This window comes from Haloarchaeobius baliensis (genome assembly GCF_052060055.1).
Classification (GTDB): Archaea; Halobacteriota; Halobacteria; order Halobacteriales; family Natrialbaceae; genus Haloarchaeobius; species Haloarchaeobius baliensis.
On sequence record NZ_JBPPFR010000004.1, the window covers coordinates 108180 to 221357 of the forward strand.

108 protein-coding genes (2 of these 108 running past the window's edge) are annotated in these 113178 nt (G+C 63.5%); 42 read left to right on the forward strand and 66 right to left on the reverse strand.

Annotated features, from left to right (window positions below; all coding sequences use genetic code 11):
* On the forward strand, window positions 1-106 hold the 3' portion of the coding sequence (locus ACSG06_RS20870; protein ID WP_440992219.1) for a universal stress protein. It extends 323 nt beyond the left edge of the window; the window shows 106 of its 429 coding nt (coding positions 324-429); the start codon falls outside the window, past its left edge; it ends in the stop codon at window positions 104-106.
* Window positions 107-110: 4 nt separating this feature from the next.
* On the opposite strand, the gene ACSG06_RS20875 is transcribed toward ACSG06_RS20870, so the two are convergent.
* The gene (locus ACSG06_RS20875) at window positions 111-908 is read right to left on the reverse strand and encodes an alpha/beta fold hydrolase (protein ID WP_440992220.1); all 798 of its coding nucleotides are present in this window, start codon (window positions 906-908) and stop codon (window positions 111-113) included.
* 116 nt (window positions 909-1024) lie between these two features.
* Between ACSG06_RS20875 and ACSG06_RS20880 the strand changes: the two genes are divergently transcribed.
* From ACSG06_RS20880 to ACSG06_RS20890, 3 genes are read left to right on the forward strand one after another with little or no spacing between them, the layout of a single operon-like run.
* Entirely contained in the window at window positions 1025-2122 is a 1098-nt protein-coding gene (locus ACSG06_RS20880) for a DHH family phosphoesterase (protein WP_440992221.1), read from the forward strand.
* Window positions 2123-2179: 57 nt separating this feature from the next.
* A complete protein-coding gene (locus tag ACSG06_RS20885; protein ID WP_440992222.1) occupies window positions 2180-2860 on the forward strand; it encodes a hypothetical protein in 681 nt (226 codons plus the stop codon).
* 58 nt (window positions 2861-2918) lie between these two features.
* Complete coding sequence (locus ACSG06_RS20890; RefSeq protein WP_440992223.1) at window positions 2919-3188, forward strand: type II toxin-antitoxin system HicB family antitoxin; 270 nt, start codon at window positions 2919-2921, stop codon at window positions 3186-3188.
* Window positions 3189-3200: 12 nt separating this feature from the next.
* On the opposite strand, the gene ACSG06_RS20895 is transcribed toward ACSG06_RS20890, so the two are convergent.
* From ACSG06_RS20895 to ACSG06_RS20935, 9 genes are all read right to left on the reverse strand, one after another.
* Complete coding sequence (locus ACSG06_RS20895; protein ID WP_440992224.1) at window positions 3201-3374, reverse strand: hypothetical protein; 174 nt, start codon at window positions 3372-3374, stop codon at window positions 3201-3203.
* A 107-nt stretch (window positions 3375-3481) separates the two neighbouring features.
* On the reverse strand, window positions 3482-3655 hold the full coding sequence (locus ACSG06_RS20900) for a hypothetical protein (RefSeq protein WP_440992225.1): 174 nt from the start codon (window positions 3653-3655) through the stop codon (window positions 3482-3484).
* 22 nt (window positions 3656-3677) lie between these two features.
* The gene (locus tag ACSG06_RS20905; RefSeq protein ID WP_440992226.1) at window positions 3678-4493 is read right to left on the reverse strand and encodes a hypothetical protein; all 816 of its coding nucleotides are present in this window, start codon (window positions 4491-4493) and stop codon (window positions 3678-3680) included.
* A gap of 156 nt (window positions 4494-4649) precedes the next feature.
* Window positions 4650-5570: a carbohydrate kinase family protein gene (locus tag ACSG06_RS20910; protein WP_440992227.1), complete on the reverse strand. Its 921-nt coding sequence runs from the start codon at window positions 5568-5570 to the stop codon at window positions 4650-4652.
* Complete coding sequence (locus tag ACSG06_RS20915; RefSeq protein WP_440992228.1) at window positions 5571-5996, reverse strand: DUF5807 family protein; 426 nt, start codon at window positions 5994-5996, stop codon at window positions 5571-5573.
* A 388-nt stretch (window positions 5997-6384) separates the two neighbouring features.
* On the reverse strand, window positions 6385-6987 hold the full coding sequence (locus tag ACSG06_RS20920; protein ID WP_440992229.1) for a flagellin: 603 nt from the start codon (window positions 6985-6987) through the stop codon (window positions 6385-6387).
* 3 nt (window positions 6988-6990) lie between these two features.
* Complete coding sequence (locus ACSG06_RS20925; protein ID WP_440992230.1) at window positions 6991-7569, reverse strand: flagellin; 579 nt, start codon at window positions 7567-7569, stop codon at window positions 6991-6993.
* Window positions 7570-7788: 219 nt separating this feature from the next.
* On the reverse strand, window positions 7789-8235 hold the full coding sequence (locus ACSG06_RS20930; protein WP_440992231.1) for a DUF7500 family protein: 447 nt from the start codon (window positions 8233-8235) through the stop codon (window positions 7789-7791).
* A gap of 40 nt (window positions 8236-8275) precedes the next feature.
* Window positions 8276-8851 (reverse strand): flagellin, encoded by a 576-nt coding sequence (locus ACSG06_RS20935; protein ID WP_440992232.1) that lies wholly within the window; start codon window positions 8849-8851, stop codon window positions 8276-8278.
* 436 nt (window positions 8852-9287) lie between these two features.
* On the opposite strand from ACSG06_RS20935, the gene ACSG06_RS20940 reads away from it, so the two are divergent.
* From ACSG06_RS20940 to ACSG06_RS20990, 11 genes are all read left to right on the forward strand, one after another.
* Window positions 9288-10379 (forward strand): FlaD/FlaE family flagellar protein, encoded by a 1092-nt coding sequence (locus ACSG06_RS20940; protein WP_440992233.1) that lies wholly within the window; start codon window positions 9288-9290, stop codon window positions 10377-10379.
* A gap of 2 nt (window positions 10380-10381) precedes the next feature.
* The gene (arlF, locus tag ACSG06_RS20945) at window positions 10382-10813 is read left to right on the forward strand and encodes an archaellum stator protein ArlF (protein ID WP_440992234.1); all 432 of its coding nucleotides are present in this window, start codon (window positions 10382-10384) and stop codon (window positions 10811-10813) included.
* 1 nt (window position 10814) lies between these two features.
* Entirely contained in the window at window positions 10815-11270 is a 456-nt protein-coding gene (gene arlG, locus ACSG06_RS20950; RefSeq protein WP_440992235.1) for an archaellum stator protein ArlG, read from the forward strand.
* Window positions 11267-11995 carry an archaellum protein ArlH gene (gene arlH, locus ACSG06_RS20955; RefSeq protein WP_440992236.1) on the forward strand — a complete coding sequence of 243 codons (729 nt, stop codon included), beginning with the start codon at window positions 11267-11269 and terminating at the stop codon, window positions 11993-11995. Before arlG ends, arlH begins: the two co-directional genes overlap by 4 nt.
* Before the next feature lies 1 nt (window position 11996).
* Window positions 11997-13661 carry an archaellum flagellar ATPase motor FlaI gene (flaI, locus tag ACSG06_RS20960; RefSeq protein WP_440992237.1) on the forward strand — a complete coding sequence of 555 codons (1665 nt, stop codon included), beginning with the start codon at window positions 11997-11999 and terminating at the stop codon, window positions 13659-13661.
* A gap of 1 nt (window position 13662) precedes the next feature.
* A complete protein-coding gene (gene arlJ / locus ACSG06_RS20965; protein WP_440992238.1) occupies window positions 13663-15381 on the forward strand; it encodes an archaellar assembly protein ArlJ/FlaJ in 1719 nt (572 codons plus the stop codon).
* Window positions 15382-15475: 94 nt separating this feature from the next.
* Window positions 15476-15916: a DUF5518 domain-containing protein gene (locus ACSG06_RS20970; protein WP_440992239.1), complete on the forward strand. Its 441-nt coding sequence runs from the start codon at window positions 15476-15478 to the stop codon at window positions 15914-15916.
* A 166-nt stretch (window positions 15917-16082) separates the two neighbouring features.
* A complete protein-coding gene (locus ACSG06_RS20975; protein WP_440992240.1) occupies window positions 16083-16517 on the forward strand; it encodes a DUF5518 domain-containing protein in 435 nt (144 codons plus the stop codon).
* Between the two features lie 83 nt (window positions 16518-16600).
* Entirely contained in the window at window positions 16601-17065 is a 465-nt protein-coding gene (locus ACSG06_RS20980) for a DUF5518 domain-containing protein (RefSeq protein ID WP_440992241.1), read from the forward strand.
* Window positions 17066-17171: 106 nt separating this feature from the next.
* The gene (locus ACSG06_RS20985) at window positions 17172-17615 is read left to right on the forward strand and encodes a FlaD/FlaE family flagellar protein (RefSeq protein WP_440992242.1); all 444 of its coding nucleotides are present in this window, start codon (window positions 17172-17174) and stop codon (window positions 17613-17615) included.
* A gap of 293 nt (window positions 17616-17908) precedes the next feature.
* A complete protein-coding gene (locus ACSG06_RS20990; RefSeq protein WP_440992243.1) occupies window positions 17909-18412 on the forward strand; it encodes a PadR family transcriptional regulator in 504 nt (167 codons plus the stop codon).
* Here the strand turns inward: ACSG06_RS20990 and ACSG06_RS20995 are convergent.
* The 3 genes from ACSG06_RS20995 to ACSG06_RS21005 all read right to left on the reverse strand — a co-directional run bounded on the left by ACSG06_RS20995 (window position 18409) and on the right by ACSG06_RS21005 (window position 19688).
* Window positions 18409-18843, reverse strand: coding sequence for a DUF7112 family protein (locus tag ACSG06_RS20995; protein ID WP_440992244.1), 435 nt, complete (start codon window positions 18841-18843; stop codon window positions 18409-18411). The two genes, ACSG06_RS20990 and ACSG06_RS20995, sit on opposite strands and share 4 nt — an antisense overlap.
* Window positions 18844-18983: 140 nt before the next feature.
* Window positions 18984-19397: a 30S ribosomal protein S6e gene (locus tag ACSG06_RS21000; RefSeq protein WP_440992245.1), complete on the reverse strand. Its 414-nt coding sequence runs from the start codon at window positions 19395-19397 to the stop codon at window positions 18984-18986.
* Between the two features lie 72 nt (window positions 19398-19469).
* Complete coding sequence (locus tag ACSG06_RS21005; RefSeq protein ID WP_440992246.1) at window positions 19470-19688, reverse strand: hypothetical protein; 219 nt, start codon at window positions 19686-19688, stop codon at window positions 19470-19472.
* Window positions 19689-19742: 54 nt separating this feature from the next.
* Here ACSG06_RS21005 and ACSG06_RS21010 point away from each other — a divergent pair, with 54 nt between their 5' ends.
* Window positions 19743-20117: a WNWW family protein gene (locus tag ACSG06_RS21010; RefSeq protein WP_502306431.1), complete on the forward strand. Its 375-nt coding sequence runs from the start codon at window positions 19743-19745 to the stop codon at window positions 20115-20117.
* On the opposite strand, the gene ACSG06_RS21015 is transcribed toward ACSG06_RS21010, so the two are convergent.
* Window positions 20114-21070: a sodium:calcium antiporter gene (locus ACSG06_RS21015; RefSeq protein WP_440992248.1), complete on the reverse strand. Its 957-nt coding sequence runs from the start codon at window positions 21068-21070 to the stop codon at window positions 20114-20116. The genes ACSG06_RS21010 and ACSG06_RS21015 overlap by 4 nt on opposite strands.
* 208 nt (window positions 21071-21278) lie before the next feature.
* Here ACSG06_RS21015 and ACSG06_RS21020 point away from each other — a divergent pair, with 208 nt between their 5' ends.
* A complete protein-coding gene (locus ACSG06_RS21020; protein WP_440992249.1) occupies window positions 21279-22511 on the forward strand; it encodes an MBL fold metallo-hydrolase in 1233 nt (410 codons plus the stop codon).
* A 30-nt stretch (window positions 22512-22541) separates the two neighbouring features.
* On the opposite strand, the gene ACSG06_RS21025 is transcribed toward ACSG06_RS21020, so the two are convergent.
* Genes ACSG06_RS21025 through ACSG06_RS21035 form a run of 3 tightly spaced genes read right to left on the reverse strand, consistent with a single transcriptional unit; the run spans window position 22542 to window position 25662 of the window.
* On the reverse strand, window positions 22542-23555 hold the full coding sequence (locus ACSG06_RS21025) for a hypothetical protein (protein ID WP_440992250.1): 1014 nt from the start codon (window positions 23553-23555) through the stop codon (window positions 22542-22544).
* Window positions 23556-23599: 44 nt separating this feature from the next.
* Window positions 23600-24772: an outer membrane protein assembly factor BamB family protein gene (locus ACSG06_RS21030; protein WP_440992251.1), complete on the reverse strand. Its 1173-nt coding sequence runs from the start codon at window positions 24770-24772 to the stop codon at window positions 23600-23602.
* A 44-nt stretch (window positions 24773-24816) separates the two neighbouring features.
* Window positions 24817-25662 carry an alpha/beta fold hydrolase gene (locus ACSG06_RS21035; RefSeq protein WP_440992252.1) on the reverse strand — a complete coding sequence of 282 codons (846 nt, stop codon included), beginning with the start codon at window positions 25660-25662 and terminating at the stop codon, window positions 24817-24819.
* Between the two features lie 148 nt (window positions 25663-25810).
* Here ACSG06_RS21035 and ACSG06_RS21040 point away from each other — a divergent pair, with 148 nt between their 5' ends.
* Complete coding sequence (locus ACSG06_RS21040; protein ID WP_440992253.1) at window positions 25811-26596, forward strand: class I SAM-dependent methyltransferase; 786 nt, start codon at window positions 25811-25813, stop codon at window positions 26594-26596.
* 213 nt (window positions 26597-26809) lie between these two features.
* A complete protein-coding gene (locus tag ACSG06_RS21045) occupies window positions 26810-27451 on the forward strand; it encodes an FkbM family methyltransferase (protein ID WP_440992254.1) in 642 nt (213 codons plus the stop codon).
* A gap of 24 nt (window positions 27452-27475) precedes the next feature.
* On the opposite strand, the gene ACSG06_RS21050 is transcribed toward ACSG06_RS21045, so the two are convergent.
* The 8 genes from ACSG06_RS21050 to ACSG06_RS21085 form a co-directional block, all read right to left on the reverse strand.
* A complete protein-coding gene (locus tag ACSG06_RS21050) occupies window positions 27476-28501 on the reverse strand; it encodes a phosphotransferase family protein (RefSeq protein ID WP_440992255.1) in 1026 nt (341 codons plus the stop codon).
* 358 nt (window positions 28502-28859) lie between these two features.
* Window positions 28860-29936 (reverse strand): LeuA family protein, encoded by a 1077-nt coding sequence (locus tag ACSG06_RS21055; protein WP_440992256.1) that lies wholly within the window; start codon window positions 29934-29936, stop codon window positions 28860-28862.
* Window positions 29933-31306: a CaiB/BaiF CoA transferase family protein gene (locus ACSG06_RS21060; protein WP_440992257.1), complete on the reverse strand. Its 1374-nt coding sequence runs from the start codon at window positions 31304-31306 to the stop codon at window positions 29933-29935. The genes ACSG06_RS21055 and ACSG06_RS21060 overlap by 4 nt, the downstream gene beginning before the upstream one ends.
* 40 nt (window positions 31307-31346) lie before the next feature.
* Window positions 31347-32477, reverse strand: a complete 1131-nt coding sequence (locus ACSG06_RS21065; RefSeq protein WP_440992258.1) for an ABC transporter ATP-binding protein — start codon at window positions 32475-32477, stop codon at window positions 31347-31349.
* Window positions 32477-33352, reverse strand: a complete 876-nt coding sequence (locus tag ACSG06_RS21070) for a carbohydrate ABC transporter permease (RefSeq protein WP_440992259.1) — start codon at window positions 33350-33352, stop codon at window positions 32477-32479. Before ACSG06_RS21070 ends, ACSG06_RS21065 begins: the two co-directional genes overlap by 1 nt.
* Entirely contained in the window at window positions 33352-34260 is a 909-nt protein-coding gene (locus ACSG06_RS21075) for a carbohydrate ABC transporter permease (RefSeq protein WP_440992260.1), read from the reverse strand. Before ACSG06_RS21075 ends, ACSG06_RS21070 begins: the two co-directional genes overlap by 1 nt.
* Window positions 34261-34279: 19 nt before the next feature.
* Window positions 34280-35587, reverse strand: a complete 1308-nt coding sequence (locus ACSG06_RS21080; RefSeq protein WP_440992261.1) for an ABC transporter substrate-binding protein — start codon at window positions 35585-35587, stop codon at window positions 34280-34282.
* Window positions 35588-35657: 70 nt separating this feature from the next.
* Complete coding sequence (locus ACSG06_RS21085) at window positions 35658-36332, reverse strand: helix-turn-helix domain-containing protein (protein ID WP_440992262.1); 675 nt, start codon at window positions 36330-36332, stop codon at window positions 35658-35660.
* 165 nt (window positions 36333-36497) lie between these two features.
* Here ACSG06_RS21085 and ACSG06_RS21090 point away from each other — a divergent pair, with 165 nt between their 5' ends.
* Entirely contained in the window at window positions 36498-36734 is a 237-nt protein-coding gene (locus ACSG06_RS21090) for a DUF1328 family protein (protein ID WP_440992263.1), read from the forward strand.
* Between the two features lie 6 nt (window positions 36735-36740).
* Here the strand turns inward: ACSG06_RS21090 and ACSG06_RS21095 are convergent, their stop codons facing one another.
* The 3 genes from ACSG06_RS21095 to ACSG06_RS21105 all read right to left on the reverse strand — a co-directional run bounded on the left by ACSG06_RS21095 (window position 36741) and on the right by ACSG06_RS21105 (window position 39314).
* Window positions 36741-37697: an oxidoreductase gene (locus tag ACSG06_RS21095; RefSeq protein WP_440992264.1), complete on the reverse strand. Its 957-nt coding sequence runs from the start codon at window positions 37695-37697 to the stop codon at window positions 36741-36743.
* Between the two features lie 134 nt (window positions 37698-37831).
* Window positions 37832-38614 carry a methionyl-tRNA formyltransferase gene (locus tag ACSG06_RS21100; protein ID WP_440992265.1) on the reverse strand — a complete coding sequence of 261 codons (783 nt, stop codon included), beginning with the start codon at window positions 38612-38614 and terminating at the stop codon, window positions 37832-37834.
* A 334-nt stretch (window positions 38615-38948) separates the two neighbouring features.
* Window positions 38949-39314, reverse strand: coding sequence for a DUF4870 domain-containing protein (locus tag ACSG06_RS21105; protein ID WP_440992266.1), 366 nt, complete (start codon window positions 39312-39314; stop codon window positions 38949-38951).
* Window positions 39315-39648: 334 nt separating this feature from the next.
* Here ACSG06_RS21105 and ACSG06_RS21110 point away from each other — a divergent pair, with 334 nt between their 5' ends.
* From ACSG06_RS21110 to glmS, 4 genes are all read left to right on the forward strand, one after another.
* Entirely contained in the window at window positions 39649-40512 is an 864-nt protein-coding gene (locus tag ACSG06_RS21110) for an undecaprenyl-diphosphate phosphatase (RefSeq protein ID WP_440992267.1), read from the forward strand.
* A gap of 160 nt (window positions 40513-40672) precedes the next feature.
* Complete coding sequence (locus ACSG06_RS21115; RefSeq protein ID WP_440992268.1) at window positions 40673-41155, forward strand: hypothetical protein; 483 nt, start codon at window positions 40673-40675, stop codon at window positions 41153-41155.
* 282 nt (window positions 41156-41437) lie between these two features.
* Window positions 41438-42631: a sugar phosphate nucleotidyltransferase gene (locus ACSG06_RS21120; RefSeq protein ID WP_440992269.1), complete on the forward strand. Its 1194-nt coding sequence runs from the start codon at window positions 41438-41440 to the stop codon at window positions 42629-42631.
* The gene (glmS, locus tag ACSG06_RS21125) at window positions 42631-44421 is read left to right on the forward strand and encodes a glutamine--fructose-6-phosphate transaminase (isomerizing) (protein ID WP_440992270.1); all 1791 of its coding nucleotides are present in this window, start codon (window positions 42631-42633) and stop codon (window positions 44419-44421) included. Before ACSG06_RS21120 ends, glmS begins: the two co-directional genes overlap by 1 nt.
* Here the strand turns inward: glmS and ACSG06_RS21130 are convergent, their stop codons facing one another.
* Genes ACSG06_RS21130 through ACSG06_RS21140 form a run of 3 tightly spaced genes read right to left on the reverse strand, consistent with a single transcriptional unit; the run spans window position 44422 to window position 46717 of the window.
* On the reverse strand, window positions 44422-44847 hold the full coding sequence (locus ACSG06_RS21130) for a VanZ family protein (RefSeq protein WP_440992271.1): 426 nt from the start codon (window positions 44845-44847) through the stop codon (window positions 44422-44424).
* Between the two features lie 10 nt (window positions 44848-44857).
* A complete protein-coding gene (locus tag ACSG06_RS21135; RefSeq protein WP_440992272.1) occupies window positions 44858-45313 on the reverse strand; it encodes a hypothetical protein in 456 nt (151 codons plus the stop codon).
* A 3-nt stretch (window positions 45314-45316) separates the two neighbouring features.
* The gene (locus ACSG06_RS21140) at window positions 45317-46717 is read right to left on the reverse strand and encodes a DUF4330 domain-containing protein (protein WP_440992273.1); all 1401 of its coding nucleotides are present in this window, start codon (window positions 46715-46717) and stop codon (window positions 45317-45319) included.
* A gap of 119 nt (window positions 46718-46836) precedes the next feature.
* On the opposite strand from ACSG06_RS21140, the gene ACSG06_RS21145 reads away from it, so the two are divergent.
* Complete coding sequence (locus ACSG06_RS21145; RefSeq protein ID WP_440992274.1) at window positions 46837-47823, forward strand: SDR family oxidoreductase; 987 nt, start codon at window positions 46837-46839, stop codon at window positions 47821-47823.
* Window positions 47824-47826: 3 nt separating this feature from the next.
* Complete coding sequence (locus ACSG06_RS21150) at window positions 47827-48906, forward strand: glycosyltransferase family 4 protein (protein WP_440992275.1); 1080 nt, start codon at window positions 47827-47829, stop codon at window positions 48904-48906.
* Between the two features lie 141 nt (window positions 48907-49047).
* Here ACSG06_RS21150 and ACSG06_RS21155 read toward each other — a convergent pair whose 3' ends face one another.
* The 3 genes from ACSG06_RS21155 to ACSG06_RS21165 form a co-directional block, all read right to left on the reverse strand.
* Window positions 49048-50505: a sulfatase family protein gene (locus tag ACSG06_RS21155; protein ID WP_440992276.1), complete on the reverse strand. Its 1458-nt coding sequence runs from the start codon at window positions 50503-50505 to the stop codon at window positions 49048-49050.
* Window positions 50502-51830 (reverse strand): sulfatase family protein, encoded by a 1329-nt coding sequence (locus tag ACSG06_RS21160; RefSeq protein ID WP_440992277.1) that lies wholly within the window; start codon window positions 51828-51830, stop codon window positions 50502-50504. The genes ACSG06_RS21155 and ACSG06_RS21160 overlap by 4 nt, the downstream gene beginning before the upstream one ends.
* Window positions 51831-52121: 291 nt before the next feature.
* Window positions 52122-53411 (reverse strand): hypothetical protein, encoded by a 1290-nt coding sequence (locus tag ACSG06_RS21165; protein WP_440992278.1) that lies wholly within the window; start codon window positions 53409-53411, stop codon window positions 52122-52124.
* Between the two features lie 300 nt (window positions 53412-53711).
* Here ACSG06_RS21165 and ACSG06_RS21170 point away from each other — a divergent pair, with 300 nt between their 5' ends.
* Complete coding sequence (locus ACSG06_RS21170) at window positions 53712-55133, forward strand: oligosaccharide flippase family protein (protein ID WP_440992279.1); 1422 nt, start codon at window positions 53712-53714, stop codon at window positions 55131-55133.
* A gap of 19 nt (window positions 55134-55152) precedes the next feature.
* Here ACSG06_RS21170 and ACSG06_RS21175 read toward each other — a convergent pair whose 3' ends face one another.
* Complete coding sequence (locus tag ACSG06_RS21175; RefSeq protein ID WP_440992280.1) at window positions 55153-56307, reverse strand: DegT/DnrJ/EryC1/StrS family aminotransferase; 1155 nt, start codon at window positions 56305-56307, stop codon at window positions 55153-55155.
* Window positions 56308-56364: 57 nt separating this feature from the next.
* Between ACSG06_RS21175 and ACSG06_RS21180 the strand changes: the two genes are divergently transcribed.
* The gene (locus ACSG06_RS21180) at window positions 56365-57723 is read left to right on the forward strand and encodes a nucleotide sugar dehydrogenase (protein ID WP_440992281.1); all 1359 of its coding nucleotides are present in this window, start codon (window positions 56365-56367) and stop codon (window positions 57721-57723) included.
* 89 nt (window positions 57724-57812) lie between these two features.
* On the opposite strand, the gene asnB is transcribed toward ACSG06_RS21180, so the two are convergent.
* Window positions 57813-59852: an asparagine synthase (glutamine-hydrolyzing) gene (gene asnB, locus ACSG06_RS21185; protein WP_440992282.1), complete on the reverse strand. Its 2040-nt coding sequence runs from the start codon at window positions 59850-59852 to the stop codon at window positions 57813-57815.
* A complete protein-coding gene (locus ACSG06_RS21190; RefSeq protein ID WP_440992283.1) occupies window positions 59759-60667 on the reverse strand; it encodes an NAD-dependent epimerase/dehydratase family protein in 909 nt (302 codons plus the stop codon). Before ACSG06_RS21190 ends, asnB begins: the two co-directional genes overlap by 94 nt.
* Window positions 60668-60814: 147 nt before the next feature.
* Between ACSG06_RS21190 and ACSG06_RS21195 the strand changes: the two genes are divergently transcribed.
* Genes ACSG06_RS21195 through ACSG06_RS21225 form a run of 7 tightly spaced genes read left to right on the forward strand, consistent with a single transcriptional unit; the run spans window position 60815 to window position 67868 of the window.
* On the forward strand, window positions 60815-61399 hold the full coding sequence (locus ACSG06_RS21195; protein ID WP_440992284.1) for an acyltransferase: 585 nt from the start codon (window positions 60815-60817) through the stop codon (window positions 61397-61399).
* The gene (locus ACSG06_RS21200) at window positions 61396-62472 is read left to right on the forward strand and encodes a DegT/DnrJ/EryC1/StrS family aminotransferase (protein ID WP_440992285.1); all 1077 of its coding nucleotides are present in this window, start codon (window positions 61396-61398) and stop codon (window positions 62470-62472) included. The genes ACSG06_RS21195 and ACSG06_RS21200 overlap by 4 nt, the downstream gene beginning before the upstream one ends.
* Window positions 62472-63446 (forward strand): Gfo/Idh/MocA family oxidoreductase, encoded by a 975-nt coding sequence (locus ACSG06_RS21205; RefSeq protein ID WP_440992286.1) that lies wholly within the window; start codon window positions 62472-62474, stop codon window positions 63444-63446. The genes ACSG06_RS21200 and ACSG06_RS21205 overlap by 1 nt, the downstream gene beginning before the upstream one ends.
* Before the next feature lie 24 nt (window positions 63447-63470).
* On the forward strand, window positions 63471-64595 hold the full coding sequence (locus tag ACSG06_RS21210; protein WP_440992287.1) for a DegT/DnrJ/EryC1/StrS family aminotransferase: 1125 nt from the start codon (window positions 63471-63473) through the stop codon (window positions 64593-64595).
* A complete protein-coding gene (locus ACSG06_RS21215) occupies window positions 64582-65781 on the forward strand; it encodes an ATP-grasp domain-containing protein (protein WP_440992288.1) in 1200 nt (399 codons plus the stop codon). Before ACSG06_RS21210 ends, ACSG06_RS21215 begins: the two co-directional genes overlap by 14 nt.
* Complete coding sequence (locus ACSG06_RS21220) at window positions 65774-66280, forward strand: cyclase family protein (RefSeq protein WP_440992289.1); 507 nt, start codon at window positions 65774-65776, stop codon at window positions 66278-66280. The genes ACSG06_RS21215 and ACSG06_RS21220 overlap by 8 nt, the downstream gene beginning before the upstream one ends.
* A gap of 43 nt (window positions 66281-66323) precedes the next feature.
* The gene (locus ACSG06_RS21225; RefSeq protein ID WP_440992290.1) at window positions 66324-67868 is read left to right on the forward strand and encodes a hypothetical protein; all 1545 of its coding nucleotides are present in this window, start codon (window positions 66324-66326) and stop codon (window positions 67866-67868) included.
* Between the two features lie 4 nt (window positions 67869-67872).
* Here ACSG06_RS21225 and ACSG06_RS21230 read toward each other — a convergent pair whose 3' ends face one another.
* The 3 genes from ACSG06_RS21230 to ACSG06_RS21240 form a co-directional block, all read right to left on the reverse strand.
* Complete coding sequence (locus ACSG06_RS21230) at window positions 67873-69840, reverse strand: hydroxymethylglutaryl-CoA lyase-like TIM-barrel protein (RefSeq protein WP_440992291.1); 1968 nt, start codon at window positions 69838-69840, stop codon at window positions 67873-67875.
* Between the two features lie 72 nt (window positions 69841-69912).
* Window positions 69913-71334, reverse strand: a complete 1422-nt coding sequence (locus ACSG06_RS21235; RefSeq protein ID WP_440992292.1) for a sugar transferase — start codon at window positions 71332-71334, stop codon at window positions 69913-69915.
* Between the two features lie 164 nt (window positions 71335-71498).
* Window positions 71499-73928 (reverse strand): STT3 domain-containing protein, encoded by a 2430-nt coding sequence (locus ACSG06_RS21240; protein WP_440992293.1) that lies wholly within the window; start codon window positions 73926-73928, stop codon window positions 71499-71501.
* 97 nt (window positions 73929-74025) lie between these two features.
* On the opposite strand from ACSG06_RS21240, the gene ACSG06_RS21245 reads away from it, so the two are divergent.
* Both ACSG06_RS21245 and ACSG06_RS21250 read left to right on the forward strand, forming a co-directional pair.
* Window positions 74026-74958 (forward strand): NAD-dependent epimerase/dehydratase family protein, encoded by a 933-nt coding sequence (locus ACSG06_RS21245; RefSeq protein ID WP_440992294.1) that lies wholly within the window; start codon window positions 74026-74028, stop codon window positions 74956-74958.
* Window positions 74959-75278: 320 nt separating this feature from the next.
* Window positions 75279-76820, forward strand: coding sequence for a hypothetical protein (locus ACSG06_RS21250; RefSeq protein ID WP_440992295.1), 1542 nt, complete (start codon window positions 75279-75281; stop codon window positions 76818-76820).
* A 1134-nt stretch (window positions 76821-77954) separates the two neighbouring features.
* On the opposite strand, the gene ACSG06_RS21255 is transcribed toward ACSG06_RS21250, so the two are convergent.
* The 14 genes from ACSG06_RS21255 to ACSG06_RS21320 all read right to left on the reverse strand — a co-directional run bounded on the left by ACSG06_RS21255 (window position 77955) and on the right by ACSG06_RS21320 (window position 90284).
* A complete protein-coding gene (locus ACSG06_RS21255; protein ID WP_440992296.1) occupies window positions 77955-79112 on the reverse strand; it encodes a phage NrS-1 polymerase family protein in 1158 nt (385 codons plus the stop codon).
* Window positions 79109-81115, reverse strand: a complete 2007-nt coding sequence (locus tag ACSG06_RS21260) for a VirB4 family type IV secretion system protein (RefSeq protein WP_440992297.1) — start codon at window positions 81113-81115, stop codon at window positions 79109-79111. The genes ACSG06_RS21255 and ACSG06_RS21260 overlap by 4 nt, the downstream gene beginning before the upstream one ends.
* Entirely contained in the window at window positions 81112-82122 is a 1011-nt protein-coding gene (locus ACSG06_RS21265; protein ID WP_440992298.1) for a TraC-like domain-containing protein, read from the reverse strand. The genes ACSG06_RS21260 and ACSG06_RS21265 overlap by 4 nt, the downstream gene beginning before the upstream one ends.
* Window positions 82119-83345 (reverse strand): TrbL/VirB6 family protein, encoded by a 1227-nt coding sequence (locus ACSG06_RS21270; RefSeq protein WP_440992299.1) that lies wholly within the window; start codon window positions 83343-83345, stop codon window positions 82119-82121. Before ACSG06_RS21270 ends, ACSG06_RS21265 begins: the two co-directional genes overlap by 4 nt.
* On the reverse strand, window positions 83336-84205 hold the full coding sequence (locus tag ACSG06_RS21275) for a hypothetical protein (protein ID WP_440992300.1): 870 nt from the start codon (window positions 84203-84205) through the stop codon (window positions 83336-83338). The genes ACSG06_RS21270 and ACSG06_RS21275 overlap by 10 nt, the downstream gene beginning before the upstream one ends.
* Window positions 84202-85875, reverse strand: coding sequence for a DUF8186 domain-containing protein (locus ACSG06_RS21280; protein ID WP_440992301.1), 1674 nt, complete (start codon window positions 85873-85875; stop codon window positions 84202-84204). Before ACSG06_RS21280 ends, ACSG06_RS21275 begins: the two co-directional genes overlap by 4 nt.
* A 20-nt stretch (window positions 85876-85895) precedes the next feature.
* Complete coding sequence (locus ACSG06_RS21285) at window positions 85896-86288, reverse strand: hypothetical protein (protein ID WP_440992302.1); 393 nt, start codon at window positions 86286-86288, stop codon at window positions 85896-85898.
* Between the two features lie 226 nt (window positions 86289-86514).
* Window positions 86515-87075 (reverse strand): hypothetical protein, encoded by a 561-nt coding sequence (locus ACSG06_RS21290; protein WP_440992303.1) that lies wholly within the window; start codon window positions 87073-87075, stop codon window positions 86515-86517.
* 2 nt (window positions 87076-87077) lie between these two features.
* Window positions 87078-87449, reverse strand: coding sequence for a hypothetical protein (locus ACSG06_RS21295; protein WP_440992304.1), 372 nt, complete (start codon window positions 87447-87449; stop codon window positions 87078-87080).
* Window positions 87450-87492: 43 nt separating this feature from the next.
* On the reverse strand, window positions 87493-87981 hold the full coding sequence (locus ACSG06_RS21300; RefSeq protein WP_440992305.1) for a DUF7995 family protein: 489 nt from the start codon (window positions 87979-87981) through the stop codon (window positions 87493-87495).
* An 89-nt stretch (window positions 87982-88070) separates the two neighbouring features.
* The gene (locus ACSG06_RS21305; RefSeq protein ID WP_440992306.1) at window positions 88071-88463 is read right to left on the reverse strand and encodes an SWIM zinc finger family protein; all 393 of its coding nucleotides are present in this window, start codon (window positions 88461-88463) and stop codon (window positions 88071-88073) included.
* A 202-nt stretch (window positions 88464-88665) separates the two neighbouring features.
* Window positions 88666-88953: a type II toxin-antitoxin system RelE family toxin gene (locus ACSG06_RS21310; protein WP_440992331.1), complete on the reverse strand. Its 288-nt coding sequence runs from the start codon at window positions 88951-88953 to the stop codon at window positions 88666-88668.
* Window positions 88943-89239, reverse strand: a complete 297-nt coding sequence (locus ACSG06_RS21315) for a ribbon-helix-helix domain-containing protein (RefSeq protein ID WP_440992307.1) — start codon at window positions 89237-89239, stop codon at window positions 88943-88945. Before ACSG06_RS21315 ends, ACSG06_RS21310 begins: the two co-directional genes overlap by 11 nt.
* A 121-nt stretch (window positions 89240-89360) precedes the next feature.
* A complete protein-coding gene (locus tag ACSG06_RS21320; protein WP_440992308.1) occupies window positions 89361-90284 on the reverse strand; it encodes a transcription initiation factor IIB in 924 nt (307 codons plus the stop codon).
* Window positions 90285-90424: 140 nt separating this feature from the next.
* On the opposite strand from ACSG06_RS21320, the gene ACSG06_RS21325 reads away from it, so the two are divergent.
* A complete protein-coding gene (locus ACSG06_RS21325; protein WP_440992332.1) occupies window positions 90425-91819 on the forward strand; it encodes an ATP-binding protein in 1395 nt (464 codons plus the stop codon).
* A 49-nt stretch (window positions 91820-91868) separates the two neighbouring features.
* On the opposite strand, the gene ACSG06_RS21330 is transcribed toward ACSG06_RS21325, so the two are convergent.
* From ACSG06_RS21330 to ACSG06_RS21365, 8 genes are all read right to left on the reverse strand, one after another.
* Window positions 91869-92381, reverse strand: coding sequence for a PIN domain-containing protein (locus ACSG06_RS21330; protein WP_440992309.1), 513 nt, complete (start codon window positions 92379-92381; stop codon window positions 91869-91871).
* A complete protein-coding gene (locus ACSG06_RS21335; RefSeq protein ID WP_440992333.1) occupies window positions 92382-92684 on the reverse strand; it encodes a hypothetical protein in 303 nt (100 codons plus the stop codon).
* Between the two features lie 79 nt (window positions 92685-92763).
* On the reverse strand, window positions 92764-93735 hold the full coding sequence (locus ACSG06_RS21340; RefSeq protein WP_440992310.1) for an ArdC-like ssDNA-binding domain-containing protein: 972 nt from the start codon (window positions 93733-93735) through the stop codon (window positions 92764-92766).
* A 254-nt stretch (window positions 93736-93989) separates the two neighbouring features.
* Window positions 93990-94451, reverse strand: coding sequence for a hypothetical protein (locus tag ACSG06_RS21345; protein WP_440992311.1), 462 nt, complete (start codon window positions 94449-94451; stop codon window positions 93990-93992).
* A gap of 106 nt (window positions 94452-94557) precedes the next feature.
* On the reverse strand, window positions 94558-95802 hold the full coding sequence (locus tag ACSG06_RS21350; protein WP_440992312.1) for a C39 family peptidase: 1245 nt from the start codon (window positions 95800-95802) through the stop codon (window positions 94558-94560).
* Between the two features lie 611 nt (window positions 95803-96413).
* Window positions 96414-97412 (reverse strand): single stranded DNA-binding domain-containing protein, encoded by a 999-nt coding sequence (locus ACSG06_RS21355; RefSeq protein WP_440992313.1) that lies wholly within the window; start codon window positions 97410-97412, stop codon window positions 96414-96416.
* A gap of 1288 nt (window positions 97413-98700) precedes the next feature.
* Window positions 98701-99198: a DUF8154 family protein gene (locus ACSG06_RS21360; RefSeq protein WP_440992314.1), complete on the reverse strand. Its 498-nt coding sequence runs from the start codon at window positions 99196-99198 to the stop codon at window positions 98701-98703.
* A complete protein-coding gene (locus ACSG06_RS21365) occupies window positions 99191-99865 on the reverse strand; it encodes a nucleotidyltransferase domain-containing protein (protein WP_440992334.1) in 675 nt (224 codons plus the stop codon). Before ACSG06_RS21365 ends, ACSG06_RS21360 begins: the two co-directional genes overlap by 8 nt.
* Before the next feature lie 394 nt (window positions 99866-100259).
* On the opposite strand from ACSG06_RS21365, the gene ACSG06_RS21370 reads away from it, so the two are divergent.
* Window positions 100260-103754: an ATP-binding protein gene (locus tag ACSG06_RS21370; RefSeq protein ID WP_440992315.1), complete on the forward strand. Its 3495-nt coding sequence runs from the start codon at window positions 100260-100262 to the stop codon at window positions 103752-103754.
* A gap of 758 nt (window positions 103755-104512) precedes the next feature.
* Here the strand turns inward: ACSG06_RS21370 and ACSG06_RS21375 are convergent.
* Entirely contained in the window at window positions 104513-105217 is a 705-nt protein-coding gene (locus tag ACSG06_RS21375) for a sugar phosphate nucleotidyltransferase (protein WP_440992316.1), read from the reverse strand.
* A 132-nt stretch (window positions 105218-105349) separates the two neighbouring features.
* Here ACSG06_RS21375 and ACSG06_RS21380 point away from each other — a divergent pair, with 132 nt between their 5' ends.
* Window positions 105350-106897: an SLC13 family permease gene (locus ACSG06_RS21380; RefSeq protein WP_440992317.1), complete on the forward strand. Its 1548-nt coding sequence runs from the start codon at window positions 105350-105352 to the stop codon at window positions 106895-106897.
* A gap of 115 nt (window positions 106898-107012) precedes the next feature.
* Here the strand turns inward: ACSG06_RS21380 and ACSG06_RS21385 are convergent, their stop codons facing one another.
* Together ACSG06_RS21385 and ACSG06_RS21390 are read right to left on the reverse strand one after the other, a co-directional pair.
* Window positions 107013-108956, reverse strand: coding sequence for a PAS domain S-box protein (locus ACSG06_RS21385; protein ID WP_440992318.1), 1944 nt, complete (start codon window positions 108954-108956; stop codon window positions 107013-107015).
* Between the two features lie 76 nt (window positions 108957-109032).
* Window positions 109033-109320: a DUF6360 family protein gene (locus ACSG06_RS21390; RefSeq protein WP_440992319.1), complete on the reverse strand. Its 288-nt coding sequence runs from the start codon at window positions 109318-109320 to the stop codon at window positions 109033-109035.
* Window positions 109321-109442: 122 nt separating this feature from the next.
* Here ACSG06_RS21390 and ACSG06_RS21395 point away from each other — a divergent pair, with 122 nt between their 5' ends.
* Window positions 109443-110429: a sodium:calcium antiporter gene (locus tag ACSG06_RS21395; RefSeq protein ID WP_440992320.1), complete on the forward strand. Its 987-nt coding sequence runs from the start codon at window positions 109443-109445 to the stop codon at window positions 110427-110429.
* 196 nt (window positions 110430-110625) lie between these two features.
* Entirely contained in the window at window positions 110626-112866 is a 2241-nt protein-coding gene (locus ACSG06_RS21400; RefSeq protein WP_440992321.1) for a CDC48 family AAA ATPase, read from the forward strand.
* Between the two features lie 35 nt (window positions 112867-112901).
* Here the strand turns inward: ACSG06_RS21400 and ACSG06_RS21405 are convergent, their stop codons facing one another.
* A protein-coding gene (locus tag ACSG06_RS21405) for a nitrite/sulfite reductase (RefSeq protein ID WP_440992322.1) crosses the window boundary here: on the reverse strand, window positions 112902-113178 show its 3' end. 1502 nt of this gene lie beyond the right edge of the window; only the last 277 of its 1779 coding nucleotides appear in the window; its start codon lies beyond the right edge, outside the window — the gene reads right to left on this strand; the stop codon is at window positions 112902-112904.

Here is a 113178-nt window from a genome sequence, read left to right on the forward strand (position 1 = left end):
GGGGAGACACGGCGAGAACCGGTTCCTCATCGGGAGCGTCGCCGAGCGCGTCGTCCGCACCTGCGAGAGCCCCGTGCTGACGGTGCGGCAGCTGCAGGAGGCGTAGGCGGTCAGTCCTCGACCCGGTACAGGAACGCCCGGAGCTCCGCCCAGGCCGCGTCGTGTGCGTCCCAGAAGACGTGATGGCCGGCACCGGGCACGTGGACGAGTCGGCCATCGGGCAACGCATCCGCAATCTCCAGGTCCGCCGCTCGCTCCTCCGGGTCGGTGTCCCGCTTCAGCACCAGCGTCGGCGCTTCGATGTCCGGGAACGCCTCGGGGGTCTGCTCGAACCCGGCGGCCGCGAAGCCCGCGATGTTCGGGTCGCACTCCGAGTTCGCCACGGCCACCCGGCGCGCCCGCTCGTCGCTCAGCTCGTCGTGCTCGGCGGCGATCTCCTCGACCGACTGCTCCGCCAACCCCGCCACGCGCTCGCGGACGAACTCCGCCATCTCCTCGGGACTCATGTCGGGCTCGCCACGCCAGGCGTCCGGGTCCTCCAGCACGACGGCGCTGGGGAGCTGGGGGTGCCGGGCTGCCGTCCAGGCGACCGTCGAGCCGCCGGCGGAGTGGCCGACCAGGACGGGGTCATCGAGTTCCAGCGCCTCGACCAGCCCGACGAGGTCCGCCACGCGGTCGTCGATGCCGTAGCCCCAGTCCGGACCGTCGGAGCCGCCGTGCCCCCGGGCGTCGTAGGCGACCACGTCGAACGACGCCGCGAGGTCCTCGATGAGGGGGATTCGACAGCGCGCGTTCTCGTAGAAGCCGTGGGCGACGACGAGCGACGGGCCGTCGCCCGTGCGGTGGTACTGGAGGTCGATGTCGTTCGCGTGGACGGTGTCGGTGGTCCAGCCGTCGGGGACGTCCATGCCAGCACGGCCGGGAGCGTGGACCGAAAAGGTACCGCCGGCGTGCGACTCCACCACAGGGTCGCGACGCGCCGGGGAACCGGCGGCTTCTTCCCGCTCCCGCCACTTCTCCCGCTATGGACGAGGAACTCATCGCTGACGAGGACATGCCGCTGGCCCGGAAATCCGTCCTGCCGGGCACCGGCTTCTTCGTACCCGACGAGGTCGACGACGAGCGACGCGAGCGCGAGGCGATGTCGGCGCTGGAGGGGAAGTCGGTGGCCGTCGTGGCCGACCCCGACGCCGACGGGCTGGCCTGCGTCGCGCTGCTGCGGGAGGCCTTCGGCGAGGCCGGACTCGTGCCGGCGGGGCCACACAACCTGGAGGAGGGCATGGAGCTGGTCGCGGAGTTCGGCGAGCCCGGACTGGACGTATTCGTCTGCGACCTCTGCCCGGACAGGTTCGAGTACGTCGAGGAGGAACTGGACATGCTGCTCGAGACCGCCGACAGCGTGCGCTGGTTCGACCACCACCAGTGGGACCCCGAGGTCGAGGAAGCGGTCCGCGACGCTGGCGTCGACCTCGTCGTCGGCGACGGCGAAACGGAGTGCACCGCCGACGTGGCCGTGCGCTCGCTCGACTACGAGTTCGACGAGCAGTGGGTCGACCTCGCCGCGGTCACCCGCGACCACGACCTCTGGCTGCGCGAGGACGAGCGCTCCGACGACCTCGCCGACCTCGCGTACTGGCTCGAACCCGACGAGTACGTCGACATCATCTCACAGGGCGGCGCGGACCTCCCGCCCGAGGCCCAGGAGCTGCTCGCCGACCGCCGCGTCGAGAAGGAGGCACTCATCGAGAAGGCCGTCGACCGCGGCGAGATCCGGGAGGTCAACGGCTGGAGCGTCGGCGTCACCTACGGCCGCTGCTCCCAGAACGAGGTCGCCGAGGCGTTCCGCGAACAGGGTGCCGACGCCAGCGTCGTCGTCAAGCCCGCCGGCTCCGCCAGCATCCGCGGCACCGACGCGTTCGAGCGCTGCCACGAGGTCGCCGCGCAGGTCAACGGCGGCGGCCACCCCAAGGCGGCCGGCTGCAAGCCCGACATCTACGGCGACATGCTCGACTACGCCCACCACTGGACCACCCGCGGCGCGACCGCGAAGCAGGTCATCCTCGACGGCTTCCGGAACCTGGAGCCCGAGGACGACGACGAGGGCGTGGAGACGGAGCGGTAACGGTCGCGACTTCGTTCTCGGAACAAGACACTTACCCCGTTAGTGAGAACGGCAACCATGGACCGCCGTCGGCTCCTCGCCACCTTCGGACTGGTCGCGCTCCCGGGATGTTCCGCACTGGATGGTTCGGAGACAGAAGCCGAGACGACGAGCGCCACGACCACAACGCCCACCGAGACGACGGCAACGCCGACCGCGACACCGACCGCGGAACCGACGACGACCGCCGAGCCGCCGGATTCCATCGCCGACGCGAACGTCTCCTTCCACGTCGAGACGCTGCGCGAGGCGACTTCGGAGCACCCGGCGGAGATAGAGATCAGCGTCACGAACGAGGGCCGACCCCGGGACCTGAACTTCATCGGCTCCGCACCGCTGTCGTCGGAGTTCGTCGGTGACGGACCCGAACCGGAGGGATTGCTCCTGGCACCACACGACCGTCACGATACGGCCATCATCGACGAGAACGGGGACCACGAGGCCACCGTCGTCCCGGACTCTCGGCGAGGGGAGTGCTGGAACCGAATCGACATCCCCTACAGTCCACCGAACAGCGGCTTCAAGGTTATTTTGGACCGGGACGAGACGTTCACGAACACGTACTCGGTGCTCGTCAACAGTCCCCGTGGCTGTGTCGCTTCGGGCGAGTACACCTTCGAGAGCGAGTTCCAGATACCGGACGATGGCCTCGTCGAGTTCACCTGGGAGTTCTCGCTGACGTATCCGGTGACGGTGTAGGCCGTCGACTCCGAACTCGGCCGAACGTTTATCCCGCAAAATGGCCAAACTCTCGGTGATGGCCAGTTCGACGCGGGACGGCGACGCGCACGACGACGAGATCCGTCTGTGGCGCGAGGACGGCTGGTGGATCGCCAAAGACGTCGAGACTGGCGTGACTACGCAGGGCGATTCCCGAACCGAGGCACTGGAGAACCTCGACGATGCGGTCGCGCTTCATCGTGGAGAAGCGGGGAACGAACCAAGCGAGGAGGAGCTTCGGGAGACGGGAATCGAGCCCGATGATAATACGACGGGCGACCGCGAGCCGCCCCGGATAGTCGAGTAGTACAGTCCAGAGTCACACCGACACCGCGTCGTTCAGCTCCAACGCGACGCCGAACAGTCCGAGGAGGAAGCCGGCCATCATTGCTCCCCCGGCGATTCCGCTGAGAGACAGGTTCGCCGCCGTGACCGCGACGAGTCCCAGTACGATCGCGAACTTGAGGAGGGTGTCACCGAACGCGGAGTCCATACGCACAGCAATCCTTTTTCTGATAAGTTGGTTCCGGTTGGGCCCGGTACCCGAGGACGGGGTGATGGCCGCCCGCCGAGGGGTTTCGACGGGTGGACGCCCGACGTTCAGAGAAGTTCGAGCGACCGCGCGGCGAAGACGGCGCCCGTGAATCCGAACAAGACGACCATAGCCGCGTTCATCAGGCTCGGATCGACGTAACGATACTCGTAGAATGTAATCCCCATCATGAAAAACGCGACTATTTCCCCGATCGTGTATCCAACTCTATCAGAGTCCATGGTGGAGTATTATTGATGTACCTTATTGCGTCTCGATGTCGACATCGTAATCTAGCTGTGCGATCGGGATAGTTGGTGCTGCAGGGATATGCTTAATTTTGGTTATAACTCCACACCCTTCGTTGTGGTGTTCATATTCAGTGACTAACAAACGGCCAGAGGCCGCCATGATTATGGCGGCGATGGCAAGCGAACCCCCAGTAGTAACACCCAAGATCGAGGCGAGAGCGCCTTGGCCTATGTTTCCTTGTGTGAGACGATATTTCAGCTCCTCAGTATCCTCATCGTTGGTGTACATGTGGTGTTTGAGATACGGGTCAAAGATTCCACTGGGGCCGTGGAACTCGTATTTCGTTTCCCCGCAGCCGGAAGTACCGGCGTCACCGTTGCTGTTCTGACCAGGCTCGACTTCTCGTTCGAATTGCTCTGTCGTTTCTAATTCGGCAGGACCAGATTCATTCGTGATTTCGAGGTAACCTTCATCGATGAAATCATTGATTCTCTCCACAGCCCTCGCTAGGAGATAGGCTGCGTCTTCTCCAGTGATTGACCCCTCGTCTCGAATGGAAGCTCTAATAGACTCTCTGAGCTGTTCCTCAGGGTTTTCACCACCACGGCTGTGAGTTTCGACCTGATTAATAACGTCCTGAGTGTTCAGTTCCTCTCCCCTCCTTGTGACCAAGAGATCGACCCTTCCGTCTCGGACAACAATAGGTAGCGATGGTTCCTCCGGCTCATCGCTACTATCGCCAGGCTTTGCACCGGAAACTGATGCAATACTGCCAAGAGCACTGGAACCGACGATTCCTTTAATCAGACTTCTTCTATTTCGTACCACACACCATCTTCCAAATACAATATGTATATAACATTCGTATTAAAGTTTATTTATTAATTTTAATTTGGTGTGTAAATAATGACTACTCTGTTCGATGTCCCTGATCGTGATTCCAGAGATATTTAATCTGGGCACCGACATGGAACACAGAACCGGCTACAGTCGCTCCACGACTACGTCCCGCCCCGGCAACCCACCACGCGCACCTTCACCAAGACAGTTCTCCGCCGCAACAGCAGCGGCGAACCGCCCCGCCTCCGCCGCCGATTTCCCGTCGAGAATCCACGCATCCACGAGCCCCGCCGAGAAGGCGTCGCCGGCACCGGTCGTATCCACGGCGTCGACCCGAAACGCGGGCACCGCCACCACGTCGTCGCCGTCGAGCAGCAGCGCACCGTCCTCGCCGCGCGTCAGCGCGGCCCGCGTGACCCCGCGCTCGCGCAGTTCCGCGGCCGCCTCGCGCCCGTCGCAGCCGAGATAGGAGCGCAGGGGCACCTCGCTCGACACGAAGCAGTCCACCACGGGGAGCAGGTCGTCGATGGTCGCGGGCTCGGTTCCGCGGTCCTCCAGCTCCGCCAGCGGCCCGGCCAGATCGAAGACGATGGGCGGGAAGGTGTCGTCCGCCCGCGCCGCCGCGACGAGTCGGGAGACGACCTGGTCCGGCGCGTAGGCGCTGGTGAACACTACGTCGGCGTCGCGGCAGTACTCCAGCGCGGCATCGTCAAGCCGCAACTTGGGAATGCTCTCGCCACCCGCGATTATCATCCGTCGGCCGTCGTCGTCGCGGAGTATCATCGCGTAGCTGGAGCGCTCGTCGCCGCGGGCGACGTGGCTGGCGTCGATATCTTCGGCAGCCAGGGAGTCGAGAATCCGGTCGCCGTCGTCGTCCCTGCCGACGCGGCTGACGACGCCGGCGTCACGCCCGAGCCGGCTGCAGGCGGTGGCGACGTTGGCTGCGACGCCGCCGGCCGCGAGTCGTTCGTCGCGGGCGAACGCGCCGCCGTCGGGCTCCGGCAGGTTGGTGACGGGGTAGATGCGGTCGAGCAGCGCGCTGCCGACGGCGACGACGGTGGGCATCTACCGGGAGCCGGCGACCCACTTCTGGCTGTACGCCGCGCCGCAGGAGCAGCGGGCGTAGGCGTGGATGACGTCGCCCTCCTCGTAGAGGCCGCCGACCTCCTCGTTCTGCTCCTCGGCGAAGGCGAACACGTACTCGACGTGGCCGTCGTCGCACTCCGGACAGTCGCCGGCGGTGAGGTTCGGTGCGATGACGCCCTCGGTGCCCATCGCCTCCTTCGCGAAGTTCATCGCGTCGGCGCCGGTCGCGGCGGTGAACGCGTTCCGGCCGCTGTCGCCGTCGACCACGACGACGATGCCGTCGGCGACGCGCTCGCCGTACTTCTCGAGCCGGCCGAGGTCGTCGACGAAGCTGTCGGCCAGGTAGAGTGCGATGTCCTCGGGCAGTTCGCCCGCCAGAAAGGTCTCGCGGCGTGAGTCGCTCATGGTCGGGATACCGTCTCGACCGATAAAAAGCACGCGAGTCGCCCCGAGTGGGAAGGTCGGGGCGGGCTCGCAGCCGAATCCGCGTTGCCTCGCGGTGTGGGATACACCACGTGGGGTGACCCCGGCGGCCGGTTGCCGCCGACGTCGGATCGTGTTGCCTGGATCGATGCGTCGGGAGACGCCTCGTATCCTTCGTTGGGATGTTCGTCGAGCTGTACCGTTCCGGGCGAGTCTACGAGCGCATCCCGTGAGGGACGCGTCGAGCGGTCCTCGTCTCCGGTCGATGTCACCGGCGCATCCCCGGTCCGGATGGTGGACCGGAGGGGATACGCCCGCAGACGTTACTCGGAGTCGACGAGGCTGAGGTGGGAAGTCTCAGCGTCGTCGCTTAGACCGCCACGTAGTCCTGGTCGGAGATCGTGTCCGGCACGTTGACGCCGTACACGGTCGTCGCACCGGACTGGTCGACGAAGCGGACCGTCGCTTCCTCGCCCTCTTCGAGCGGGTCGCCGAGTGCGCCGAGGTTGAGGCCGACGATGACCCGGTCGGACGTGTTCGCGAGGACGGTCTGGTTGCTCCCGGCGGCGAGTGCCGTCCCGGGCGCGGTCGTGTCGGCGACGATGAAGTTACCGCTGCCGTACGAGGCCGCGAACGTCAGCGTCTCGGAGATGTCCTCACTGGTGTACTCGATGGTCGCGTCCTCCAGGTCGAGGTCGCCGGAGCCGGCGGACTTCATGACCGTGAAGTTGAGGTAGTCCACGCTATCGTTCGCGTCGACGCTACCGGATGCGCTGACCACGGTAATCTGGTTGGACACCTGGGACTGGGAATCCTGGCCCGTGTCGGAGGCGGTGGACTCCAGCAGGCCGGCCGTGTTGATGAGCACGCCCGCGGCGACTGCCGCGACGAGCACCATCGCGATGAAGATGATCAGCGTGCCGATACCGACCTGACCGCGGTCGCCGTCGTTCTCGGTGATGTCTGCGAACATGGATTAGACCTCCACGAACGTCTCACCGGCGATGCTGTCGGGCACGTTGACGCCGTAGATGGTCGTCGCGCCGGACTGGTCGACGAAGCGAACGGTCGCCTCCGCTCCCTCGTCCAGCTGGCTGTCGACAGCGGTCACGTCGATGGTGACCTGCACACGCTCGCTCGTGTTGGACAGAACGAGGTTACCATCACCCTTGATCGAGGTGACGGAGAACTCGGTCCCCGACGTGGAAGCGTTCTGCGTGAGCGTCTGCGTCGCCGTGTCCGATTGATACTCGATGGTCGCGTCGGCGAGGTCGATATTACTCGCACCCGCGGACTTCTTGACCGTGAAGTTAAGCGACTCGACCGCGCTGTCGCTGTCGGTGTTGTGACCGACTGCCGTCACGACATCGATCTGGTTGGAAACCTGTGCCTGCGAGTCCGCGCCCGTGTCGGACGCCGTGGACTCGAGCAGCCCGGCCGTGTTGATCAACACGCCGGCCGCCACTGCGGCGACGAGCACCATGGCAATGAAGATTATCAGGGTGCCGATGCCCACCTGACCGCGTTCGTCGTTCTCTGTTACGTCCACTATCATTGGTTTACGTGGGGATGCGCCCCGAATGGTCCAATGGTACCTACTACTATCAAGGCCTGTATGGTTTCGAGTGCCGTTACGGCCCTCGACTCACGACTCGATACGGCGCGGGAAATGAACCGGTTATCGTATCGCAGTCGCTCGGTTCTTTAACGTTCAATTCACCAACAGCACTGCTACGCCGTGTCGTAGAGTCCCGCAGAACTACCATTTCCGTGACTAGACTTCCAGCGGCGACGCGTCCAGCAGTATCCGGAGCGTCTCCTCGGTGTCCAGCTCGTCGTCGAGCTCGTCGGCGTACCACGTCAGCAGCGACGTGAACACCTCGCGCACGTCGTTCGAGCGGATCTCCTCGTGGGCGACGCCGTCGTCGGTCTTCACCGCGATGTCGACGCCGTATCGCTCGTCCGTGTTCGCTAGCGCGTCGGCGGACACGGCGGCCCGCGGTGGGCCACCGGACCCGTCGGTCGCCAGCCCGGCGCGTGCCGGGTCGACGTCCGGAAGTCGGGTCTGACCGCCGTGCGATCCCGCAGACGGACCATCGCTCGCCGAGACGACGAACCGACCGTCACCGAGGTCCTTGCAGTGGTCCTCGTCAGGGGTCAGCTCCTCTGGCGAGAGGATGCCGTCGGCGCGTTCGTCCGTGTGCTTCGTGCGTTCGTTCATTGTTTGATGTGTGCCCCGGGAGGGGCACCGGTTCCTCCCATCAGACGACGACGTACTGCTCGTCGGAGATCGATTGCGGGACGTTGATGCCATACAGCGTCTTCGCCCCGGACTGATCGACGATCTGGAGCATCGCCTGTTCGCCCTCGGGAAGGTACGTTCCTTCGACTTGCGGATCGGTGACGTTGATGGAGACGCGGATGCGGTCGGATCGGTCGTTCAGCGTCGTGTTCGAGTCGCCGCTCATGTTGATGAGCGAGACTGCGGAGTCGTCGGACGACAACGTGACCGCTGCCGAGTCCGAGACCCATTCGAACGACGCCTTGCTCAGGTCAATATCGCCGGCACCGGCTGCCTGCATCAAGGTGAGGTTTACCTTGTTGACGCCGGTGCCATTGGCGTTCACCTCGCCGGTCGCGCTGACAGCGACGATGTGATTAGAGACCTGTGACTGTGCGTCGGTACTCGTGTCCGACGCCTTCGCTTCCAGCATGCCTGCCGTGTTGATGAGCACGCCAGCTGCGACAGCCGCGACCAGGACCATCGCGATAAAGATGATCAAGGTCCCGATGCCGACCTGCCCGCGGTCTTCATCTTGTGGTTCCGTTACGTTCATCGGTAATTCACCCCGTGCGAGCAGCTCACTCGCGCCCTCGCGGACACGACCAGCTACGCGTGGCCCAGCCGGGCCAGCCGGGGGTCGGCGCGACGCGATCCAGAGAGAGGCGTCTGCTGCCGACCGCCGCCAACGTCGTTCCCCGTCGTGGGGTGAGCCGATTCCTCGCATCACAGCGTGGGGAGTGGTCCCCGGAGCAGACAACGAGAGTCACGACTATCAAGACCTGTATGCGCTCAGGGTCTGTTTCGACCGTCGACTCAGGGCTCGATACGCGGGCCGACTCGGCCAGCGAAGGCGTCCGTACCAATATACCGACATCCGTCCTACGAAGTAGCAGTGACTGCTGGGAGTACAGCGACCGTCGGCCTGTCCGCCCCCGACAGCGGGAGCGACCGCGCCGTACGTGCACGAGTCTACACCGAGAGGGACACCAATGGGGCTTCGAGACGTACTCGCTGACTTCCTCAGCTCGGAGGGACCCCAGAGCGGGGGCAGCTCCGAGGCCGAGGAGGAGACCGAGGAGGAGGAGACGTCGCCCGACCCCAGCTTCGACGTCCCGCTCGAGGACCTGGACCAGGAGGAACAGGTCGAGAACCTCGAACACCGGATCGACTCGATGCAGGAGGACCTGGAACGCAGCAACTCGCAGATCGAGTCGATACAGAGCTCCCAGGAGGAGGTCGCCGAGCGCGTCGAGGACGTCAACGGGACGGTCCGACAGCTGCTCGGCATCTACGACCAGCTGACCGCCAGCGCGAACCCGTTCGTCGAGGGCGGGAGCCGCACCCAGATGGACGACGACGTCGACGGGTTCGGCCTCGGCGGCGAACCGGACCTCGACGGCGCGACGGGCGAGATGCCACCCGCCGAGGAGGTCGAGGCCGAGACGGCCGACGAGGACGAGCCGGCCGAGGACGACCTCGCGGACAACGAGGTCGTCGTCGAGGCGACCGAGCCGGGCGACGAGGAGGCCGTCTCGTTCGACGACCTGAAGGCGGAGAACGAGTCCGACGACGAGCGCGAGATGCGGGCGGTCGGCGACGACGGCCAGCAGGCCGTCCAGGAACAGGAGGATGACAATGCAGACGACACCAGACTGGAGGTCGAACCACTATCGGACGAGGCAGCACAGATGAGCGAAGCAGCGGAGGAGTCGCGCTCGCCCGAGCGGGCGGCGAGGGAATCCCGGGGTGGCAGGCGCGAGCCACGCTCGGACGCCACCCTCCCGAGGCTCGCCGACACGTACGCGACCGACATCCTCGTGTTCGAGTGGCTGACCGACCTCGTGACGAGTGCCGGGCCGGCCGCGACGCTGCGGGCCATCGCGTACTACGAGGAGATCGGGTGGATCTCGTCCGATGTGAAGGCACAGCTCGAGGACGCACTCTCCGGGCCCGACCTCGACATGACCGTCGACCCGAGCCGCGACCCGAACGAGCTGAACGCGGAGGACCACGCAGAGAGCTACGAGTACATCATGAAACTCGAGGCCATCCAGCAGACGATGGACGACACCGGACTGTAACCATGGGATTCAGCACGAGTGGCTCGGTCGCCATCCTGTTCGTCGGACTGCTCGTCTGCCTGAGCACCGTCTACCCCGTGATGGAGACCGCGAACGAACGGGTGACGGAGGCGACCGAGGCCCGCGAGGACCGCTCGCTCGACCAGGCGAACACCGCGACGAACGTGACCGCCGTCAGCTACAACGCGTCGACCGACACGCTCGTCGTGAACGTCACCAACGCGGGATCGACGACGCTCTCGGTCGAGGGCACGGACCTGCTGGTGGACGGGACCTACGTGACCGGCGCGACGACCCGCGTCGCGGGCGATGCTGGACGAACCATCTGGGTGCCGGGCGAGCAGCTCCAGTTCGAGGTGACCGGCGTCACCAGCGAACCGACCCGGGTCAAGATCGTGACCGAGAACGGCATCGCCGAGACGGAGGTGCTCTGAGATGGCGAGCAGCTCCGTCTCGAGCATGATACTGTTCATCGCCGCGATGCTCGTCGCGGCGAGCGTCGCCGGGACCCTCGTCACGAGCGTCGGCGACGTGAGCGGCTCCATCGACGCCAGGAGTGCGGACGCCGCGGAGACGATCGACACGGAGGTCGACGTCATCTCCGATCCCGGGAGCGACGCGGTGTACGACGAGAGTTCGACCACGGTGACGCTGCTCGTCAAGAACACCGGCAACGGGCGGCTCCCCACGGACGCCGCGAAGCCAGACGTACTGGTCGACGGGCAGTACGTCGGCGCGAGCGACCGGACGCTGACGGTCCTCGGCGGCGGCTCGGAGTGGCTGTCCGGTGACGTGGTCCGCCTCGAGCTGAACGTCGACCTGGACCCCGGCGAGCACCGCATCGTCGTCATCATCAACGGCGACCGGGAGGTGTTCGAGTTCTACGTATGAACGACTACTACTCGCTCGGCCTGACCGACTCTGACCGCGTCAACCACGCCTTCGGGGGCGGCCTCCCGGAGGGGAGCGTCGTGCTCGTCGAGGGCGTCGACGGCGCGGGCAAGTCGGTCATGAGCCAGCGCATGGCCTACGGTATCGCCAGCGAGGACGCCTACGTCTCGTACATCTCGACCGAGCTGAACGCCGGCGAGTTCATCACGCAGATGCACTCGCTGTCGTACGACGTGGTCGACCACCTGCTGGGGGGGCAGCTGCTGTTCCTCAGCGCGGACGTCGACACGCACCGGAACGGCAGCCAGCGCGAGCTGCTCGCGCGGCTCACCGAGCCGAGCTTGCTCTGGCAGGGCGACGTCGTCGTCGTCGACGCGTTCAGCGCGTTCCTCCGGAACGACCCGCGGTACGACGCCATCACCGGCGTCGGCGACGAGGACCACGCCATGGAGTCCGTGCTGACGTTCCTCGAGGGGATGACGAGGAAGGGCAAGTCGGTCATCCTGACCGTCGACCCCGACGCGGTCACCGAGCGCGGACTGATGCCCATCCGGAGCGTCGCCGACGTGTTCCTCCAGATCCAGACGGAGACCGTCGGGCAGGACATCCGACGGACGGCCCGCGTGCGTCGGTTCACGAACATGCAACGGCCCGTCGACGACAGCATCGGCTTCAACGTCCAGCAGGGTCGTGGCATCACCATCGTGAACCGGACGGTGGCCTGAGATGGCGGAGTACGGCACCTCGCGGATGACGACGGAGCTCCGGGAGGCGAGCGAGGAACACGGCCACCTGGCGGACCACCTCGCCGAGTTCAGCGCGGAGTTCAGCGAGTACCCGACGCTGGTGCCCGACCCGGGCGACTACGAGTCGGACCGACCGAACGTCTGCTACCAGGTGTCAGAGGAGGTCTTCGTCCACGTGTTCGGCGACCTCGGCATCGACACGACGTACTACTGCATCGAGCCACAGCTCGACGAGCAGCAGAGCGAGGTGTACGCGCAGGTCCGCCAGCGCATCCTCGACCGGTCGGTCACCCGGCCCGCACCCTCGGACGACGACGAGTTCGAGGAGCACATCGACACGCTGCTGGGCGAGGTCGTCAGCGTCGGCGGGGCCATCAGCTCCTCCGTCGGCGGCCTGTTCGGCGGCTCCATAACCGTCGACTCCGGCACCTACGAGTCGCTGCGCTACCACCTCCAGCGCGACATCGTCGGGCTCGGCCCGCTCGACCCGGTGATGCAGGACCCGGAGAACGAGGACATCCACGTCATCGGCCCGCACCAGTGCTACACGGACCACGGCACGTACGGGATGGTCGAGACGAACGTCGACTTCGGCACGCTCGGGTCGTTCCAGAACTGGATCCGGAACATGGGCGAGCGGATGGACACGCCGGTGTCCGACTCCCACCCCATCATCGACTCGACGCTGCCCGACGGGTCGCGTATCAACATCATCTACTCCGACGACGTCTCCGTGCAGGGGCCGTCGCTCACCATCCGTCAGGGCGAGGAGATCCCCCTCTCCATCTTCCAGATCACGAAGTGGGGGACGCTGTCGCCCGAACTGGGCGCGTACCTCTGGCTCTGCCTGGAGAACGAGCAGACGGTGTTCGTCGTCGGCGAGACGGCGTCCGGGAAGACGACGACGCTCAACGCCTCCCTGTCGTTCATCCCGAACGACTCGAAGATATACACCGCCGAGGACACCGCCGAGGTGAAGCCGCCACAGGAGACGTGGCAGCAGCTCCTCACGAGGGAGGGCTCGGGCGACGGCGACTCCGACGTCGACATGTTCGACCTCGTCGCGGCCGCGCTGCGTTCGCGTCCCGACTACATCATCGTCGGTGAGGTGCGTGGCGCGGAGGGCCAGATGGCGTTCCAGGCCGCACAGACCGGCCACCCTGTGATGCTCACCTTCCACGCGAGCGACATCGTCTCGATGATCCAGCGGTTCACCGGCGCGCCCATCAACGTCCCCGAGACGTTCATGGACAACTGCGACGTGGCGCTGTTCCAGAACCGCGTCAAGCAGGGCGACAAGGTCCTGCGTCGGGTGACCTCGGTCCAGGAGATCGAAGGCTACTCCGACTACGAGGACGGCGTCATCACGCGGCAGGCGTTCAACTGGGACCCCCGCGAGGACGAGGTCGAGTTCACCGGGCGGAACAACTCCTACGTGCTGGAGGAGCAGATCGCGACGCTGCTCGGCTACACCGACACCCGGCTCATCTACGACGAGCTGGACAAGCGCGCCGAGCTCATCCGCCGGGCCATCGACGCCGACATCCTCGGCTACCACGAGGTCAACGACTTCATCGCCGACTACCAGCGCGACGGCATGGAGGGTATCCCCATCGACACCGGGGGCCTCGGCCAGACCATCTGAGATGTCCACCGCCAACCCCTCGGGCGACATCAACGCCCGCACGATGCTCTCCTCGGTGCGAGAGGCGTACCGCCGCATGGAGATGTCGGCGCGACGGTACGTGCTGCTCATCGTGCTGCCCTCGATCCTGTTCATGGTCGGGAGCGTCGCCGTCGTCTTCGTTATCGGCCTCCCGCTGACCATCGGCGGGCCGGTCGTGCTGCTCGGGGTGTTCGCGGTGTTCGCCGCGCTGGTCTACCCGAAGGCGGTCCAGGACAGACAGCGCAAGCAGATCCGCCAGCGCTTCCACCTGTTCCTGACCCACATCACCGTCCTCTCGATGACGAACATCAACCGCATCGAGATCTTCCGCACCCTCGCCGAGGAGGACGAGTACCAGGCGCTCGCCGAGGAGATGGGCTTCCTCGTCGCGCTCGTGGACACATGGAACCAGAGCCTCGACGACTCCGCCCGGATGCGGGCGCGGCAGGTGAACTCGCCGCTGCTGTCGGACTTCCTCGAGCGGCTCGCCTACACCGTCGGCGGCGGCCAGCAGATCAGCGAGTTCCTCATCGACGAGCAGGACTCCATCATCCAGCAGTACGTCATCCGGTACGAGGCGGACCTGAACAAGCTCGACGTGATGAAGGAGCTCTACCTGTCGATGATGCTCTCGACGGCGTTCGTGCTCGTGTTCGCCATCGTCCTGCCCGTGCTCGTCGGCATCAATCCGACGCTGGCGGTCGGCGGCGTCATCTTCATGTTCGTCGTCGTGCAGGCCGGGTTCGTCTACGCCATCCACGCCGTCTCGCCGTACGACCCGGTCTGGTACATCCAGGAGACGGCCGGAGACTACCCGCTCCAGCGTGCCCAGCCGGCGCTCGTCGCAGGTGGCGTGCTCTCGCTCGTCGCGTTCGTCGTCGTCGGCGGTATCCTGCTGGGCTACCTGCCCGTGAAGAGCGACGTGCTGCCGCTGCCGATCATGGCGGCCATCCCGGTGACGCCGCTGCTCATCCCCGGCTGGCTCGTGCGCCACGAGGAGAAGAAGGTCAAAGAGCGCGACAGCGAGTTCCCCAGCTTCATCCGCGCACTGGGTGCCGTCGAGTCCGTCAAACAGACCTCGACGGGGAACGTGCTGGAGTCGCTCCGGCGCAAGGACTTCGGCGCGCTCACCCACAACATCGACAACCTGTACAAGCGCCTCGCCATGCGGGTCGACTCCTCGCGCTCGTGGTCGCTCTTCGCGGCCGAGACCGGCTCCTACCTCATCCAGAAGTTCGGCGACATGTACGTCGAGGGCCGTCGGATGGGTGGCGACCCGAAGATGCTGGGCCAGGTCATCTCACGCAACCAGAGCGAGGTCCTCAAGCTGCGCGAGCAGCGCCAGCAGGCGACGACGACGCTCATCGGCGTGCTGTACGGGCTCACCGCCGCGTCGGTGTTCTCCTTCTTCGTCGGGCTGGAGGTCGTCGAGATGCTGATGACCATCGTCAGCGACATGGACCTGCAGGCGAGCCAGATGAGCTTCCTGCTGTCCACCGAGCAGTACGACGTCCAGACCATCGAGTACCTGCTCATCCTCACCATCGTCTTCAACGCGATGCTCTCCTCGATCATGGTCCGCGTCGCCGACCGCGGCCACATCCTCTCGGGCTACGTCCACTTCGTCATGCTGACGTGGACCGGCTCGCTCACCGCCGTCATCACGAAGATCGCTGTCGACGCGCTCATCTCGGTGTGAGACGGGGAAACCGCCCCCGGCGTGCCCCCGACACAGTTTCCGACTCGGAAACTCTCCGTCGTCTTATACGTCGGCGTAGCCCCTCGATCCATCCATGGACGAATCCCTCCACCGCCACCGACAGGACACCTGGACCTACGCCCTCGTCGGTGGCCTCGTCGCCGCAGCGCTCGTCATCGCCAACAACCTGTACACCGGGCTCGAAGCCGAGTTCTCGCTGAACGGCGTCCTGGTCGGTGGCTTCGTCACCGGCTTCCTGATCGCACGGGCGTCGGCCGGCACCGACGTCGGCCGTGCCGCCATTGGTGCGGGCCTGCTCGGTGGCTCCCCGGCACTCGCCTGGTTCCTCCCGCCACTCGTCGACTTCGTGGTCTCGGGCGACGGGACGTGGTCGTACTCCCTCCTCGAGGCCGTCTTCGTGCTGCTGTTCGTCGGTATACACCTCGTCTTCACGGCCCTCATCGGACTGCTCGGTGGTGTGGTGGGTCGCTGGGTGTTCGAGCACCAGTCGCTGATCGGTGCGACCCACGGCTGACCGTCAGACGGCGGGTCCAGGGAGAGAACCGGGGTCGTGGTCGACGCGCTCGTCGCCATCTGGAACGGGTCGACGACCCCCCGGGCGGCGGTAATCGGCCAATCGCGGTTTCCGGCTCGGAAACTCTCCCCTCCCTTATACGTCTCCGCGGAACAACCGCCCGTCCATGAGCCAGCCCCTCCACCGCCGCCGACAGGACGCCTGGACGTACGCGCTCGTCGGCGGCCTCGCCGCCGCCCCGCTCGTCGTCGCCCACAACCTGTACACCGGGCTCGGAACCGAGTTCTCGCTGAACGCGCTGCTCGTCGGCGGCCTCGTCGCCGGCTTCCTCGCGCGACGCGCCTCCGCCGACGCCGACCGCGCCGCCGCCGGTGCCGGCGTGCTCGGTGGCCTGCCCGCACTCGCCTGGTTTCTCCCCGCGATGCTCGCCTCCGCGTCCAGCTTCGCCACCGCGTGGTCGTTCCCGCCCGCCGGCCCCCTCCTCGTCGCCGTCTTCGGGCTGGTCGTTCTCACGATATTCGTGGTCACCGGACTGCTCGGCGGGCTGGTCGGCAAGTGGCTCGCCTCGTTCGTCGACCGCCGGACGGCCACCCACGGCTGACCGTCGTGGTCACCGCCGACCACGGTTTCAGACGCCGAAACTGCCCCACATCTTATACCTCGACGGGATTCCTTCCTCCGTCCGTGACACAGTCCCTCCACCGCCGCCGACAGGACGCCTGGACGTACGCGCTCGTCGGTGGCCTCGTCGCCGCACCACTCGTCGTCGCCCACAACCTGTACGTCGGGCTCGGCGGCGAGCTCTCGGTGATGGACGGCCTCGGAACCGGGCTCTCGTTGAACGCGGTGTTCGTCGGCGGCCTCGTCGCCGGCTTCCTCGCCAGACGCGCGTCGGCCGACGCCGACCGCGCCGCCGCCGGGGCCGGCGTACTCGGCAGCATCCCGGCGCTGGTCTGGAGCCTCGCCTATCCGGTCGAACTCGCGCTCGAAACCGGCGGCGCGTGGTGGTTCGGCATCGCCGAAGCCGTCCTGCTGTTCGTGTTCGCCGGTCTCGTCCTCACCCTCGGGACCGTAGCCGGTCTGGTCGGCGGGCTCGTCGGCAAGTGGCTCGCCTCGCTGGTCGGTCGAAGCCCGACCGATCAGCGGTGACCGTCGCCCCTCGCACTCCCCGACGGAGCCGACCTCGGTCCCCGACTCACGGCTCGAAACGGCGAGCACCTTTATACGGATACCGTCCGTCGCTATGGACAAGCGGATGTCACTGCACGCCGAGAAACCGTACCTGCGCTCGCTCTCGCAGGGCACCGAGGGCATGGAGGCCACCATGGAGTGGGCTCGCTACCTCGGCGAGACGTTCGGCACCAGCGGCGCGCTGAACTGTCTGCGCTACTACGAGCGCCTCGGCTGGATCTCCGAGGACGTCTGTCGGTCGATGACGACGTACATCCGGGGGCTCTCGCTCCAGGAGATCCACAACAAGAAGTACGACGAGCCGGCGACGCTGGAGTACCCCCTGGAGACGCTCTCGGGGACACCCTTCGGCACCCACGCACGGTCGCTGAAGTACATCGCGTCCATCGCGGGCGACGACTTAGAGGAGCACCTGATGCTCGCCCGGCTCGCCGAGCGTCGCGTCGAGAAGCAGATCGGTGACCACTCGGTCCGGGACGAGGTCGTCGAGGCGATCGGCGACGACTGAGGGTATGCGGGTATTCTGATAGGAACCCGCGAGAGACATCAGTGTTCCGGCCAGCCGGCCATCGAGGATTCTCGCTGAAGACGCCTACGTAAAACGTTTTCCGGCCATTTCTTCATCGTCGAAAACATCGCGCCCCACCGGCCTAATATTTTGTCATAAAACACGGGTTGGCCGTTTGACTTATTAGTGATGCATCCATCGAACGCAGTAGTACCCGAACGGACCCGACGACCGTTGGTGGCGGTCGGTGTGGTGGGTCGACTCGGAGAAAGCCAGAAGGTGACGACTGACCGATGCGAAACAACAAGGAACAAAACACGGTGTTCAGCGACCTCACGGCCGCTGCCACCGACGACGATAGTGGCACCGAGCAGTACGAGCTGACCATCGGGTCGGCAGAGAAGGTGGACGACAAGTCCGTCGAGCGCGAGCTCGACGAGATGCTCGAATCCGTCGAGGACGCACTCCCGACGGACGAGGCGGAGTTCGACGAGCAGATCATCAAGGAGAACCTCGACGAGGTGCTCCTCATGCTCATCTCGCTGCGCGGCGAGACCCACGGCAAGGAGCTCATCTCCGACCTCACCCGCCTCTTCGACGCACAGCTCAGCCCGGGCACCGTCTACCCCGGCCTGCACAGCCTCGAGGAGGAGGACGTGCTCCACATGCACAAGAAGGTCCGCACGAAGGAGTACTCCATCAACGACGAGCGCGAGGTCCGCATGAGCGTCGAGCGGACGATGCTGCAGCACCTCGCGTTCGGCTACCTGCTCTACTCCTTCCTCCCCCGACTCTAATCCTCGAGATCCGAGGCGATAGACGCGAGACTCCCGTCGGGTTGCTCCAGTGCGTCGTACACTGTACGGCCTCCCGGGGCCCGCAACCCGTACTGGAACCCGTCTTCGATGACGTCCACCAGCACCGACCCACCAGCGCTGCGGCCGTTGTCCTCGCACCAGCTCGTGAGGTGGTTCTCGCCCTCGCCCGGATTCCGCGCCGCCGACGGCGTCTCGAACACGCCCGAGATGAGCAGCTCGTCGCCCGTCAACGGTCGCTCCACCCGCGCGAAGTACTGCTCGCCGTCGAGCACCACCCGGACGACCTCGTCGAGCGGGAACCGCTCCGCCTCGTCGGCCGGAAGCTCGAGCTTCAGTCGTCCCGTCGCACCGTGTTTCGCGAGCGTCGCCCGTACCGTGGGCACTGCGTCGGAAGAAACCCGATCTGCCATGTGCGGTACTCGTTCACCCCGCCGGATGTACCTGTCGCTCGCGGCGTGATGGGCGCAAGAATGTGTCGCTGTCACCGCCGCGCGCCGAGGGTGTGCCCCTCAGGAGACCTACGACGCGGCCGTGACGGGACCCGTCCGGCTTACTCTTCGCTGTCTTCGTCCTCCTCCTCGACCAGGCCGAGGAGGGACTCGACGGACTCGTCACCGCGACCGACGATCTTCGCGTTGATCTGGCTGGTCTCGTCGGAGACCCGGCGACCACGGATGGTCAGCCGCTTCCGCTCGCCCGGACGCGACGGGTTGTAGCCGACGCCCTGCTCGCGCATCAGGACCTCCTCGACGTTCGGCCCCTCGATGTCCTCCCGCATCGGCCGCCCGGCCTCGTCCGAGCCGCCGGTCAGCAGGAGCGTGTACCCGTCGAGGCCGACGGCGTCACCGTCGACCTCCTCGCCGAGCTCCTTGCCCATGAATCGGTTCGCGTCCTGTTCCTCTGCCTCGAGCTGGTACGATGCGCCCGAGTCCGGGTCCGCAACGACGACGTTGAAACTCGCCATAGTAGGTTGGAATCGTCGGTGGGCGTTCAAAACTCCGTCGAAACGGGGCCAAACCCGCTGGGCCGCCGGGCGTTATCCCATCCGGGCGACGTCGACGACGAGCGACTCGTCGACCAGTATCCACTCGGTCGCGGCGGGTCGGCCGTCGTCCCCGCGGGCCATGAACGTGACTGTCCCGGCGGCGGGGTCGGTGGCGACCCCGATGCGGGAGCCGATCGCGCCGTCGACGGTCTCGCTCGGTCCGTCGTCGGTCGTGGAGGTGATGCGGTCACGTTCGCTGGTGTCCGTCATGTACCCATCACTACGCCCTCCGGGTACATAGGGTAGTGACAGCTGTTTCACGTTTTGAAACCACCCGGGTCCGACGCCCGGCTGACGGCTGGCGTCCGTCCCACCCGAAGACCGAAAGCATCCGGGCGCGAACGCCCCTGCATGGAACCCGGTCGGCTGGAGCTCAGGCTCGAGCGGGAGTTCGGCGGCGAGGGCCACGTCGTCGTCCGAGAGGCGCTGGACCTGCGCGACTCCGGTCGGTACCACGACGACGCGGGGCACGACCTCAGCGCCGACGTCATCGTGGACAACCTGCGCGACGCACCACGAGGGGACGTTGTCGACCGCTGGAACTGGTGGCTCGGGTCGCTCGCGCTCGCCTACGGCCCCGAGTACGGCCAGTTCACGGTGCGACGGAGCCCGCGGGACCGGGAGAACGGCACGTTCTAGCCGAGCAGGCCAAGCGCCCACCTGACGAGTTCGGACGCCGCGAACAGCGCACCCTCCAGCCGGGAGAGCACGCGGCCGGTCCACAGCGCGGCGACCATGACCGCCGAGACGACGAGCAGCCAGCCGAACGTCTCCAGCGCGGCCGACCCGACGGCGAGCGGTCGCACGAGTGCGCCGATACCCATGACCACGACGAGGTTGAACACGTTGCTCCCGACGACGTTCCCCACGGAGACGCCGAGGCTCCCGCGCCTGATGGCGACGAGCGAGACGGCGAACTCGGGGGTCGACGTGCCCGCCGCGACGATGGTCCCGCCGATGACCCACTCGGAGACGCCCGCATCGCGCGCCAGCGTCGACGCCGCCCCGATGAGGGCGTCGCCGCTCACGAGGACGAGGACGAGTCCGACGGCGAGCAGGAGTGGGTCGCGGCCGGGGATATCAAACCGACCGGTGATGTCGCGGACGACGGCCGCCTCGGGCTCGGAGTCCGTCTCTTCGGTCCGGCCCCGGAGCAGGTAGCCGGTGTAGGCGACGAACAGGGCGACGAGCACCGCGCCCTCGATGCGTGTGACGACCCCATCGACGACCACGAGACCGCCCAGCAGCGTACTCGCGAGCAGCACGACGCCGTCCCGGTGGACGAGGCCACCTTCGACGGGAACCGCCCGGATCAGCCCGACGACGCCGAGGACGAACGCGAGGTTGTAGATGTTCGACCCGAAGACGTTCGCGACGGCGAGGTCGCCCAGGCCCCTGTACGCGGCGTCGGCCGTCACCGCGAGTTCGGGCATCGACGTGCCCGCCGCGACGATGGTCAGGCCGATGGTGAGCTCCGAGAGGCCGAAGCCACGCGCCAGCCTGACTGCGGAGTCGACGAGCAGTCGTGCGCCGAGCCCGAGTCCGACTACCGTCGCGGCGACGATGCCGAGCTGGACGAGCGTGTCTGCCATCGGTCGTTGTCTGAGTGTCGCTCGGGACGCGGATGAGCGTTGGGGGAAGCGGTGTCGGACGGCCGTCGCCGCTCGTCTCTCCGTGGACGTTGGAGACAGATAGCCAGATTCAGAACGGCCAATTCCGAATTAGCCTGTTTTGAACCTGGTTATCCGGGTCGAAGCCGACGGACCCAAACCCCTCGCCCGCATACGGGAGCGCAATCGAATGGAGATACGGTTCCTCGGTGGGGCACGCGAGATCGGGCGGAGCGCCATCCTCGTCGACGACTCGCTGCTGCTGGACTACGGGATGGCGTCGGGCAACCCGCCGCAGTACCCGGTCGACCGCCCGGACCCGGACGCGGTCGTCGTCTCGCACGGCCACCTCGACCACGTCGGCGCGGTGCCGTCGCTGCTCTCGGGCGACGAGCGCCCGCCCATCCACTGGACGCCGCCGACCGCCGAGCTGGCGCGGGTGCTCGGCCGGGACACCCTCAAGCTCCACGGCGGGAGCTACGACTGCCCGTTCACCGAGGCGGAGCTGAAGCGCATGACCGAGGTCTCGCGGACCCACGGCTACCAGCAGCCGTTCGAGGCGGCGGGCTACGAGGTGACGTTCTTCGAGGCCGGGCACATCCCCGGCAGTGCGCACGTGCTGGTGGACGACGGCGAGACGAGACTGCTGTACACCGCGGACTTCCACACGGCGGACCAGCGGCTGCTCGCCGCCTCTCGCGCCCGGCCCGACGCGGACGTGGTCATCGTCGAATCCACCTACGCGGACACCGAGCGCGAGTCCCGCCCGGCCATCGAGCACCGGTTCGTCGAGAGCGTCAAGTCGACGGTCTGGGAGGGCGGCACCGTCGTCGTCCCCGCCTTCGGCATCGGCCGCACGCAGGAGGTGCTCTGTGTCCTCGGCGCCCACGACGTGGACTGCTACGTCGACGGCATGGGCAAGGACGTCACGCGGCTGTTCCAGCGCCACGACGGCTTCGTGCGCGACCCGGATACCCTCCAGCGCGGCGCGTCGAACGCCCGCTTCGTCACCGGCAAACCCGGCCAGCGCGAGCGCATCGCACAGAAGAACACCGTCATCGTCACCACGTCGGGGATGCTCCACGGCGGCCCGGCGATGACGTACGTCCCCGAGATCCGGTCGAGCCCGACGAACAAGGTCGCGTTCACCGGCTTCCAGGTGCCCGGCACGCCCGGCCACGAGCTGCTCGAACGCGGCCGGGCCGACTTCGACGGGCGCATCCTCCCCGTCGCGGCACAGACCGAGCAGCACGACTTCTCCGCCCACGCCGACAGCGACGGGCTCTGGTCGTTCCTGCAGTCCTACCGCGATTCGCAGATCCTCGTGAACCACGGCGACGACTGCGAGGACTTCGCGGCCGAGCTCGTCGCGGGTGGCTTCGACGCGGCAGCGCCGCGGCTGGACGAGACGGTCGAGGTTTGAGGCGAGCGGGCCGCGGGCGCGTCGGTCCGCTCAGGGCTCGACGATCAGCTCGAACGTGTACCAGTCACCCTCGTAGGACGCGACGGCGTTTCGGAAGACGGCAGGGTCGTCGTAGCCGTCGTGCGGTCTCAGATCGGTGGCGATGCCGAGGTCGTCGAGGACCGTCTCGAGCCCGTCCGAGAGCGGCGGTTCCTCGTGGTATCGGTCGTCGGGCTCGCTGTCGACGGCGGTGTCGAGCACGTCGCGGGTGGCCTCCGAGAGCGCGTCGCGGTCGAACCGGGCATCGGGGACGGTGTCGTGAACGTACGCTTCGAACCCCTCCCGCGACGACGCGACCTGTTCGACGGCGAACGTGCGTTCTGGCACCGTCACGGTGCGCTCCTCGGCGACGACCCGGTAGGTGTCGCCGGCGTAGTCGACGTAGTCGAACGGTGGGTCGGGGACGAGGTCGCTCTCCCCGGGGTCCATGTCCTGATGGTACTGGACGGGGTGGAGGCCGTCGATATCGGGCTCGCCGAGGAAGCCGTCGCTGCCGGCGTAGACGGCATCGAGTGCCGCTTGCAGCACCTCCAGGTCCTTCCCCACGAGTCCGAACGGCTCGCCCGCGACGGTCGCGGAGTCCGGTGGCTCCTCGTCTGTGCGCTGGACCGCGAACAGCCAGCGGTCGCGCTCGACCTGCCGTGTCGTCTCCGTCGTCACCTCGTGGTAGCTCCCGTCCCGGCGCAGGAACGTCGGTCGTGGGCGCGTCTCCGTTCCCCAGTCGTCGGGACGGACCAGCGGCCACTGGACCGCGGTGACGCTCCCGGTCTCGAACAGCTCGGCGAGCCAGTCCTCTTTCGTCCCGGTGTCGTAGTCGATGCGCGTCTCGGCGCGGACCGCCATCGGCTGCGCGAGGAGGAACTCGTCGGTGAGGTCCGCGACGTCGTGGACGATCAGCCTGTAGCCGCCGGTGGCGCCGAGGCTCAGACAGCCGGCGCCGACGGTCGTGGTGAGACCGGCGACGACGCCGGCCGAACGGAGGAGGGAGCGACGGGAACGGGGCATCGATTCCGAGTCCCGAACCGGCCGGTAAACCTCTTGTGTTCCGCTCAGTCGCCGAGCCCGAGCACCCGTCCCCTGTAGCCGGAGACGAACATCGCGGTCGGCGTGACGACCGCACGACCGACCCCGTCGAGGGAGCGCGTCCAGCGTTCCTCCCCGGTGTCCCGCGAGAGGCCGACGAGCGAGTCCCGACCGCGGACGACGACGCTGTCGCCGACGACCGTCGGCGTCCCGGCCCGCTCGTCGGACGGCTCGTACGTCCAGGCCGCCTCCCCACGTCGGTCGACCGCGTGGAGCCGGTAGCGAGCGGGGACGTACACGTGCCGGTCGTCGACCGCCATCGTTCGGACGCCGGGGTCGACGAGGTTGAACGACCAGCGTCGCGTACCGTCGAGGTCGAACGCGACCACGAGCTCGCGGGTCTGGACGACGACGCGGCCGTCGTGGACCACCGGCCCGGCGGTCACGGGAGCGGTTCGCTCGTGCCACAGTTCCTCGCCGGTGTCGGCGTCGAGTGCGACCACACCGGGCATCTCCGACAGCGACCCGACGTAGAGCACCCCGTCGTGGACGGCGACCGGCTCCGCGAACGTCCGGCTGTGGTCGGCGGGGCCGATCCGTCGCGACCACCGCACGGAGCCGTCGAACACCGACAGGGCGTGGACCCGTCCGTCCCAGTCCGGGACGTAGGCGACGCCACCGTCGATGGTCGGCGCGGCGGTGAGCCTCGCATCGACGTCGTGGAGCCAGTCCTCGTCGCCGTAGCGGCCGTGGAAGCAGACGATACGACCGCGTTCGGGCGCTCGCTGTGCGGTCACCACGACGTGGTCGCCGCGCACCGCAGGCGGGCCGTTCGGTGCCGAGCGGAGCGGGACCTGCCACCGTTCCTCGCCGGTCGCGGTCGAGAGCGCGTGGATCCGGTGGCGGTAGCGGCTCCGGTCCGAGACGGCATCGGCGGGAACGTACAGGTCGCCGCGGACGACGGCCGGCGTCCCGGTGGCCCGCGCACCGTCGAGCGCTGTCAGCCAGACCGTCTCCGGGTCCGTCGGGCCATCGTCGACCCGGCGGGTGTGACCGGCGTCCCGGCCGTCCATCGACCACGAGCCGTCGACGCTGCCGAGGTCGCCGGAGGGCGGAGACTCATCGGAGAGACAGCCGGAGAGGGCGACGCTCGCGGCACCGAGGGTGGCGAGGAACCGGCGACGTGAGGGGGAGGGCATCGTCGGGACTTGTCGACACGAACGGATGAATCTAGCGACGGCGGTCAGTCCGCCAGGAACTCGACGACGGGGTCGAGCTGTTCGGCGACGTTCAGCCCCGGTGGGTGGCCGCAGTCGAGTTCGAGGAGGTCGATGTCGGGTCGTCGCTCCAGCATCTCCTCGACCGTCGGCTCGGTGAGCACGTCCGACTCGCGGCCCCAGATGACGAACGTCGGCAGGTCGAGCGACTCCCAGATGCCCCACGCCTCCTCGGGCGGGAGGTTGCTCCGGAGCAGTGCGGCGACGATGCGCTCGTCGTAGGCGCGGGTGACCCGGCCGTCGTCGCGCCGTCGCGCGCTCGTGAGGGTGAAGCGCCGCCACTCCGCGTCGGTCTGGGCGTTCATCGTCCCGTAAGTCTCCCGGTACCAGTCCTCGAGTCCGGTGTAGGTGTCGAACGTGGGCGGGTCGGTGAGGTAGTCGACGATGCGCTCGATGCCGTCCTCGGCGTGGACGAACACCGGGCCGATGTCGTTGCAGACGAAGTGCGAGATGGTGACGGCGTCGTCGTCGTCCGCGAGCAGCATCCCGAGCAGGCCACCCATCGAGGTGCCGACGTAACGGAGCTCCTCGCGCTCGAACGTCTCGCAGAACTCGCGCAGCGTGTCGAGCAGGCCCTCCCAGGAGTACTCCGTCTCGGGGTCGTCGGCCCACTCGCTCAGGCCGCGCCCCGGCATGTCTGGGCAGACGACGCGGTAGCCCTCGCCCACGAGGCGGCGTGCCAGCGGGTCGAAGTCCCGGCCGTTGCGTGAGAGCCCGTGGACGCAGACGACGAGCGGGTCGTCGCGGGCGCCCCAGTCGGTGTAGTGGACCTCGGTGCCGTCGACGGTGACGAAGGCGTCTGTTCGGGTCATGGCACCACGCACCACGTAACGGAGTATAAACGGTGATGTTAACGGCCGCCTGGGACGATCCTGGGTCGGTCTCAGTCGACCGGGGCACTCCGAACACGCGGGCTGTCAGACCGGCCACCACTAAGCCGTCAGCACGACTGTCGAACGTATGAGCCAGCGAGACGACGGGAACGAGTGGTCGGCCGACGACTACGACGGCGGGCACGCGTTCGTCTTCGAGTACGGCGAGGGCGTCGTCGACCTGCTCGACCCCGAACCGGGCGAGCGAGTGCTCGACCTCGGCTGTGGCACCGGCCACCTGACCGCCAGCATCGCCGAGTCGGGCTCGGACGTGGTTGGGCTCGACGCCGACGGCGAGATGGTCTCCGAGGCCGCCAGCAGCTACCCCGACCTGCGGTTCGTCCGTGCCGACGCCCGGCAGTTCGCCTTCGACGAGCCGTTCGACGCGGTGTTCTCGAACGCGGCGCTGCACTGGATCCACGAGCAGGACGCGGTGCTCGACTCGGTAGCCGACGCGCTCCGTCCCGGCGGCAGATTCGTCGCCGAACTCGGTGGGACGGGCAACGTCGCGGCTATCGTCGGTGCAGTCGAATCGGCGGCGGCAGAGCGGGGATACACGGTCGAGAACCCGTGGTACTTCCCGAGCGTCGGCGAGTACGCGAGCCTGCTCGAATCTCACGGCTTCGAGGTGCGGTACGCGACGCTGTTCGACCGGCCGACCGAACTCGACGACGGCGAGGCGGGACTGGCCGGGTGGCTCGGGATGTTCGGGGACGGGCTGCTGGGGCCGGTTCCCGAGGGTGAGCGCGAGGCCGTGATTGCGGATGTGGAGAATCGGCTCCGGGACGAGCTGTTCGCCGACGGGACGTGGACCGCGGACTACCGCAGGCTCAGGGTGGTGGCGCGACGTGGCGCGCCCGACGAGGAGACGTAGCGGTCCCCCCCCGCACGCGACGGGGCAGCGGGTCCCGAGTCACCGCAAACGACTCCCTGTTGCACACAGCGGCTGGGTTCGGCAACTCGGAACGGAGCGTCGGGTGACGTCGACGGTCGAACCGCACGACGTCGGCGTAGTCCTCGTCCCGGGTTGCACCGGCGACGTGCCACCACCCGTAGACATTTACCGCCCGCCGAGAGACGCGACGATATGTCCTCGAACGAAGGCGGCAGCGACCCACGGACCGTCGTCTACAACGGTGTCGCCGTCCCGACCACCGCGCCGGAGGAGGGACGCGACTATCGCCCGGGGTTCGAGGCGGGGACGAGTGGCGAGTTGCGGCGCGAGGTGCGTCGGGGCGACGACGTCGTCGTGGTCGGCGGCGGGAGAGGTATCACGACCGTCGTCGCCGCACGGCTGACACGGTCGGACGGGTCCGTCACGACGTTCGAGGCGAACTCCGAGATGCTGGAGACGCTTCGACGGACGGTGCAGGTGAATCAGGTCGCCGATTATGTGACACTCGAACACGCCGCCGTCGGCCCGGTCTCGGAGCAGGCCGAGTCGATGTTCGGCCCGGGCGACGGTGAGCGGCTGGAGCCGTCCGCCCTCCCCGCATGTGACGTCCTGGAGCTCGATTGCGAGGGGAGCGAGCTCGAGGTTCTGTCGGGGATGGACTGCCGCCCGCGAGTGGTCGTCGTCGAGACGCACGAGCCACTGGGCGTGCCGCCCGAAGACGTCACGCCGGTACTCGAGGAGCTCGGCTACGAAATCACGAACCGGACGCCCGCGGGGATGCACGACGAGCTCACGGTGCTCACCGCCGTTCGACGGGCCGACGGGGGCACGTAGCTCGAAAGAAGTTCGGCGGGACGGTCAGCGGTACGATTCGAGTTCCGTCCGGATCGCAGCGGCGGCACCCTCGACCTCCGCCTCGGACGCGTCTTTGACGTTCGGCCACATCTCGAAGAGATGCATCGACCGACAGACCGAGAGCAGCTCGTAGAGCTCCCGGTTTGCCGCGAGTCGGTCGAGGACGTCGGCGGACCCGGTCCGAGCGTACCCCTCGAGCAGTGCGTTCCGTATCAACGCCGAGTTGTCCGGTGCCGACGGGACGAACTGCCACTGCCCGCCGTTCAGACTCCGCTCGATCAGGACGAGGTCGTACGCCGGCGTCGCGGCGAGCGTGAACGCCCAGTCAAGCATGGCGGTTATCTCCCCCGTCTCGGGGTCGTGGAGCACGTTCTCCAGGGAGTTGTCGATGTGGCAGAGCGCCGGTTCGCCCGCCCCGTCCAGCTCGTCGAGTCGCTCGTCGAGGACGGGCCGAAGGTCCGGAACCAGGTCGCCGAACCGGGTGTCCCGACCCTTCCGGAGTGCGTCGTCCGCCCAGTTCCGAACCTGTGCCGGCCACGAGGCCTCCGGTTCGGCGACGACGACCTGGTCGAAGCTGGCTGGCGGCTGCTCGCCTCGGAGCGTGGTCTCCGGGTTCCGCGTGAGGAACCCGTAGCTGTCGACGGCGTCCAAGCCGTGCAGCTCGCCGAGGTAGCGCCCGGAATCCCGGGCGACCCGCTCGAGCGTCGCCCGCGAGACGGTGTCCATCTCCGTGCGCTCGACGGTGCGTCCGGGGACGTACTCCATGAGGTAGAACGGCGCGGGGAGGTGGTCGTGCGTATCGACCGCCCCGTAGATGTCGGGGACCGGAATCGACGTGTTGGCGTTCAGGATCCGGAGCAGTCGGGCCTCGGTGTCGATGCCGTGCCCGTCGCCGTCGGGACTGGCCTTGAGGACGACCCGCCGGGTTCCATCCCCGGTGCCGACCGAGAGCCGGTACACGGCGAGGTAGCCCCCCGTCGCCAGTTCGCGGTCGCGGAGCGTCCAGGTCGGTTCGATGGTGTGAACCATCCGTTCGATCGTGTCGCGCGGAAGCGTTCTGTCTGGTGCTGACATCGTCGTATCGACTGCGTGTGTCGCTGGTTTCGACGTGTGACCACCCGCAGGAAAGGGGGGACGCCGGCGGTGTCCCCGCTCGGCCCGGCAGGATGGGCTCTCGAGATGTCGCTCCCGACGGCGTGCCCGGCGGGAGCAGCGGATCGGGAAGATCCGGTTAGAAGGAGCCGTTCATCGTTCCTGTGCGGTCGTTTCCCGCTTCGTTCACATAAACGTCACCCCTCGCGGCACGGACCGGAGGACTGCGCCCGGGACCCTGCGAGTTACCGCCGGAGCGGCCCGGCAGGGGTCCCGGGGAGAACGACGCGGGCCCTCACGCCACCTCGCCGGCCAGCGCCACGGCCTCCGCCAGCGACAGCTCCTCGTCCACGTCGTCGAGACGCTCCAGCAACCGCTCGACGCGTGCCTCGGTCGGCTCCCTGCCTGCGCGTTCGAGCAGCCGACGCGCCGCTCCCGTCCCGGTCGCGCTCCCGAACAGGAGCCGACGCTGGCCGCCGAATCTGGCGGGATCGAACGGCTCGAAGGTGGCCGGGTCGTCGAGCATCGCTGCGGTGTGGAGCCCGGACTCGTGGGCGAACACCTCGTCGCCGAGGAGCGCCTTCGCCGGTTCGACGTCCTCGTCGAGTTCGTCGAGGACGGCCCGTGCAGTCGGGAGCAACCGCGTCTCGTCCACGTGGAGCGAGGCGGGTTCGTCGCCGACGGTCGCCGCGGCGACGACCTCCTCCAGCACGGCGTTGCCGGCACGTTCGCCCAGTCCGGCGACCGACACGTCGGCGCGGGCGACGCCGAGGCGCGCGGCCGCGAGCGTGTTCGCGGTGGCGACGCCGAGGTCGTCGTGGAAGTGGACGCCCAGGCGGTCGGGGTCGGTCGTCATCGCGTCGAGGTGGTGGACCACCCCGGCAGGTGTCCGGCCGCCGACGGTGTCGGCCATGGTGTACAGCTCGGCGTCGACGGCGTCGAACAGCGCATCGAGCTGGGCGGGGTCGGTCCGGAAGCCGTCCATCGCGTCGAAGTGGACCTCCACGCCGTGGTCGCGGGCGCGGTCGGCGACCGTGACGACGGTGTCGAGCAGCTCCTCGCGTGACTTCCCGAGAACGTGTTCGAGCTGGCGGTCGCTCGTCGGCGCGAACAGGTTGACGACGTCCACGCCGGCGTCGACGGCGGCGTCCACGTCGCCCGGCACGGCGCGGGCGATGCCCGTCGTCTTCGCGTCGAGGTCGACCTGCTCGCAGACGCGCCGCGTGCGGTCGTCGGCGACCGGGAAGCCGAGCTGGACGTAGTCGACGCCGAGCGCGTCGAGCTCGCGGGCCGCCGCCACCTTCTGGTCGACGGTGTACTCGACGCCCGGGCGCTGTTCGCCCTCGCGCAGTGTGAGGTCGAGTAGCTTCATATCACGCCCTCCTCGCGGAGCCGGTCGACCGCCTCCCGGTCGTAGCCCAGCGCGTCGAGGACGGCGACGGTGTCCTCGCCGAGTTCTGGCGGGTCGGTGGACTCGACGCGGTCGAAGCCGGTCGACCGCGCGGGGAACCGGGGCGTCTCGATGCGGTCGCCCGTTCCCTCCGTCGCCCTGACCTCGGCGAGGGCGTCCGTCTCGCGGAGGTGCGGGTCCGCACAGACGTCCTCGGTGTCGTTCACCGGGGCGACGGGCACGCCGGCGTCCTGGAGCCGCGAGACGATCTCGTCGGCCGGGAGTTCCTCGCACCGCGCCTCGACGATGGCGTGCAGCTCCGCGCGGTTGTCGAGCCGGTCGGCGAGCTCGGCGAAGCGTGGGTCGTCCGCGAGGTCGAGGTCGAGCGCGTCACAGAGCCGCCGCCACGCGCGGTCCGAGGATGGGCCGACGAACACCCACTCGTCGTCGGCGGACTGGAACACGTCGTACGGCGCCCAGCCGGGGTGGCTCGCGCCCATCGGCTCGGGCACGTCGTCGTACGCCTGGGTGTAGGCGAGCCAGTAGCCCATCAGCGCGACCGTGCTCTCGAACAGCGGGACGGTGACCTGCTGGCCCTCGCCGGTCGCGTCGCGCTGGCGCACCGCGCCGAGGACGGTCACCGCGGCGTACAGCGACGCCACCATGTCCGAGAGGCTGGTGCCCGAGCGGACGGGCGGCTGGCCGGGGTGGCCCGTCACGCTCATCACGCCGGAGAGCGCCTCGGCGACGGGGTCGAGCGCGGGGAACGACTCGTACGGCCCGGGGTTGAACCCCTTGATGGAGCAGTAGACGAGCCCGTCGTTCACCTCGGCGCAGTCGTCGTAGCCGACGCCGAGGCGGTCCGCGGTACCGGCCGCGAAGTTCTCGACGAGCACGTCCGCCTCCTCGACGAGCTCGTAGAAGATGGCCTTCCCGTCCTCGGACTTCAGGTCGAGCGCGACGCCGAGCTTGTTCCGGTTGACGTAGTTGAACGAGCTGTTGCCGATGGGGCTCGAGTCGCGGACGGCGTCGCCGCGGCCGGGCGACTCGACCTTGATGACCTCCGCGCCGAGGTCGGCGAGGATCATCGAGCAGAACGGGCCGGCGATGATGTGCCCGAGCTCGAGCACCGTCACGCCCGAGAGCGGTCGCCCGGACTCGCCCGGGAGCAGCCCGGGGGCGACGCGGCCGCCGTCGGCACGGAGGCGGTGGTCGGCGGCCGGGCTGTCGTGGTCGACGTGGTCGTCGTGTGTGGCGTCGGCGTCGTCGGAACCGGACCCGTGGTCGCGGTCCAGACGGCTTCGGTCGTCGGCCGACGCGCTCTCTGCAGGGGGAGTGGTGTCGTTCGTCATCGTGGTAGTGAGGCGGTTGTGGTGGACTGTGCTGGTCGTATCACTGGGGCTGTGAGGGCGGTTCGCTCGGGAACTCGTCGCCGTGACAGATCGCCTGTCCGTCGTCGCCGAAGACGAACAGGTCGGCGGCCTCGAAGCCGACGACGAGCTCGTCGTCGTGCTGGACGTCGCCGAACGCGTCCGAGACGGCGTCGACCGCCGTCCCGTCGGGTGTGTGCCCGTGGACGACGAACTCCGTCCCGAGCTGTTCGACGACCTCGGCGACGACCCGCAGCTCGTAGGTCCCGCCGTCGGGCGAGAGGTACTGCGGGCGGATGCCGAGCGTGACCGCCTCGCCGACGCGGTCGGCGAACCGGTCCGCGGGCGCGGCGACGGCGAAGCCGTCACCGGCGAGGACGAGCCCCTCGCCCGACCGCTCGACCGTCGCGGGCAGGAGGTTCGTCGACGGGGTGCCGATGAACCCGGCGACGTACGCCGAGACGGGGTCGTCGAACAGCTCGCCCGGGGGCGCGAACTGCTCCAGTCGGCCGTTGTTCAGCAGGATGACCTGGTCGCTCATCGTCATCGCCTCCGTCTGGTCGTGGGTGACGTAGACGACGGTCGCGTCGAGCTCCTGGTGGAGCCGCTGGACCTCGACCCGGAGCTCGGCCTTGAGCTTCGCGTCGAGGTCGCTCATCGGCTCGTCGAGCAGCAGCACGTCGGGGTCCTGCACGAACGCCGACCCGAGCGCGACGCGCTGTTGCTGGCCCCCCGAGAGTTCGGCGGGCATCTTCTCCAGCTGTTCGGTGATCTGGAGCGTCTCGGCGGCCTCGTCGATGCGCGGGTCGCGCTCGGCCTTCGGGACGCCCTGGACCTTCAGCCCGTAGCCGATGTTCTCCCGGACGGTCATGTGGGGATACAGGGCGATGGACTGGAACACCATCGCGCAGTTGCGCTCCTGTGGCGACTGGTCGGTCACGTCCTCGTCGCCGAAGGAGATGCGACCCGAGGTCGGCGTCTCCAGCCCGGCGATCATCCGGAGCGTCGTCGTCTTGCCACAGCCCGAGGGGCCGACGAGCGTGGTGAACGAGCCCTCCGGGATGGAGAGGGTGAGGTCGTCGACGGCGACGTGGGTCGCGCCGGCGGTGCGGTACTCCTTGCGAACCGTATCGAAGTGGATTGGACGTGCCATTATTCGAGCCCTCCGACGTTGAAGCCCTGGAGCAGGTAGTTCTGGAGGAAGACGGCGATGAGGAACGGCGGGATGCAGATGAGCAGCGAGACGGCCATCGTCTCGCCCCAGCCGATGGTGACGCGGTCGAGGAACAGGCTCGCCCCGACCGTGATGGTGTACATCTCGTCGCTGCTCATGACGACGCGGGACATGGTGAAGTCGTTCCACGCGACCGCGAACGAGAAGATGGCCGCGGAGATGTAGCCCGGCCGCGCGACCGGGAGCACCACGTCCCACACGGTGCGGGTGCGGCTCGCGCCGCGCACCCAGGCCGACTCCTCCAGCGCGATGGGCACCGTCTGGAAGTACTGCCACATGAGCCAGATGGTGAAGGGCGCGGAGATGGCGGTCAGGCCGAGCGTCAGCGCGAAGTAGCTGTCCAGCAGGCCGAGCGTGTAGAAGATGACGTACAGCGGGATGGCGAGCACGATGGGGCTGAACATGTACGAGAACAGCACCGCGCGTGCCGCCACGGTCTTGCCCGTGAAGTCGAAGCGCGTGAGGCCGTAGCCCGCGGCGACCGCGAGCGACGTCGACAGGAACGTCGAGCTGATGGTGACGATGAGGCTGTTGATGAAGTACTGCACCGTCGCGGTCTCCTCGAACAGCACCTCGAAGTTCCGGAGCGTCAGGTCCGTGATCAGCAGGTGGACGTCGCCGCCGGCGAAGACGGTCGTCGGGTCCTGGACCGCCACGGCGACCATCACGTACACCGGGATGGTGACGAAGATGGCGACCGCCAGCGCGGTGAGGACGACCGAGACGCGCTTGATGCGCCGCTGGAGGTGCTGCGGGACGATGGAGCCGGCCTCGCCCTCGCCGAGGCCCAGCATCAGTGGGCCACCTCCTTCTCGGGTTCGAACACCTTGAAGTAGACGACGGCGACCCCGGCGAGCAGGAAGAACATGATGCCCGCCATCGCGGTCGCGCCGCCGAAGTTCACCTCGTTGAACGCGAGCTCGTACACCCGGATGGGGAGCGTGGTGGTCGCGTTCAGCGGGCCACCCCGCGTGGAGAGGTAGATGATGTCGAACTTGTTGAACATCCAGATTCCCCTGACGAGCAGGATGATGAGGATGGCGCCGCGCAGGTGCGGGATGGTGATGTCGCGGAACGACTGCCACGGCGAGGCGCCCTCGACGCGGGCGCGCTCGTAGAGGTTCGGGTCGATGGCCTGCAGCCGCGCGAGCAGGATGAAGAAGGCGAACGAGCCGAACTTCCAGACGCTCGTGATGGCGACCGCGGGCATCGCCCACTCGACGGTCGAGAAGAACGCGATGGGCTCCTCGACGACGCCGTACTGGACGAGCCACTGGTTGATGACGCCGATGTTCGGGTCGAACAGGAACTGCCAGATGAAGATGACCACGAGCGTCGGCAGCAGGTACGGGAAGATCATCATCGTCCGGAGGATGCTCCCGCCGCGGATCTCCTGGTTGACGACGAGTGCGAGCGCCAGGCCGATGACGAGGCTGAACACCGTCGTCGACACCGCGTACAGCACGCTGTTCCAGAGGAACAGCAGGAAGTCGCCGCTGGTGAGGATGTCGGCGTAGTTCCCGAGCCCGACGAACGACGGCGCGGTCGTCGGGTCCGCGAACAGGCTCATCCCGAGCGCGTAGACGATGGGGATGGCCCACACCAGCGTGAAGAACGCGACGAGCGGGAGGAACGTGAGCCAGAGCAGGAGCCGCCGCTCGTCGAGGTCGGCGAACGGCCGCGTGAGGGTGGACGTGCTCATTGTGGCGGGGAGACGAGGCTCAACCCTGCAGCCCCCGCAGTTCGCTCGCGACCCAGTCGACGGTCTCCGCCGGGGAGCGGCCACCGACGAGCAGCTGGTCGGCGGACTGGCCGAACAGCTGCTGGCCGTAGGCGTCGGCGGCGACGATGTTCGGCGCGCCGTCGCGCCCGGTCGCGAGGACGGTGGTGAACGCGTCCCAGTTGTTCCGGACGAGGTCGATGACCTCCGGGTGCGCCTGGATGGTCTCGTTGTTCTGCACCGCGTCGCTGTCGAGGCCCTCCCGCGTCGGCGGGAACTGGAACAGCGGTGCAGAGAGGATGAAGTCCATGAAGCGGTCGGAGTCGCTGAAGAAGTCGACGAACTCGCGGGCGCCGTCGGTCGCGTCGCCGTCGTTCCAGACGACGTGGCCCTCCATGTACGCCCACCACTTGTCCTGTGCCTTCCCGTCGGGGACGGGGAACGCGGTCGGCGAGAGCTTCTCGACGAGGTCCGGCCGGTTCGCCTGGATGGTGAGGATGGGCAGCCCGCCGACGCTCATCGCGGCCGCGGCGTTCTCCTGCTGGAGCGCGGCGATGGCGTCGCCCCACTCCCAGCCGGAGCCGTTGGGCGCGTACTGCGACATCGTCTGGAGCCACTCGTACGTCTCGACTGCGGCCTGCCGGTTCTCGTCGTCGTCGATGGTGACCTGGATGTCGTCGGCCGGGCCGTCGTAGATGTTCACGTCGTTCTGCCACAGCGTCTGTGTGACCATCGTGTCCGCGTTGTTCGTCTGGCCGGACTGGACGACGTAGCCGTTGATGTCCTCCTCCTCGGTGAGGCGCTGTGCCTCCGTCTGCCAGGTCTCCCACGTCGTCGGGTTCCCGTCGTAGAGGTCGTTGCGGTACCAGCCCATCAGGGGCTCGACCATCGTCGGGACGAAGTACGACTCGCCGTCGACGTTCACCGGGTCCGGCAGGCCGGTCCCCTGCACGACGTCGCTCACCTGTGCCGCCTTGCCGTCGCGCTGGTACCGGTAGGCGTCGGCGGACGTGTCGAAGACGATGTCCGGTGGGTTGCCCGCAGCCCGCATCCGCTGGAGCTGTTCGTCCGTCGAGGTGCCCTTCGACGTGTACGTGACGTCGACGGTGTAGTCCGACTGGTCCTCGAACTCGGAGATGATGTCGTCGATGACCTGCCGGGAGTCGCCCCGGTCCGAGAGGTACTTGATCTCGTTCGAGCCGCCGCCCGAACCGCCGGTCAGTGAGCCGATGCACCCTGCGAGTGCGACCGTCGTGGCTGCGCCGGTCGCGGTCAGCAGCTGCCGCCTGGTCGAATGGTCCCGTGCCATGTGAGTGTATACCACATTAGCAGCGGGAGCCAGTTCACCCTTCACTTGTTGGCTCTTTAAGTGAGGGCAGCTACTGGACTCCGGGGCCGGCCGGCTCGGGAGCCCGCTCGACCGGCGGGGGGCCACCGGCCTCGCCGCCGGCATCGAGCGCGCTCCGCAGGAGTCTGGACTCGGCCTTGCGGAGATGTTCGAGGAACGTCGAGTGCGAGATGTCGAGGGCCGCCGCCAGCGTCTCGGCGTCGGTCTCGCGCGGCCACTCGTAGTAGCCCTCCTCGATGGCGAGTCCCACGACCTCCGCCTGCCGGTCCGAGAGCATCGCCTCGGGCGCCCGGTACGGCGTGAGCCGCGCGAGCTCCACCGAGCCGATCTCTCTGAGCTCGCGGACGATGTTCCGCAGGTCGTCGCGGCGGAACACCACGATGTCGAACGTGCGCTGGCTGCCGCTGACCCGGTCCCACCACTGCATCATCCCGTGGTTCTTCCGGATGATCGGCAGTGCGCCACAGGACCGCTTCGTGAGCTGGATGTGCGTGTCGTCGACGCGCTCGACCGCCGGCACCTGGTCGGACGCCTCGAACGCCTCGAGGAACTCGTCGACGCGCTCCCCCGCATCGATGACGAACGCGATGTGCTCGTCGTCGAGGACCTCCTCGTGCTTGACCGTGAAGGAGGTGTTCCACCGGTTCGTCACCTCGCTCAGCACGCACTCGGTCTGGATGTCGATGTAGAGCTTGGCCCGGTACATTGGGTGGAGTTTCGGATGAACGATAATCAACGTTGCCCGCGTTCGACCCGGCTGTCGGAGGCGGCCGGTGGTTCCCTGCAGGACAGTCGACCGGGAACGTAACGCGACCGTTCCGGCTTAACACGTGTATAATGAAGCGGTCAGGGGTGGTAGCGTGATATCCAGATGCACCTATCGACGAGCGGCCTCACGACGCTCACCGCCGCCCTCGACGCGAGCACCGCACTCGGCGCACTCCCGCTCCAGTCCGGCAACCTGCTCGGACTCGCAATCCTGTTCTTCGTCCTCGCGCTCGCCGCCGCCGTGGTCGGCGCCCGCGGTATCGCGGGGATTAGCATGGAGATCGCCCGGATACTCGTCCTGGTGTTCCTCGTGCTCGCGATCCTCTCCCTGCTGCTCTGACGGCTCTCAGTCCTCCGCGACGGCCGGCTCCCCGAACGCGTACGTGACACCGGTCAGCTCCGTGGAGACCTCCCAGAGCCGCCGTGCGCTCGCCTCGTCGTGCGAGCGGTCGCTGGACGCCTGCACCGCCGGGTAGCCACGCATGTCCATGAGCCCGCCGGGGCCGACGTACTCGCCGCCCTCGATGTCGGGGTGGGTCGCCGCGTACACCATCGGGAGCGAGCCGACGCTCGGTGACTGCCCGACGACGGCGTTGGCGACGCGCATCATCGCGAGCCGGAGCCACGAGCCGCTCGCCTCGGGGCCGCGGTACTGGAGGTTCGTCGCCGAGTAGCCGGGGTGACAGCCCACGCTCGTCACGTCGTCGACACCCGCATCGTCGAGTCTGCGGTCGAGCTCGTAGGCGAAGAGGAGGTTCGCGAGCTTGGACTGCGCGTAGGCGTCCCACTTGTCGTAGTCGCGCTCGCCGTGAAGGTCGTCGAACTCCATCTCGCCGCGCTCGTGGAGGCCGCTGGACTGGCTGACGACGCGGGCCTCGCCCTCGCTCGCCCGGAGCAGCCCCAGCAGGTGGCCGGTCAGCGCGAAGTGCCCGAGGTGGTTCACGCCGAACTGCGTCTCGAACCCGTCGTTCGTCTCCGAGCGCGGGATGGCCATCACGCCGGCGTTGTTGCAGAGGACGTCGACCGCGTCGTACGCCTCGTCCACGCCGTCGGCGAACGACCGGACGGAGTCGAGGTCCGCGAGGTCGCACTCGCGCACGTCGAGGGCGGCGTCGGGGACGGTCTGGCGCACCTCGGCGGCGGCAGACTCGCCCTTGCTGGTGCTCCGGCAGGCCATCACGACCGTCGCGCCCGCCCCGGCGAAGTGCTTCGTCCCCTCGAGGCCGAGGCCGCTGTTGGCTCCAGTGACGACGACCGTTCGTCCCGACAGGTCCGGCACGTCCGCCGCGGTCCACTTGCTCATACTGGGCACCGCTTGGGACGGCAGGCAGTCAAGGCTGTCGGCGAGCAGGGACCGGTTCGAGATGTACGAACCGGACGGTTCGGTCAGCGAGACCCGCCAGCGACTGCTTGCGGTCCGCCGCCATCGGCCGACGGTCAGACCGGCTCGTCGTAGTTCGTCTTCGTCAGGTAGACCTTCTCGCCGCCCAGACGGGTGTAGGCGGGCTCGAACGGGGGGAAGTCGAGCGCGCGAATCCGGTCGTACACGGCGAGTTCGTCGCCGTCGACGAGTTCGTCTGCCGGGATCTCCTTCGCGCCGTCGAGACTGTCCTTCGCGTAGAAGTACCGCTCACCGTCGTACTCGGACTGGGGGGTCCGCATGTCGTGGACGGCACCGGAGACGAGCTTCGGGAGCATCTCCTCGAACAGTTCGACCGAGCGTTCGCGGACCTTCTCGTAGAGCGTCCGGCTGGTGTCGTGCTCGGTTATCTCGGCGAACCTGCGGGCGATGATGTCGCCTGCGTCCACCTGCTCGGCCATGAAGTGCATCGTGGTGCCGTGCTTCCAGTGGTCGTCCTCGCGGGCGTTCAGTATCGAGTGACTGAACACGTTACTGCCCCGGTACCGCGGGAGCTCGGCCTGATGGAGGTTGATCGCGGCCTCGTCGGGATGGTCGAGGAGCTCCGGGCCGAGGATGTTGGGGTAGTAGACGCTGAGCAGGTAGTCGACCTCGTAGTCGAGCGCGGCCCGCTCGTCGGCGATGGGCAGCACGTCGTAGCCGAGGTCGTGTGCGAGCTCGTTGACGGAGCCGTCCCACCAGTTCTCCTCGTCCGCGGGGTACGTCACGACGACGGCGACCGAGACCGCCTCGTGCGCGTGGAGCCGTTCGAGACAGGCCTCGCCGAGCGGATGGCTTCCGAAGAACGCGATGTCGATCATTCCGGGAGCCGGTACGGAGTCGCCCCACATAGCTAGGTGGCGGCTACCCTGCGGCCGAGTGACCCGGGACGCGGCACTGGCCAGTTCAGACGGCACCTCCGACACCGTGGACGCGAATCGGGTCACCGTCTGACCGCCAGCCGAACGGGCGGCGAATCGCGGGAGTGGACGGCGCGGTATGGACTCGGAGGTGGTGGTCGTGCTCGTCGTCGCTGTCCCCCGATGGTCTGCCCGTCTCCAGCGAGGACGTGGCTGACGAACGGACACGCTCGACAGCTGCCGCTCCAGATGCCCGGGCGGGAAGCGACGTCCTCACGAACCGGTTCGGAGGGGCCTACCTCGACGCTGCGACCGCTCCGATGATCGGGAGGGAGAACCGCTCGCCCTCGTACGCCTTGTACAGGAGGAACGCCCATGCACAGAACGTCACCAGCCCGACGACCGGGTAGAACAGGCCGAAGAGGAACGAGAACAGGTCCCCAACGACCGGGAGGAACGACAGGAAGATCGTCACGAAAGAGAGCACGACGTAGACGGCGACGACCACGACGTTGAACGCGATGCTCTGGATCGCGTGGAAGCGGACGAACTCGTTGTCGCCGTCGATGAGGAGCATCGCGACACCCGTGACGAACCCGAACAGGTACGCGACCGCCCCGGCGACGTTCGGTTCGAGACCCGACTCGGTGCTGGTCGACATGCTCGTGGTCCCCCGTCCATCGGTCGCCATCGTCAGGCACCCCCCGCGTGCTGCAGGTCGACACGATACTGTTCCATTCGCTGCCGGCTGGTTTCAGCCATGCCGCCACTCTGGCGGCGGGGGTCATCACATCCGACTCTAGGTAGCTAGCCGGGGGCGCATCCGACGAGCGGACGACGGCACCGACGTCTGCGACGGGCGTCCCGTGGAGCAGACGACCGGGCGCAGTCCGGATTCGCTCCGCGAACGAGCTCCCCTGTCCGTCCGGGCGAACGTGGGCACGCGCTGACGACCAACCGAACGGGCTTTGTATCGCGGGACTGGACCGCGCTGTATGGACTCGGAGATGGTAGTCGCGCTCGTCGTCGGTGTCCTCCAGGGCATCTTCGAGTGGCTGCCCGTCTCCAGCGAGGGCAACGTCACGGTCGTCCTGACCGCGCTGGGACGCCAGCCGGAGGCCGCGGTCCAGTACTCGCTGTTCCTCCACGTCGGCACCGCCCTCGCCGCCACGGTGTACTACCGCGACACGCTCGCCGAGGTGGGCTGGACGCTGTCCGACCTGCGCCCCGACGACCCCTTCCACGAGGAGACCGCGACGCTCTCCTTCCTCGTGCTGGCGACGCTCGCCTCCGGAATCGTCGGCATCGCCGCGTACGTCGCCATCGAAGGGCTCGTCTCCGAACTCACCGGCGGCGCGGCCGTGGCGCTCATCGGCGTCCTGCTCGTCGCGACGGGCGTGCTCCAGCGCGCCGCCGGGACGGGCGACGCGAGCCGCGAGGAGACGCCGGCGCCCGACGGCGGGGCGACTGGCCACCGCGAGACGCCGACCGCCGTCGACGCCGTGCTGGTCGGCGCGCTCCAGGGGCTGGCCATCCTCCCCGGCGTCTCCCGCTCGGGGACCACCGTCAGCGCGCTGCTCCTGCGGGGCTACGAGGGCGAGGCCTCGTTCCGGCTCTCGTTCCTGCTGAGCGTCCCCGCCGCACTCGGCGCGGGCGTGCTCGCCGTGCTCGACGGCGGCGGGCTCCCCACGCTGAATCCGGCTGCCGCCGGCCTCGCGCTCGCGACCGCCGCCGTCGTCGGCTACCTCACCATCGACGCGCTGATGCGGGTGGTGAAGCGGGTCGCGTTCTGGGGCGTCTGCGTGGGGCTCGGGACCCTGGCCATCGTCGGTGGCGTGCTGGCCATCGAACTAGCGTAGCACCGTCATTCCTCCCCAGAGCGAGCGGGAGCCACGCTGCCATCGGCAGCGACCCACTGGCTCGTCCGGTTCGTCCACCAGTACGGGGTAGTGCCGGGGGGTTGGATACCGCCCTTACGGTCTCACAAGATACTTATCTGCTATCGGACTTATTTCGGACATGAACCGTCGGTCCCTCCTCACGTCGCTCGGCACCCTCGGAGTCACGGGGGTTGCCGGGTGTTCTGGCCTCCTGGACGAGGACGTTCCCGCGGGGAGTCTCCGGTTCGAGAACCGGGATTCCCTCCCGCACGTCATCGGGATGTCGGTCGTCGACGTCGGCAGCGACTCGGAGACGGGGTCGGATGGATACGACGTCACGGGCGAGGTGACCGTGCGGCCTGGGCAACGCGAACTGACCGCCTCGCAGTCGGTCGCGCCCGGCGAGACACGGACGTTCAGGGACGTCTTCACGGAATCGGTCTACTACCTGGTCGAGTTCACACTCGACGGCGAGCATCCCGAGGACGGTGGAACGATCCCGTTCAATCCGTCGCCGCCAGACCGGGAGTACGACAACGTCCTCGGCGGCGTCGTATATGCATCCGGCGAGTTCTCGTGGCAGGTGAGCTCGACCGACAACCCCGGACGGTTCGAGCGATAGGGCGAACACGCCGGTCGCGACCGCCGACTGGTCCGGCTGTCGGGAGTACCGTTTTGTCGCTGGCCACCGTCGACTGTTCCATGGGAGACCGCGCCTGCTACCGCGAGTTCTGCCCCGACTGCGACGCGCAGGTGACCATCGTCGACGAGGAGTGCCCCGACTGCGGGCGGTCGCTCGTCGTCGAGTGAAGCGCGCCGTCGGCTGGTTACCGACTCCCGACGACTGCTCTCGATTTCGCGCAAGCAAGAAGATATATTACCGTCGAAAGGTGTCCTTCCTCCAATGAGTATCACTGCGGCCGTGGTCCTCGCCGCAGGGGAAGGAGAACGGCTGCGCCCGCTGACACGGAACCGGCCGAAACCGATGCTCCCCGCCGCGAACCGACCAATCATCGAGTACGTGTTCGACGCGCTCGTCGACGCCGGCATCGAGGAGCTGCACGTCGTCGTCGGCTACAAGCGCGACCGCGTGCAGGGCCACGTCGGCTCGACCTACCGTGGCGTCCCCGTGAGCTACCACGCCCAGGAGCGACAGCTCGGCAGCGCCCACGCCGCCCTCCAGGCGCGCGACGCGCTCGACGACGACTTCCTCGTCGTCAACGGCGACCAGGTCATCCAGGGCGACCTCGTCGCCGACGTGATGGCCGCCCACGACGAGGCGAGCGACGTGACCCTCGCGGTCATCGAGAGCGACGAGGCGTCGATGTACGGCGCGGTCGAGGCGAACGGCGACCGCGTCACCCGCATCGTCGAGCGGCCGGGCGGCGACGAGTACCGCCTGCTGAACGCCGGCGTCTACGCCTGCGACGGGTCGCTGTTCGACGCCGTCGAGTACGCCATCGAGCAGGGCGACGAACTGACCCTGCCCAACACCATCAGCTCGCTCGTCGACTCCGGCTTCGAGGTCCGGGCCGCACACACCGCCGGGCTGTGGACCGACGCGACCTACCCGTGGGACCTGCTCGCCGTGAGCCAGCAACTGCTCGCCCGTGGCGACATCGACGGGACGGAGGTCCGCGAGGGCGTCTGGTGCGCCGAGCGCGTCCGCATCCACGAGGACGCCGTCCTCCACCCGCCCGTCGTCGTCAGCAGCGACTCCGAGATCGGCGCGAACGCCGTCGTCGGCCCGAACGTCGCGCTCGGGCAGAACGTCACCGTCGGCTCGAACGCGACCGTCGAGCGCTCCGTGCTCGACGCCGACACGCGCGTCGGCGCTGGCTCGACGCTCGTCGACTGCGTCACCGGCCAGCGCGTCTCCCTGGGCGCGGGCTGTGTCGCCCCCGGCGGACCCGCCGACGTCGCCATCGGGACGACCGTCCACGAGGACCGCCGCCTGGGCGCACTGGTCGCCGACCGCGCGACGGCCCGGGGTGGCGTGACCCTGGTACCTGGAACGCTCGTCGGCCCGAACGCTGAACTCGATGTGGGGACGACCGTCTCCGGAGTGATCCCCGAGAACGGGCGGGTGATGCGCTGATGTGCGGCATCGTCGGCTGCGTCGGCCGCCCCGACGAGACGCTGGACGTGCTCATGACCGGACTGTCGAACCTCGAATATCGAGGGTACGACTCCGCCGGCGTCGCGCTCTCGAACGAGTCCCTGTCGGTCGAGAAGCGCGCCGGCGAGCTGGAGGCGCTCGAGGACGCGGTCCGGACCACCTCGCTCCACGGCAACGTCGGCGTTGGCCACACCCGCTGGAGCACCCACGGCGCCCCCACCGACGCGAACGCACACCCGCACACCGACTGCAGCGGGCGCGTCGCCGTCGTCCACAACGGAATCATCGAGAACTACGACGTGCTCAAACAGGAGCTCCGGGCCCGCGGCCACGAGTTCGAGAGCGAGACCGACACCGAGGTCGTCGCCCACCTCGTCGAGGAGCGCCTCGAAGCGGGCACCGACCCCGAGTCCGCGGTCAGGAACGCCGTCGAGCGCATCGAGGGCAGCTACGCCGTCGGCGTCGTCGTCGCCGGCGTCGACGCCATCTTCGCCGCGCGCGAGGACTCCCCCCTGGTCATCGGCGTCGCCGACGACGAGTTCCACCTCGCCAGCGACGTCCCCGCCTTCCTCGACTACACCGACCGCGTCGTCTACCTCGACGACGGCGAGTTCGCCACGCTGCGACCGGGCGGGTTGACTGTCATGGATTCCACGGGGACGCCCATCGAGAAACCCATCGAGACGGTCGACTGGGACACCGAGGACACCGGCAAGGGCGGCTACGACCACTACATGCTCAAGGAGATCCACGAGCAGCCCCACGCCATCCGTCAGTGCCTCAGCGGTCGCGTCGACGAGCTGCGCGGGCGTGTGGAGCTGTCGGAGCTCTCGGGGTTGGAGCGACCGCAACGCGTCCAGTTCCTCGCCTGCGGCACGTCGTATCACGCCGGCCTCTACGCGGCGCACCTCTTCCGCGAGATGGGCATCCCGGCCCAGACGTTCATCGCCAGCGAGTACGCGACGAGTCCCCCGCCCGTGGGAGCGGACGAACTCGTCGTCGCCATCACCCAGAGCGGCGAGACCGCCGACACGCTCTCCGCGTTGCGCGAGGCGAAAGCGCGGGGCGCGGAGACGCTTGCGCTCACGAATGTGGTCGGGTCGTCGGTGACCCGGGAGTGCGACCACACCATGTACATCCGCGCCGGCCCCGAGATCGGCGTCGCGGCGTCGAAGACCTTCACCTCCCAGCTCGTCGCGGTGAACCTGCTGGTGGAAGCGATGAACGGCAACGATGCGGGCGTGCTGACGGGGCTCCGTGATCTGGCCGGCGACCTCCAGTCCGTGCTGGACAGGGTGAACGTTCGGTCCGCCGCGGCGCAGCTGGCCGCCGCCGAGCGCTGCTTCTTCGTCGGCCGCGGGCTGAACCATCCGGTCGCGCTTGAGGGCGCGCTCAAGTTCAAGGAGATCACCTACGTCCACGCCGAGGGGTTCCCCGCTGGGGAGCTGAAACACGGGTCGCTGGCGCTGGTGACCGAGGATACGCCTGTGGTGGCCGTGTTGACCGGCGACGACGAGGAGACTCAAAAAACAATTGGGAACATCAAGGAGGTCGAGTCAAGGGACGCGCCCGTGATTGCGGTGACCGACGGTCGTGTCGAGCTTGAGGGATATGTGGACGAGGTCATCGAGGTTCCTGAAACACATCCGCACATCGCGCCGTTGCTGGCGAACGTCGTGCTGCAGTTGATTGCGTACCGAAGCGCTGACCTGCTCGGGCGGAGCATCGACAAGCCGCGAAATCTCGCGAAGAGCGTGACCGTCGAGTAGTCAGTTCTGGTTGAGTTCAGCGGCGAGTTTTCGGGCACGGACGTACCTGATTCTGCGCTCGACGACGAACCACACGCTCACGAGCAGTGCGCCAAGGGTGTTCGCTAGCAGGTCGCCCCAGCCGAAGTACCGGTACGGGAGCGTCCCTTGTGCTAGTTCGATGAGGAGGCCGAAACCGACCGTGCCACCGATGACGAGTGCGGCACGCCGGTACGGTCTGTCGCGCTGTCGTGCCGTCGCGTAGGCGAACGCGAACGCGAGCGCCGCATAGGCCGCGAAGTGGAGGCGCTTGTCCCAGAAGGGTGTCGGTGTTGGTGGCCCGGGAACCGCCCTGAGGAGGGAAAAGTAGACTATGGCGCCGAGTACACCGGCAACTCCGAGCCACCTGAGAGGTCTCGGGAGCAGCGGGAACCGGAGTCTTGTCATCTGTTGCGAATCACCCAGATTCTCCGGCCCCCGGTTCGCCGGAGGTCTCCTCAGGGGTAACAGGAGGTCTGAGCGTACGAACCAGCCACCGTCCGCCCTCCGTCTCTGCTACCTTTCTCACCCCTCGATTGACAGTCCCGACACCCGACCTCACTCTAGAGGTCTGCCAGTACGGCTCGATTCGTTCGACGGCCACGTCACCCAGTCTCGTGAGCGTGCCGACAGTGTACGAATCACGCAGGTCGACAACCACACCAACGGGCTCTGGCTCCTTCGTCAACCACTTGTAGGTGGAGGATTCCCGTACCGTTGTCACGACCCGTTCACTCGCCCCCACGAGTCGCGAGTCCAAGAAACCCGCCGAGATTCGGGCAATCGTGGTGCCAATCTGTGAGCGGTTTAGGGACCGCCGGATCTTCATAGGTACCAGCCCACCATCTTCTCCCTTCACCACGTCTTCTTTCATGGCTCAGACAGACACCACGGTCGCACGTATCACGATTGTTCCGAAGTCCAACAAGACGGTGTCACCCTGCCTGAGTGGTGATCCTTTGAACGTGATTCCGGTTGCCGACTCGCGTACCTGAAGTTCGGCGGTGATTGTCACGTCCTTGTTCACCGGATGATCACGGACAAAGACGTTGCCGTCGTTGCTGGTGACCACGACCTGCGTCGGTTCCACATCGACGTTCGAAACGTCGACGATCGTTTCGCCAGCGACCTCCTCGGTCATGTCTCGCTCAATGCCGTTCGCAACATCAGGTTCGACGTTCTCCAGTTCCAACGTGACCGTCCGTGTCGCTTCCGTACCACGCTGTTCGAGTGCGTTCACGCGAACAACACGGCCCTCGAACCCATACTCGTCGGTTCGGAACGGGAGGTCTGCTCCCTCACGAATTTCCTGTCCGGCGAACCGCGGATTTTCGCGTGGCTGGTACGTCCGGTATGTGACGCCGATGTAAGCAAGCCGACCGTCTGAATCGCCGGTCGCGTAAGCATCAATCGTCCGAATACTCGCAACAGTCTGGTCGTTGATAAGATATTCGTCACCGATTTCGAGCTGTGCTAGCGTCTCGCTGTCGAGTTCGGTGCGAACAAGGACGTCCGTCTGTGATACCGGGAGTTCGGTCACGTCGGTTCGAAGAAGCGTCCCGCGGATGTCGAATTCGCCAGTGGTGAGTTGCACCGTCTGACCGAGTCTGACCGGCGTCGCGCCGAAACGAAGCGTGTGCCGGTCCTCATGGGCGAGCAGGTTCGCAACGACGATGACACGACGCTGACCCGAGTCGTCTGTCTCGTAGATCTGGAAGGTCTCTATCGTTGCGATCGTCCGATTGTTCCGTACGACGGTGGTGTTTGCGTCGATGCGTACTGCTTCCTCGGCCGAAACCGTTGTTTCGAGGAGGACACGTGTGTTCTGCAGGTCGAGTTCAGGACTGCTCGAACCCGTCGTGATGATACGCCCCGACGTACTGTACTCCGAGGTCGTGATGGTCAGGTCACGACCGACCCGTGGAGGACCGCCACCGTACGTTATACTGTCGCCGGACCATTCCCCGGTCAGTGACACTCGAACGAGAACCCGTCTATCGTTCCCCTGATCAGTTGTGTATACGTCCGTGACAACTAGCTCCTCCGTTTCGCTGAGGGAGACGGTATCACCTTCCTCGATGAGTGATGAGACATACGCCGGTTGGGCACCGAGGTCGAGTGTGGCATAACGGGTTTCCGTGGTTGGTCGAGGTTTCGAATCGTCGGAGACCACGAACGCGACGCCAGCACCGCTGACCCCAATGACGAGCAGAACGACAAACACGTCAACGACGTTGATAACGCCAAAGAGGTTCCCCTCGTCGTCAAGTATTTCCATCAGAGTCTCACCTGTTCCATGCTGACGAAGCATGCCCATCACTCTGACTAAACGTTTGCGGAACCAGCGGTGAACACTAAAATCGAAGCGTTTTCGTCACCCATTACACTTGTTCCAGTATGGATATCCTCATCACGGGCGGTGCGGGTTTTATCGGCGGAAATCTCGCGGAATCTTTTATCTCTGATGGACACAGTGTGACGGTTCTGGACAGTCTCGAGCCGTTCTACGATACGCGTCTCAAGCAGCACACGATCGATATTTGTGAACAGCGTGCGGTCGAGGGAGATGGTTCGTATCATTTCGTCGAGGGTGACGTACGGGACTTGGAGCTGGTCACCGACCTCGTCGACGATGTAGACTACGTATATCATCAGGCAGCGCAGGCGGGCGTGAGACCGAGCGTGAAGAACCCTCGAAGGTACGACGATATCAACGTCGATGGCACGCTGAACGTACTCGATGCTGCACGTGATTCGGACATCGAACGCGTCGTCCTGGCGTCTTCGTCGTCCGTCTACGGACGACCCGAGTATCTCCCCTACGATGAGTCACATCCGACGATGCCAATTAGCCCGTACGGAGCTTCGAAGCTCGCAGCGGAGCGGTACACCTGCGCGTACAGTGAGGTGTACGATCTCCCCGCAGTTGCACTACGGTACTTCACCGTCTACGGCCCACGGATGCGCCCGAACATGGCGATATCCAATTTCGTTTCGCGCTGTCTGAACGGGAAGCCGCCCGTCGTCTACGGTGATGGGATGCAGACGAGGGACTTCACGTTCATCGACGATGTCGTCGATGCGAACGCCAGATTACTGTCAAAAGACGCAGCGGACGGTGAAGTTCTCAACATCGGGAGCACAGATTCGATAGAAATTCTCACGTTAGCGGAGGAGATTCGTGATCAACTCGCCCCAGAGCAGGATATCGTTTTCGAGGACCAGTACGAAGCAGACGCCGAACACACGCATGCGGACAGCTCAAAAGCCTCGGAGCTACTCGGCTACGACCCGAGCCGAACGATTCGTGATGGAGTCAGCGAGTTCATCGACTGGTATCGAGCGAACCGGAACTGGTACGAACCCCTGGTCCTGGAGGAGTAGGTAATGCGGATACTACGCGTCGCACAGAACCTCTATCCGGAGGTCCCCGGGGGTGGTTCCTATCACGTGCATGCGATGTCACGTGAACAGGCCGCGCTCGGACACGATATCACTGTGGTGACAGTCTCGGGCGACGAGAACCTCCCACGCCGAGAACAACGAAACGGATACACTGTCGTTCGTCAAAGGCCAACTGTGGAGCTGTTAGGAAACGAGATTTCTGCCGGCGTGCATCGGTTCCTGCGAAACGCAGAGGAGTTCGACGTTATTCATGCCCACTCACACCTCTACTTCTCGACAAACCTGGCCGCAATCCGACGTCGACTCGGTGACGTCCCCCTTGCACTCACCAACCATGGTCTCTACAGTCAGAACGCTCCCGAGTGGCTCTTCGATCTATACCTGCGGACGGCGGGACGATGGACGTTCAACCGAGCCGAAGTGGTGTTCTGCTACACCGACGAGGATAAACGACGTGTCCAAGACCTCGGGGTCAGGTCACGGGTCGAGGTGGTGGCCAACGGCGTCGATACAGACCGTTTCAGACCGGACGGCGAGAGTAGTGACCGAATCGCCCACGACGGGCCAGTAGTGCTGTTCGTCGGTCGATTGGTCGAGGGGAAACGGCCGAGAGACGCCGTCGAGGCTGTTTCGAGACTGTCAGACGAGATGAACGCGAAGCTGTATGTGGTGGGCGATGGCCCCCTGCGAAAGGAGATAGAAGGGCTGGCGGGAGAGAATGTAGAGTGTCTTGGGCAAGTGCCGTACGAAGAAATGCCGGCAGTGTTCCGGGCAGGCGACGCATTGGTCTTGCCCAGCAGGGCTGAAGGACTACCCAGAACGGTACTGGAGGCGATGGCGTCGGGCGTACCCGTAGTCGTGAGTGAATTAGAGCAGGTCGCACCTATCGCAGAGAGAGGGGGAGTCACGGTTCCCGTTGGGGACGTGGACGGGTTCAGTGACGGGATCAGAACAGTCCTCCAAGATGGACACCAGGACCCCCGGCCGGTCATCGAGCAACGATTCGACTGGGCAGACACGGTTGCGAACACGACAGCGGTCCTGGAGGAACTGGCCCACTAGTTCTCTCTTCGGCACGACGGAGGTCAACAGCGCGTTGGCTTACCGGTCACAGATGCGCGAGCTAATACGGTGAGTCGGAACTCCCAGACCGTCGATACACCGCCGTCGGCAAGACGGCTACATGCGAGCGGACAGTGGCCGTTACTGGAGGTAGCCGAGGTCCTCAAGTCGGCTCTTGGTATCTCCGTCGATGGTGACTTCGGAGCCATCGGGAGCATGGTCGAACGACAGGAGCCACTCGTCCAGTGCCTGATCCAGTTCCGAACGAACTTCCGTCCGCGTGTCGGCCAAATTGGTGCCCTCGTCCGCGTCTTGCTCGATGTCGTACAGTTCTTGAGACCCCCGAGATCCACGGATGTACTTGAACCGGGACGTACGGATGGTACGGAGCGACCGGTCGTACCGCCGGACATCGTCTGAGAGTTCGCCGACGCGTTCGCTCAACGCCTCCATCGACGGCTGTGGCGCGAGATACTCTGCGAACGCGTACTCACGTGTCTCCTGAGACCCGGGGTGGAACGAGATGCCCTGGAACTCCTTCCCCCTGTTCGAGGCGTCGATATCTAAAGCGTCAAGCAGTGTCGGAGCGACGTCAACGAGCTGCACGAGGTCGTCGACGCGACCAGTTCCGAATGGCCCACCATGGATGAACAGGGGCACACGCAGGACCGGATTGTAGAGTGCATACTGGTGGTCCATCAGGCCGTGGTCGCCGATATACTCACCGTGGTCGCTCGTCACGACGAAGACGGTTTCCTCCCACTCACCGGCAGATTCGAGCATCTCCACGACGCTCTGAATCTTCTCACCGAGGTAGGATATCTCAGCACGGTAGAGGGCACGGAGGATCTCGAAATCGTCGTCCGACATCTCGATGTTGTCTGTGATGTACCCCCAGGCGTCCTGGTTCACCGTCATCGCCTCCTCGAATGAAACCCCGGTCGGAAGGTGCTGTTCGGCGTGGTCCTTCGGTGGCCGGTACTCCAGATGCGGCTCCAGATAGTTGATGAAGAGGAAGAACGGCCGAGAACGGTCCCTGTCAGCGAGCCACCCCTCGACCCAGTCGTTCGTGCGGCTGGCCCCGTCGTCCTCGTTCTTCCGCAAGAACTGCCCGTAGACAGCATTGGCCAGATTGGTTGCCGGGTTCCCATCGAATAGTGCCTTCAGTGCGCCCCACAGTTTGCTCATGCCTTCCTCCTCCCGGGCAACCCTCCCGAGGTCGGTCTCGGACTGGACATACTGCCAGGTCTTGTAGAACGTCTCGAACCCACGGGCGAAGCCGAACTCTTCGCTGATCCAGGTGTTGTTCGAGACCGCGACCGTTTCGTACCCGTTGTCCGAAAGAATCTCCGCGAGCACCGGCAGTCGGTCGTCCAGGCGCTTATGTCCCGCGTGGGCACCGTGTTTCGATGGATACGTACCGGTGAAGAGGGAGGCGTGAGAGGGCAGTGTCCACGAGGTGGTCGCGGTGGCATTCGTGTACATCTGGCCGGATTCGGCGAGCTCTGCAAAAATCGAGTTCCCGGACTCCACGAACTGCTCGAGTGTCGTCGCTCTGGCCGTGTCCATCACGATCAGAACGACGTTGTGCTCCATCATTTGTAGCCGAGTGCACTGAGTCGTTCCTCGACACCCTGATGGTCGTCGAAGTCCGGGATTTCGACGCCGGCAGAGGTCGACTCGATCTTCCTGAGACGGTCGTCCAGAGCCGTGGTAAACTGGTCGAGAGACTCGCTATCCGCGAGGTTCTGTTGCTCGGCCGGGTCTGTGGTCAGGTCGTAGAGGTAGTGCTCGTCCTCCTTCCCGTCGTACAGGTACTTCGTCTCCGCCGTCCGGAACCCGAACCTGAGGTGGTCCTCGCCCCGCATCTCCTTCTCGGTGACCACCATATCGTAACTGGGGTCGTCTCCTTCGAGGACCGGGAGAAGCGATTCCCCCTCGATCCGCTCTTTCATCTCGGGAGCGAGCTCCGCATCGGCGATATCGAGCATCGTCGGGAGGATATCGATCGTCCTGACGAGGGTATCGACCGTCGCCGGTTGCTCGATGTCCGCGCTCTCGGGGAACTGTACGATCAGCGGGACGTGTGTGAGCTCGTCGTACGGCAGGTTCCCGTGTCCGTATCGGCCGTGTTCCGTGAACTCGTCTCCGTGGTCCCCGACGAGTATCACGACCGTGTCGTCCAGCTGTCCCCGGGAGTCGAGTTCGTCGAGGAACGAACCGAGCTCGCGGTCGAGATACCGGACTTCCTTCCTGTAGTTCTCCCAGAGCTCCTCGTGCTCTTCATCGGTGACCTGCTCGGGAGTGTTCACCGCCGCTTTCCGCCAGAGACGCTCCGCACGGAACTTGTTCCGGTAGGTGAAATCGTCGCCGGGGAGATACGGGCCATGCACGTCCATATACTGGGTCCAGAGGAACCACGGTTCACTCTTCTCCGAGATCCAGTTCCGGAGGTGCTCGTTGACCGTCTCGATCGGCATGTACGGTGTTCGACGGAGGACCCGGGCGAACTTGTTCGCGTACCGGAGCAGGTCGTCGGGTGCTCGTTCGACGATGCCGTCAGCCTCGAAGGGGAGGATGTTCTCCTCGAAGGTATCGAAGCCGCGGTGGAAGTTGCGGAGGCGGGAGACGTTCGGATTCGAGTGTATCGCACCGGTCGTGTAGCCGTTGCGCTGGAACTGCTCGGCCATCGTCGGCTGCTCCTCCTCGAGGTACCAGTGGCCGCCATAGTCGAGGGGGTACCGTCCTGTCAGCATCGCGGTCATCGACGGCGCAGTGCTGACACCCTGCGCGAAGCAGTTGGTGAACTCGACGCCGTTGTCCGCGAGCCGGTCAATATTCGGGGTTGGAAAATCGGACTCCCGGGCAGTGTCGTATCGGATAGAATCGACGACAAGAAAGAGGACGTTAGGCTGGGTGGGCATTACCGGGGAGATGTAGGCACGACGCATAAAGAGATTACTAATCCCGTCAACGAGACATGGGATGTAACAGTTCGTCGTTCTGCGATTTTGACCGCCGGTTCATGTAGCCCCTTATCCGAGAGCCAACGGTGATACTCTCATCACATTGTATAGACATGCACCACACAACGGCCCAAGGCCGAGTCGTGGGCTTTGACTCTGCAAATTAAACCGAATCCCTCTTGGTAGTACGATAGCCCCCGTGAATTGGCTGTGTTCCAGTCGAATCCGAGACAGGAACAACTGTGCCTCTTAATTCGACCGTCCTATTTCTGGAAGACGAATATTTACGCCGAGCCGTGAGGCTCCTATCACCCCGAGCAGCAGGAGAATAGGGACGAACTGGATGCGACGCCGAACCGCCGCGCCATAGTTCATCTCGACTATCGAGTATGTGAGCACGCCGAGCACGAGGTACGTAAGCAGTAGCGTGAGGAATGCGGGGTCGTCACTGAGAGTGCCGATTCCGCGCCTCGCGAGAACGGTCATTGCAAGTAGACCAAACGCACTCACACCAACGACCGTCTCTGTTACTCCGGACGCCTGCCACGGGAACGGTGTATACAGGAAATACACCACCTTCAATGGTGCATAAAGCACGATATCTAACCATGTCTCGTAGTGGAGGTCAGTGAGATACGCTGAAGAGCCCCGGGCGCGGGACTGTGCGAATGCGTCGATAGCGGAGGGCGACAGTGTGCGACCATACCCCGTAAACGAGTGGAAATTCAGGGCGAAGAAGACCAAGAACGGAATGGTTGCAAGAGCCGAGACAGCGATGTACTGCGGCCTGTGACGAGCCCGTATCAGAAACAGCGTCCCCAGAAGTGCGGCAACCAGGACCAGGTTCTCTTCTCGAAGGATAGCCATTATCGGGACTGCGAGACCTGCGACAAGCACTGATTGCTTGCTGAACGAATCTAACCACTGGACCGTTGCCCAAAGAAACGAGAGCAAGACGATCGCAGCCAGAACCTCTCGCTGTATGACCACCGACCGATACACGAACGTCGGCCAGAAGAGGACAGTTGCCGCAGCAGTAGTCGCAACTCGTCTACTCACGGCACGCTGTGCCAAGATGAAGATGAGATATCCGACAGCTAGACTGAACACTGCGATGGCGAATCGACCGACGAGCATCGCATCACCGAGAATAACGTAGAACGGTGCAAGCAAGTGTGCAACGAACGTCCGCATCGCTGTGATACTCGTTATTGCGCTGAAGAGGTCACCGGTCGTCCAAGCTGCTGCGAGCGCACCTGCACGTTCATGATGACCAGTAACAATCGGCGGTGTCGGAAGGACGCCAACAATTGTATCACCAACGATTACCGAGAGCCGAAACAGGAGAGCAGCAGCAAAGACCGTCACGAGGTAGTTTTTCAGTCGGTATGCGAGCACGCCGATGAAGAGGACGACGACACCGACAAACAGTACCGCGAAAGTCGGTGGGAGAACGAAGAGAACGGCGAGTAGGATTGCGGCCAGTCCAGTGAGCTGTATTGTTTGAGCCGGCCTCAAGACTGAAACAGTCCTACTCATCTCATTATGTCTGTCCAAATAGTGGCCCGTCCCTAATTAGAAGGTTTCGGCTGATTGAGGTACACTGCAACTACTGTGGCCCGGACGGTGATAGGAACTCTCAACTATCCCCGGGAATGCGTGGATACTAACGGAGGCCAGGAGCGAACGGATGCCCCGACACAGGTGGTCTCTCTACGAACCGTATGTCCTCAAGAGTCGGAGTGGAGTGACTGTACCGGCGTATCCCAGAGGACAGGAGAGTTGCAAGTGTTCAACCGGTGACGGTCTCAACGGCACCCGCGAGAAAGAACCCACATAATGAAGGCTTCGACAACGTCCATCCTCCAGTTCGTCCTACGAGTATTTTCGGCTGTGCTCGGTGCAGTGGCCACGATCGTGTTCGCGCGCATCCTCGGTGCGGAAGCACTCGGCACGTACGTCCTCGCACTGAGTCTCATCGTCTGGCTCGAACTCGTCTCGAGTGCCGGACTCGGCCCGGCGCTGGTCAAGCGAATCAGCGAGGGAACCGAACAGGACAAATACTTCTTCACGGGGGTCACGATACAGCTCTCGCTCACTGGGTTGGTCCTCGTCCTGCTATTCGCATTCCGAACCTGGGTCACCGAGTACGTGGGCGCAGATGTCACCGTCTTCATTGCGGTGATTCTGGTGTTGCGAGTGTGTCATCTCGCGTTCGACGCGGGTCTCCGCGGTGAGAACCGGGTGGCGACAGCGTCTATACTCCGTTTTGGCGAGCGTACGACCCGTCCCCTCACCCAGATCGGACTTGCCGTTCTCGGTGCCACCCTCGCCGGGCTGCTCGTCGGCTACATCGCCTCAATGCTGCTCGCGGTGGTAGTTGGGGCACTCCTCATCGGTAATCGGCTCACCGCCCCGACCCGCGAACACGCTGCGAGCCTGCTCGCCTTCGCGAAGTACTCGTGGATGGGGTTCCTCCGCTCACGCGCAGCCCGGTGGATGGACACCATCGTTCTCGGGTTCTTCGTCTCGAATACGCTGATCGCAGTGTACGAGGCGGGATGGACGTTGACGTTGTTCCTCTTCTTGGCCAGTGACTCCCTCAGCAACACGTTGTTCCCGAAGGTGAGCGAGCTCGCGGAGAACAACGAACTGGAACGCATTCGCGAGGTTACGGAGACCGGTCTCGCATTCGTCGGCGTCATCGTGATTCCGGGAGTCGCCGGCTCCTGGCTGCTCGGTGCAGACCTCCTCAGGTTCTTCGGACCGGACTTCGTACAGGGACAGCAGGTACTTCTCGTTCTCGTCCTTTTCGCGCTCTTCATCTCCTACGAACGGCTCATGATAACGATACTGAACGCGCTCAACCGTCCGGACCTTGCGTTCCGCGTGAACCTCTGCTACGTGGTCTGCAATCTCATCGGAAATGTCGTTCTCGTCACGGAGTACGGATTGATCGGCGCGGCCGTCGCGACATCCGGCTCCGGACTGGTGTCGACAGCACTGGCACTCTACTACCAGCGACAGGTTCTCGACTTCCAGATGCCGTACGGCGAGATACTGAAGCAGGCAATCGCGGCCGTGGCGATGAGCGCGGCGGTCGTCATCACCGACAACGCAATCGCGATGTTCCCGTACTGGTTCGTCCTCGTGCCAGTGTTCGTCGGCGCTTTCACGTACGGTGTGTGCCTGTTGACGCTCTCGTCGATGGTCCGCGAACGGACGTGGCGAATCGTCGGTACCGTCGGGGCGAGAGTGTAGCTCCGGCCGCCGTGGTCGCTTACCGGTACGCGTCGAGTTCTTCGTCGAGGGCGGCGACGACGCGGTCCTGATCAGCATCAGTCATACTGTGGGCGATTGGGAGGGTGAGAAGGTTGTCCTGGAGTCCCGCGGAGGCGTCCAGCGACCCGACACGCTTTGCGTCGCCGAACGCCTCGGTCAGGTGGAGTGCGTACGTCCCAATCTGCGTCTCGATGTTGCGGTCGCGCATCGCATCGAGGATCTGGTCACGTGTGTTCTCATCTCCTGCCTCGATGTACACACAGTACGCTTGGAAGACGTGTTCTGATGCCTCGGGGACGAACGGTGCGCGCACACCATCGATGTCCGCGACCAAATCTGTGTACCGCTCTGCAAGGGACTGTCGCGTCCCGATGATGTCGTCGCGTTTCTCCATCTGTGCGACCCCGACAGCAGCGAGGATATCGCTCATCCGGTAGTTGGACGCACTCGCGCGACGGAACCCAACATCAGGGTCGGAGGGGACGGTCCCGAAGTTCTTGATTTCTCGAATCGCGCGTTCGAGATCGTCGTCGTCGGTCGTGATCATGCCACCTTCACCAGTTGTCAGGACCTTCCGCGGATGGAAGCTGAACACGCTCGCATCGAACTGCGAACCCGTCTGCCCTCCGTCGTAGGCTGCACCCGCTGAGCACGCGGCGTCCTCGACGACGGCGAAATCGTACTCGTCCTGCAGACGTCGGAGTGGGGCGGGGTCGAGCGGCTGACCGCCCCAGGAGACGGGAATGACGGCACCGGTTTCCTCCCCGACGGCACTCTCGAGCGCGTCGTGATCGATGTTGTACGTGTTCTCGTCAACGTCCACGAGGACTGGTGTGGCACCGCGGTGTGCGACGACGTTCGCCGTCGCGGGGTGGGTGAAATCCGGAACGACGACTTCGTCCCCCTCCCCGATGTCGAGCGCCTCGAGAACAGCGTCCAGACCGGTCGTACACGAGGTAATGGTGATACCGTGTTCGGCGTCCACGAACGAGGAGAAACTCTCCTCGAACTCGTCGGAGTACGGTCCTTGAGTCATATATCCCGACTCCAGAACGGCCTTCACGTTCTCCAGCTCTTCGTCACCAACGACGGGCTCAATAAGCGGAATAGAGTCTTCCATAGCAGAGACGTTGAGTAACGTTCGTAAATACATGTTGATGGATTTCGAAACCTCTTATTGTACGGTCGCATATCCTGATGTAGCTACCCTATGGCGCTGAGAGTCTCTTCGTTCGAAGACGATTTGTCTGGACTGACGATAGCGGTGTATGGCCTCGGAAAGATGGGTCTCCCATTGGCGTCCGTGCTTGCAGACTCTGGTGCATCAGTCGTCGGTGTCGATATCGATGAAACCATCGTCGAACAGGTGAATGACGCTGAGTGCCCCATCGATGGCGAGCCACAAGTACCCGAGCTCGTGGCGACGCACGCTGGCGACCGGTTGACTGCAACCTCAGATTGTGTCGATGCTGCAGAGAGGGCCGATGTGATGATTGTCCTCGTACCGACACTCGTCGACGACAGTGGTAACCCAGTGCTCGATGCCATCCTCGAAGCGGCTCGAGACATCTCTGCTGGGGTCTCTTCCGGAGACCTCGTTATTCTGGAGAGCACAGTCCCTCCCGGAACGACTGCCGGCCCGTTCGCAGAGGCGCTCGAATCCGAGACAGAACTGCGTGCCGGGGAGGACTTCGGGATCGCGCATTGCCCAGAGAGAACGTCGTCTGGCCGTGTCGTCGCCGACCTGACGTCTTCGTACCCCAAAATCGTTGGCGGGACCACATCGAAAGCAACTGACAGTGCGACTGCGATCTACGACGCCATCAACGAGAAAGGTGTCCGTCCACTGGAGAGCGCCACCGCAGCAGAAGCAGTGAAGGTATTCGAGGGAGTGTATCGAGACGTTAACATCGCACTCGCGAACGAACTTGGGAAAGCGTGTGAGGAGTGGGGGCTCGATTCAAAGACCGTATTCGACGCAGCAAACAGTCAGCCGTACTGTGATATTCACGTTCCAGGGGTCGGCGTCGGCGGCCACTGCATCCCCGTATATCCACATTTCGTCATGAACCAGGCCTCGGAGACCCCGCTGGTCGAGACCGCTCGCACCGTTAACCTCGGAATGCCGACGCATACCGTCGATGTCCTGCAAGCTCTCCTCGCAGAGGAAGGTCGAGAAATAGAGACCGCTCGCGTGCTTGTCCTCGGGTTAACGTACCGTGCTGGCGTGAACGAGCTCAGATATGCACCGGCACTCGAGGTGATCTGGGAACTCAACGAACGTGGTGCGAACGTACACGCGCACGATCCGCTACTGTCTGCCGACGAAATCCAAGAGTGTGCGGCGACACCAGTTGCAGACCCAGAGGGTGACTACCAGTTTGACGGCGTCGTCCTTGCGACGGGACACGACGAGTATTGCGACCTCAACCTCGGCGCGCTCCACGAGCAGATGCGAACTCCGACACTCGTCGACGGTCGGCGGTTCTTCGAGACTGAAGACTTATCATCGTTCACTGCTGCGGTCATCGGAAACGGCCGCCTCAACCGACCTGGTCTCGATTCGTAGATCCCAGCTTTCCCTCTTCTGCCACCGCTCCCACGCCCAATATTTTCGATCCAAATAAAGACAAGTGTCAGTTGGAAGACGTCAACGGCTCACGTATAATACGACTCAAGCGCAAGAGGGCCTTTAGCTCCATTCACGATAAATGTCTGGTACCATATTTCCAGTGCAACGACCTTCCACAACATCTTGTAGTGGGGCGTGAGTGCTCGGTGTGGACGTCTATCGAGGAGGTTGTCCACATACGATTCGTCGACGAACCCATCATTAACAACGTGTGCGTCGTTGAGGATGAGTCGTGCCTCGTCCAGGAGTTCAACCTTCGCGAACTCGAACGTCGGCATCGTGAATCCCTGCTTATCCTTTTCGAACACGGATTCCGGAAGGTACTCTCGCATCGCATTTCGAAGCACCTGTTTGCCAACCTGAGCCTTCGAGGAACCACCGAACTTTTCCGAGAGGGGGAGGGAAAACGCGAGGTCAATGAGTTCGTTATCTAGGAACGGGACACGCGATTCTAGCGAGTGTGCCATGCTCATACGGTCCTCAACGAAGAGGAAGTCGTTCGGAAGCTTCACTGTGAAGTCCCACTGGAGCGCTCGCTCTCGAAGGTCTGTGTCACCGTCGACACGGACGTCCGAAAGCCGTTCACGTATCGTCTCTGTCGGTGACTCCTGCCCGACGAGTTCCTCCGCGAACACACGGGCGTCATAGAACTCGTCGTCGCCCAGAACGTCCGAGCTGTTCAGTAACAGGTACAGTTGCGCCGGGTCATCGAGATGCTCGAGCGTTCCGACCTCCTCAAGCACGTGGTCGTTCTCGAGCGGCCCCTCTGCGAGCTGTGCTGCTCTCACCTTTGCAGCACGTTCAGTTACTGCGGCCGTCCCACCGCCGTGGGATGCTCGAATCGTCTCTAACTCCTTCAGTTGATTATACCGATAGACGTACCCGCCAAACAACTCGTCTGCGCCAAGGCCACCCAGTGCAACCGTTACATTCTCGCTCATCTTCTGGGCGACATAATACGGGTAGAGGTTGCGTTTCGGTTCACCTGCGTACCAGATCATCTCGGGAAAGTCAGACATGAAGTCACCCCCGATGGTAATCTCATGATGATTCGTCCCGAAATGCTCGGCTACAGCACGTGCGTCAGCACTTTCATCCCACTTGCTATCGGCGAACGCCATACAGAACGTATGTATCGGCTCGTCAGAGATCTCGTCCGCAAGCGCCACAACGCTACTCGTGTCAAGACCACCGGATAAGTAAAATCCGATAGGCACATCGCTCATGAGCTGTCGCCCGACCGCGCGACGGAGAGTATTCCGGACCGCCTGTGTTGGGTTTGTCGGCGGCGACGACGGGACGTCAGCGAGGGTCCAGAACTGATGTTCTGTGGATTTGTAGCCCGCGTTAGTTAGCTGAACGTCAACGTAAGTCCCCGGTGGAACCGGAGAGATTCCCTCAAACAGTGAATCCTTCGAAGGCGAGTAACGTAGCTGCAAAAAGTACCGAAGTGCATCCCTGTCGACGGCAGGTTCGACGAGTCCGCTTTGAAGAAACGCTTTGGGTTCGCTTGCGAATGCGAGCGAATCTCCGAGGTCGGTGATGTAGAGCGGCTTAATTCCCGCCCGGTCCCTGGCGAGCAGCAATCGGTCTCGGGTCTGATCGTAGATCGCGACACCGAACATCCCGTTCAACTGCTCGAAGAAGTCGGTACCGTATTCTTCGTACCCGTGGACGAAAACCTCGGTATCTGTGTCGGTCGAGAACGTGTGACCACGTGCACGGAGGTCTGCACGGAGCGACGGGAAATTGAATATCTCACCATTGAACACGACTGCGACGTCTCCGTCCTCGTTGTATATCGGTTGATCGCCGCCCTCAACATCGATTACACTGAGGCGCTGATTCGCGAGCGTGACACGCTCGTCCTGGTGGACGCCAACATCGTTAGGGCCGCGATGCGTCTGGGAAGTCGACATTCGCTCCACTGCCCGAGGACGCTCAGCTCCGACGACTCCACAGATACCACACATCAGTCTTCTATGCGGGGTTCGATCCACTCGTAGGTCTGTTCGAGCCCCTCCTGGAGCGACGTGTTGGGGACCGTTCCAAACAGTGTCTCGCATCTCGACATATCGGCGTAGAAATCATCAATCTCATCTGGACGTTCGGGCTTACGTTCGATTTCAGGGTCGACATCGACCACATCCGCGACCAGTTCGATAGCTTCGAGAATCTCCGTCTCCATACCCCGCCCCATGTTCACGACTTCGTTTCGCACATCACCTTCGAGTCCTTCGACGATGAGTTCGGTAATGTCCCGGACGAAGATGAAGTCCCGCGTCTGGGAGCCATCCCCGGTCACGAAGACTCCGTCTCCCCGGGCGAGTCGGGACATCACAACCGGAATTAGCGCACCGGAATCTTCGGGCTGATACGGGCCGTAGACGTTGAAGAACCGGAATACAAGATAGTCGAGATCGTACAGATCGTTGTACACCTCGAGGTACTCCTCGACTGCGTGTTTCGCGACCCCATACGGCGATTGTGGTGACGCAGGGTGGTCCTCGGAGACGGGGACCTCTTCCACTTCACCGACGAGGGACGATGCGGAAGAGAAGAAAATCTTGTCGACGTCGTGCTCTCGAGCCGCATCTAGAACGTTGAGTGTCCCACCGATGTTGATGTCGGCGTTCAGCTTCGGGTCTTCGGTGCTAGCCGGGAGAGGATGGGCCGCGAGGTGAGCTACCGAGTCGACATCCTCCAGAGCATCGCTCACGGCGTCGGCGTCGGTGATATCGAGTTCGTGGAAAGAAATATTGTCTGCATCATGATTTACCGGTTTGATGTCGCACGCACGCACTTCGTGTTCGGTTTCCGAGAGTTCATCCAACAGGTTCCGTCCAACAAAGCCAGAAGCACCGACAACAGCGATTTTCATGGCTACAGTTTCGGTAGACAATCAATAAATTTGCTTCGGTCGAAGAGTGACCAGTTGGATATCCGGTTAGGATCTTTCTAAAGAGGGAGACCAGAGAGGGTTTGTCTTTCGACGTATCTTTCATGGTTGCCTCAGTACCCCGTCCACATGGAAGACGATGCTGAGCAACCAAATGGAGTCACAGTCCACGCCGGGGCTACGTTAGGTGTCTCATATGACACCGATTCCGAGGCACCAACGGTCGGTGAAGGAAGCGTAATCCGGTCGGGGACGATTCTCTACAACGACGTTACGATTGGTAAGCGACTCCAGACAGGCCATCATGCGCTCATCCGTGAACAGACGGTCATCGGAGACGACAGCCTCGTCGGGACACAGACTGTGATCGATGGGGAGACTGATGTGGGAGACAGCGTGAGTATGCAGACTGGAGTCTACATCCCACGCAACACGACCATTGGTGACCGTGTCTTTCTCGGACCGAAAGCGACCCTACTCAACGATATGTTCCCGGTGCGCTCTGACTACGAGCTGACTGGCCCTACACTTCGGGACGATGTCTCGGTTGGTGCGAACGCCACGATCCTTCCGGATGTCACGATTGGAGAGAATGCGTTTATCGCCGCCGGCGCGGTGGTGACAGAGGATGTTCCACCACGAACACTCGCCGCGGGAGTCCCCGCAACCCACCAGACACTCCCCGAGGAGCTCACCGGAGGGAACGACCTGTGATACCCATAGCGAACCCCGAGATATCCGACGCCGCAAAACACGCCGTCGGTGATGTCCTCGACTCGGGGATGATCGCAGACGGTGACGTTGTTCGGGAGTTCGAGACCGCCTTCGCCGAGTACGTGGGTGTCGAACACGCCATCGCGACCTCGTCCGGAACCACCGCGCTCCATACGATGCTCGAAGCGGCTGGAATCGGAAGCACAGACGCCGTGTTGACCTCGCCGTTCTCGTTCGTGGCCAGTGCGAACGCCGTCGTCCACGCGGACGGGACGCCCGCGTTCGCCGATATCAATCCGGAGACCTACAACCTGTCCCCGCACGCAGTCCGCGATGTACTCGACCGACGAGACGGTATCACTGCACTGATGCCCGTCCATCTGTACGGACTCCCCGCAGCAATGGACGAGATGCGGTCCATCGCCGACGAGTACGACCTCCAGCTATTCGAGGACGCTGCCCAGGCACACGGAGCCACGTTCGACGGCGACCAAGTCGGCGCACTCGGTGACGCCGGTGCCTTCTCCTTCTATCCGACTAAGAATATGACGACGGCCGAAGGCGGGATGATTACGACCGACGACGATGAGATTGCCGCTCGTGCACGTCAACTCATCAATCACGGTCGAACCGACACGTACGAGCACGCGTTCGTCGGATACAACTTCCGGATGACGAACGTCCAGGCGGCAATCGGTCTGGAGCAGCTCTCACGGCTGCCGGACTGGGTGGAAGCACGGCAAGAGAACGCCCGCCGTCTGACCAGTGGTCTGTCGGAGACAGCTCTCGTCACCCCGACCATGCCCGAAGATCGAACGCACGCCTTCCACCAGTACACCGTTCGCACCACCGAACGTGAACGCATGAAGACTGTTCTGGACGATGCAGGCATTGGGTACGGCATCTACTACCCGAAGCCGATACCGGAACAGCCGGCATACGGACACGAGGAACGCTATCCAGAGGCCAGTCGTGCGAGTGAGACCGCGATCTCGCTTCCCGTACATCCCAACGTCGACCCCACTGACGTAGACCACATAGTGGAAGTACTCTCGCGAGAAATCGGAGCCTAATGACCGCAGATCCGATTCCGGTCGCCGTCGTCGGCGCGGGCAATATGGGGGCGAATCACGTTCGCGTGTACGACGACCTCCCCGAAACGGAGCTGGTCGAGGTCGTCGAACCGGACGAAGAGCTTGCGTCCGCTATCCGCGACTCCTACGACGTCACCGTCTACGACGATATCTCGGAGATCTCTACGGCAGCGGCCGCGAGTATCGTCGTCCCGAATCATCTCCACGAATCGGTAGCCGTCGAGGCCATGGAGAACGGAATGGACGTACTTATCGAGAAACCGCTCGCGCTGACCATGGAAGGCTGTCGTGCCATCGCCACCGCCGCCTCGAAGCACGATGCCATCGTCCAGGTCGGACACATCGAGCGGTTCAATCCGGCGGTGGAGACCCTGAAAGAGATCATCCGCGACGAAGACGTCATCAGCATCGAGGCACACCGCCTCGGTCCGTTCAACGAACACTTAACCGATGTGAGCGTCGTCTTCGACCTCATGATCCATGATCTCGACGTGATCGTCGATCTGGTAGGCGATGTTCCACCTCGAATCAGCGCAGTGGGCACGACCGCACGGTCCGACGAACTCGACTACGTTGTCGCGACTCTCGACTTCGACTCCGACATCGTCGCGACCGCGACGGCCAGTCACGTGACACACGGGAAGGTCAGGAAGCTCTCTGTCACGACGCAAAACTCGTACATCACCCTGGACTATCAGGAACAGAACCTCACCATTCAACGTCGTGGGACCGACGAGATGAAGTCTATCTACGGTTCCAGTGGTTTCCGGACGGAAACCATCACAGAGACGCCGTTCATCAGGAACCGCGAGCCGCTCAAGCAGGAACTCGAGCACTTCGCGAACTGTGTTCGAACACGAAATCAGCCGCGGGTAGGCATCGAAGACGGTGAACGTGCGATGGAGCTCGCATCCGCGGTCGTCTCGAACGTCGGTGACGACCGTCTCCAGTAGGATCCGACCCGAAGAGCACCACAAATGTCCGAAAAACAGAAGCGAGGCGAGGAGGTGACACGCCGATCGGTAGAAGCGCGTCTGGCCACGCAGTTCGATCGGGAGCACTGTGTACTCGTCGGCAGAGCAACGACTGGCCTGATGCTGTTATTCAACGCATATGAGGTCTCTGGCGACGTTATCTTCCCAGCATACACCTGCCCATCGCCTGTGTACGCCGCGTTGTATGCCGATGCGACACCGCAGTTCTGTGACGTTCGTTCGGACTACACGATCGACCCGAAGTCCCTCGAATCGATGATCTCCGAGAACACCGATGCGGTCGTCCCCATCCACATGTTCGGACATCAGGCAGCGATGGACGAGATCAGATCCATCGCCGACGAGTACGACGCGCTCGTCCTCGAGGACGCGTGCCAGTCCGTTGGAACGATGCCGAACGGCGACCCTCTCGGATCCTTCGGTGACGCCTCCATCCTCAGCTTTGGGGCCGGGAAACCTATCGACGTGGGTACAGGCGGCGCGGTCCTCACTGACGACGAAGCGACCGCGACGACCGTCCGCAAACTCGAGCAGCAGATCCCCGTGCGAGACGATGACCGGCTCGAAGTACTGTACGACCACTACAGGGAACTCTACTATGCCATCGAAGATCTCAAGGAGGTAACCGAGACCGCCCACCAGTTGTTCGAGCCGTTCCCCTCCGTGTTCAGGGAGCTGTACGTACGGGGCACGACGGACGAGCTTCCCGGGCACGTCTCACCGACCCTGAACGAGCTCGAGGACGAGATCGCGGCTCGGAAGGCGAACGCAGACCGCTACCGGAACGAGCTCGAAGACCCCCGAATCACACATCCGGACCCGAAAGACGGGACCGTCTACTACCGGTACAGCATCCGACTTCCGACCCGGGAAGTCAGAGATTATATAGTAACGTACCTGCGAGAGAGAGACATCCACGTGAGTACGCTCTACGAGACTATCCACCGACGGTTCGGTTCCGAGGCAGACGTTCCAACCGCCGAACGGCTCGCTGATGAGACCCTGAATCTCTGGGTCACGAGCGACGTCAGTGAATCGTACGTCACCCGCTGCTGTGAAACCATCGCGAACGCACTCGCGGAGTACGACACGCATGACACAGAATAGCCTCTTGATCCTCGGAGCTGGCACCTCGTACGTCGACCTGATTCGAGGAGCGAGCGACGTTTGTAGCCACGTCGTCGTGACCGATCAGGACGAGACCGCGCCAGGGTTCGCCGCCGCTGACGACAGCGAACCAGTCGACATCATGGACATCGATGGGACACGGGAAGTCGCCGAGATGTACGGCGTCGACGGTGTCCTTCCCGTGAATGACTACGGTGTTCGGACTGCTGCAGTCGTGTCCGACGAACTCGATCTGCCGGGAATCAAACCGTCCGTCGCCAGTCGATGCATCGATAAAGCCGAGATGCGCCGACAGTGGGAGAAGGCGGGTCTCTCTCAACCCGACTTCGAGGTTGTCACCACCCTCGAAGGCGCCCACGAAGCGTTCGACTCCATCCCCGGTACGACCGTGTTCAAACCAGCGGACAGCACTGGTGGTGGCAGTCGCGGTGTCTCTATCGTCGAGGACGCGTCCGAAGTCGCCGACGCCTTCTCGTTCGCCCAGTCACCGTACGACGATGACGAACGCATCATCGTCGAAGAGATGGCCGTCGGCTCCGAACACAGCATCGAAGTCGTCACCGTACCGAACGACGATCCAACGGTCGTCGCGATCTCCGATAAGGAGAAGACGCCGCTCCCCTACCGAGTCGACAAGAGCGTCATCTACCCGACAAAGAGCGAAGCGCGCCAGCAGATAGCCGATGCCGCAATCGATGCCGTAGATGCACTGGGCATCGATTTCGGTGCTGCACACGTCGAGCTCGCGTACACCGACGAGGGTCCGAAGCTGTTCGAACTCGGAGCTCGATGCGGTGGAGGTGCTACCGCCGATCCGATCGTTCCCGCTGTCACCGGCATACCATACTTCCAGAACATCGCGAAGCTCTACTCGGGCGACACTGACGTCGACTTCGAGCCGAAGAAACGCGACGGTGTGACGTACCGGTTCCTGACACCGGAACCGGGTATCCTCGAATCGGTCTCCGGCGTCGATACCGTGCGGCAACGTGACGACGTACTCTCGTGCCGTATCTGGATAGAGCCCGACGACACGATTGAACCCGTCAAGGAAGGGCACGACAGATGCGGCTCCGTTATCACGCACGGCCCGACCCGTGACTCCGCGTACCAGTCGGCGGAGGAGGCAGAATCCCTCCTCGAGTTCCACATCAAAGATGAGTGACAATCGCTACAGACTGAGCACGACAGTCGAACCGTTCATGAAGACGACCCGCGAGAACAACGGGTACGCGACGTCGTACGCACAGATTCGCGTGCACCACGGAACCCACGCGGACTTCCCGCCGCACGTCGGCCTTGACGGCGGTCCGAGGTGGGATCTCTCGGGGGACGCACGAATCTTCACGACCCCGACCCCGGACCCTGCTGCCCTCCGGCCGGTATCGTTTTTCGACATCGGTGCAACCCAGATTCCCGAGGACACCATCGACGCTCTTCTGGTGAACGATGTCGAGGTCGTCGGCACCAGCCACGACAGGGTTGGTGGCCTCGAAGCCCACGAACGACTACTGGAGGACGATGTCGTTATCGTCGAAAACCTCGTGAACCTGTCCGACCCACCAACTGCAGACGGTTACGTACACTGCTACGCACTCGTGATAGATGGCTGTGATGATGGTGCACCGGTGACTGCGGCGTTCGAACCATGCAACGAGCGGTGACACGGTACGCCACGATAGTTCAGATAAAGAGGAGTATACAGGTATGTTGTTCGAACTAGCAGTCCTCGCCGGGCTACTCTCGTTACTTGTGGGCTCCAGAATAGCGTACAGACTGATCGCCCCAGACGATATATCGCGGGACGGCTACGCGCATCTGACGCTCATCCAGGATATTCGGGAAGCGGGCCACCGCTATCCGCGACACCCCAGCAACGTGGCGACTGGTGGAACGTATCAGTACCCCTATCTGGTCCACTGGGTTTTGTCATTCCTCCCGTCGGCAGCCGTGTTCGACGTAGATCGGTACTTCAGCGCAATATCTGACGTTCTCTACACCGGTATTTTTGTGTTCTTATACCTGTATGGACATCTCGACCTCCCGTCACTCGCGCTTTGCTACGTCCTGTTCATCTCTACGCCCTCGTTCAACCGTCCAGACCTCACACACGGGACAGGAATCAGCGGTCGAAAGCCCGGAGTAATCGTCGCCACCATCTCGTTTCTCATGTGTGCATTCTTCATTGAGACAGGGCAACTGGAGTTCGTTCTGGCGGCTTTGTTCTTCGGAGGCCTGGTATGTTTAACGAGTAAATTCGCCCTTCAGGCGCTCTTGTTCATCTCAATCGGCCTTTCCCTCAGCGTCAGTCCGCTTGCGATTGTCGTGCCGCCCGGAGCGATTATAGTTGCGAGTCTCCTCTCGGCTGGGAACTACATCGGCATCCTCAGAACCCATGTTCGACACTCGTACAACTACGCAACCAAATACAGCTCGTACGAAAACACGAGGGCCGGGTTCTTCCACTTCGATGTTGGTACACTTGTCTCTCGTATTCGGTCGAGAGACCTCTCCAAAGATGACCTGCGAAGACTTCGGCAGAAATGGTACATCAAGCTACTGATCAACAATCCGTACGTGATACCGGTTTGCTTCGTTATCTACAGTTACTATACGGGGACGTTTTCGCATCCCCTAGCGGACGTATACGTTCCGTGGATTGTCACCGGGATAGTCGTGTTCGCGCTTACCACCCTGCCACCGCTACAGTTCCTGGGTGAATCCGAGAGATACCTCGACTTCGTGTTCCTGCCGAGCGCACTTCTGCTTGCTCAAGCGTTCGCTGTCGAAGCGACGCTAGTGAACCTGCTAATCCTCGCTGCACTTCTCGTTGGTGTCGCAATCCTCGGAGCGTACATATACTCATTTGAGAAGTTGCTCACTCCGGATGAGGCGGTCGAGTCCAATCTTGAAAATCTCGTTACGTTTCTCGATTCATCCGGAGATGAGACACTAGTCGTACAACCGTTCAACCGAGCACGAGAGATTGCTTGGAAGACGGGGCATCGCGTGGTCGACTTCAACATGAACGACTCCAGCTCGCAGGCAGTTATCGACGAGCGGGACAAACTGTGTCCGGAACAGTGGGGTTACGTCACGACGGACATCGAATGGATCGAGGGGCAGTACGATCCCGTGTGGGTCGTCTTTGACAAAGAGAAAATGCTCCCAATCGGCCTGCAACCACCAAACAGCGAGCCTGACTTCGAGAACGACTATTACGAGGTCTATGCGTTCGAGGAGTTGAGCTGACCACTCACTCCAGAAGGTCACGAACGACCGCGATTCGCTCTTTCTCCACATTCGATATTTCCTGCTTGATTCCCCCTCTGCCGTCGGCAATGCCGAACACTGACTTCGGTTCCTGAATGGAGTCGACGACGACGTCCCCTTCATCGCCAATGATACCGCCTGCAACGACGGTGACGCCGTCGTAGTCGGTCCGACCCATGTGTTGGGTGGCGAGTTCCTCGGTAATGAGTGCACAACTGATTTCGGAGATGTAGCCTGCTCTGACGTCGGATCGGACGATATCGATGCCACGTGAAGTAGCACGATCGATAGCGGCCTCGGAGAACGAGGTGATTCCAGCGTCGATAATCGTGACATCAGCTCCGAGACGGTTGACGACGTCGGGACCGAGCTTGGTCCTAGTGAATCCGACGAGGAGATTGCACCAATCGAGCGTGCCGTCGTCGATCTCTTCTGGGTGTCGGATTCGGGTTGAGACGTCTGCCCACGAGAAGTGCGATGCAATCGTCTCGACAGTGTCGTCGGTACCAACGAGAAGTGCGTTCGAGTGACTCTCTCGAAGTGCGAGATGTGTTAGCGCCCTTGCAATCGCGTCCCGGCCGTCGAACCACGAGACTGTGTCCGCAAACTCCGACCGGGAAACGTGGTCGGTTAGACGGACATCGATGCAGACGACGTCGACGACATCACGGACTTCATCAACAACCACGTCAACCTGCTCTTCGGTCACCTCCACGTTTCCGATGACAGCCTGTGAATCACGGTGGATCACGGTCTGGCGTGGTTCCTCTTCACCACCGAAGGACTTCGAGAGGGAGAGGACGCTTTGCTTGCCGTACTTCATGCCGTCACGACGGATGCGGTCGGTGAACTCGTCGAGGGAATCCCAGCGGCTGAAGTCACTCAGTGACTGGACGGAGACCGAATCCGAAAGATACGCTGTCGCTCCATCCAGGTCGGATGTGGAGTCCGTTCGGGAGAGTTCGGCTGCGATATCGTCCACCACCGACTGGGTGGCGTGGACCTCGTCGTAGTCGGCGACAGCGACCATCAGGTCACGAGGGTCGAGGTCGTACTTGGCGGCGGACTCGTACACCATCTCGAGGAACTTTGTATGGAACCGGGCGTAACCTGCAGTCAGGTCGATCGGGTCGATGTTCTTGCTGCCAGCCAGTTGGTCGATCTCGTTTTGCCCGAGATCCATCAGGTACTTCTGATCGATGCTTGCTGCCCCACCTCGTTTCTGGAGGACAGTAGCAAACACTTCAATCGGTGTGTTGCCGGCGCTTCGCCCGATCCCCTGAAGCGTCGCGTCGACCACACCGGCACCGGCGTCCGCAGCAGCAAGCGAGTTCGCGACGGACAGATTCAGGTTATCGTGACAGTGGAAACCTACCGTCGCATCGGGGAGAGCCTCGACGAGTGTAGAGATATACGTTCGGACCTCTGCCGGGAGCATACAGCCAGCGGAGTCGACGACGTAGACAACGTCAGCACCGTATTCGACGACGGCAGCTGCGGCCTCCGCGAGCGAATCGGCGTCGACACTGTATGATTTCATGAAGTTCGCACAGACCTCGAGACCGAGATCGTTAGCGAGAGTTATCGGGGATTCCATCTGCTCCCAGTCATCGACGTTCGTTCCAATGCGGATGAAATCTGCACCAGCGTCCGCCGCCATACGAACGTCGTCGAGTGTTCCGATCCCTGGGATGTAGAACACACCGATATCAGCGGACCCGGCCGCGTTCGTAGCCGCTTCGATGTAGGCCCGATCAGACGCAGCAGCAACACCGTTAGTCGCCTGCGCGTTCAGCCCTAACCCATGGCCGACTTCAATTTTTTCGACCCCGGCATTTGATAGCTTCTTGACTAGCCTACCGGTGTCTTCCGCGCTAAATTGGAACTGTATCGGATAGCTTCCGTCACGTAATGTGCAGTCGAGAATAGTCGGGTCCCCAACGGAGTTCATTGCTGGTTAGTCCGTAAAGCGGTGATTGTATTAAACTAACTCACTGCAGAGACTCGTGGAATCAGACGATTCCTACGAGCGACCGAGTGTCCCAGCCAAGTCCTTCCAGACTTCCCAGACTTGTCGGATGACGAGTTTCGCATCGAACAACAAAGATTGGTTTTTGACGTACTGGATGTCGTACCTAATCTTCTTCTCCGGCTCTGCACCCGTGATGTGGTTGACCTGTGCAGGTCCAGTGAGACCCGGCTTGACGAACCACCGTTTCCGCCACTCGACGACGCCAGTCTGGATATCCGAGTCGAGCTCCGGACGCTCGGGTCGAGGGCCGACGACACTCATCTCGCCGATGAGGACCGACCAGAGTTGCGGGACCTCGTCCAGATGTGTCTTCCGGAGAATCCGACCGACACGGGTCACCCGTGGGTCGACACCGCCAGCGTCCTCGTCGCTGATGGTCGCACCGGTCTTCGCCTCGGCATTTTCGATCATCGAACGGAACTTGTAGACATCGAAGGTCTCACCGAACACGGCTGTCCGTCTCTGTTTGTACAGGACATTGCCACCGTCGTCGAGTTTGATCGCCAGTGCGACAGCCCCGATGACAGGGGTGAGAACGAGCAGTCCAACAGTCGCGAAGACGATGTCGAAGGCACGCTTCAGGACGTAGTCCTGAACGTCCCACGGTTCGATTTCGACATCGACGAGGGTATCGATGTCACCCGCGGTCGTGAGGACCGAGTCCGCGTGGTCACGGTGGACCTTCGCCGCAACACCGTTCTCGTAGCAGGCGTCCAGGGTACCGAAGAACTCGCCACGGTCTGTCCGTTCAAAGGCGAGGATGACCGTCTCAACCTGCCGTTCTACGATTACGTCCTCGATACGGGAGAGTCCACCGAGGTAGGTCGGTTCGATCGTTCCGCCGCCATCGGCAACCACACCCAAGCTGCCGTGCGGGGTTCCTCGGTTCAGCATGTTGGTCGGGCAGAGATAACCGAGTAGAGTAACATCGACATCGTTCGCGAGTCGTTGTATCTCGTCGGGGTCGTCGCCAACAATAAGTGCACGGTCGGCGTTAGAGTCCGGACGTTGGCGAATCCATACAAGCCAGGTTGGCAGGACGACGAGGAGCAGCGGTGTGACCGCGAGTAACGTCTGTCGGGGGAGTCGGTAAGTATAGTCGAAATAGCCAATAGCCGCTAGCGCGAATACCGCGACCAGCACCCGTTTCTGCGCGAGGGTGACGGTGTCGAGAATCCGGCGTGACCGAGGCTTGTAGAGGGGTAAGAAAGCAAGACAAAGCACGGCCACGGTGGTTCCAATCTCAAGCAGTCCTTCGACGCCACCAGGCGAGTCCGAAGGCAATCGAGCAAAGACCGGTAAAGACCCGATGAGGGCCTGAGAAGTGGGGCTGTTCACTACTGCGACAGTGAGTGCCGTGAGGATAACCACACCGGCTGTGCTTTCGATCCGGTACCTCCAGCCCTTATCCATCACCTCTCTATTCTCATATCTACCCGCTTAAGCTTCCCGATTGGAATGGGGGCGTCGTCCTTCGGCAATTTAAGTTAAGATTATGCCGAGAGCTATCAAAATTGAATATGTAATTTCCGCAAACTGGTGGCAGAACAAGCAGGTACCGGAGATGAAGGAGAGTTCTAATCGGTGCGTGGTGCCAGATTTTCCCCAAGAGAGGAATGAACCCGGGGAGTCACCGCCACAGAGGAACTGGTATTCACAGACGATACAGCAACGGTCTCCGCCTCCAAGATCTGTGACTCTGTGATGGAAATACGAGCCGTACCGACGGTGTAGGTGCCAGTGTACGGAACCTGGACACGAAACGCTCCCGTACTGTCGGCAACTGTCGTCCGTCGGTAGATGAACTCGGTCCCCGAAACGGAGACGTTGGTTCGCACCACGACCGTCTCCCCCGGGGTCGCGTTCCCGGTAAGCACGGCTCCAGGTACGACCTGAAACACCTTTATCGAGCCATCGGAGCTCGCGTGGATTGCCCGATAGTGTCCGAGACCAGCCGAACTCGAGGACCCGCTCCCCCAGTCCTCGTGGAGTATCGCTCCGACGGCCGAGTCGTTCAGATTGGACGGAAGGCGCTCCCTGGTGGTGACTACATACCCTCGTCTGGACCCCAGCTGTTGATAGGCGGCCTGTGGATCCGTGCTCGTCAAGAACGGGTTATATACCGAACGGGCAAAGCCGTACGAACGGGAGTCCCCACTCACGAAGTAGTTGTACATCCGGTTCCGGTCCCACTGGCTGAGCACGTAGTTCTCGGGGTACTCTAGCTCGCTACTCGCGGCATGTTCCTGGGTCGCAGCCGCGGCGTTGTACTCTTGATCTTCGATGGTAGTCAGATCGATCTTCAGTGGGGTGAATAGCAAACCAACGCTCGCGACGAGTAGAATCATGACCACGAGATATCGGAGATTCTCTCCACTGGGCACAGAGATGCCCTTTCGCTCTCCGGACGACGTCGTACGATTTCCCCCAACCAGTGAAAGCGGTGGCGTATCAGTGAGGTCCACCACAGAGAGGAGGTGGACGAAACCAAGCCCAGCAAAAAAGGCAGCAAACGTGCCAAGCTCGCCACTGAACCGAACCTGTACGACAGCGAGGAACAGGAGGAACCAGGCGTACGTGCAGGGCACCAGTAAACCACGGCGCTGTTCCCGACCCACGAGCCAAGATGCCCAGCCGAGATACGGAATTGCGATGAAGAGAACGAGGCCAAAGGAGAATATCGGTGCGACTATCAGCCCAAGATCACCCTGGAACAACGACCGTGTCTCGGCAATCTGCCTCGTGGCGAATAGAACGTCTACTCGTTCCGTAAGGGTTGATTCAAAACTGGGGAACACCACGAACAGACCAACGACCGTTCCAACGCCACCGACGAGCTCCGTTGCTGCAAACGCACCCCCGGAGAGGTCGAACCGGACGAACAGTTCGGCGAACACGGTGACAAACAGAGCCCCCACAAACAGTAGCGCGGGCGTTGATGCGACGAGGTCTGTATGCCAGTTCAGTGTCGAATGTACAGCCCAGACGAACGCAGCAGAGATCCCAGTTCCTAGCAAAAGGGAGCTGTGGTCTCGAACAGCGTATCTCTTGCTGGCCACCAGCATGAACGCAGAACCAGCGACAACGAGACCGACCGGGAGGATTAGTAACGGCCCCGCCTCCCAAGCGAGAACCTGACCGGTGATGCCGACCGCAAGGACGACGGACGCTGCCGAACCAGCCCACTCGCGAATGTCGGGATTGTCAACCGTCAGAACGAGTCCGTAGGCCGTGAGTATAAGCCAAACGTAGTCGAATGCGTGGTGGTCTGCGAAGCCGACCGCGGTCCGCAGTGCGTGATCCGGGACCACCGCCAACAGTACGACGGCCGCGAGTGCGACTCGACGATCATTGGTCAGCCGGAGCGTAAACAGATACAGTAACAGCGATACGAAGACCGCTGAAACGAGAGGATAAACCGCTAGCAGGAAACCAGTAGCATACTGTCCACCACCGAGGAGTGCTGCTGCAAACCAGAGGGAAACAACGAAGAGTGGTTCGCCATTGCGCATCGGTGGGTCGTTGAGCACGGAGAAGTCGACAGGGCCGCCAGACTGTTCGAGGAGTAGCTCGACCACGTACCGATATGCATACGGGTCGTTCGAAGAGAGCACGACCGTGTCGCCACGGAACACCGACGGAATCGGGAACGCCCGCATCGCAACGACCAGCAGAAGGGCACCACTGAGTGCAAGCGCCGCACGCTGGTCAATCGAAGGCAACGAGAACGAAAAGCCAGGGCCGGAAGCACCGTCGTCTTTGACCACATCCTCGTCACCGTCAAGTGCGGCCCGCACAGCTGTTCGGTTCGCAACATGATACTCATCAGTCTCCTTCACGACGATACCGTGGGAAACCAACTCACCGAACGCCCCAGAATCAAGGGGGACATCGTCGAAAGTCCAGCCCTCGGCGTCCGCGTCGACGACGAGGACCGCTTCCAGATCATCTTCAAGAGCGGGCTTGTCCGCGAGGAGTGACTCAGTCGCGGACCGTACGTCGTCCATAGTGAGTTACTCTGCGATGAGTGGAATAAAACCATCGCGATGACCGCAGACGATGGGCACGTTTAATCCCGCGGACGACAGCAGTCCTAGTCAACTGATGTACGACGTACCTTCCGATATCGGACCGGTGGACTGTGATGTGCTGGTCACTGGTGGTCGTGGTTTCATTGGCAGCCATCTCTGTCGTGCGCTCGCGCCAAGCAACGACATCGTAATCCTGGACGACGGCTCAAGTCCGGCTCCAGCCGAACAGTACCACCCCGATTCGGTCACGGTCGTCGATGGTGACGTCCGGGACGAGGACGTCGTCAATGGCCTCGTCGCCGATGCCGACATCGTGTTCCACGAGGCGGCAGAGGTGAGTGTCACGCGAAGCGTCGAATCGCCGACTGACACGCACTCCGTGAACGTCTCCGGCACGCTCAGGGTTCTCGAAGCCTCCCGTGAACACGGTTCCAGAGTCGTCCTCGCATCGTCGTGTGCAATCTACGGCAACTCGGAGTCGCTCCCAATCGACGAGAGTCATCCAACCGAGCCGAAATCACCCTACGGGCTTGAGAAGCTCACCATCGACCACTATGCTAAGTTGTACAACGACCTGTATGATGTTCCAACGGTCGCGCTCCGATACTTCAACGTTTATGGCCCCAGTCAGTCTGGAGGCGAGTACAGCGGCGTCATAAGTATTTTCCAGGACCAGGCGAAGGAAGGCGGCCCTATCACCGTCGAGGGTGACGGCGGCCAGACCCGTGATTTCGTCCACGTACGAGACGTTATTCAGGCGAACCTCCGTGCCGCGACGACGGAGCACGTGGGTGAGTCGTTCAACGTTGGTACCGGGACCGAGACGAGCATTCTCGAACTTGCAGAGGCTATCCAGGACCATGCAGCTACAGACCCGAAAATCGTCCACACGGACCCACGCGAGGGCGACATCGCGAGGAGCTGTGCAGACATAACAAAGTCCAGTGACCTCCTCGGCTACGAACCGACTATCGAACTCGAGAGCGGACTCGCCTCGTTGGTGTAGCTAACCACTCCGATAGAGTCGTCCCCTTCGCTTTGATACCATGGACTCCGGCCTTTGACTGGGTTAGGAACCAGCAACCTTCGGGAAGAGAGTACACACTGAGGGAGATGCTATTGCTGGAGTTTCGTCCGAGGGTACCTACGGGGCCTCTAGCAGACGCTCTGCTGGTAGCTCGTTGGTAACAAACCATGGGGGCAACCCCAAGTCGCGATATGCAACTACCGCGTCGGCGCCTGCTTGGCATTCTCGCAGCCGCGGGTCTGGCAGCGACGTCCGGCCCAGTCTCAATTGCCGAGTTCCGGACTACGTTATCGGGGTCGATGCCCGACACCGTGCTCTTCCAAGACAGCGATGATATCTCCGAGTCGAACCTCGCGCGACTGCTCGCTCGAAACAACAGTAGCGACTACGTCGAGCGGGGGTTCAAAATAAGTGCAGACCAGCGAAACAACACGGTTACTATCGGAAGTGGAATGGCAGTGGTTGCAGACTCCTCGACGAACAGAGGTTACATCGTGCTCGCCGAACAGCGACAGAACCTCCCGCTGCCGTTAACCGGCGGCACGAACCACGTGTATCTCACGATAGACCCGACAACACAGGATTCGGTATCGATTCAGCTCGCTGGTGACGACAGCCGACCTTCGAATCCGTCGTTGAAGATTGCTGAGATTGACACCGAGAACGACACGAGTACAGAACTGAACCGAGCACCCGATCTCGAGGTCGGTTCTGTTAGAAGTGATGGTGTCACTGTGTATGACTCAGAGACGACCACAGTAGGCGACGGGGGAACGGGCGCGAATCACGAATCAGTGCGTACAGCCGTTCTGAATAACGAGGTCTGGATGGACCCGGATACGGTTGAATGGGCTGACGCTCTGGAAGATGCATTCGATAGGAGCACTGCTGGGGCTCACATCGTCGTTCCGCCGGTCGTGTACGAGGTTAACCGTGAACCATCACCTCCCCCTCACGAGGTGTTCATAGACGGCCAGAACGCTTCGAATCGAGTGACGCGAGCGACATTACCGGCTCTCAATATGAAGGCGGACGTTACTGCGATACAGGGGAAACACGGGACGGTGATGGGAATCCGAGGGCTCACCATTCTTGGGTCTGGAGTTGCACTCTCGTCATCGAATCAGATTCATTTGCACCACAGATCATTTATTGATTCGCTGTACATCGACTCGTTCGACGGCGCCGAAGCAATCTATCTCGAACAGGCTCAGGAAGGCGATAAGCCCCAGGGGTCTGTACTCACGGGTATTACTGGCCGTCAGGGGAATTCCGCAATAATCGCGATAGAAAACACGACTGGAAACCAGAATCAGCTCAATTATTGCCGAGTCGAGGTCGAGGGAATTGTGTCAACAACTCGTGGAGTCGACTACCGTGGGGGCTCTGGTGGCTATGTCGATATCCGGTCACATCAGGGAGTTGGGAGCACGGGGCCAGCAGTCGACTACTCCGTCCATAATGGTGGGTTTGCTCGTCTACAGCGAGCCGAAGGAAACACAGGGACGCCGATCATGGACCTTGCTGGGAGTTTTAATGTCGGAGTAGTACAGTACGCAGGGCACACCGGGGGAGATTTGTTCAATTTTGACGGAAGCCCTGACTCGATCGGATGGTATCAGGGACTAAATGAGTGGTATGGTCGGCCGATGCAGACACCAAGGTACGTGCTCAACGACGCCGCGGGGGACGGAAATAGGTGGGTCATTGACGAGGATGCACGTAACTCAGACCTGACGTTCTGGGTCAACGACGGTTCGAGTCTTACCCGGAAGATGACACTCGACACCGCTGGCAATCTAAACATCGCTGGTACGGTTAACAGAGACACAAACCTCTGACACTTTTATACATTCTATCTTATGAAATCTATTACCCAGCCATATAATCTTCTCGCCGCGGTTGTTCAATCCCACGAATGGACCCTTCTCGAGGAGACGAACTGGAGCAATATTCAGTTGCCCCTGTACGTGGACCAGTATTGCGATTTTTACCCGGAACAGGTCATCTTTGCAATGGTGGTACAGACAGGTGTATTGAATTCGGAGCGGGTGGCTGACCGAGACCACCAACTTGATTTCTTTGAAGCTGTCAGCAGCGCGTTTTATGATGGTTTCAGCACTCTCAGTTGGAAAAATAGGCGGGGGACCTAGTTGGCTCGGCGCTTGACTCCGGTTACACAACCTGCGGATATAGGGAAAGTTTGGGTATGGCAGTCCCCAGAACCTTGCCAGTGGAACGATGAGACCAAATGGAATCCAGACTAGCTAACGGTGGATGGATTCACATCGTGAGGACCGCCTGTGCCAGTCCCGAGCAAACTCGCATCGGGGTGTCCTAGCCTTCGACTCTCTCGTCGCTGTGACGATATTCAAACAGTCATGGAGTGGGTTCGATTAATTATCATCACGTTTCCAACTCGGTCGTTCGCTCCCAACGATCACGTCGAACACGACATCATCCGGAGCGACGAGCAAGCTAGTCGTTTGAAGTTCTGCCGGTAGAGGCTTAGAAAGTTAAACCGTAATCAATCCGGTCTCAACCAGAGCACATCGAGTCCGATGTAGAGTACGTCGTCTCCTCGTTCACCACTTCTACACAGAGTCGTATACGCCCCGGTCGACGCTGCTCAAGGAGAGGAACAAGTTTGGTCTCAACCTAAGCGTCTAGTTGTATTTCTGACTAGAAAGGACAGATGGACCAAGGTCTTGTCGAGATTATTGCGGCGGGAGGTCTCGTTTATCCCGACCAAGACACATACCCTAATGACTAGTGGTTGTATCATCGAACTCTGGGAGATTCAGACGAATATGGGACTGAAAAGGACCGAGGGCTATCTGGCAGCAACTCTCGTGACTCCGCGGACGAACGGTGGAGGGGGATTAGGTTTCTCAATTGCACAACGACCGAAAGCCGCAATACACTTTTAATTAGTAACTTTCCACAGTGCAAGTACTCGCCAAGACCATCATTTTTTAAAAGACTTGTCGCAACCATTGAAATATAGAGGGCACACAAGCCGCGCTTAGGAATTCTGCTGGACGCACGTCGGCCTCGTGACCCCCATCAACTGCGTCATGGCATGTCCGCTGGAGATTTGCGAGCTCGTCTCGAGTGCTTGCGAGTTCGCGTTCGAGCCCTTTGAGTCGCCTCTCAAGTAGGGCAACTCGCTCACGTATGATCATCTCGTCCCGAATCGAAATGTTCATCTGATACTTACACCCGGACTCACCAGCCAAACCCGGTTCAGAGGCTTCTTCATACTGCGCCCCACTTGACAGCTTTACTGCATTAGCAACTGTCTGTTCCCCGTACGACGACCCGTCAGCGTAGTGGACTTCGTCCCATTTCTCTCGGTACAGTCCTGACTCCCTGAACAGTCGATCCATACGCGCCTCGTCGTTTCCAGTCCAGAAAGCCAGCAGACAGCACAGGGCCATGTCGGCCTCGGACTGGCTCTCGTAGCCTGCCGTACTCCCGTTCCAGAGGCTCTCGAACTTCACGCCGTTCTTGGCATTCCTCGCTTTCTCGATGAGTTCGGCATCCGATAGAGAGGTCGGCGTGGAGACAGTACCGCGCTTCTTGGCTCGCTCCTCGGTCGACGACTCGTCGTCACCATACACGTACTGATCGTACACCGGCGCGAACGCGTCCTGCCGTTCCTCGATTCCAGCCGGCGTCCCCCCGACGTGGTCGCCGGTCATGGTGAAGAAACGGGCAGAGTCGTAGCACTCGAAGGATCCCGACCGGGACTTCGTACTCGGAATCATTCCCTCGATGAGCACGTGCACACCCGTTCCGGAGGGACTGACCTCGGTGTAGGAGTCCAGCCTCTCGACGATGTCGACTGCCCAGTCGGTGAGCTCGCCGTCCTCACGACAGTCGTCGAGATCCACACCCACAAAGGGGTCGTCCTCGGTGAACACGAACCCGAGTCCGTCCTCTGACTCAGAAGCACCGAGCGCGACCTCGTAGATCGTCCAGGTGTCCGGGTCAGAGACCGACGCGAACGACCCAGTCTGCGGGTCGATGGGAATCTTGGTCATCTTGCCGTCGCGCTCTTTCGCTCGCCAACAGACCCACTGCGGGTACTCTCGAAGTGCAGTCGGAATTGTGTCAGGGTCGACCGTCATCGCGGCACCTCACCACCGTCAGGACTCAGTCGAACGTTCGCGTGCTGGTCGACGTCTTCCTTGGAGTCCGCATCACCCGAACGTGTCGCCGTTCCATCGAGGACCTGTCGCTCGTACGGACTCGCACGGACACGGAGCGGGAACCAGCCCTCCTCGTCGATACCGAGCAGCGCCTCGGAGAAGCCGTCCTCGTCGTTGCCTGCCTTTGCAGTCCGGACCCAGTTCACCTCGCGCTCGCTCAGCCCGAACCACTCCGCGAGTTTCTCTGCCTCCTCGTCGACCCGGTGAATCAACGTCATTGAGCACAGACTCGCGATGGTCTTCGCCTCGGGCGTGAGTGCAAACTCGCCGCCGGTCTGGGTGATGAAGTGCAGCGAGAGGTCGTAGTGCCTGCTGTGACGCACTGCAGTCTCCAGGAAGCCCAGCGAGGTGGAGTCATGTAACAGATAGTGCGCTTCGTCGATGACGAACACGACGCGCTTGTCGGTTCCTTTCGCACGCTCGTACACGGCGTTGAACAACACCTGCATCATCAGGCTCGTCTCCGCCTGCCCACGGACGCCCTCCTCCTGGTGGAGGTCGAGATACACGACCGAGGAATCGAGGTCGAACTCCGTCGGCTGGGCGAGGTTCGCGAAGTCACCGTCTGCGCGGAACGACGGCTGGAGGTCGGTGAGCAATGCTTCCGCATCGGCTCTGACTCGCTCCTGCACACCCTCGGTCGGGTAGCCGAACGCCTCCGGTTCGTCGAGCATCGACTCCAGCACGCGCATGAGGTCTCGAATCGTCGGCGACTCCTTCGAGTGTGTGGCTGGGTCACGAGTGATACCTGCCTGCTCGTACGTCTCCTGCACCGCACGACGTAGCGTCTGGGTGCGGTCGCCGAGTGGGTTCGACGCGACGTGCGTGAAGAACGTCTTGAAGAACGTGAGCACCCACGCGATCTGCTCGCCCCACGGGTCGATGTCGGGCGTCGAATCCAGGACCTCGCTGGGCGTCGCCCGAATCTCGAGCGGGTTGAACCCACGCGTCCCGCCGACGGTGACGCGCTCGCCACCGAGGGCGTCGTTCACACCTGCGAATCCCTCGAGCGGGTCGAGCATCACGATGATGGTGTCAGGGTCGTACATCGCGCGTCGGAGAAGCTGGAGTTTCGTCGAGAACGACTTTCCCGCCCCGAGTTTGCCGATGACCATCGTACAGTAGCCCGTCTCACGATTGAAGCGGTCGAGGATGAGCGGGCTCTCGTTGAGCGCGTACGTGCCGTACTCGATGCCGTGCTCTGCGAACGCCCCCGAAACGAAGGGGAACATGGCTCCCAGTGCACCGCCGAGCATCGGCGTCGTCGAGTCGAGCGAGTCGTCGAGTCGGTCCACGCCGATGGGACTACAGGAGACGAGGCTGTCGAGCTGCTGCCAGCGTGGCGTGACAGGTGTGAGGTTCGCCGGTGCGCGCCTCGCCGCCCCGAGCACGCCGTCGACGTCGACGCGCTCTGCGTCGGGCTCGTCGGCTCTCGTGGTGAGGTACATCGAGACGTCGAACGCTTCCATCGGCGTGTTCCGCAGCACGTCGTAGAGGTCCTGATAGTCCTCCAGGTCCTTCCGGATGCCACGCGCTCCGGCTCGATGCCGCTCATTCAGGTACTCGTGGTCGGCTTCGAGCGTCTCGATCTTGTTCTCCAGTTCGTTCAGCGTCCGGTCCGTGTCCCGTGGATCGACGTGAATCGCGATATCGGTCTCGCGTGTCTCGCCTGTCGAGTACAGCTGTTCGAACAGTCCATCCGTCGGCGCGTCGGGATACTCTGCGATCCACTGGGTCCGCGTCAACTGCTCACCTGTCTGAACGGCGTTCGGGAACTCCTCGATGCTGTCCGCGCTCACCAGCGACTGGTGGCTGTCGGCCACCGAATCGAGCTCACGGTCGGAGCCGTCGTTCGAGGCTTTCGCGGCCGCCTCCTCGCCCTCCGGGTCGTCTGCGAAGAACGAGCGAAGGATCCGAATCATCGTGTACCTCCGACGAGCGGTGTCGTCCGCAGCCGCTGGTCCATCTGTCCCTGTGACGCCTCGGTTCCAGCCCAGAACTCCTCGACGAGTTCCGTCGCCTCTTCGACCGGTACGCCATGAGCGGTACAGCCGTCGATCTCTCGGAGTCCGCCGCTGACCCGTCGCAGGCGCTCGTCGAGTCGTTGCTGCAGGACTGCACGCTGCTTCTCGATAGGCGGGGCGGCGATCGCGCGGATGAATAGACCCAGTATGGGAAGCCCGGCGAGTTGCTGGGTGATGCTCTCGCGCTCGAACTGGACCTCCTCGGGGCGAACCGAGACGACGACGTAGTGGTCACGGATGGTCATCTGGCGCGAGTCGAGCTCGCGGCCGTACCACTCGATGTACTCCTCGATGAGCGCGGCCAGCTGCGGGTTCTCCTTGACATCCGAATCCTGCAGCCGGCGCTCGTAGTGTGAGAGGTACTCTTCCACCGGAAACGAACGGGTCGTCGAGTAGAACTGCAGCGGGAACTCGACGGTCGTGTTGAGGAACCGCTGGAACGCCGCTGTCGTCTGCGTCCACTCGTCGTCTGTGGCGAGCGCGAGCATCGGTGGCGCCACCTGGACGATGCCGACGAACGCGCCGTCGGTTCGCTCGATGGCGCCGGCCTCTTCATGCACTCGTTCGAGCTGTGTGTACTCCTTCGCGTCGTCGTGGTCGAGCCGCGATGGTCGCCGAAGATACGCGAGCATCGAGGCCACCCAGTCGATGCTCGACGTGTACGTCGGTGTGAGGTAGACGAATACCCCACCGACCACCGTTGCGAGTGCAGCGAACGGGATGACGATCTGCTGTGCTCGATAGCCTGCGACCGTCGTCGTCGCCGGGACCAGGAGTTGCGTCGCGAGCACGACGACCACTCCGGGGAAGAGGCCGACCATCAGGTCGGTGAGCGTGTAGCTACCGAACAGTTTCGCGTCTGTGCCGATCGACTTCGGGACTCGTTTCGCTGGTTCCGTACTCATGTCTGGTTAGCGTCTGATGCGTCGTTCGTCTGCGCTGTGCGTGCTGGAGGGAGCGCGCTCGGCCGGTCCGGTCGGAGCGCGTCGAAGGTCTCGTTTCGTGGAGGGCCGTGAGAACCGGCTGAATCGGTGGACGGACCACCTGCACGCTGTCCTCTCGTCGAGGTGGAGAACACGGCACCGAGCGAGTCTCGGGTGCCACGGACGCGCTGGCCGGCAGCGTGTGCCCGAGAGCTCCCGGAGCCGAGCACTGTCTGCCCGTCGCGCCGAATCGCGCTGTCGCCGCGAAGACCACGGGAGAAGTTCCGGCCGCCGTGAGCGGCCGTCTGTCCGGCCTGCTTCGTGGAGCTCATCTGCTGGCTGAGACGGCCTGTGGAGACCTGGCGACCGATGCGCTCGCTCGCCATGAATATCGCTCCTGCCTGCCAGAACAGGACGAAAGGCGCGACGAGCGCGAGAAACGGCGTCACGAGCCCGAGGACCCACGACAGCAGGCCCTCTACCGAGAGCCCGAATTCTCCACCGAGAATCGCCGAGAGTCGAAAGAGAACGACTGCTGGCAGCGACATGAAGAGGAACGGCACATAGAACCCGGCCAGTCGTTTCATGAACCGCGCCACGAGCGCGAACGGTCCCACGCTCGGGATCCACATGACGATCAGGATTGGCATCACGAGCACGAACATGTAGAGCGCGATTCGTCTGGCCAGATAGACGGCCGCAATGGACACGAGGAGCGTGTTGTTCACCGACACCGATATCGCGTAGGCGAGCGCGCTGAGGGCGCTATACGAGATGGCCTGGATCAAGTTGACATCCGAGAGATCCGGGAGGATGTACACTCCCAGGTTGTCCACGAACTGGAGTGAGAACGCGGCAATCCACCACCACGAGAGGACCGCGAGCAGTCCTGCGAACGCTCGTCGCTTCATGCGTGCACCCTGATAGCCGCTGAAGAGGTTGCTCGTCGACTCCAGCAAGATTACGGTACCGATCGACAGTGCCCAGATGCCGAGTGTGAGCGGGACGACCGACTCCCAGTAGTAGTCGTAGAGACTGGGCCACACGCCGTTCGTGGGGCGACTGAAGATCGCGTTTGGGGCGTCCGTGCCGACCACGAACTGGAGGACTTCGTTGCCGTGGTCCTCTACTAATCCTTCAAGCGGGCTAAAGAAGGCCCGGAGACCGTCTTTGAGTGCTTCAACGATGACCTCTTTTAGTCCCATGAACTCCCCCCGATACGATTGAACTCGACATCGACATGGCGACAGAGCCTGTATCCAGGCCCGTTTACTTCCTCACCCGAAAGCCTGACAGTGAGATCAATATCGATTGGATCACCTAATCCAAGACCCACCATCATTCGGAACTCGACGGGTGTCGAGGTGCATGGTGGTCCCTCAAGATTTCTGTAACGCAGGGGAGCAACTCCCCCGATGTACGTTTTTGCCTCGCCACCTGCAAGAGTAGTCTCTTCTACTTCACTTGGTGCGGTTAGATTGGGCGAGTCCCGAATCTCTCCAAGCGAGTAGTCTGCCCGCCCGCTCGGAGAATCATCGTATGCAATCTGATACACCCACGTTGGCCCTGTCCCAATGTTCTCAAGCGTCAGTTCGAGGTTCCCTGTCGGGATCGAGTCTTCGTCGTCATATACGGGCTCAACGGCTCGAACACGGACATCAGGTTCAAGAGGGACTGCAATCCTCTCTGTCTCACCATCGTGGATTGCCACGAGTTCATGAGTCCCCGGAGAATACCGGGCACCCCAGAACGTTTCCTCGCCGTGTTCTATGATTGGGAGCCTTACCGTCGTCGCACCCGCGGTAACCGTCCGACGGGCGAACGCAGTACCGTCAGGAGCGATGAGGTTCAATCGTGAGACGTCGCTGTCTGGCTCTAGCGAGACGACCACGTCGGTCGTGGTCACCTCGACATCGGCCACAGGCGAGTCGTCTGGAACGGGAACCGACCCTGGCGACGTCGAGTTGTTAGCGGTCCCGTCGTCACCGCCTCCGAGACAACCTGCAAGGACCGTTCCTATGAGGCCTGCACCACTCGCGAGCAGCGCTCGACGAGACGGCGTCATCGAATCCCCCTCCAGGGCGGCCAGACGCCCCAGCCAGTGATGCGGTCGATCAGGAAGACACCGAAGAGGACGAGGCCGAGCGGAACGCCGGCGTGGAACACCAGGTCGATGAACACGGCGACCGAGCCAGCGACGGACACCTGGTCACGGTCGCCGAGGTCATCAGCTTCGTGGTCCCACCAGGTCCCTGGATCGTAGTGGGCGTTGTAGACCGTCCGACGGGGGAGCGTCACCTGTCCGACGCCCTGCTCGTCCGTCTGGACGGGCTGGCCGTTCACCCGGACGATACCGGTCGTCCAGTCCGTGCTGATTGGTGCACCGGTTTCGTTGTCGAGGAGGGTGACTTCGAGGGTCACGTCGTCTTCGCTCACCTCGATGATCTCCACGGTCAGATTTCGAGTCGCGAGGTCGACGCGGTCGACGGCGTCCAGCTCTCGTTCGACGGTCACGCCGCGGACGAGACCGTGGACCACGACAGTCGTCTCCGGCGACGATTCGTCGTCACGGACTGCGATTCGATCGCTCGACGTGAAGGTGCCCGTTGCAACGTCGAGATCGATGTCGTCGGGGAGTGACGGAGCCGGCGCAGTATGGCCGTCACTCGCGAGAACGTCGACAGACCCTGTCGTCGCGGTCTCCGGGCCACGTGACTGCGGCGATGGGAACGCATGCACTTGCAGTGGAACCGATGGCGAGTCCACGGTGAGTGAGTGGTTCCTCGCCTGCCGACGCACCAGTGTATCCCAGTCCGAGTCCCGAGCGGAGTAGTAGCCCCACGACCCGCTTACCGAGCCGTTCTCGAGCGCGAAGCCCTGCCAGGGCTGCGGCGAGGTGACACCGACGCCGAGGTCGCCGTTGGGATACTCGACGGCGCGGACCGACGCGACCAGCTCGTACGCGGCTACGTCCGTCGAGTCACTCACCGAGATAGTCTCGACGACGGTCGTCGCGTTGGGGATCCAGACCTCTTCACAGGTCGATTCGTTGTCGGGGTCGCTGCATCGCTCGACCCGCGTCTCGACCAGTTCCTCCAGCGTGACGGTGACGTCGGCCTCGACGGTCAGCTGGTGGTCAGTCCCGGGCCACTCGTTGAGATCCGCGTACGTGAGCGAGGGCGTCGCTGTCCCATTGGCTGAGTCGACCGTCGTGTTGTCGACGCGAAGGTCGATTTCAGTCTCGGTCTCGAGCACGCTCCAGGTCGTTCGCTCGTCGCTCGTGTTGTTCGCTGCTGGCAGGGCGACACGATAGTCGAGCGTCGCGAACACAGTTCCCTTCGGCGCGACGTACAGCGGGGTCTCGTTGGGCGAGAGATGTGCTCTCGTCGATGGCGAGATAGCGAACGTTCGGACGTAGGCGTCCCTGACGAAGAGACCGCGTGTGGTCGGCGTGTTCTCTGGAACCGCCGACGTTTGCCAGTCGGTCTCGGGGAACTCCGCGTGGTCGCCGGCGTTCCACTGGTCCACGGCACGCGGTGGCGCGTCGAACGGGATGTCGACGTACGCGGCCAGTTCCGCCATCGCCGAGGCGTCCGTGGGGATGCTCCCGTTATCCGGGTCGCCGGACCAGAGCCTGTCGAACGTGGTCTCGTTCACACCGTGGTCCGGCTGGGTGGGCGGGCCAGTGGTGGGTGCGATACTGCTTCCGGTGACGGTGAGTGCGAGCATGGTCATCGCGAGGAATGTATTAAGCGCTAGAACGCGCAACTCGTGCCCCCCGCGACGACGTGGTTCATGATGATCTGGATGATGACTGTCGCCAGCGGTGCGACGATGATCCCCCAGACGACGCCCTGGGTGCGCATCTCTTTGAGCTCCTTCTTCATGTCGGAGCGACGGATGACCGGCATCGAGACGGTCGCGCCGAGTGCGAGCACGCCACCGATGAGCGGGCCGCCGAACTGGATGACCGAGAATACGTTTCGAATGGTGTCGGCCATGTCACTGGCGCAGAACTCTGCACCAGGTCCCTGGGCGATTGCGGGCGAGCTGAAGAGGGCGAGTGCGAGTCCGCCGAGGACGGCCCACTTGAAGCCGGTCGTGAGGCGAGCGATACTTGCGACTATCCGTGTCTCAGGTGCGGACATTGGTTTTCTGGTGAAACACGTCTCTGCGCGGCCTGTCGTCAACGCGGAGAAGACAACGAGCGGCGCGGCGTGCTTCTTACCTTCTGTGCATGGAAATCTGTATTAAAACTATCTAGTGGAGGTTTGTAATAGACTATCGGGTAGATTTTGATCTGGATAATCGAGAGAGACTCCTCAAGGGGGGGTCGACTGCAGTTGAGTACCCGCCTCTGCTGCGGTCTGGGAGTCAGTCGACGAGGTACTGCTGGCGAAGCTGGGCAATATACCGTGCATCCCAGCTCTTGGTTTCGACGTAGTAGCGGAGTGCGGCCGCGACGTACTCTGCGGGGAGGATTCCGTGGGTAGCGAGCGTACAGAGAACGTGCGGCGTGGTAAAGAGCGTATTCCGGTCGTCAAGGGCGAGGGCGACGAAGAGGTAATTCGTCGTGTTGAACTCGTCGGTGATAAACAGATCGGCCTCCAGGTCGTTCGCTAGCCAGATGCCCTCGGATTCGCCACGGTCGAGTCCGTAGTCGAGTGGTTCCTCGGGCCGGCCATCGACATCGTGAGTCCTCACGTGGTGTGCAGCCTGCAGGACGAGATCAGCGGCTGCAGACAGGAGATCATCGTTCCCTGTCGCTTCGCCGAGTTCTCCGAGAACGCTCGCGGGAAGGTGAACCTCATACGCGGTGAGAAGTGCTTTGAGCGGGTCTGCTCCGGTTGGGGCCTTCGGCCGACCGTCGACGACTGGTGTCGCGAGATTCAATAGAACGTTGGTGTCGACGACTGCGATCGCCTTCTCCGCCATCGTCAGGCGTTCGACTCCTCATCGGTCCACTCAGGAACATCACCGTCGTAGAAGGACTCGTCGCTGGGGAGACCGTCCCTGAGTCGAGGTTCGGCCGGTGTCCGGTCGATGGACGACCGGAGGAGCTTCATGCGCATCGCCTCCTCACGCCCGAGGATCGCCTCGACGGTCTCGTAGTCGACTCGGCCGTCGTAGTAGGCATCGCTGAGACGGCGACGGAACTCGGTATTGTTCGCGAGCTCTTCGAGTTCATCCTCGAGCGCATCGATGAGGAGGCGTGTCCGAGAGATATCGAGGATCCCGACGACACTGTCTGCCCGCTCGACGAGGGATTTGGGAGCGTTGAAGTCGACCCGTGTTTTCTCTTCAGCCATCACACTATGTGTAGGCCTTACACATATTAAAATTCGTGGGTGGTCAGTGGTGGACATCAGCCGGGACGATCCATAGCTCGCTCGCGTCCAGCACCCGTTCCAGATGCTCTGGGTCGCGAATCCCACTGCCGTGTCGGTCGTAGAGGTACAGCGACGGCCCGTGGTACGCCCCCAGGTTGTAGCAGGCATGCCGAATGAGGTTCCGGTCGCGCATCACGTCCTGGGTACTGTACTCACAAATCGAATCGCGAATCTTCTCCAGATTCCGCTCGAACTCTGAGACGGTGGCGCTCCAGCCGCGTTCGAGCAGCGCCTGGCCCTCCATCGAGTCGACGCGAGCCGCGACAGGTAGGTCGCCCCACCGGTCTCGACCGGCTGTCGAGTGACCCTCCATGTCGAAGGTGACGTAGTAGTCGAAGACGGCTGCGTCGTGTGGCGTCGCGCCCACGAGTCGGTCGAACGTCATCGACGCTTCCGCGAGCGCGCTATCTTCGGTCGGTGCTTCGACGAGTGCGTAGATCAACTGGTGCATTGTCGAACCTCGCCAGCACGCCATCGACTCACAGGGTCGATCAGTCGCGCTGGCACCCGGTGCCAGCGCCACAAACTGGCTGCGGTCGCTCAGTCGAACAGCGACTCGTTCTCGAACTCTCGCCTTCCCTCTCGGAAGCACGGCCAACATGGCACGCCGTCCGGGAGCTCACTACAGTCGCAGTCGTCTTCGTCGACGAGCTCGGCCTCCGAGGTCTCGGCCGGCACCAGACCACCGTCGGTCGCGACTGCATTCTCTCGTGCAGCACCGAGGACTGGGCCACGGATCGCGACCGCAACACGGTGCTTGCATGCACCGTCGAACCGCTCGTCGGCGGGGCAGCTACACGACGATGGCAACCCGTCGACGACTCGCACCAAATACCGGTGTGCGCTCGGGTCGGCATGGCTGCAGTTGGTCACGAGCACGCCTTCGGACACGAGAGCGAACTCGAAGGCTTCGTACTCGGCGCGACGACGCACGCGCTTGCTGAACTCGAGTCTCGTCAGTGGATGTGTTTCGTTTGTGGGAATCAGTTCTCACCTCACCCGTCAGGTGAGAATAAACCAGGATTGAGACGAGCGTCTCAGTCGATATCGACCGCACCACTGGCAGCACACAGCGGGGAGTGCAGAACGTCCGAGACTCGAGTTCCCCGGCATTGTTGTGAGAAGGATGGAATGTTCAGTCGTCGGCAGTGTAGGCTCCACTCCGATGCTCTATTCGGTGGACTTCTAGAATCTGTTCTTGTTGGTTGAGTACGCAAGCCAAGCGAAACTGTCCGACACGCAGTTTGTCGAAGGGACCACCTGTGAGTGGTTCGAGATAGTCTGTTGGATCACGCCACTCGGACTCAACTACTTCGTCCAGTTTCGATACAAGACGGTCTTGTATATGAGGATCCTGATGGTTAAACTGTGCCGCAGCTTTCCGGGTGAACTTCCACGTCCACGTATCGCCTTCACCTGTTATTCACGTCTTGGTCCATCATCGCAACGATTTCCTCGCGCGAAATCAGCTCGGATTCCCCCGTTCGAAGGCCGTGTTCACCAGACGCAATCTGTTTCCAGCCCTCTCTCGAGAAGTCGGGGTTCTTCACGGCGTCACGTGCGACGTGACGAAGAAACTCACTCCGGGAGTTGAATCCCTGCTCTTTCCACGTTGCATCGATATCTTCGAGGAAAGATCGAGTGAGACGGATGTTGATCTGTACCGTCTCTGGCTCGTTGTCCCCTGCGCCAGTGTCAGCGTCGGACATGATATACAGATGCTTTACGGTTGTATAGCAATAAGCGCTTCGTGAACTCGAGTCTCGTCAGTGGATGCGTTTCGTTGGTGGAAATCAGTACTCACCTCACCCCGCAGGTGAGGATAAACGCTCACTGGGCGAGGGTGTCGAGCCGCTCACGGTGGTTCCTGACCGTCGCAGTCGACGTGTTCGCCGCTGCGGCGACCTCTCGCTGGGTCAGCCACTGCGAGCGCTGGCCAGCCTTGTATAGACAGGCCGCGGCGAACCCGGAGGGCTGGACGCCGTTGGTCACACCTGCGCTCTCGGCCTCGCGAGCGAGTTCGAGCGCACGCTGGTGGAGCCCATCGGGAACATCCAGATCCGAGGCGAGCCGTGGAACGAACTCGCTGGGGGTCATCGGCTTCGCCGGGAGCTTGAGCTCGACGTTGAGCGTCTTGTACGAGCCTTGCACTCGATCGTGCTCGACACGGGCGACGCCGGCGACCTCGTCGAGGGTTCGGGGCAAGCCATTGCACCGTGCCAGTGAATAGACACACGCCGCTGCCATCCCCTCGATGGAGCGACCGTGCAGCAGGCGCTCAGACTGGGCAGTCCGGAACAGCGAGCACGCCTGATCACGGATCGAATCGCCCAATCCCAGCGCGCCGGTCATTCGGCGAATCTCGGTGAAGCCGTGCATGAGATTCCGGTCTGCCTTGGTCTCATATCGCCCCCGGGAGTGCTCACGACGGAGTCGGTGGAGCTGCCGTCGCTTCCGGTTCGAGAGCCCGTTCCCGTTGCTGTCGGTGCCGTACCCGATCGTCGTCGAGAGCCCACGGTCGTGATGCGCAGCGGTCATCGGCGCACCCGCCCGCCGTCGCGTATCATCGTCGTGCGACCGCCACTCCGGGCCACGGTCGAGTCGTCGTTCCCTGACGATGAGTCCGCAGTCCTCACAGGCACGCTCGGTCTCCGAAGCCATGATTCGGCCGTCGCATTCCGGACAGGTGTTCGAGTGTTGGTCGAGCGGGACGTCTTCGTCGAACGTTCGTGGATAGATGTCGCTAACTGGCATTTTCTGTAGTCCTCCGGGAGCGTCGCCGACTCGACGACACCCCTCACCCGTCAGGGGTCGATAAACTGCGTTGCGAGTGCGTGCCAGGACGACACCGGGGAAAGATAGAAGTCATTATCACGATAATCATTATGTGGATAATGACCTTCGTCGACAGGGCTGACGAACTTTCAGCGCTCGAACAGAGCTTCGAGTCACCGGACCACGGGTTCTACGTCGTATACGGTCGCCGCCGCGTCGGCAAGACGGCACTGCTCAAGGAGTTCTGTCGGGACCGTCCCCACATCTACTTCCTCGCAGCCCAGGAAGCCGAGCAGCGTCAGCGCGAGAAGTTCGTCGAACAGATCGCGAGCCACTTCGACGATCGTGTTCCACGCACCGAGGGGTGGGGCGAAGCGTTCGAGTATCTCGGGGAGAAGCTCGCAACCGAACCGACGGTCGTCGTCATCGATGAGTTTCCGTACCTCGTCGAGGAGAACGACTCAGTTCCTTCGTACGTACAGGCGTTCGTGGACGAACAGGTACAGCAGACGGAGTCGATGCTCGTCCTCTGTGGGTCGAGCATCAGCACCATGGAGTCCAAGGTTCTCGGACACGAAAGTCCATTGTACGGTCGTCGAACTGGACAGATTGACCTCCAGCCCTTCTCGTTCCAGCAGGCACGGAAGATAATCGAGTACGATATCGCGGATGCGATTCGGTCGTACGCAATCACCGGTGGGACGCCGATGTATCTCACGCTGTTCGATTACGGGCAGTCACTGGACGAGAACGTTCGAACACAGGTACTCTCGCCGACAGCCGTTCTGTACAACGAGCCGGAGTTCCTGCTCCGGACCGAGTTACGGTCCCCCGCCCGATATCTGAGCATTCTCGAGGCGATCGCGACCGGTCGGACGACCCCGAACGAGATCTCCGGGGCGACCGGCATCGACTCTGGTCCACTTTCGAAGTACCTGCAGACGCTCCGCCGGCTCAGATTCATCGAACGTGAAGTACCAGTCACGGCGACCGGGAAGACGTCGAAACGCTCCCGGTATCATGTCGCGGACGAGTTCTTGCGGTTCTGGTTCCGGTTCGTCGAACCGAATCGGTCCAGTATCGAAGAGGCACCCGAGCTGGTGTTCGAGGGGACCATCGAACCGAATCTCCCAGACCACGTCGCGACGACGTTCGAATCCATCTGCCACGAGGCAGTCTGGGAGGCAGTTCGACGTGGAGAACTCGACACCTACGCCAGTATCGGGCGGTGGTGGTACGGTGAAGACGAGATCGACATCGTCGGTCTCGCCCCGGACGCAGATCGAGTGCTCCTCGCCGAATGTAAGTGGACGTCACAGCCAGTCGGCCATGGACTCGTCGAGTCGCTGTCGGAGAAGGCTGAGCGAGTTCGATGGGGACCAGGCGATCGCGACGAGCGGTTCGCACTCTTCTCAAGGAGCGGATTCGTCGACGGGCTCAGGGACGAACTCGACGACGACTGGTCACTGTTCGACCTCGCAGATATCGACGAACTGCTCTCGATGCAGAAGTAGGAATTCCGTCAAGACGAACCCAGCAACGAACAGGACTCCCGTGAACCGACTACGGTGTATCGATCAGCGACCGTGCACGCTCGACGTAGCTTTTCGTGCCCAAGCTCCGCTCGTCACTAATCTGGTCGAGGAGTTCAAGTGCCTCCGTCGAGGCGTAGGCTCCGGTTCGAACCTGGACGGAGAGGAGTGTCGGTGTCGTCACGAGTCGAGTCTCTGCTAACGAGGCGTGAATCAAGCCGATTCGGTTGAACTCGTCACAGAGCAGGAGTTCTGCACCAACTTCGTTCGCTAGGGTCACGGCCGCGTTCTCACCATTGTCGAGTGGGAACTCGGCATCGATCGAGACCGACCGTACCGTCACGTCGTCGATCTGGTCGAGGACGGCCGATGCCGCCTGTCCATGTTGATCTTCGTAGGAGGCGACATCCTCCAACTCGTCGACGACCACCTTCGGGAGTAACAGCTCGTAGACATCCAGACACTTCGAGAGGGGGTCATCCGCTGCGTCAGCGACGATGCCGAGGCTCACGAGACCAGAGGTATCCGCGACCAGCACCGTCATCTAGAGGTCTGCTACGTCGTCGACGTAGCCCTCGTCGAGTTGTTGTTTCAGCACGCGGAAGTTGGCTGCCCCCTCGGCACCGACCAGTGCTTTGAGCTGCTCGAACGAGATCTCGTCGTCGTAGTACGCAGCCGCGATCTCCTGTGTGATCGCGTCATCGTGGGCCGCGTCCTGCAGGTACTCACGAAGAGCGGTGACGAGGACGTCGGTCCGGTCCTCGTCCAGAACCGCTGCGAGCGCGTCTGCTCGATCGATCAACCGGTTCGGAGCCCGGAACTGGACGCGCTTCTTATCTGAGCCCATCATGTGTACAGTGTGAGCCAGCGAACGTAGCCGTTTTCGTGTGTACAACGTGAGCCAAAACACGGGGGGTTCTCCACGGTCACGCCCCAGTTTCCACTGCGTCGATTATCTCGCGAGCAGCCTCCACGATGCGCGTCAGCCGTTCCTGAATCGCCTCGGCAGGGTCACCGTCCCATGCAGCGACGTACAGCGCGCTCCGCGACGCATCGAGTCCGAAGTACTGCGATACCACGTATGCCGTACTTTCGGCTTCGACCTCGCGCTTCTCGCGCTCGTCCGCGTCGTCGACGTCGAAGTGGAGCAGTGCATGGGCGTACTCGTGTGCGAGGACACTCGCGACCTGGGCTTCGTTGTCGTCGTCTCGCACCTCCACGAGCAGTGAGCAGTCGTACGTGCTCCGCTCAGTGCAAACGCCCGCTGCACTCCCGTGGGACCACTCCTCGGGCGGGACGATGTTCACACGAACGCCCAGCTCTGGTGCAGCGTTGAGGAGTGCGTCCAGGAGCTCGCCTTCGCTCCCGTTGCCACGCGCTGCCGTATCGAGTTCAGGAAATGGCTCGCCCTCGGTCTGAGAGACGTCGAAGACGGGTACGGGCTTGAATCCGACCAGTCCTTTATCCCACTCCTCGGGTGGCGTCTCGTCGTATTCACAGTCGCTACTGGAGTGGTAGGACTGCGAGTTCCCGCAGTCCGGGCACCGTTTCGCGATGATGGGCGCCCAGATCCAGATTGCCGACTCGCCCTTCGAGACGTGCCTGTCGAACTCGTTCCGCCAGGTGTTGTAGCCTGCGACCTTCGTCGCCTCGGGGTACTGGTGCTTGATGAGGAGCGTATTTCGGTACGAGTAGTCGTGGAACCGCGACTGGACGTCCAGCCACTTTTGGAGTTCTGTACTTGCTCTCGCTTCGTCCGAGAGTTCAGCGAACTGCTCGACCCATGCTTCCAGCGACTCGTGCATCTCGTCGCGACGGGTGTCCGAGTCGTCGAACGACTCGCTGGCTAGTGTTTGTGTTGCGGCGGTACTGCTGTTGGCGTATGATTCGCTAGGCATTCAAACTCTCCGGGGAGAAATTCACTCTCCCTCACCCGATCGGGAGCAACAAATTATGGAGCGAAAAGGAACACCGACTGTTGCTGAAACCAGTATTCGGATACAACTTGCTGGACTGACTAGCGGGTCGGCTGCACAAAAACCCGATTCGATACTCGATGCCTACGCGAGGTCAGGAGGTTGTACCTCCGAGATCTGTGACCTGCTACCGTTCATTACTAACGCATTCCTCCCTGGCTTCACCAGTGACAGCCTCAACCGATCTTTTCTGCGAACACGATATTTTGACTCTCGTTCAGAATCACAACCAGGGTACGTCGGGCGTCGTTCCAATCGATAGTTTCGGACGCATAGTCCGCCACCTGCACATTGATTCGGTAGTCGGTTCGAGCGCGGAGTTCGTTGTTTATCTCTGCAGTCGCGTGACCACCCAGATCGATATCAGTGCGGATTCGCTCTTCACAGGCGTCAGTATCGACAGCTCGAATCGAGACTTCTTTACTGGAGTCGGTCTGATTTAGCAGTTCGATGTCGAGGGCGGCACGACCTGACGCCTCTGAAGCCTCGGTTTCGTTCTGGGCTTCGTCCAAGGTAGTTTCACAGGTGTCGTCGTCTGACTCATCAGAATTATTTAATATACATCCGGCGGAAACTGCACTAACCGCTACCAGTGTGCCTTGTTTCAGTAATCGTCGCCGATTCATCTCAGTTGGCATTTTTGGAACACATATACAATAATATTCTGATAATTATCTTATATCTAGCTCAGAAATCATTTATTCATTTTACTGCCCCGCTGGGCCCCGGGTTCGTTAGCCCGTTTCAGCAAATAATTGGGATTCCACATCCACCACCCCCGTTGTCTTCCTGAACGAACGTCAGGCGGACGTTGTCCCACGCTCCTTCCATCACCCTATCGGGACTGTCAGCATACGTGTTGTGTACTTTCATATAGAGGACTGGCGTAGTGACGTTCTCCTGGGAAACCATTCGGTATCCAACGACACAGACGGAATGACCACCGTCCTTCCCGGTGTAAGGGCCGTTTGCCATGTTCAGGATTACAGGCTCGCCATTGGAGATTCGAGATGTGACGTTACCGGGCTGGAAATGGCGGTTCATTGCATTGTAGGAATTGTCGCCCTGGGAATAATTCTCTATCCCACTGGGGATATCGTCCCAACTCGTATACCCAGGCTGATTACCACCCTCACCGGTTCCCATCGTCTCATGGAGTCTGTCGATCAGTGCTTCACGTTCCTCGTCGTCGGAAGGTTCGAGTCCCTCGTGATATCCGAGGACCATCGATGCTGCGATCGGAATACAGCCATCCCAGTCCTGCCAGGTGTCCGGTCCTGTCCCGAAGTCGGTACTCGATGCATTCCCGTCGTCGTGTTCTGTCCAGTTGGGAACACCGCCTACCGCTTCGTCGGTACTACCAGTCCAGTCGACCGGATCCTCCTGTTCATCCTCACTCGGGGTGAAACGATCCCCGACCGGTGTCAGTGAGCCGATGCTGTCCACCGCTGGAAATTGTCTGGGGGTTTGTCCTCTGAGACTGAGCGCCGATGGACCAGTGGTCTCGACACCGTATTCCACCCCGCCGTGGTAGAGGAATCGGTCCGTGATCGAGTGTCCATTTGCGGAGGCAACGTCGCTTGTTCGTTGTAGCTGCCGCTGCGGAGCTTCGGATTTCCCGTAGGTGAGGACACCGTTCGCGATATCTGTCTGGATGGCGCTAATGGTGATGTATCCTACGTCAGTACTTCTGTTTGCGATCGGAAACACCCAGGCACGCGGTTGATATCGAATCGAACTACTGCTCCGGACTTTTGCATAGAACAGTTCCGGAGCTCGAACGTTGTTGCTGTCCCACTCGCTGAACCCCGATTGGGTCCCGAGAGCCCCGACGACATGTTCGGCGTTTTCCCAGGCCTCCTCCCTGGAGACCTCTGGGGTGGAATTTGAGGCTGACGTACGGTTAGATGTGAGCAGCAGACCCGCAGAAACTCCCGCGATGGTTGACAGTACGCCACGTCGAGTCTGGGATGGTCTATTATCAGCCATCGAAACATGAGATTAAGAGAATATTTAAAAAAATTTTTTATATTATATTATGACATTCTATGTTGGGTTCATTTGCGTAATCTAACGGGTAGGCCCGGCCCACTTATCAAATATTAGAATATTCATCATTCTTCCTTCGAGGAGAGGATCTCCCGCTTCAGGACGAGCACGAATCTAACGGACGGTAACAATCGCACCTAAGGACGGCCGAAACTCGATCTGACTACTTCAAGACCGTGTAGTAACTATACTTGGTTGAAAATTTCCCGCTTCAGACTTGGCCAGACGACGATTTCTTGGGTTATATTCTTTTCATGTCTGTGTATAACTATTCACCGTCTCGAAACCAGCAGCTCCAAAGGAATCCACAACCGACTCCGAAAAACGGAACCCCTCAACTGTCGAGGTCGTGGCTGCGCGCACAGCGAGCGAGACGAACGGAGGCACGGAGTGAGTCTCGCGAGCGAGCACGGAGCGGTGGGTGGGGAGGTGGGGACGCGGTGCCAGGGCGACGAATACCGTCCCAACCGGTTCGATGATGACCCGCCCCCTGACCAGCGAAGCGATGGCAAAAAAGAGAGCCGATCGTGGCCGAGCGACCGCTCGCGAGCTCAGTCTCTGAGAACGTCCAGCTTCTGTCTCCTCGACCCGCCGCTGAAGTCCGCGTGGGTCGCCGTCCCGTTTCGCGGGCTCGGACCGTCACCGCGCTCGAGCACGGACACCTGCGACTCCGACGTGCAGGCCAACGTCGGCTGGCCGCCGTACCAGCCCACTTCACAGTTCAGCAGCCTCACCCGGTCGCCCTCGCGGAGCACCGTCCCCACTTTGGAGAGCTTCCAGATCGTCAGCTTTGCCGTCCCCGAGCCGTCATCGAGCACACCGACCTGTTGCTGGTTGACCGCCGCCGGCTGGTAGAGCGTCTTGACTTCGGCTTCGACGTTCGCCTGGATGGAGTACTTGGGATGGCCCATCCACTCATCGATGGTCGCGATGGGCTGGATTGCGTCCGTGCCCTTCGCCACCTCCTCGTTCGTCTTCAGAACGGCTGCCGTCAATCCCATGTCCTGGCACGCCACCTTCTCCGCGAGCTGCTTCGCGTAGGCTCCCCGAGTGGGCCCACGGAAGCGCTCCGCCAGATGCATTCCGTACCGATTCACCCCTCCCAGCGTCTCCGCGTCGAGTTGTTCACGCGGGTCGACGTCGGGGTCGCCGCCGCCCCCGAGGACGCCCCGTTCTCTGAAGTCGCGAACGCGCTCGCTGGATGCCCACTCTGATTGCATCCTGCACGAGTCCTCCCGCTCGAAGCCCGCTCTATCAGCCGCCAGCGCACGGTCTCGATACCGCTCTAACTCCTGTTCCTCACCCAGCCGCCTTTCCTCCGCTTCGAGCGTCGTCCCGTGCGGGTGGTCCAGCCCGGATTTCTGCCTCCAGTCGTAGTCGATTCGACCCTGTTTCTCGAGTTCGACCGTGGGTCGCAGTTCAGGTGCGTGCTCCCCGCATTCCGCGTCTGCCAGGAGCCCGCCTTCGTCCTCGATGGCCTCCCCGATGGTCAGCTGTTCAGTCGTCTGTACGTCCGAACCTTCATCACGGATCGTGTTTCTACTAGACATTGGTATCATTGGAACCGATACCGCACGAAGGCGCTCACTCGGCGTCTTCTTCCGACACCACGACTCTCCAGCCATGGCTCTCGTCACATCGTCCTCCCAGGGACGTTGTCCCCGAGGCGGTCGCGGCGCGCCTTCGGTGTAGTACTGGCGCGCCGCGACGCCGGCGACACTCCCAGACAGGCCAGTGAGGGGTGGGAGCTCGGGGTGAGCGCGCGCTCACCGACGTAATCCTGCTGACCCGCGGGTCTGTCTCGCCGCGTCCGTCGCCAGACGCAACGCAAGGCGGGACAGAGACGGCAAGCAGCACGGTTTACGTCGGTGGACGGCCTCGCACAAGGCCGCAGCGAGCGACGGCGCGCGGGACACAGCCCGGACCGGCGACCAGCCTCCCGAGGAGTCCGTGCGAGCGAACTCGTTCGCGAGCGTGGAAGCTCGGGGCTGGGAGCCGCAGCCCGGCACCGTCCCCGCGCGCCGAGCGAGTTTGAGCGTACGCCCGGCAGGCAGCGCAGCCAGCCCGCGCGAGGACCGTCAGCGACGCCGAGGCACGAGGCGTCGCTGGCCGACGAGCGCGGGTGACGGCGACCCCGGGGCGGGTTGTCGGGGTCGCCGGCACGGCGAGCAGCCCGCCCGGACCGCGCAAGAGGCCGCGTCTGAGCCCAGCGAGCGTCGACGCGAGAGCGGGTTCGAGCGTCGGCGCTCGCAGGCGAAGATGCAGCCGGCCCGGTCCCGGTCGGACCCGGTCGCGGGCCGAGTGCTCGCAGGCCCGCTCTCGGGTGCGGCCGGTCTCGGGCGGCTGCACTCGGCCCGACCCGGCCCAGGACCGTGTCCCGTCCGTCGCAGACGCAACGGAAACGCGAAAGCCCGGGCCCGGCAGGAACGGTCTGCATGGCCGGAGCGCGCACAACCCGAGGAGTCCACCCCGAACGGACCGTGGGTCACGAACCTGTCCCCGAGGCGAGCGACGATACGGGACTCGTTCAGGCCGTAGTGGACTCAAGAGGGGCAAGGCCGCCTCGGTGGTCCCTCGACCCCGTAAGCACCGCAGGGTCGGGGAGCACAGCGGGGTTCCGGTGAACGAAGCGAACGGGAGCAAGCGAGACGGAGTCTCCCGTGGTCGCGGGATGCCGAGCGGGCGAGGACTTTCGAATCGGTCCCTACTCAGTATGTGAAGCAGTGCTTGCCTGCAGAATCCCTGTTCAGTTGCCACTTCTGAGAGCGATATCAGACGGAATACGAGCCGCAGGACGCCAATTGGGAGGTCACTCCTGACGAACAGGTTGCGAGAACCTCAGTTCGAGTCGTCACAGACGCACTCGTGGCCCTGCCGTGACTGGCCGATGATGTACGCGTGCGTCTCGCTGGCGAGTGCGTGCATCGCGTCAGCTCGGGCTTCAGAGGCGAGCCCATCCTGATAGTACGTCTTGGCACGATGTTCACGCCAGAGGTCCGCGAGGTTCTCCGCAGTTGGCTCGGAGAAGATGCCCACGGCTGCGGCCTCGCGATACACACCAGGATGTGTCCCGGGGAGATCGTCCGGTTGTGCTGTCCCGCGGTCGAGCAACTGGAATTCGAACGTCCGTTCGATGGCGACGAACGATGCTTCGATGACGAGGGTGTAGTAGCCGGCGTCACGGAGTGCCGCAGCGCCAGCGAGGAGCCGGCACGCTTTCCGGAGCTGGAGGAGTGCCCCGTCGCCGATTTCGAGTCCGGACTCGATCTGGGTGGGTCGGTGGTCGAAGGCGGCCTGTGCGTCGGCGATGAGCTGCTCGATTTCTGTGCTACTCATCGGTCAGCACCGTCTTTCGGAGCGACTGCAGTTCGTCAGTGCCGTAGACCGTGATGCCCTCCGCGAAGATCTCGTCGAGTTTCGATTCGGCACGTCGAGCGCTGTCCAGCGACTCGGTGAAGGGTTCGAACTCGAATCGGTCGCCGTCGAAGCGTCGGTCACGGAGTTCGGCGACCACGTCAGTGACGATTCGGCGGGCGCTCGTGCGATCGCCGTCAACGACGACGAAGAGGTCGATGTCGCTCTGCCGGTCCGCCTCACCACGCGCGACGCTGCCGAAGACGACGATACCGACGACCTCGTCGATGTCATCGGCATCGGCGGTCGCTGTGTTGACCCTGTCGACGAATGCCCGGATGGGTGCCTGGAACTCGGGCTGTTTGATTCCCAGTACCGGGTCGTCTTTCTGCAGTCGCTCGGGGTCGATGGATACGTAGTTGCGTTGGGGGGTCTTCCGGATCTGGACCGCACTCACGTCGGCGAGTAATTCCACGGCCCGCCAGACGGTCGAGCGGGTAGCACCGGTCGTGTCGACGAGTTCCTGAATCGTGAACTCCGTCTCGTGTGCATCGGCCAGTAACTGGATGATATCGTCAGCGACCCCGATTCGAAACACATCGGTCTCTGGGTAGACATCGATGCAGATGCTTATATCTCGTTTTACCATTTCAGACAGTGTCTGATTGTGCGCAACAACATATAAATCTAGCCGAGGGATCAGACGGTATCGGTGTGTGGTATCAGGAGGACAGGTCAGTTGCTGTCGATTACTCGTGAGCAGAGGATGTCGACCGCCGCGGTGGATGACCAACTTCCACTGCGGGTGGGACTGAAAGGGGCCGAGTGGAGGACGAACCTCGGCGACGCTCCCGTGAGTGAGCGTTAGCGAGTGAACGGGAGGCGGCGAGACGACGGAGGAGTCTCGCCAGCTAAGCACCGCAGCGTAGCGAGGCGCGCAGCGAGCCGCGGGAGTCCTCCGTGCGGGGGCTTTCGATATATATGAGTCGATAGGAACCAGATTTAATTTATACAACTATGGCTAAAATAAAGCTGACTGTCCAATGTCGAAGCAGACGGAGTCAGAGACCGACCTTCCGGTTCCCAGGGACGGAGACCGGACGTACATTCGCATCAGACCGACAGACACGGAACTGAGCCCGGGGACCGTGGTCACGCAGCTGGGGCGACTGCATCGAAAGCAGCTCCCGAAGGACGGCCCGTGGCACCGCCGTCCGTTCCGATCCACGACACCGACGTTCGAGACGCTGCTCGTCAGCGACGGGACGACCACGTCGTACTACGCGGGCGTCGACAGCGCCCTGGCTGATTCCACGGAGCGAGTGCTCCGGAGTCTCTATCCGGACACCTACGAGTTCGAGGGGGTCGACTGGGATCCGGATCGAACGCTCGTCGACACGGAGACGCTCGCGTCTGTCGAGTACGTGGGACGGGTCGAGCGGCCGAAGGACTGGCAGACGAAGCTCACGGAGTTCGAGTCGTTCCTAACCGACGAGCACGCGCGGATTCCGCTCGCGACGATCGTCGAGACGATGGCCGACGTCGACGTCCCCATGGTGTATCAGGCGCTCTTTCGGCCGCGTGCCGACTGGACCAACGGCCGAGACGAACGCATCTATAACCTCGAGAATCGGTACGAGACGGTGGGCCAGCAGCTCTCGAACGCGCTCTTTGGCGCTCCCGAGGACCCCACGGTGCCGCGGGCCGACGAGGCGAGAATCGAGGAACTCGAGACACGAAACCCGCGACGGTCGTTCGACGTCACGGCGAGACTCGCCGTCGCGGCCCCGAAGGATCGAACGCCGGTCGAGGAGATCGCGAACGACCTGGTCGACGCGTTCAGCCACGTGAGTCACACGAGCTACGAGGTCACAGGACGGGTCAGGACCGGCTCGAACGCACAGCGAGTACTGGACGACATCCGCAACCGGGAGACGCACGAGCCGAGTTACAGACGCCTGCGAAAGCGACCGTGGCGTCGTCCCGAGAGCAGGGGCATCGTCATGGACGACAGCGAGCTCGGCGCACTCACAGTCGTGGACGGCGCGGCGCTCACCGACGCCGGCGATAGAACAGTCGAACCCACACCGGGCGAACGACAGACGCTCCAGCGTCCGGCGCCGACGATTCTCGACGAGTACACGACGAGGGGGCTCACGCTCGGCAAGCCACTCACCGAGGACGCCACGACCAGAACACAACCCATCGCACTCCCCGAGGAACTGCAGCCGATGCACGTGGCGTGGTTCGGGAAGACGGGCTCAGGAAAATCCACGGCACTCACGTCCGGCATCCTCGACAACCACCAGGCGACAGATGGCGCGAGCATCCTCGTCCTTCCGAAGGGAGACGGGATGGCCACGGACTACATGCGGGCCCACTATTCGAAATACGGCCACCTGAACAACGTGCTGTACTACGACTGCTCGAAGGTCCTCCCCGCGTTCTCCTTCTTCGATATCCGCGACCAGCTCGACGCCGGCATCCCGAGAACGACCGCTGTCGAGGACAGCGTCGATCACTACCTCGAGATTCTGGGCCAGGTCATGGGCACCGAGCGGTTCGAACGCGCGGTCCGGTCTCCTGACATCATCCGCTACATGGTGAAGGCGCTCTATGATCCAGTCAACGGCGCCGACGCGTTCTCTCACAGAGACCTCCATGCAGCTGTCCGGCAGCTGCACGAACGACAGACTGCACCCGCGGTCTCGGACCCCGACCTCGAACGTATGCTCGCCGGCGTGACGGCGAACCGTGCGCGGTCGTTCGACGAGATCATGCAGGGCGTCGCGAATCGCATCGAGAAGATTCCCATCGACCAGCGTCTCGCGGCCATCTTCGACCACGTGCCAGAAGGAGACGACCCGCACTTCGACCTGGTCGACTATCTCGACGAGAACGTCGTCATCATCCTCGACACTGGTTCACTGAGACCGGCCGCCCAGCGCGTGCTCACGCTGCTCGTCCTCTCGAACCTCTGGACGGCGCTCAGGCGTCGGCTGAACCGGAGTGACGGCGACCCGGCGCTGGCGAACCTCTACATCGAGGAGGCCGCGAGCGTCGCCGACTCCGACCTCCTGCAGGAGCTGCTGGCGCAGGCCCGCAGTTTCGGCTGTTCGGTCACGCTCGCGATGCAGTTCCCCGCCCAGCTCAAAGCGGACAGACGAATCTACGACGAGCTGCTCAACAACGTCTCCACAGTGGTAACGGGCAACGTGCCCCGAGATCGAGAGCTCGCTGCCAGACTCGCCACCGACGACATGGATGCGAGAGACGTGGGGAACCGACTCCGCGCCCTCCAGCGCGGCCAGTGGATGGTAAAGCTGCCCGCTGCGTACGGTCAACCGGAACCACGGCCGTTCACCGTCGAGTCCGTCGCGCCTCCCGCGGGCCACCCGGCCCACGACCACACGCCATCCCGGAGAGAGGAGTGGAAGTTCCAGGACGCGAAGCTCGACGTCCACGAGCGAACGCTCGATTCCGCAGGGCTCGTACTCGGCTCGCCCAGTGTTCGCACAGACGACGGAGAGACCACGGACGAGGAAGAGGAGACGGAGACTATCGAGGAAGACGTCCGCGTCGACTCCGCGCTTCCGTACACCCAGCGCATGCCGTCGACGGTCGCCTACGAGGAGTCCATCCACGCGCTCCGCTGTACGGAGTGCCAGAACCGGTACGACCCTGACGTCACAGGGATGAAGCGCGCCATCTCGTGCTGTTCGTCGCTCGAGGAGACTGACAGGGACGACATTCCGGTGTGCAACCTCAACCTGAAACTCACCCCCGAGGAGCGCGCGGTCTCCGAGTGGTCCACGGAACAGTTGTCGTTCATGCAGGCGGTGTACAACGCCCAGCAGCTCCGGTACGACCCACTTGAGTACGACCTGCTCAACGACTCGATGATCCGGCTCCAGGAGTACGTCGGCATCGACAGCGGGGCAGTGCAAGACCTCATCGACGCGGACCTGCTCCGCAAGGACAGCGACCACCCACACCGCCTCTACTCGGTCTCACCCGACGGCCGCGACGTCATCGGCGAAAGCTACCGCCAAGGGGTCGACTACGGTCACGGCGCTGGCGACCTCGAGGAATCCACACTCCACGTCCTCGCCGTCGAGGTCGGCCGACAGTACCTCGAACAGGAGTACGTCGCGAACCCCGACTCCCGAGTCACGGAGACGGTCCCCTACTACGACATCGACGAACAACGACGACTCGACCTCGCCGGCATCGACGACGACGGCGAAATCGTCGTCGCCGTCGAAGCCGAACGAGTCAACAACGACGTCCTCCGAGCGGTCCCCGAAGACTTCGACAAGATCGCTGACTCCGATGTCGACGAAGCCATCTGGATCGTCATGAAACAGTCCGATGCACACACTATTCTCGGCGTCCTGAACGACCCCCCAGAAGGCGAGCCCCGCGTCGAGAAGACCTACTCGACCGGCACCCCACCCCAACAGTTCCGCATCGACACCCCCGGACTGACCGCGATGTACCCCGTCGAGTGGCTGCGCGACCGGCTCGACGCCTCATAATCGGCGTTCGATGTCCAGAACTGCCGAAAGCTAATCTAGGCCGCACAGCACTCGCGAATCAATCTTCATAATCGGCCCGAACGTCCGGAAGAAGACCCCTCCGTGGATTCTGTGGTGTGAGTATGAAGCGTTTGATGCCAATCCCCAGAGAATCTTCCTCCCCCAATTCTGCCGGCTGACGCCGTGACACCCCGATTCGCCAAACACGAAGTTTCGAACACCGACGAACCCCCAGCGCCCAGAACACCAAAACCGCAAGACGAGAACCGATTATGAATATCTCAGCGCGACCCACGTCCCGCTCAACCCGCGAACCCGATTCCTCAATCCTCACGATTCCCTCACCCCCAGGGCTACTATCCCCAGTCTTCCAACTTCGACGCACCCCCACCTACGGCTTCCTAGACGACACCACACAACCGTCTCACGACTGTCCTTCCGGGTGTTTGAACTGAGTATGGACTCTGTTGTACTGGTTCAAACCCGTCTAGAGCACCTCTAGCCCGTTCTGTACCTGCGTATGCAATTATGGAAACCATGGTCGAGGAGTCGATGCACACCGACTGGCAGTTAGAGTCGGTGGGAAGGAGAATCTCCGTGAGCGAACGAACAACGCAAATCCCCAGCCTCGGTCGACACACGGAGTACGATTCACTGATCGGTTACCGGAGAGGCGGTATTGAATGAAAGTCGAAATACTATCGGTCTGATTCGGCGAACGGAATCAGTGAATCGCCCGTGTCGACGCGCCCGTCATCTCACCCCGACAACAACCGCTCGGCCCGCTCGATGTCGGCCTGGGAGTTCACGTTCACCCGGTCGCCGTCGAACGGGACCGTCAGGATGTCACAGCCGTCGTCGACGAGCCGGTCGACGGCGTCGGTGAGCTCGTACTCGCCGCGGTCGGACGGTGGGATCGACGCCAGCGCGTCGAACACGGCTTCGGGGAGCAGCATGCAGCCACCGAGCGCGAGCGTCGACGGCGGGTCGTCGGCCTTCTCGACGAGCGCCGTGAGGAGGCCGTCCGCGGTGGTCTCGACGACGCCGGTCGTCTTCGCTTCCCCACGCGACACCGGTTCGACGAGGACCGCGCCGTCGTGTGGCGAGCCTGCCGCCACCAGCTCCCCGATGCCGTCGACGAACACGTTGTCGCCGTTCAGTACTATGAAATCGCCGTCGACGTGCGCTTCGGCCTGCAACACGGCGTGGCCGAGGCCGAGCTGTTCGTCCTGCCGGACGTAGGTGACCGGGACGCCCTCGAAGACGTCGCCGTAGTGCGCGAGTATCTGCTCGCCCTCGTAGCCGACGACGACCACGAGTTCGGTGACCCCGGCAGCCAGCAGCGTCCGGAAGCAGTGTGTCAGGATGGGCTCGCCGGCGACCTCGACCAGTGCCTTCGGTCGGTCCGCCGTGAGCGGTCGGAGACGGGTTCCCTCGCCGGCGGCGGGGACGACGCCCTGCATGGGTGGAGGGGTCGCGGGCCAGAGCCAAAGTGCTCACGGTCGGCCGCGGGACTCCGAACTCCGCCCACACCCCCATCGCCGGACCGTACAACTAAGACCGTCACCTCGGTGAGAACCACACGGGTAGTCTCGATGACGTCGATACTGGGCTCGCGCCGGCTGGCGCTCGCGTTCGCCATCGTCCTCACGGCCGTCGTGGCGACGGTGCCCATCGACGGCTCGCTCACCGTCGCTGGCCAGTACGCGGTCGCGACGATGGTGTTCGCGGCGGTGCTCTGGGTGACCGGTGCGATCCCGCTGCCGTTGACGGCGCTGACGGTGCCGATCCTCCTGACGCTGTTCGGGGTCTACCCGGAGTTCGGCGACGCGGTCGCGGGCTTCGCCGACCCGGTCATCTTCCTGCTGCTCGCGGGGTTCATGTTCGCGGAGGCGCTCCAGAAGCACGACGTCGACCGGCGGATCGCGCTCGCGATACTGGTCCGCTTCGGTACGTCGGCGCGGGGGCTCGTGCTCGGGGTCATGGTCGCGACGGCGCTGCTGTCGATGGTCATCTCGAACACGGCGACGGTCGCGATGATGGTCCCCATCGTGCTCGGCATCGTCGAGAGCGTGACCGACCTGGCGGCGGTGGAGTCGGGGGACGGCGACGACGCCTCGAACCTCCAGGTCGGGATGCTGCTCGGGGTGGCGTACGCCGCGAGCCTCGGCGGCGTCGGGACGCTGATCGGGACGCCACCGAACGCCATCGTCGTCGGGCAGCTGAACGAGCTGCTCGACTTCGAGATCACGTTCGTCGAGTGGCTCGCCATCGGGCTGCCGATGGTCGTCGTCACGCTCCCGGTCGCGTGGGTGCTCCTCACGTACGTCGTCTACCCGCCGCGACGGTACGACGTGAGCCGCGCCCGGGAGGATGCACGGGAGCAGCTCCGGTCGATGGGACCGCTCTCGCCGGCGGCCCGTCGCACCGTCGCCATCTTCGGGCTGACCGCCCTGCTCTGGCTGCTGGGCGGGCTCGAATCTGCGTTCGACGGCGTGCTCCCGGACGTCTGGTACGTGACGCTGTTCGGCGGAGCGGGCGAGAGCGTGTTCGGCACGACCGGCCACGCGGGCGTGCTGTACTACGTGCTGGTCGCACTCGCGGCGATCCCGACGCTGGTCGTCTCCGAGGCGGTCGCCTGGGACGACCTCACGGACATCGACTGGGGGACGCTCATCCTCCTCGGGGGCGGCATCTCGCTGGCGAACGGGCTCGCCGACACGCGGGCGACGGTCTGGCTCGCGGACGTGACCCTGAACGCGCTGACGGGGACGCCCCTCCTGGTGCTGCTGCTGGTCATCGTCGCGATGACGGTCCTCGTCGGCGAGTTGGCCTCGAACACCGCGATGGCGGCCATCCTCGCGCCGCTGCTCATCAACGTCGGCCCGGCGTACGCGGGTGCCGTGGGTGCATCGAGCGAGCTCACGTCGGTGTTCCTGGCCGTGACCGGCGCCATCGCCGCGAGCTACGGCTTCGCGCTGCCGGTCGCGACGCCGCCGAACGCCATCGTCTTCGGGGCCGGCTACGTCGAGCGCGAGCACATGCTCCGGGCCGGCATCCTGCTCGACGTCGTCGTCATTCTCATCACCACCGGGCTGACGTACCTCCTGATCCGCCTGCTATGGCCGGTCGTGCTCGGCTGAGCAGCCCCGTAACCGATTCCATGGACGGGGGGCCGGCTGCGCGTCCTTCGAGGTTCGATAGTTCAGAGCATGACGCTTCGAGGGACACCTCCTTCGGACGCCAACCACACCGCCCTCACCGAAAGAGCACCGTCGGCGACCGCGCCACCTCGTCGACCGACTGGTCCGCCTCGATGGCGGGGAGCCGGAGCGTCGCGATGGTGCCGTCGTCCACGGCGTCGATCTGGAAGGAGCCGCCGTAGCGCGTGACGATCCAGTTGACGAGCCAGAGGCCGAGCCCGCTGCCGTGTTCGAGCGCGGACTCCTGCCCCTTCGAGATGACCTCGGCCTCCATCTCGTCGATGCCCGGCCCCTCGTCGGCGACCGTGCAGACGACCCAGTCGCCGTCGTCGGCCACGGTGATGCGGACGGCGGGCGACGCCGACGGGTCGTGCTTGAGGCCGTTCTCGACGAGCTCGGTCAGCGCCTGCTCGAGTTCGACGCCGGCACAGACCGCACGGTCGGTGCGGACGTCGAGGGCGACCGATGCGTCGGGGAACCGCTCGCGCTGGGTGCCGACCACGTCGTCGAGCACGGCGGCGACGTCGAGGCGACGGGGCTCGCGGTGGTACTGGGCGTACCGCTCCAGCTCGCGGGCCTGCTCGGTGAGGTGGACGAGCGACTCGGCCGTGGTGACGATGCGCGAGCCGAGGTCCGTGGCGTCAATGGCGTCGTCCCGGAGCAGGTCACCGTAGCCGAGCAGCGCGTTCATGTCGTTGCGGAGGTTGTGCCGGAGCACGCGGTTGAGCAGCTGGACGAGCTGTTCGGTCCGCTTGCGTTCGGTGATGTCGGTCTGGAAGCCGAGGAACTGGGTGACCTCGCCCGTCTCGTCCTCGATGGGGTTCACCTGCACCTGGCTCCAGAAGGGGGTGCCGTCCTTGCGGTAGTTGATGAGCTCGACGAGCACGGGCTCCTCGGCGGCGATGTGTTCGCGGAGGGTGGCGATCCGGCGGGGGTCGGTGTCCTCGCCCTGGAGGAACCGGCAGTCGCGGCCGAGGACGTCCTCGGCGTCGTAGCCGGTGACGCGCTCGAACCCCTCGTTGACGTAGACGAGCGGGTTGTCCTCGTCGCCGGCCTCGGCGATGGAGATGCCGATGTCGGCCTCGTCCATCGCACGTGTCTTCAGCCGGAGTTCGCGCTCGCGGCGCTTCTGTGCGGTCACGTCCCGGCCGACGCCCTGGACCCCGACGACCTCGCCCTCGTCGGTGATCGGCGTCGCGTTCACCTCGATGACGACCCGGTCGCCCGCCGAATCGACGAAGTCGAGCTCGAGGTTCTCGGCGGGCTCGCCCTCGAGTGCGTCCGCGTAGGCGGCGAACGCGTCGTCGAGCGTCGGCTGCGTGATGATCTGCGCGAAGGGCGCCCCGACCAGCTCGTCGGCGTCGTAGCCGAGCGTGTCTTCGACCGCGGGGGAGACGTAGGTGAACTCGCCGTCGTGGCCGAGCTGGAACAGGATGTCGAAGCTCGTCTCGGCGATGCCCTCGATGCGTGCCTTCTCGCGCTGGAGGCGCTCGTTGCGCTGCTCCAGCTCCTGCTCGTACGCCCGGCGTTCGAGCGCCTGCCCGACGAGCTTGGCGAACACCTCGATGAAGACGGTCTCCTCGGTCTCGAACGCACCCCCGCGTCGTTCCTCGTCGGCGAAGCAGACGGTGCCGTACACCTCGTCGTCGACGAGCACCTTCGCCCCGATGTACGTCTCGAGCCCGAACGTCCGGAGCGCGGTCTCCGAGACCGCCTCGGAGGCGGTCGCGTGGTGGACCGCGAGGTGCCCATCGAGCTCGACGGTGCGGCGGCAGTACGCCTCGTCGAGCGGGCAGCTCTCGCCGGGCTGGATGAGCTCGTGGTCGCCGACGGCGTGGACGATGGTCTGTGTGCCGTCGTCGATGCGTGTGAGAAATCCGATCGGGAGGTCGAGGTACTCGCGACCGATGTCGAACCCCTCGGCGACGAGGTCGTCGACGGGGCGGTCCCGGTCGGCGAAGACCTCGTAGAGCTGCTCGCGTCGCGAACTGCCGTCCATCACGTTGTCCTTGGGCTGTACCTTGATAATCCATGTGGCACCGACAGGACCGGCTGGCTGTTCGCACCCACGCGAGCTACGACCCGCCTTCGCTCGCCTCGACCCTGTCGGCCTGTTCCTCGAGCTCGGCGGCGAGCGTGCGCGCCTGCTCGGGCGTCAGCTGCAGCTCCTCCATGTGCGCCGGCAGGACCTCCTCGGTCATGTTGTCGAGCTCGAACTGCAGCGTGACGTGGTCGGGCGACTCTCTCGCCGCGGTCGCGTTGCACACCGCGAACGCCTCCTCGGCGAAGTCGTGGCCCCGGACCGTCGCGTCGACGAGGTCCAGCGTCGTGTAGGCGTTCACCTTCAGGAGTCGGTCGGCCATACCCGAGCAAGCGCGGCGAGGCACTTAGCGGGCGTGCTCCCGTCAACGTCGGCCGCTGTCCGGGACACAGCAACCGTCGCAGCATCGACAACACACTTGACCCCCGCGGTCGATGCACCGCCATGGTCCAGACGACCGTCCCGCTGGCCCTGCTTGCGAGCGCCGTCGCCCTCGCCGTGCTCGTCCGCAGCGCGGGCATGGTCGTGGGTGCGGTGACCCGCATCGCCAACCACTACGACGTGCCCGAGGTCGTCGTCGGCCTCACGGTGGTTGCGGTGGGGACGAGCCTGCCCGAGATCGCCGCGCACGTCCTCGCCTCGCTGGGTATCGTCGGCGGGACGCTCGACTACCAGGTCGCCTCGGCGACGGTGCTCGGCGGGAACATGGGCTCGTCGACGACCCAGCAGCTGCTCCTCTTCGGCGTGTTCCTCGTCGGCTACGGGCGCTACCGTCCCCGGCCGCGGTTCCTCCGGACGACGTACCTGCCGATGCTCGGGACGTTCGCGCTCGTGCTCGCGCTGGCGTGGGACGGCACGCTCTCCCGCCTCGACGGCGCGCTGCTCGTCGTCGTCTACCTCGCGTACACCTACTGGGCGGTGAACAACAGGGAGCGCGTCGGCGTCCCGCGGGAGCCGGAGAGCCGCCGGCTCCGCCGCGACGCGGTGCTCACGGTCGTCGGACTCGCCGGCGTCGCCGCGAGCGCGTACGTCGTCATCGCCGCCGTCGAGGTCATCGTCGAGTCGCTGGGGCTCGGCGGCTCCATCGTCGGCGTCGTCACCATCGGGCTGGCGGCGGCACTGCCCGAACTCTCGACCGTGTTCGAGGGGCTGCGCCGCCGCTCGCCCGACCTCGCCGTCGGCACGCTCGTCGGGAGCAACATCGTCAACCCGCTGCTCGCGCTCGGACTCGGCGGTGTCATCTCGGGCTACGCCGTCCCGCCCGTCGTCGTCTACTGGGACCTCCCCGTGAAACTCGGCGTGGGCGCCGGCCTGCTCGTCTGGCTCCGGTTCGGGACCGGCGGCGACTTCGACCGCCGCGAGGGGTTCGGGCTCATCGTCGCGTACTTCCTCTTCCTCGCCGGCCGGCTGGTGCTGTTCCCGGGGCAGTGAGCGCGAGACGGTGCCGCAGTCTCCCGGGCGCGAAAGACGCCGTTACTCCGGGCGCACGCCGTCCGTTGGGGTGTCTCGTTCCGCTGGCTGTCCGGTCGGCCCGTCGGTCCCGTCGGTGGTCCCACGGCCGGTAATGACAGCTGCAGTCGGAGTACGCGGGTGGTAACTAAATTTCGCCCGACGGTGGTGGCTTCCAATGTCGCGAGAACTTCGTGTCGCGGGGTTGGCCCCCCAGGATGCCGGTCGGGGGATCGCCCGACTCGGCGAGGCTACGATGGCCGAACTCGGGGTCGAGCCGGGCGACATCGTCCAGATAACCGGTCGTCGGCGAACCGTCGCGAAGGTCCTCCCCGGGTACGAGGGGGAGACGGCCGACGTCGTCCGGGTCGACGGCAACGTCCGCTCGAACGCCGGCGTGGCCATCGACGAGCTCGCCGAGGTCACCCCAACGGAGACGAAGCCGGCGGAGTCCATCACCGTCGCGCTCCCGCAGTACGTCATCCTGCGCGGTGCCGAACCGTTTCTCCAGCGCTACCTGACCGACCGAGCGGTCGTCCGGGGCGACACCGTCCACCTGCGGCTGCTCGGACAGCCGTTCGTGTTCCTCGTCGTCCGGACCTCGCCGTCCGGCCCGGTCATCATCACGGAGGAGACGAAACTCACCATCCGGGACCAGCCCATCACCGAGGACGACCTCCAGGGCGAGCGCACCCAGATTCCGGACGTCACCTACGAGGACATCGGCGGGCTGGAGCGCGAACTCGACCAGGTCCGGGAGATCATCGAGCTCCCGCTCCGGCACCCCGAACTGTTCCGTCGGCTCGGCATCGCCCCACCGAAGGGCGTCCTCCTGTACGGCCCGCCCGGAACCGGGAAGACGCTCATCGCCAAGGCCGTCGCCAACGAGGTCAACGCCGACTTCTTCTCCGTCTCGGGCCCGGAGATCATGTCGAAGTACTACGGCGAGAGCGAGGGACAGCTCAGAGAGATCTTCGACGAGGCGGGCCAGAACACGCCAGCCATCGTCTTCATCGACGAGATCGACTCCATCGCCCCGAGCCGCGACGAGGTGACCGGTGAGGTGGAACGTCGCGTCGTCGCTCAACTGCTCAGCCTGATGGACGGTCTCGAAGAGCGGGGCGACGTGATCGTCATCGCGGCGACCAACCGCCCGGACGCCATCGATACTGCCCTCCGTCGCGGCGGGCGGTTCGACCGCGAGATCGAGATCGGCCCACCGAACCGCGACGGCCGCCTCGAGATCCTCACCGTCCACAGTCGCGGCATGCCACTGGCGGACGACGTCGACCTGGACGACGTCGCGGACCGAACGTACGGATTCGTCGGTGCCGACCTCGAGAGCCTCGCGAAGGAGGCCGCGCTGAACGCCCTGCGACGGGCGCAGGTCGACCTCGACATCGACTTCGAGGTGGCGGTGATTCCCCCCGAGGTGCTCGACCAGATCGAGATCGCCGTCGCCGACTTCGAGGAGGCGCTCTCGGAGATCGAACCCAGCGCGATGCGCGAGGTGTTCGTCGAGATTCCGGACGTCACCTACGACGACGTCGGCGGGCTGGAGACGGTCCAGCAGGAGCTCGTCAGGGCCATCGAGTGGCCGCTCCGGTATCCCCCGATGTTCGAGCAGTTGCGGACCGAGCCCGCCAGAGGGGTGCTCCTGTACGGCCCGCCCGGAACCGGGAAGACGCTGCTTGCCAAGGCCGTCGCCAACGAGAGCGGCGTGAACTTCATCTCGGTCAAAGGCCCGGAGCTGCTCGATAAGTTCGTCGGCGAGTCCGAGAAGGCCGTCCGCGAGGTGTTCCGACGCGCCCGGCAGAACGCCCCGGCCATCGTCTTCTTCGACGAGCTCGACGCGCTCGCCCCGGCACGGGGTGGGTCGTCGGACTCCCGGGTGACCGAGCGGGTCGTCTCGCAGCTACTGACCGAGCTCGACGGCATCGAGGACCTCCAGAACGTGCTGGTCATCGGCGCGACGAATCGGCCGGACATCATCGACCGCGCGCTGCTCCGCCCGGGCCGCCTGGAGAAGATCCTCTCCGTGCCGACGCCGGACACCGAGGCCAGACTGGAGATCTTCCGGGTCCACACCGAGGGCGTGCCCCTGGCCGAGGACGTCGACCTCGAGGTGCTCGCAGCGGAGACCGTGGGCTACACCGGCAGCGACATCGAGGCGATCATCCGCGAGGCGAGCCTGCTGGCGATGGAGGCGGCGATCGCCGACCTCGACCCCGACGCTTCGCTGGAGGCGGTCGGCGAGCGAGCCGCCGACGTCCGTATCTCGGCGGACGACATGGACCGGGCGCTCGCGAAGGTGACGCCCTCGGTCACCGCCGACATGCGGGCGTTCTACGAGAGCCTGAGCGAGGAGCTCGGGGGGACGATCGACCTCACCGCGGAGGAACCGTGGGGCGTGTACTGAACTGACCGGGCACCCGCGACCGAACAGCTGCTCGCTCAGTCGTCGGCCGACAGCGGCGTCCCGTCGGGTGCGGCGGGCGCGGGCGAGTCGTCGAGCGAGTCCTCGTCGGCGTAGGGGTACCAGGTGCGCTTCGTGTTGTGCATGAACGGGTCGTCGTAGCTGGTCTCCTCGGGCTCGACCAGCTCGGCGAGCGCGTCGTCCTCGCGCGCGGCGACGAACTCGCGGAAGCTCTGGCTCTCGTCCTCCCGTTCCGCCTCGAAGTTCGCGAGCAGGTTCCGGATGGCGCCGGGCACCTCGTCGGCGGGCACGCGC

Excerpts from the sequence above, each read along its gene's own strand:
- ACSG06_RS20880 (WP_440992221.1), top strand. The coding sequence starts at position 1,025 with ATGGACGAGGAACTCATCGCTGACGAGGACATGCCGCTGGCCCGGAAA.
- ACSG06_RS21190 (WP_440992283.1), bottom strand. The coding sequence starts at position 60,667 with ATGAAAATCGCTGTTGTCGGTGCTTCTGGCTTTGTTGGACGGAACCTG.
- ACSG06_RS20920 (WP_440992229.1), bottom strand. The coding sequence starts at position 6,987 with ATGTTCGCAGACATCACCGAGAACGACGGCGACCGCGGTCAGGTCGGT.
- ACSG06_RS20935 (WP_440992232.1), bottom strand. The coding sequence starts at position 8,851 with ATGAACGTAACGGAACCACAAGATGAAGACCGCGGGCAGGTCGGCATC.
- ACSG06_RS21250 (WP_440992295.1), top strand. The coding sequence starts at position 75,279 with ATGCCCGACACCGTGCTCTTCCAAGACAGCGATGATATCTCCGAGTCG.
- ACSG06_RS21335 (WP_440992333.1), bottom strand. The coding sequence starts at position 92,684 with ATGGGCTCAGATAAGAAGCGCGTCCAGTTCCGGGCTCCGAACCGGTTG.
- ACSG06_RS21160 (WP_440992277.1), bottom strand. The coding sequence starts at position 51,830 with ATGCCCACCCAGCCTAACGTCCTCTTTCTTGTCGTCGATTCTATCCGA.
- ACSG06_RS21355 (WP_440992313.1), bottom strand. The coding sequence starts at position 97,412 with ATGTCTAGTAGAAACACGATCCGTGATGAAGGTTCGGACGTACAGACG.
- arlH (WP_440992236.1), top strand. The coding sequence starts at position 11,267 with ATGAACGACTACTACTCGCTCGGCCTGACCGACTCTGACCGCGTCAAC.
- ACSG06_RS21110 (WP_440992267.1), top strand. The coding sequence starts at position 39,649 with ATGGACTCGGAGATGGTAGTCGCGCTCGTCGTCGGTGTCCTCCAGGGC.
- ACSG06_RS21195 (WP_440992284.1), top strand. The coding sequence starts at position 60,815 with ATGGAAGACGATGCTGAGCAACCAAATGGAGTCACAGTCCACGCCGGG.
- ACSG06_RS21365 (WP_440992334.1), bottom strand. The coding sequence starts at position 99,865 with ATGGTAAAACGAGATATAAGCATCTGCATCGATGTCTACCCAGAGACC.
- ACSG06_RS21100 (WP_440992265.1), bottom strand. The coding sequence starts at position 38,614 with ATGATCGACATCGCGTTCTTCGGAAGCCATCCGCTCGGCGAGGCCTGT.
- ACSG06_RS21120 (WP_440992269.1), top strand. The coding sequence starts at position 41,438 with ATGAGTATCACTGCGGCCGTGGTCCTCGCCGCAGGGGAAGGAGAACGG.
- ACSG06_RS21035 (WP_440992252.1), bottom strand. The coding sequence starts at position 25,662 with ATGACCCGAACAGACGCCTTCGTCACCGTCGACGGCACCGAGGTCCAC.
- ACSG06_RS21390 (WP_440992319.1), bottom strand. The coding sequence starts at position 109,320 with ATGGCCGACCGACTCCTGAAGGTGAACGCCTACACGACGCTGGACCTC.
- ACSG06_RS21095 (WP_440992264.1), bottom strand. The coding sequence starts at position 37,697 with ATGAGCAAGTGGACCGCGGCGGACGTGCCGGACCTGTCGGGACGAACG.
- ACSG06_RS21220 (WP_440992289.1), top strand. The coding sequence starts at position 65,774 with ATGAGTGACAATCGCTACAGACTGAGCACGACAGTCGAACCGTTCATG.
- ACSG06_RS20890 (WP_440992223.1), top strand. The coding sequence starts at position 2,919 with ATGGCCAGTTCGACGCGGGACGGCGACGCGCACGACGACGAGATCCGT.
- arlG (WP_440992235.1), top strand. The coding sequence starts at position 10,815 with ATGGCGAGCAGCTCCGTCTCGAGCATGATACTGTTCATCGCCGCGATG.
- ACSG06_RS21315 (WP_440992307.1), bottom strand. The coding sequence starts at position 89,239 with ATGTCCGACGCTGACACTGGCGCAGGGGACAACGAGCCAGAGACGGTA.
- ACSG06_RS21015 (WP_440992248.1), bottom strand. The coding sequence starts at position 21,070 with ATGGCAGACACGCTCGTCCAGCTCGGCATCGTCGCCGCGACGGTAGTC.
- glmS (WP_440992270.1), top strand. The coding sequence starts at position 42,631 with ATGTGCGGCATCGTCGGCTGCGTCGGCCGCCCCGACGAGACGCTGGAC.
- ACSG06_RS20910 (WP_440992227.1), bottom strand. The coding sequence starts at position 5,570 with ATGCCCACCGTCGTCGCCGTCGGCAGCGCGCTGCTCGACCGCATCTAC.
- ACSG06_RS21005 (WP_440992246.1), bottom strand. The coding sequence starts at position 19,688 with ATGACGGACACCAGCGAACGTGACCGCATCACCTCCACGACCGACGAC.
- ACSG06_RS21050 (WP_440992255.1), bottom strand. The coding sequence starts at position 28,501 with ATGGTTCACACCATCGAACCGACCTGGACGCTCCGCGACCGCGAACTG.
- ACSG06_RS21380 (WP_440992317.1), top strand. The coding sequence starts at position 105,350 with ATGACGTCGATACTGGGCTCGCGCCGGCTGGCGCTCGCGTTCGCCATC.
- ACSG06_RS20895 (WP_440992224.1), bottom strand. The coding sequence starts at position 3,374 with ATGGACTCCGCGTTCGGTGACACCCTCCTCAAGTTCGCGATCGTACTG.
- ACSG06_RS21105 (WP_440992266.1), bottom strand. The coding sequence starts at position 39,314 with ATGTCGACCAGCACCGAGTCGGGTCTCGAACCGAACGTCGCCGGGGCG.
- ACSG06_RS21280 (WP_440992301.1), bottom strand. The coding sequence starts at position 85,875 with ATGACCATGCTCGCACTCACCGTCACCGGAAGCAGTATCGCACCCACC.
- ACSG06_RS20940 (WP_440992233.1), top strand. The coding sequence starts at position 9,288 with ATGGGGCTTCGAGACGTACTCGCTGACTTCCTCAGCTCGGAGGGACCC.
- ACSG06_RS21155 (WP_440992276.1), bottom strand. The coding sequence starts at position 50,505 with ATGATGGAGCACAACGTCGTTCTGATCGTGATGGACACGGCCAGAGCG.
- ACSG06_RS21270 (WP_440992299.1), bottom strand. The coding sequence starts at position 83,345 with ATGGGACTAAAAGAGGTCATCGTTGAAGCACTCAAAGACGGTCTCCGG.
- ACSG06_RS21235 (WP_440992292.1), bottom strand. The coding sequence starts at position 71,334 with ATGGATAAGGGCTGGAGGTACCGGATCGAAAGCACAGCCGGTGTGGTT.
- arlF (WP_440992234.1), top strand. The coding sequence starts at position 10,382 with ATGGGATTCAGCACGAGTGGCTCGGTCGCCATCCTGTTCGTCGGACTG.
- ACSG06_RS21300 (WP_440992305.1), bottom strand. The coding sequence starts at position 87,981 with ATGCACCAGTTGATCTACGCACTCGTCGAAGCACCGACCGAAGATAGC.
- ACSG06_RS21325 (WP_440992332.1), top strand. The coding sequence starts at position 90,425 with ATGACCTTCGTCGACAGGGCTGACGAACTTTCAGCGCTCGAACAGAGC.
- ACSG06_RS21080 (WP_440992261.1), bottom strand. The coding sequence starts at position 35,587 with ATGGCACGGGACCATTCGACCAGGCGGCAGCTGCTGACCGCGACCGGC.
- ACSG06_RS21170 (WP_440992279.1), top strand. The coding sequence starts at position 53,712 with ATGAAGGCTTCGACAACGTCCATCCTCCAGTTCGTCCTACGAGTATTT.
- ACSG06_RS21265 (WP_440992298.1), bottom strand. The coding sequence starts at position 82,122 with ATGAGTACGGAACCAGCGAAACGAGTCCCGAAGTCGATCGGCACAGAC.
- ACSG06_RS20885 (WP_440992222.1), top strand. The coding sequence starts at position 2,180 with ATGGACCGCCGTCGGCTCCTCGCCACCTTCGGACTGGTCGCGCTCCCG.
- ACSG06_RS20975 (WP_440992240.1), top strand. The coding sequence starts at position 16,083 with ATGAGCCAGCCCCTCCACCGCCGCCGACAGGACGCCTGGACGTACGCG.
- ACSG06_RS21175 (WP_440992280.1), bottom strand. The coding sequence starts at position 56,307 with ATGTATTTACGAACGTTACTCAACGTCTCTGCTATGGAAGACTCTATT.
- ACSG06_RS21145 (WP_440992274.1), top strand. The coding sequence starts at position 46,837 with ATGGATATCCTCATCACGGGCGGTGCGGGTTTTATCGGCGGAAATCTC.
- ACSG06_RS20915 (WP_440992228.1), bottom strand. The coding sequence starts at position 5,996 with ATGAGCGACTCACGCCGCGAGACCTTTCTGGCGGGCGAACTGCCCGAG.
- ACSG06_RS21225 (WP_440992290.1), top strand. The coding sequence starts at position 66,324 with ATGTTGTTCGAACTAGCAGTCCTCGCCGGGCTACTCTCGTTACTTGTG.
- ACSG06_RS21395 (WP_440992320.1), top strand. The coding sequence starts at position 109,443 with ATGGTCCAGACGACCGTCCCGCTGGCCCTGCTTGCGAGCGCCGTCGCC.
- ACSG06_RS21345 (WP_440992311.1), bottom strand. The coding sequence starts at position 94,451 with ATGCCAACTGAGATGAATCGGCGACGATTACTGAAACAAGGCACACTG.
- ACSG06_RS20900 (WP_440992225.1), bottom strand. The coding sequence starts at position 3,655 with ATGGACTCTGATAGAGTTGGATACACGATCGGGGAAATAGTCGCGTTT.
- ACSG06_RS21285 (WP_440992302.1), bottom strand. The coding sequence starts at position 86,288 with ATGTCCGCACCTGAGACACGGATAGTCGCAAGTATCGCTCGCCTCACG.
- ACSG06_RS20990 (WP_440992243.1), top strand. The coding sequence starts at position 17,909 with ATGCGAAACAACAAGGAACAAAACACGGTGTTCAGCGACCTCACGGCC.
- ACSG06_RS21065 (WP_440992258.1), bottom strand. The coding sequence starts at position 32,477 with ATGGCACGTCCAATCCACTTCGATACGGTTCGCAAGGAGTACCGCACC.
- ACSG06_RS21295 (WP_440992304.1), bottom strand. The coding sequence starts at position 87,449 with ATGGCTGAAGAGAAAACACGGGTCGACTTCAACGCTCCCAAATCCCTC.
- ACSG06_RS20995 (WP_440992244.1), bottom strand. The coding sequence starts at position 18,843 with ATGGCAGATCGGGTTTCTTCCGACGCAGTGCCCACGGTACGGGCGACG.
- ACSG06_RS21180 (WP_440992281.1), top strand. The coding sequence starts at position 56,365 with ATGGCGCTGAGAGTCTCTTCGTTCGAAGACGATTTGTCTGGACTGACG.
- ACSG06_RS21130 (WP_440992271.1), bottom strand. The coding sequence starts at position 44,847 with ATGACAAGACTCCGGTTCCCGCTGCTCCCGAGACCTCTCAGGTGGCTC.
- ACSG06_RS21205 (WP_440992286.1), top strand. The coding sequence starts at position 62,472 with ATGACCGCAGATCCGATTCCGGTCGCCGTCGTCGGCGCGGGCAATATG.
- ACSG06_RS21255 (WP_440992296.1), bottom strand. The coding sequence starts at position 79,112 with ATGACGGTCGACCCTGACACAATTCCGACTGCACTTCGAGAGTACCCG.
- ACSG06_RS20970 (WP_440992239.1), top strand. The coding sequence starts at position 15,476 with ATGGACGAATCCCTCCACCGCCACCGACAGGACACCTGGACCTACGCC.
- ACSG06_RS21150 (WP_440992275.1), top strand. The coding sequence starts at position 47,827 with ATGCGGATACTACGCGTCGCACAGAACCTCTATCCGGAGGTCCCCGGG.
- ACSG06_RS21090 (WP_440992263.1), top strand. The coding sequence starts at position 36,498 with ATGCACCTATCGACGAGCGGCCTCACGACGCTCACCGCCGCCCTCGAC.
- ACSG06_RS21040 (WP_440992253.1), top strand. The coding sequence starts at position 25,811 with ATGAGCCAGCGAGACGACGGGAACGAGTGGTCGGCCGACGACTACGAC.
- ACSG06_RS21370 (WP_440992315.1), top strand. The coding sequence starts at position 100,260 with ATGTCGAAGCAGACGGAGTCAGAGACCGACCTTCCGGTTCCCAGGGAC.
- ACSG06_RS21320 (WP_440992308.1), bottom strand. The coding sequence starts at position 90,284 with ATGCCAGTTAGCGACATCTATCCACGAACGTTCGACGAAGACGTCCCG.
- ACSG06_RS21115 (WP_440992268.1), top strand. The coding sequence starts at position 40,673 with ATGAACCGTCGGTCCCTCCTCACGTCGCTCGGCACCCTCGGAGTCACG.
- ACSG06_RS20875 (WP_440992220.1), bottom strand. The coding sequence starts at position 908 with ATGGACGTCCCCGACGGCTGGACCACCGACACCGTCCACGCGAACGAC.
- ACSG06_RS21140 (WP_440992273.1), bottom strand. The coding sequence starts at position 46,717 with ATGGAAATACTTGACGACGAGGGGAACCTCTTTGGCGTTATCAACGTC.
- ACSG06_RS21340 (WP_440992310.1), bottom strand. The coding sequence starts at position 93,735 with ATGCCTAGCGAATCATACGCCAACAGCAGTACCGCCGCAACACAAACA.
- ACSG06_RS21290 (WP_440992303.1), bottom strand. The coding sequence starts at position 87,075 with ATGGCGGAGAAGGCGATCGCAGTCGTCGACACCAACGTTCTATTGAAT.
- ACSG06_RS21275 (WP_440992300.1), bottom strand. The coding sequence starts at position 84,205 with ATGACGCCGTCTCGTCGAGCGCTGCTCGCGAGTGGTGCAGGCCTCATA.
- ACSG06_RS21215 (WP_440992288.1), top strand. The coding sequence starts at position 64,582 with ATGACACAGAATAGCCTCTTGATCCTCGGAGCTGGCACCTCGTACGTC.
- ACSG06_RS21385 (WP_440992318.1), bottom strand. The coding sequence starts at position 108,956 with ATGGACGGCAGTTCGCGACGCGAGCAGCTCTACGAGGTCTTCGCCGAC.
- ACSG06_RS21030 (WP_440992251.1), bottom strand. The coding sequence starts at position 24,772 with ATGCCCTCCCCCTCACGTCGCCGGTTCCTCGCCACCCTCGGTGCCGCG.
- ACSG06_RS21075 (WP_440992260.1), bottom strand. The coding sequence starts at position 34,260 with ATGAGCACGTCCACCCTCACGCGGCCGTTCGCCGACCTCGACGAGCGG.
- ACSG06_RS21245 (WP_440992294.1), top strand. The coding sequence starts at position 74,026 with ATGTACGACGTACCTTCCGATATCGGACCGGTGGACTGTGATGTGCTG.
- asnB (WP_440992282.1), bottom strand. The coding sequence starts at position 59,852 with ATGCGAGACACTGTTTGGAACGGTCCCCAACACGTCGCTCCAGGAGGG.
- flaI (WP_440992237.1), top strand. The coding sequence starts at position 11,997 with ATGGCGGAGTACGGCACCTCGCGGATGACGACGGAGCTCCGGGAGGCG.
- ACSG06_RS21000 (WP_440992245.1), bottom strand. The coding sequence starts at position 19,397 with ATGGCGAGTTTCAACGTCGTCGTTGCGGACCCGGACTCGGGCGCATCG.
- ACSG06_RS20925 (WP_440992230.1), bottom strand. The coding sequence starts at position 7,569 with ATGATAGTGGACGTAACAGAGAACGACGAACGCGGTCAGGTGGGCATC.
- ACSG06_RS21375 (WP_440992316.1), bottom strand. The coding sequence starts at position 105,217 with ATGCAGGGCGTCGTCCCCGCCGCCGGCGAGGGAACCCGTCTCCGACCG.
- ACSG06_RS21020 (WP_440992249.1), top strand. The coding sequence starts at position 21,279 with ATGGAGATACGGTTCCTCGGTGGGGCACGCGAGATCGGGCGGAGCGCC.
- ACSG06_RS21240 (WP_440992293.1), bottom strand. The coding sequence starts at position 73,928 with ATGGACGACGTACGGTCCGCGACTGAGTCACTCCTCGCGGACAAGCCC.
- ACSG06_RS21060 (WP_440992257.1), bottom strand. The coding sequence starts at position 31,306 with ATGACGAACGACACCACTCCCCCTGCAGAGAGCGCGTCGGCCGACGAC.
- arlJ (WP_440992238.1), top strand. The coding sequence starts at position 13,663 with ATGTCCACCGCCAACCCCTCGGGCGACATCAACGCCCGCACGATGCTC.
- ACSG06_RS21135 (WP_440992272.1), bottom strand. The coding sequence starts at position 45,313 with ATGAAAGAAGACGTGGTGAAGGGAGAAGATGGTGGGCTGGTACCTATG.
- ACSG06_RS21070 (WP_440992259.1), bottom strand. The coding sequence starts at position 33,352 with ATGCTGGGCCTCGGCGAGGGCGAGGCCGGCTCCATCGTCCCGCAGCAC.
- ACSG06_RS21400 (WP_440992321.1), top strand. The coding sequence starts at position 110,626 with ATGTCGCGAGAACTTCGTGTCGCGGGGTTGGCCCCCCAGGATGCCGGT.
- ACSG06_RS21085 (WP_440992262.1), bottom strand. The coding sequence starts at position 36,332 with ATGTACCGGGCCAAGCTCTACATCGACATCCAGACCGAGTGCGTGCTG.
- ACSG06_RS21360 (WP_440992314.1), bottom strand. The coding sequence starts at position 99,198 with ATGAGTAGCACAGAAATCGAGCAGCTCATCGCCGACGCACAGGCCGCC.
- ACSG06_RS21330 (WP_440992309.1), bottom strand. The coding sequence starts at position 92,381 with ATGACGGTGCTGGTCGCGGATACCTCTGGTCTCGTGAGCCTCGGCATC.
- ACSG06_RS21210 (WP_440992287.1), top strand. The coding sequence starts at position 63,471 with ATGTCCGAAAAACAGAAGCGAGGCGAGGAGGTGACACGCCGATCGGTA.
- ACSG06_RS21045 (WP_440992254.1), top strand. The coding sequence starts at position 26,810 with ATGTCCTCGAACGAAGGCGGCAGCGACCCACGGACCGTCGTCTACAAC.
- ACSG06_RS21230 (WP_440992291.1), bottom strand. The coding sequence starts at position 69,840 with ATGAACTCCGTTGGGGACCCGACTATTCTCGACTGCACATTACGTGAC.
- ACSG06_RS21165 (WP_440992278.1), bottom strand. The coding sequence starts at position 53,411 with ATGAGTAGGACTGTTTCAGTCTTGAGGCCGGCTCAAACAATACAGCTC.
- ACSG06_RS20930 (WP_440992231.1), bottom strand. The coding sequence starts at position 8,235 with ATGAACGAACGCACGAAGCACACGGACGAACGCGCCGACGGCATCCTC.
- ACSG06_RS21350 (WP_440992312.1), bottom strand. The coding sequence starts at position 95,802 with ATGGCTGATAATAGACCATCCCAGACTCGACGTGGCGTACTGTCAACC.
- ACSG06_RS21025 (WP_440992250.1), bottom strand. The coding sequence starts at position 23,555 with ATGCCCCGTTCCCGTCGCTCCCTCCTCCGTTCGGCCGGCGTCGTCGCC.
- ACSG06_RS21260 (WP_440992297.1), bottom strand. The coding sequence starts at position 81,115 with ATGATTCGGATCCTTCGCTCGTTCTTCGCAGACGACCCGGAGGGCGAG.
- ACSG06_RS21055 (WP_440992256.1), bottom strand. The coding sequence starts at position 29,936 with ATGAAGCTACTCGACCTCACACTGCGCGAGGGCGAACAGCGCCCGGGC.
- ACSG06_RS20985 (WP_440992242.1), top strand. The coding sequence starts at position 17,172 with ATGTCACTGCACGCCGAGAAACCGTACCTGCGCTCGCTCTCGCAGGGC.